The 115343-nt window shown below is 58.1% G+C and carries 99 protein-coding genes, 2 tRNA genes and 1 pseudogene (1 of these 102 running past the window's edge); 60 read left to right on the top strand and 42 right to left on the bottom strand.

Features of this window, described 5'->3' with window-relative positions; genetic code table 11:
- Positions 1–21: 21 nt before the first annotated feature.
- From ATK06_RS10485 to ATK06_RS10475, 3 genes are read right to left on the bottom strand one after another with little or no spacing between them, the layout of a single operon-like run.
- Positions 22–1653 carry a sulfurtransferase TusA family protein gene (locus ATK06_RS10485; protein ID WP_098389314.1) on the bottom strand — a complete coding sequence of 544 codons (1632 nt, stop codon included), beginning with the start codon at positions 1651–1653 and terminating at the stop codon, positions 22–24.
- A 10-nt stretch (positions 1654–1663) separates the two neighbouring features.
- Positions 1664–2026: a DsrE family protein gene (locus ATK06_RS10480; RefSeq protein ID WP_048380446.1), complete on the bottom strand. Its 363-nt coding sequence runs from the start codon at positions 2024–2026 to the stop codon at positions 1664–1666.
- Position 2027: 1 nt separating this feature from the next.
- Positions 2028–2303, bottom strand: a complete 276-nt coding sequence (locus tag ATK06_RS10475) for a sulfurtransferase TusA family protein (RefSeq protein ID WP_048380448.1) — start codon at positions 2301–2303, stop codon at positions 2028–2030.
- A gap of 187 nt (positions 2304–2490) precedes the next feature.
- Here ATK06_RS10475 and ATK06_RS10470 point away from each other — a divergent pair, with 187 nt between their 5' ends.
- Entirely contained in the window at positions 2491–3402 is a 912-nt protein-coding gene (locus ATK06_RS10470; protein WP_098389313.1) for a DMT family transporter, read from the top strand.
- A 10-nt stretch (positions 3403–3412) separates the two neighbouring features.
- On the opposite strand, the gene ATK06_RS10465 is transcribed toward ATK06_RS10470, so the two are convergent.
- Positions 3413–4435 (bottom strand): YeiH family protein, encoded by a 1023-nt coding sequence (locus ATK06_RS10465; protein WP_048380452.1) that lies wholly within the window; start codon positions 4433–4435, stop codon positions 3413–3415.
- 262 nt (positions 4436–4697) lie between these two features.
- Here ATK06_RS10465 and fdh point away from each other — a divergent pair.
- From fdh to nrfD, 3 genes and pseudogenes are all read left to right on the top strand, one after another.
- Positions 4698–7916 (top strand): annotated as a pseudogene (gene fdh / locus ATK06_RS10455) (formate dehydrogenase); the annotation flags it as partial.
- A gap of 141 nt (positions 7917–8057) precedes the next feature.
- Positions 8058–9215 (top strand): 4Fe-4S dicluster domain-containing protein, encoded by a 1158-nt coding sequence (locus ATK06_RS10450; protein ID WP_098389311.1) that lies wholly within the window; start codon positions 8058–8060, stop codon positions 9213–9215.
- Positions 9215–10315, top strand: coding sequence for an NrfD/PsrC family molybdoenzyme membrane anchor subunit (gene nrfD / locus ATK06_RS10445; RefSeq protein ID WP_048380458.1), 1101 nt, complete (start codon positions 9215–9217; stop codon positions 10313–10315). Before ATK06_RS10450 ends, nrfD begins: the two co-directional genes overlap by 1 nt.
- 71 nt (positions 10316–10386) lie before the next feature.
- On the opposite strand, the gene selD is transcribed toward nrfD, so the two are convergent.
- The gene (gene selD / locus ATK06_RS10440; protein WP_098389310.1) at positions 10387–11391 is read right to left on the bottom strand and encodes a selenide, water dikinase SelD; all 1005 of its coding nucleotides are present in this window, start codon (positions 11389–11391) and stop codon (positions 10387–10389) included.
- 60 nt (positions 11392–11451) lie between these two features.
- On the opposite strand from selD, the gene ATK06_RS10435 reads away from it, so the two are divergent.
- The 3 genes from ATK06_RS10435 (at position 11452) to selB (ending at position 14700) form a co-directional block, all read left to right on the top strand.
- Positions 11452–11546 (top strand) — tRNA-Sec (locus tag ATK06_RS10435).
- Positions 11547–11634: 88 nt separating this feature from the next.
- Positions 11635–12933 (top strand): L-seryl-tRNA(Sec) selenium transferase, encoded by a 1299-nt coding sequence (gene selA / locus ATK06_RS10430; RefSeq protein WP_048380460.1) that lies wholly within the window; start codon positions 11635–11637, stop codon positions 12931–12933.
- 9 nt (positions 12934–12942) lie between these two features.
- Positions 12943–14700: a selenocysteine-specific translation elongation factor gene (gene selB, locus ATK06_RS10425; protein ID WP_048380462.1), complete on the top strand. Its 1758-nt coding sequence runs from the start codon at positions 12943–12945 to the stop codon at positions 14698–14700.
- A 9-nt stretch (positions 14701–14709) separates the two neighbouring features.
- On the opposite strand, the gene lplB is transcribed toward selB, so the two are convergent.
- Positions 14710–15783: a lipoate-protein ligase small subunit gene (gene lplB, locus ATK06_RS10420; RefSeq protein ID WP_048380671.1), complete on the bottom strand. Its 1074-nt coding sequence runs from the start codon at positions 15781–15783 to the stop codon at positions 14710–14712.
- A gap of 122 nt (positions 15784–15905) precedes the next feature.
- Between lplB and zupT the strand changes: the two genes are divergently transcribed.
- Positions 15906–16715 carry a zinc transporter ZupT gene (gene zupT, locus ATK06_RS10415; RefSeq protein WP_098389309.1) on the top strand — a complete coding sequence of 270 codons (810 nt, stop codon included), beginning with the start codon at positions 15906–15908 and terminating at the stop codon, positions 16713–16715.
- Here the strand turns inward: zupT and ATK06_RS10410 are convergent.
- On the bottom strand, positions 16712–17641 hold the full coding sequence (locus tag ATK06_RS10410; protein ID WP_048380673.1) for a patatin-like phospholipase family protein: 930 nt from the start codon (positions 17639–17641) through the stop codon (positions 16712–16714). The genes zupT and ATK06_RS10410 overlap by 4 nt on opposite strands.
- A gap of 69 nt (positions 17642–17710) precedes the next feature.
- Here ATK06_RS10410 and ATK06_RS10405 point away from each other — a divergent pair, with 69 nt between their 5' ends.
- Positions 17711–18067, top strand: a complete 357-nt coding sequence (locus tag ATK06_RS10405) for a DUF2218 domain-containing protein (RefSeq protein WP_048380464.1) — start codon at positions 17711–17713, stop codon at positions 18065–18067.
- 28 nt (positions 18068–18095) lie between these two features.
- Here ATK06_RS10405 and ATK06_RS10400 read toward each other — a convergent pair whose 3' ends face one another.
- The gene (locus tag ATK06_RS10400) at positions 18096–18632 is read right to left on the bottom strand and encodes a ribonuclease FAU-1 family protein (protein ID WP_048380466.1); all 537 of its coding nucleotides are present in this window, start codon (positions 18630–18632) and stop codon (positions 18096–18098) included.
- 2 nt (positions 18633–18634) lie between these two features.
- Complete coding sequence (locus tag ATK06_RS10395; protein ID WP_053072791.1) at positions 18635–19429, bottom strand: Rv1157c family protein; 795 nt, start codon at positions 19427–19429, stop codon at positions 18635–18637.
- Positions 19430–19784: 355 nt separating this feature from the next.
- Here ATK06_RS10395 and typA point away from each other — a divergent pair, with 355 nt between their 5' ends.
- From typA to ATK06_RS10355, 8 genes are all read left to right on the top strand, one after another.
- A complete protein-coding gene (gene typA, locus ATK06_RS10390; protein WP_098389308.1) occupies positions 19785–21698 on the top strand; it encodes a translational GTPase TypA in 1914 nt (637 codons plus the stop codon).
- A 27-nt stretch (positions 21699–21725) separates the two neighbouring features.
- A complete protein-coding gene (locus ATK06_RS10385; protein WP_048380470.1) occupies positions 21726–23402 on the top strand; it encodes an ABC transporter family substrate-binding protein in 1677 nt (558 codons plus the stop codon).
- A 3-nt stretch (positions 23403–23405) separates the two neighbouring features.
- Entirely contained in the window at positions 23406–24302 is an 897-nt protein-coding gene (gene mshB, locus ATK06_RS10380; RefSeq protein ID WP_048380471.1) for an N-acetyl-1-D-myo-inositol-2-amino-2-deoxy-alpha-D-glucopyranoside deacetylase, read from the top strand.
- The gene (locus tag ATK06_RS10375; protein ID WP_231913485.1) at positions 24296–24703 is read left to right on the top strand and encodes a hypothetical protein; all 408 of its coding nucleotides are present in this window, start codon (positions 24296–24298) and stop codon (positions 24701–24703) included. The genes mshB and ATK06_RS10375 overlap by 7 nt, the downstream gene beginning before the upstream one ends.
- 131 nt (positions 24704–24834) lie before the next feature.
- On the top strand, positions 24835–25158 hold the full coding sequence (fdxA, locus tag ATK06_RS10370; protein WP_048380475.1) for a ferredoxin: 324 nt from the start codon (positions 24835–24837) through the stop codon (positions 25156–25158).
- Positions 25159–25160: 2 nt separating this feature from the next.
- Positions 25161–26216, top strand: coding sequence for a succinyldiaminopimelate transaminase (dapC, locus tag ATK06_RS10365; protein ID WP_048380477.1), 1056 nt, complete (start codon positions 25161–25163; stop codon positions 26214–26216).
- Positions 26217–26219: 3 nt separating this feature from the next.
- Complete coding sequence (locus tag ATK06_RS10360) at positions 26220–27056, top strand: pseudouridine synthase (protein ID WP_231913486.1); 837 nt, start codon at positions 26220–26222, stop codon at positions 27054–27056.
- 44 nt (positions 27057–27100) lie between these two features.
- Positions 27101–27688, top strand: a complete 588-nt coding sequence (locus tag ATK06_RS10355; protein ID WP_048380479.1) for a GtrA family protein — start codon at positions 27101–27103, stop codon at positions 27686–27688.
- Between the two features lie 94 nt (positions 27689–27782).
- Here the strand turns inward: ATK06_RS10355 and ATK06_RS10350 are convergent, their stop codons facing one another.
- The 3 genes from ATK06_RS10350 to ATK06_RS10340 form a co-directional block, all read right to left on the bottom strand.
- Positions 27783–29180 (bottom strand): amino acid permease, encoded by a 1398-nt coding sequence (locus ATK06_RS10350; protein ID WP_048380481.1) that lies wholly within the window; start codon positions 29178–29180, stop codon positions 27783–27785.
- Positions 29181–30572: an amino acid permease gene (locus ATK06_RS10345; RefSeq protein ID WP_048380677.1), complete on the bottom strand. Its 1392-nt coding sequence runs from the start codon at positions 30570–30572 to the stop codon at positions 29181–29183.
- 100 nt (positions 30573–30672) lie between these two features.
- Positions 30673–31989 (bottom strand): amino acid permease, encoded by a 1317-nt coding sequence (locus ATK06_RS10340; protein ID WP_098389445.1) that lies wholly within the window; start codon positions 31987–31989, stop codon positions 30673–30675.
- Positions 31990–32208: 219 nt separating this feature from the next.
- On the opposite strand from ATK06_RS10340, the gene ATK06_RS10335 reads away from it, so the two are divergent.
- The 6 genes from ATK06_RS10335 to ATK06_RS10310 all read left to right on the top strand — a co-directional run bounded on the left by ATK06_RS10335 (position 32209) and on the right by ATK06_RS10310 (position 36116).
- Positions 32209–33018, top strand: coding sequence for an LOG family protein (locus ATK06_RS10335; protein WP_083986037.1), 810 nt, complete (start codon positions 32209–32211; stop codon positions 33016–33018).
- Positions 33018–33881, top strand: coding sequence for a dihydropteroate synthase (folP, locus tag ATK06_RS11345; RefSeq protein WP_048380485.1), 864 nt, complete (start codon positions 33018–33020; stop codon positions 33879–33881). Before ATK06_RS10335 ends, folP begins: the two co-directional genes overlap by 1 nt.
- A complete protein-coding gene (locus ATK06_RS11340) occupies positions 33882–34619 on the top strand; it encodes a glucosyl-3-phosphoglycerate synthase (RefSeq protein WP_048380487.1) in 738 nt (245 codons plus the stop codon).
- A gap of 5 nt (positions 34620–34624) precedes the next feature.
- Positions 34625–34903: a hypothetical protein gene (locus ATK06_RS10320; protein WP_048380489.1), complete on the top strand. Its 279-nt coding sequence runs from the start codon at positions 34625–34627 to the stop codon at positions 34901–34903.
- Between the two features lie 75 nt (positions 34904–34978).
- Positions 34979–35149, top strand: a complete 171-nt coding sequence (locus ATK06_RS10315) for a DUF3117 domain-containing protein (protein ID WP_083986069.1) — start codon at positions 34979–34981, stop codon at positions 35147–35149.
- A 100-nt stretch (positions 35150–35249) separates the two neighbouring features.
- A complete protein-coding gene (locus ATK06_RS10310) occupies positions 35250–36116 on the top strand; it encodes a methyltransferase domain-containing protein (protein ID WP_048380496.1) in 867 nt (288 codons plus the stop codon).
- On the opposite strand, the gene ATK06_RS10305 is transcribed toward ATK06_RS10310, so the two are convergent.
- From ATK06_RS10305 to ATK06_RS10295, 3 genes are all read right to left on the bottom strand, one after another.
- Complete coding sequence (locus ATK06_RS10305) at positions 36113–37561, bottom strand: GH32 C-terminal domain-containing protein (RefSeq protein WP_231913487.1); 1449 nt, start codon at positions 37559–37561, stop codon at positions 36113–36115. The genes ATK06_RS10310 and ATK06_RS10305 overlap by 4 nt on opposite strands.
- 87 nt (positions 37562–37648) lie before the next feature.
- A complete protein-coding gene (gene budA, locus ATK06_RS10300) occupies positions 37649–38386 on the bottom strand; it encodes an acetolactate decarboxylase (protein WP_098389444.1) in 738 nt (245 codons plus the stop codon).
- A 76-nt stretch (positions 38387–38462) separates the two neighbouring features.
- Positions 38463–39152 (bottom strand): O-methyltransferase, encoded by a 690-nt coding sequence (locus ATK06_RS10295; RefSeq protein ID WP_083986039.1) that lies wholly within the window; start codon positions 39150–39152, stop codon positions 38463–38465.
- Positions 39153–39315: 163 nt separating this feature from the next.
- On the opposite strand from ATK06_RS10295, the gene sigE reads away from it, so the two are divergent.
- From sigE to tatB, 3 genes are all read left to right on the top strand, one after another.
- Positions 39316–39987, top strand: a complete 672-nt coding sequence (gene sigE, locus ATK06_RS10290; protein ID WP_083986041.1) for an RNA polymerase sigma factor SigE — start codon at positions 39316–39318, stop codon at positions 39985–39987.
- Between the two features lie 102 nt (positions 39988–40089).
- Positions 40090–40503, top strand: coding sequence for an anti-sigma factor family protein (locus tag ATK06_RS10285; protein WP_231913488.1), 414 nt, complete (start codon positions 40090–40092; stop codon positions 40501–40503).
- A gap of 64 nt (positions 40504–40567) precedes the next feature.
- The gene (tatB, locus tag ATK06_RS10280) at positions 40568–41116 is read left to right on the top strand and encodes a Sec-independent protein translocase protein TatB (protein ID WP_048380502.1); all 549 of its coding nucleotides are present in this window, start codon (positions 40568–40570) and stop codon (positions 41114–41116) included.
- A gap of 39 nt (positions 41117–41155) precedes the next feature.
- Here the strand turns inward: tatB and ATK06_RS10275 are convergent, their stop codons facing one another.
- Positions 41156–42283, bottom strand: coding sequence for an Mrp/NBP35 family ATP-binding protein (locus ATK06_RS10275; protein WP_048380504.1), 1128 nt, complete (start codon positions 42281–42283; stop codon positions 41156–41158).
- Positions 42284–42464: 181 nt separating this feature from the next.
- On the opposite strand from ATK06_RS10275, the gene ATK06_RS10270 reads away from it, so the two are divergent.
- A complete protein-coding gene (locus ATK06_RS10270; protein WP_231913489.1) occupies positions 42465–43025 on the top strand; it encodes a YflT domain-containing protein in 561 nt (186 codons plus the stop codon).
- Between the two features lie 36 nt (positions 43026–43061).
- Entirely contained in the window at positions 43062–43838 is a 777-nt protein-coding gene (locus tag ATK06_RS10265) for a hypothetical protein (RefSeq protein WP_048380507.1), read from the top strand.
- Positions 43839–43939: 101 nt separating this feature from the next.
- Here the strand turns inward: ATK06_RS10265 and ATK06_RS10260 are convergent, their stop codons facing one another.
- From ATK06_RS10260 to ATK06_RS10250, 3 genes are all read right to left on the bottom strand, one after another.
- Positions 43940–47656 (bottom strand): multifunctional oxoglutarate decarboxylase/oxoglutarate dehydrogenase thiamine pyrophosphate-binding subunit/dihydrolipoyllysine-residue succinyltransferase subunit, encoded by a 3717-nt coding sequence (locus ATK06_RS10260; protein ID WP_098389304.1) that lies wholly within the window; start codon positions 47654–47656, stop codon positions 43940–43942.
- A gap of 122 nt (positions 47657–47778) precedes the next feature.
- Entirely contained in the window at positions 47779–51525 is a 3747-nt protein-coding gene (locus tag ATK06_RS10255; protein ID WP_197712633.1) for an ABC transporter ATP-binding protein, read from the bottom strand.
- The gene (locus tag ATK06_RS10250; protein ID WP_048380509.1) at positions 51515–52258 is read right to left on the bottom strand and encodes a hypothetical protein; all 744 of its coding nucleotides are present in this window, start codon (positions 52256–52258) and stop codon (positions 51515–51517) included. Before ATK06_RS10250 ends, ATK06_RS10255 begins: the two co-directional genes overlap by 11 nt.
- Before the next feature lie 299 nt (positions 52259–52557).
- On the opposite strand from ATK06_RS10250, the gene ATK06_RS10245 reads away from it, so the two are divergent.
- On the top strand, positions 52558–53319 hold the full coding sequence (locus tag ATK06_RS10245) for a hypothetical protein (protein ID WP_048380511.1): 762 nt from the start codon (positions 52558–52560) through the stop codon (positions 53317–53319).
- A gap of 45 nt (positions 53320–53364) precedes the next feature.
- Here the strand turns inward: ATK06_RS10245 and ATK06_RS11135 are convergent, their stop codons facing one another.
- Positions 53365–53883 (bottom strand): hypothetical protein, encoded by a 519-nt coding sequence (locus tag ATK06_RS11135; protein ID WP_143341418.1) that lies wholly within the window; start codon positions 53881–53883, stop codon positions 53365–53367.
- Positions 53884–53994: 111 nt separating this feature from the next.
- Between ATK06_RS11135 and ATK06_RS10235 the strand changes: the two genes are divergently transcribed.
- Positions 53995–55359 (top strand): MFS transporter, encoded by a 1365-nt coding sequence (locus tag ATK06_RS10235; RefSeq protein ID WP_083986043.1) that lies wholly within the window; start codon positions 53995–53997, stop codon positions 55357–55359.
- Position 55360: 1 nt separating this feature from the next.
- Here the strand turns inward: ATK06_RS10235 and cydC are convergent, their stop codons facing one another.
- The 4 genes from cydC to ATK06_RS10215 all read right to left on the bottom strand — a co-directional run bounded on the left by cydC (position 55361) and on the right by ATK06_RS10215 (position 61324).
- A complete protein-coding gene (gene cydC / locus ATK06_RS10230; RefSeq protein ID WP_098389301.1) occupies positions 55361–56986 on the bottom strand; it encodes a thiol reductant ABC exporter subunit CydC in 1626 nt (541 codons plus the stop codon).
- The gene (locus ATK06_RS10225) at positions 56986–58533 is read right to left on the bottom strand and encodes an ABC transporter ATP-binding protein/permease (RefSeq protein WP_231913490.1); all 1548 of its coding nucleotides are present in this window, start codon (positions 58531–58533) and stop codon (positions 56986–56988) included. The genes cydC and ATK06_RS10225 overlap by 1 nt, the downstream gene beginning before the upstream one ends.
- Before the next feature lie 152 nt (positions 58534–58685).
- Positions 58686–59720 carry a cytochrome d ubiquinol oxidase subunit II gene (gene cydB, locus ATK06_RS10220; RefSeq protein WP_048380690.1) on the bottom strand — a complete coding sequence of 345 codons (1035 nt, stop codon included), beginning with the start codon at positions 59718–59720 and terminating at the stop codon, positions 58686–58688.
- A gap of 20 nt (positions 59721–59740) precedes the next feature.
- On the bottom strand, positions 59741–61324 hold the full coding sequence (locus tag ATK06_RS10215) for a cytochrome ubiquinol oxidase subunit I (RefSeq protein ID WP_098389299.1): 1584 nt from the start codon (positions 61322–61324) through the stop codon (positions 59741–59743).
- Positions 61325–61825: 501 nt separating this feature from the next.
- On the opposite strand from ATK06_RS10215, the gene ATK06_RS10210 reads away from it, so the two are divergent.
- Entirely contained in the window at positions 61826–63853 is a 2028-nt protein-coding gene (locus ATK06_RS10210; RefSeq protein ID WP_048380515.1) for a DEAD/DEAH box helicase, read from the top strand.
- 117 nt (positions 63854–63970) lie between these two features.
- On the opposite strand, the gene ATK06_RS10205 is transcribed toward ATK06_RS10210, so the two are convergent.
- The 3 genes from ATK06_RS10205 to putP form a co-directional block, all read right to left on the bottom strand.
- Positions 63971–64471, bottom strand: coding sequence for a hypothetical protein (locus ATK06_RS10205; RefSeq protein WP_048380517.1), 501 nt, complete (start codon positions 64469–64471; stop codon positions 63971–63973).
- A gap of 113 nt (positions 64472–64584) precedes the next feature.
- The gene (locus tag ATK06_RS10200) at positions 64585–64986 is read right to left on the bottom strand and encodes an HNH endonuclease family protein (protein WP_231913491.1); all 402 of its coding nucleotides are present in this window, start codon (positions 64984–64986) and stop codon (positions 64585–64587) included.
- A gap of 289 nt (positions 64987–65275) precedes the next feature.
- Positions 65276–66841 carry a sodium/proline symporter PutP gene (gene putP / locus ATK06_RS10195; RefSeq protein ID WP_048380518.1) on the bottom strand — a complete coding sequence of 522 codons (1566 nt, stop codon included), beginning with the start codon at positions 66839–66841 and terminating at the stop codon, positions 65276–65278.
- A gap of 278 nt (positions 66842–67119) precedes the next feature.
- On the opposite strand from putP, the gene ATK06_RS10190 reads away from it, so the two are divergent.
- From ATK06_RS10190 to ATK06_RS10175, 4 genes are read left to right on the top strand one after another with little or no spacing between them, the layout of a single operon-like run.
- Positions 67120–70230: a DEAD/DEAH box helicase gene (locus tag ATK06_RS10190; RefSeq protein WP_098389298.1), complete on the top strand. Its 3111-nt coding sequence runs from the start codon at positions 67120–67122 to the stop codon at positions 70228–70230.
- Positions 70231–70233: 3 nt separating this feature from the next.
- Positions 70234–71196, top strand: coding sequence for a hypothetical protein (locus tag ATK06_RS10185; RefSeq protein ID WP_048380520.1), 963 nt, complete (start codon positions 70234–70236; stop codon positions 71194–71196).
- A gap of 60 nt (positions 71197–71256) precedes the next feature.
- Complete coding sequence (locus ATK06_RS10180) at positions 71257–72396, top strand: metallophosphoesterase family protein (RefSeq protein WP_048380522.1); 1140 nt, start codon at positions 71257–71259, stop codon at positions 72394–72396.
- Positions 72397–72410: 14 nt separating this feature from the next.
- Positions 72411–75035, top strand: a complete 2625-nt coding sequence (locus ATK06_RS10175) for an AAA family ATPase (protein ID WP_083986049.1) — start codon at positions 72411–72413, stop codon at positions 75033–75035.
- A 94-nt stretch (positions 75036–75129) separates the two neighbouring features.
- On the opposite strand, the gene ATK06_RS10170 is transcribed toward ATK06_RS10175, so the two are convergent.
- Positions 75130–75660, bottom strand: a complete 531-nt coding sequence (locus ATK06_RS10170; protein WP_048380526.1) for a YceI family protein — start codon at positions 75658–75660, stop codon at positions 75130–75132.
- Between the two features lie 183 nt (positions 75661–75843).
- On the opposite strand from ATK06_RS10170, the gene ATK06_RS10165 reads away from it, so the two are divergent.
- Both ATK06_RS10165 and ATK06_RS10160 read left to right on the top strand, forming a co-directional pair.
- A complete protein-coding gene (locus ATK06_RS10165) occupies positions 75844–76338 on the top strand; it encodes a MarR family winged helix-turn-helix transcriptional regulator (protein ID WP_098389297.1) in 495 nt (164 codons plus the stop codon).
- A gap of 149 nt (positions 76339–76487) precedes the next feature.
- Complete coding sequence (locus ATK06_RS10160; RefSeq protein ID WP_048380530.1) at positions 76488–76685, top strand: PspC domain-containing protein; 198 nt, start codon at positions 76488–76490, stop codon at positions 76683–76685.
- 65 nt (positions 76686–76750) lie between these two features.
- Here ATK06_RS10160 and ATK06_RS10155 read toward each other — a convergent pair.
- From ATK06_RS10155 to ATK06_RS10140, 4 genes are all read right to left on the bottom strand, one after another.
- A tRNA-Arg gene (locus ATK06_RS10155) sits at positions 76751–76824 on the bottom strand.
- 261 nt (positions 76825–77085) lie between these two features.
- Positions 77086–79059: an ATP-binding cassette domain-containing protein gene (locus ATK06_RS10150; RefSeq protein ID WP_098389442.1), complete on the bottom strand. Its 1974-nt coding sequence runs from the start codon at positions 79057–79059 to the stop codon at positions 77086–77088.
- 142 nt (positions 79060–79201) lie between these two features.
- On the bottom strand, positions 79202–80065 hold the full coding sequence (modA, locus tag ATK06_RS10145) for a molybdate ABC transporter substrate-binding protein (RefSeq protein ID WP_098389296.1): 864 nt from the start codon (positions 80063–80065) through the stop codon (positions 79202–79204).
- A gap of 115 nt (positions 80066–80180) precedes the next feature.
- Positions 80181–80438, bottom strand: coding sequence for a MoaD/ThiS family protein (locus ATK06_RS10140; protein ID WP_048380694.1), 258 nt, complete (start codon positions 80436–80438; stop codon positions 80181–80183).
- Positions 80439–80489: 51 nt separating this feature from the next.
- On the opposite strand from ATK06_RS10140, the gene ATK06_RS10135 reads away from it, so the two are divergent.
- The 4 genes from ATK06_RS10135 to ATK06_RS10120 are packed head-to-tail and all read left to right on the top strand — an operon-like array spanning position 80490 to position 83811.
- On the top strand, positions 80490–81755 hold the full coding sequence (locus ATK06_RS10135) for a molybdopterin molybdotransferase MoeA (RefSeq protein ID WP_098389295.1): 1266 nt from the start codon (positions 80490–80492) through the stop codon (positions 81753–81755).
- A gap of 10 nt (positions 81756–81765) precedes the next feature.
- Positions 81766–82311 carry a MogA/MoaB family molybdenum cofactor biosynthesis protein gene (locus ATK06_RS10130; RefSeq protein ID WP_083986075.1) on the top strand — a complete coding sequence of 182 codons (546 nt, stop codon included), beginning with the start codon at positions 81766–81768 and terminating at the stop codon, positions 82309–82311.
- Positions 82307–82768 (top strand): molybdenum cofactor biosynthesis protein MoaE, encoded by a 462-nt coding sequence (locus tag ATK06_RS10125; RefSeq protein ID WP_083986073.1) that lies wholly within the window; start codon positions 82307–82309, stop codon positions 82766–82768. Before ATK06_RS10130 ends, ATK06_RS10125 begins: the two co-directional genes overlap by 5 nt.
- Positions 82765–83811, top strand: coding sequence for a ThiF family adenylyltransferase (locus ATK06_RS10120; protein ID WP_231913492.1), 1047 nt, complete (start codon positions 82765–82767; stop codon positions 83809–83811). Before ATK06_RS10125 ends, ATK06_RS10120 begins: the two co-directional genes overlap by 4 nt.
- Before the next feature lie 21 nt (positions 83812–83832).
- Here ATK06_RS10120 and moaC read toward each other — a convergent pair whose 3' ends face one another.
- From moaC to ATK06_RS10100, 4 genes are all read right to left on the bottom strand, one after another.
- Positions 83833–84309, bottom strand: a complete 477-nt coding sequence (moaC, locus tag ATK06_RS10115) for a cyclic pyranopterin monophosphate synthase MoaC (protein ID WP_048380534.1) — start codon at positions 84307–84309, stop codon at positions 83833–83835.
- A 33-nt stretch (positions 84310–84342) separates the two neighbouring features.
- Positions 84343–85626 carry a molybdopterin molybdotransferase MoeA gene (locus ATK06_RS10110; protein WP_083986051.1) on the bottom strand — a complete coding sequence of 428 codons (1284 nt, stop codon included), beginning with the start codon at positions 85624–85626 and terminating at the stop codon, positions 84343–84345.
- An 18-nt stretch (positions 85627–85644) separates the two neighbouring features.
- Positions 85645–86673, bottom strand: coding sequence for a GTP 3',8-cyclase MoaA (gene moaA, locus ATK06_RS10105; protein WP_048380537.1), 1029 nt, complete (start codon positions 86671–86673; stop codon positions 85645–85647).
- Positions 86674–86795: 122 nt separating this feature from the next.
- Positions 86796–87413, bottom strand: coding sequence for a TetR/AcrR family transcriptional regulator (locus ATK06_RS10100; protein ID WP_098389293.1), 618 nt, complete (start codon positions 87411–87413; stop codon positions 86796–86798).
- Positions 87414–87666: 253 nt separating this feature from the next.
- On the opposite strand from ATK06_RS10100, the gene ATK06_RS10095 reads away from it, so the two are divergent.
- The gene (locus tag ATK06_RS10095) at positions 87667–89349 is read left to right on the top strand and encodes an L-lactate permease (RefSeq protein WP_098389292.1); all 1683 of its coding nucleotides are present in this window, start codon (positions 87667–87669) and stop codon (positions 89347–89349) included.
- 206 nt (positions 89350–89555) lie between these two features.
- Here the strand turns inward: ATK06_RS10095 and ATK06_RS10090 are convergent, their stop codons facing one another.
- Genes ATK06_RS10090 through ATK06_RS10070 form a run of 5 tightly spaced genes read right to left on the bottom strand, consistent with a single transcriptional unit; the run spans position 89556 to position 93032 of the window.
- Positions 89556–89825, bottom strand: coding sequence for a CBU_0592 family membrane protein (locus ATK06_RS10090; RefSeq protein ID WP_048380541.1), 270 nt, complete (start codon positions 89823–89825; stop codon positions 89556–89558).
- A gap of 28 nt (positions 89826–89853) precedes the next feature.
- Entirely contained in the window at positions 89854–90198 is a 345-nt protein-coding gene (locus ATK06_RS10085; RefSeq protein WP_231913493.1) for a CBU_0592 family membrane protein, read from the bottom strand.
- A gap of 56 nt (positions 90199–90254) precedes the next feature.
- On the bottom strand, positions 90255–90974 hold the full coding sequence (locus tag ATK06_RS10080; RefSeq protein ID WP_048380543.1) for a hypothetical protein: 720 nt from the start codon (positions 90972–90974) through the stop codon (positions 90255–90257).
- A gap of 10 nt (positions 90975–90984) precedes the next feature.
- Positions 90985–92487: a molybdopterin-dependent oxidoreductase gene (locus tag ATK06_RS10075; RefSeq protein ID WP_231913494.1), complete on the bottom strand. Its 1503-nt coding sequence runs from the start codon at positions 92485–92487 to the stop codon at positions 90985–90987.
- An 11-nt stretch (positions 92488–92498) separates the two neighbouring features.
- The gene (locus ATK06_RS10070; RefSeq protein ID WP_048380545.1) at positions 92499–93032 is read right to left on the bottom strand and encodes a hypothetical protein; all 534 of its coding nucleotides are present in this window, start codon (positions 93030–93032) and stop codon (positions 92499–92501) included.
- A 478-nt stretch (positions 93033–93510) separates the two neighbouring features.
- Between ATK06_RS10070 and argS the strand changes: the two genes are divergently transcribed.
- The 4 genes from argS (at position 93511) to thrB (ending at position 99372) form a co-directional block, all read left to right on the top strand.
- Entirely contained in the window at positions 93511–95163 is a 1653-nt protein-coding gene (gene argS / locus ATK06_RS10065; protein ID WP_098389291.1) for an arginine--tRNA ligase, read from the top strand.
- A 202-nt stretch (positions 95164–95365) separates the two neighbouring features.
- Entirely contained in the window at positions 95366–96751 is a 1386-nt protein-coding gene (lysA, locus tag ATK06_RS10060) for a diaminopimelate decarboxylase (protein ID WP_098389290.1), read from the top strand.
- Between the two features lie 313 nt (positions 96752–97064).
- Positions 97065–98402: a homoserine dehydrogenase gene (locus ATK06_RS10055; RefSeq protein WP_098389289.1), complete on the top strand. Its 1338-nt coding sequence runs from the start codon at positions 97065–97067 to the stop codon at positions 98400–98402.
- A 46-nt stretch (positions 98403–98448) separates the two neighbouring features.
- Positions 98449–99372 (top strand): homoserine kinase, encoded by a 924-nt coding sequence (thrB, locus tag ATK06_RS10050; protein WP_048380547.1) that lies wholly within the window; start codon positions 98449–98451, stop codon positions 99370–99372.
- Positions 99373–99423: 51 nt separating this feature from the next.
- Here the strand turns inward: thrB and ATK06_RS10045 are convergent, their stop codons facing one another.
- On the bottom strand, positions 99424–101160 hold the full coding sequence (locus ATK06_RS10045; protein WP_098389288.1) for a long-chain fatty-acid--CoA ligase: 1737 nt from the start codon (positions 101158–101160) through the stop codon (positions 99424–99426).
- Between the two features lie 403 nt (positions 101161–101563).
- Between ATK06_RS10045 and rho the strand changes: the two genes are divergently transcribed.
- The 14 genes from rho to ATK06_RS09970 all read left to right on the top strand — a co-directional run.
- Positions 101564–103420 carry a transcription termination factor Rho gene (rho, locus tag ATK06_RS10040; RefSeq protein ID WP_098389287.1) on the top strand — a complete coding sequence of 619 codons (1857 nt, stop codon included), beginning with the start codon at positions 101564–101566 and terminating at the stop codon, positions 103418–103420.
- Entirely contained in the window at positions 103420–104493 is a 1074-nt protein-coding gene (gene prfA, locus ATK06_RS10035; RefSeq protein WP_048380553.1) for a peptide chain release factor 1, read from the top strand. Before rho ends, prfA begins: the two co-directional genes overlap by 1 nt.
- An 11-nt stretch (positions 104494–104504) precedes the next feature.
- Complete coding sequence (prmC, locus tag ATK06_RS10030; protein ID WP_083986053.1) at positions 104505–105437, top strand: peptide chain release factor N(5)-glutamine methyltransferase; 933 nt, start codon at positions 104505–104507, stop codon at positions 105435–105437.
- Positions 105438–105466: 29 nt separating this feature from the next.
- Complete coding sequence (locus tag ATK06_RS10025) at positions 105467–106129, top strand: L-threonylcarbamoyladenylate synthase (protein WP_048380556.1); 663 nt, start codon at positions 105467–105469, stop codon at positions 106127–106129.
- A gap of 2 nt (positions 106130–106131) precedes the next feature.
- Entirely contained in the window at positions 106132–107286 is a 1155-nt protein-coding gene (locus ATK06_RS10020; protein WP_048380558.1) for a glycosyltransferase family 4 protein, read from the top strand.
- 93 nt (positions 107287–107379) lie between these two features.
- Positions 107380–107796 carry a Cg1360 family ATP-synthase-associated protein gene (locus tag ATK06_RS10015; RefSeq protein ID WP_048380702.1) on the top strand — a complete coding sequence of 139 codons (417 nt, stop codon included), beginning with the start codon at positions 107380–107382 and terminating at the stop codon, positions 107794–107796.
- A gap of 449 nt (positions 107797–108245) precedes the next feature.
- Positions 108246–109061: a F0F1 ATP synthase subunit A gene (atpB, locus tag ATK06_RS10005; protein WP_048380704.1), complete on the top strand. Its 816-nt coding sequence runs from the start codon at positions 108246–108248 to the stop codon at positions 109059–109061.
- Positions 109062–109194: 133 nt separating this feature from the next.
- Positions 109195–109437 carry an ATP synthase F0 subunit C gene (locus tag ATK06_RS10000; protein ID WP_048380560.1) on the top strand — a complete coding sequence of 81 codons (243 nt, stop codon included), beginning with the start codon at positions 109195–109197 and terminating at the stop codon, positions 109435–109437.
- Between the two features lie 39 nt (positions 109438–109476).
- Positions 109477–110040, top strand: a complete 564-nt coding sequence (locus ATK06_RS09995) for a F0F1 ATP synthase subunit B (RefSeq protein WP_048380561.1) — start codon at positions 109477–109479, stop codon at positions 110038–110040.
- Positions 110041–110045: 5 nt separating this feature from the next.
- Entirely contained in the window at positions 110046–110861 is an 816-nt protein-coding gene (locus ATK06_RS09990) for a F0F1 ATP synthase subunit delta (protein ID WP_048380563.1), read from the top strand.
- A gap of 50 nt (positions 110862–110911) precedes the next feature.
- Positions 110912–112552: a F0F1 ATP synthase subunit alpha gene (atpA, locus tag ATK06_RS09985; protein ID WP_048380565.1), complete on the top strand. Its 1641-nt coding sequence runs from the start codon at positions 110912–110914 to the stop codon at positions 112550–112552.
- A 57-nt stretch (positions 112553–112609) separates the two neighbouring features.
- The gene (locus tag ATK06_RS09980; RefSeq protein WP_048380567.1) at positions 112610–113590 is read left to right on the top strand and encodes a F0F1 ATP synthase subunit gamma; all 981 of its coding nucleotides are present in this window, start codon (positions 112610–112612) and stop codon (positions 113588–113590) included.
- Between the two features lie 3 nt (positions 113591–113593).
- Positions 113594–115045, top strand: coding sequence for a F0F1 ATP synthase subunit beta (gene atpD, locus ATK06_RS09975; protein ID WP_048380569.1), 1452 nt, complete (start codon positions 113594–113596; stop codon positions 115043–115045).
- A 13-nt stretch (positions 115046–115058) separates the two neighbouring features.
- Positions 115059–115343, top strand: partial view of a F0F1 ATP synthase subunit epsilon gene (locus tag ATK06_RS09970; RefSeq protein ID WP_048380571.1) — the 5' portion only. It continues 87 nt past the right edge of the window; 285 of the gene's 372 nt are visible here — the first part of the coding sequence; it begins with the start codon at positions 115059–115061; the stop codon falls past the right edge of the window.

Genomic DNA, 115343 nt, shown 5'->3' with positions numbered 1-115343 from the left:
ACCTACCGCATTCGCATTAGATCACTGAATACCGTATTTCTCGCGCAGGATATCGCGGGCCTGAGTAATCAACGTCAGGTCGCGCTCAGCTGCACGAGCGGATTCAATTGGGTTGTCAGCAAATGTGGCAAAACCGCAGTCAGTGTTGAGCAGGACGCGGTCCACGCCGAACATGTCGATGGCAGCTTCGGCGCGTTCCAGAACCTTCTCCACAGTTTCATCCGCGGAGTCCTTCTGATTAATCACGCCGACGCCCACGCGCTGGTCGTCGCGAATGCCCTTCAAGGAGGACAATTCGCCGGCGCGCGGTGTGCACAGTTCCATGAACAACGTGCCCACGTTGACACTGGCAAACAGGGGGACCAGGGGAGCCACGTCACCGGTAAGGGCGGCGGACTCGTCGTTGGTCCAGTTACCACGGCAGGTATGCAGTGCCAGACGCTCCGTGGGGAAGCCTTCGGTGACCTGCTGGATCAGCTTCTGTGCGAAGGCGAGCTCAGAGTCGCGCTCGCCACGCTCACCGAGTGCACCACACATGAACGTGCGGCCACCTGCGCTGGATTCCCCGTAGAGGACCTCGGTGAGAACAGGCTCATCGATTTCCACCAGGGCTGCGCCATGGGCCAGGAGGTCTGCGATCTCCTCCCGCAGCACTCGCACGATGTCTACCGCAAGATCTTCACGGTTGTCGTACGCGCGGTCGGAGATGCACTCCATCCACATGGTGCGAGTCAGGAGGTACGGTCCGGGCAAGCTCATCTTCACGGGCTTGTCCGTGATGGACTGCGCGAAGGTCAGCTCGTGGGTGGTCAGCGGCTTGTTACGGCCCAGCGGCCCGAAGACAGCCGGGTGGCGGACCTCGCCCGCGGGAACATCCAGCGCATCGAGTTCACGGCGGAACTCCTCCGGATCGTCCACATACGGCAGCAAGTCTGTGACCGGGATGAGCTGCGAGTTTTGCAACAGCCCGCCCACGAAGGACGAGTAATTGTCGCGGCGCTGCTCGCCGTCAGAAACGGCGTCGATATCAGCGCGCTCCTGTGCAGCCACAGCCAAACGCACCGCATCGTCGGCGTCTGCTTGGAAGTCCTCATCGGACATGCGCCCCTCCAGGTGGAGGTGCAGCGATTCCAGCAGCCACCGCGGACGCGGCCACGAACCCAGGCTGACCACGGACAACGGCTTCAAAGGCTCAGCAGGTGCAGGCTCTGGCAAGGATTCCGGAATGTACGGTTCCTCCACCTTCTGCGTAATCGGCATCTGTTTCTTCTCAGAACCGTCGGCGCGCCGGGAGACCTTCACGCCAGTCTTCGCCACGGGGAAATCTACGGCGGTAGCCGGAACGGTCGCCTCCGGGTCGGGCTCGGTGGCACCCGGCGCGGAGCCCTCTGCGTCAGGTGCCACGAAAGCGCCCTTAGAGACCAGGAAGCTCCACTGGTCGCCGTCCTTGTATACGTTGACCAGGTCATTTTTGGTCATGCGGCACCAGGACGGCAGGTCGCCTTCCACGGTCGGTTCGGTGGACTTGATTTCCAGCAACTGGCCCGGCTCGAGCGGGTCAATGTGCTGGCGGATCAGGAGCAAAAGGCCGTTGCCACAGTCAAGGTTTCCCCCGTCGAAACTGGTATCGGGGGTATAGGGGTGTTGTGACACGGAGTTCTCCTTAGTAGCCGACAGATGGGGTGCCGTCGGAGAGGAACTCTACGAGCTTTGCGCCGCCGACGATTTCGGCGCCGTCGATAAGCGATTCTTCAATGCCGCGCTTCTTCACACATGGAGCGCAGACATAGAGCTTGCCGCCCGCCTTGACGAAGTTGTCGCGCAGCTCAGCCAGCGGAGCGAAGCCTTCCTCGTGGATGTCGTTGGCGTATTCTTTGTCCGCCAGCCATGCGCCCTCAGTGGAGAGGAAGACCATGGTGTCCTGTGCGGAAGCCAGGGCAGCGTTTGCGACGACGAAACCGACGGTCGCCTGGTCGGTGTTGTCCTTAGCGTGATTGATCACGACGCAGAATTTTCCAGTAGACATATCAAGCACCTTTCGTGTGCGGTAGGAAACGGATGTAATAGTCGTGCCCGTCCCGCAGCATGAGTTCATGGCCAGTTAAACCGCACCACGCGGGGACGTCGATGAACGCGCCGGGATCCCCGGTGACCATCTTGATGATCTGGCCAGGTTGCAGGTTTTCTTCCATCACGCCCTTGAGCTTGAGCAAGAGCTCCCCGCAACTTAACTCGCCGCCGAGCCACTCGTAGTGGAACTTAGGCGGGGTAACTGGTTGCTTATCGACGCCATCGTGGTGCATCTCTATGCCACACACTTTCTAGATTTTCGTGTCAGGACAGGCACCTCAAGAGTGTACCTGCGTACTGAATAAATAAAGCGTCAGATGTGTCTCTGGCTAGGTTTGGCGGGCGTTTGGCATTAAAGTTCAACCACACTGTGTGCGGGTGGTCACATTCCCGCGCTACGGACTGCAGGGAGGTAAGGACATGCTTGCGCTACTAAGTGCTGTGCTCGTGGGGTGGTGTACGCCTGCGCAAACCGCCGTGAATGCGCGCCTGCGTACGTTTGTTGGGCATCCGCTCATGTCCTCGCTGATTTCCTTTGCGGTGGGAACGCTGAGCTTGCTGGTGCTGCACTTCATCCTATTTTCGGCTCTGCTGCCGCCGTTCGGGCAGGCGGCCGGACAGCCGTGGTGGATTTGGACGGGCGGGGTGCTGGGTGTGATCTTCCTGACCGGCAACATCGTGTTATTTCCCAGGCTGGGCGGGGTAGAGACCGTGGTGCTTCCCATCGTTGGGCAGATTGCTGCGGCCATGGTGATCGACCAGTGGGGTGTATTCGGTGCCCAGCAACGATCTTTGTCTGTGTGGCGTGTGCTCGGGGCAGCATTGGTGTGCTTCGGCGTTTTTATCGTTGTGTATAGGCCCGGGCTACAGACCGGCCACGCGCATTCCCAGGGGCTGTGGTTATGGCGGGCGCTTGGTGTGCTGGCCGGGGTGTGTACGGCCACCCAGATGGCCATTAATGGCACGTTGGGCGTGGTGTTGGGGTCGCCGATTTCCGCAGCGCTGGTCTCGTTTTCGGTGGGCACGGTCTTGCTCATCGTGCTGGTTGGGGCCTTGCGCGCGTGGCCTCGCAAGGGCACCACTGGCGAAGGGTCCCGGTGGATGTGGTTCGGCGGAGTCTTGGGTGCTGTCTACGTTGCAGGGGCTGCCGCGCTGGTCCCGATTATTGGAGCCGGGGTCACCGTGGTCGCGGTCCTAGCAGGCAACATGCTGTTGTCTCAGCTTATCGACGCCACCGGGGCCCTGGGCGCGCGCCGTATTCCGGTGGCGGCGCGCCAAATTGTGGGCCTTATTGTGATTGTCCTTGGGGTACTCGCGGTACGTGCCGTGTAGGCGTGGGTGCTTATGCGACCAGTGCTACGCCGATGAGCGCTACTGCACAGATGATGACGGTGGACAGTGCACCGAGTATTACTGGGCGGCCACCGAGTTTGATCAGCGATTTAAAGTGCACGCCCAAGCCGAGTGCGAACATGGCTGTTGCCAGCAAGAACTGTTGGAGGAAATGAGCCACGCCCATGACGGATTCGGGCACCCAGCCGGTGGTTGCGATGAGCATCATTGCGATGAAACCGACGACGAACAAGGGCAGCAGTGGTGGACGGGAGTCTTCTGCGGGGCCTTTCTTTTGTGTCGCGGACAGGCTCATGATGACTGGGGCGAGACAGGCGACGCGGGCCAGTTTGACCGTGATCGCGGTGGTCAACAGTGCTCCGCCGCCGGCGATGCCGCCGGTTGCCACAACTTGGGCTACCTCATGCGTAGAGCCGCCGATGAAGATGCCGGCACCGGTGTCACCTAAGCCAAAGACGTTAATAATGAGGAGCCCGCTGGGAATCATAAGTGTGCCAAAAAGCACCACGAGCGCCACAGCTGCGGCGACCTTTTCTTGCGTCGCGCGCACCACGCCTTGTGCGCCTGCTACAGCCGCGGCGCCACAGATGGAAAAGCCTGCGGCGATAAGCGTGGTCAGTTCGTGGTCGACCTTGAGCGCTTTACCTAAGGCGATAGTGGAAACGAAGGTGATGGCCACGCATGCGATAACGGTGATAAGCACGCCCCAGCCAAGGCCTAGGATCTCGCCCAAGGAGACCTGCAGGCCAAGCAGGACTACGCCCCAGCGCAGTACGGATTTTGCAGCGACCCCAATGCCTTTGTCGAAGGCCACCGGAATGTTGATGGTGTTGCGCGCAACGACGCCGAGAATGATCGCTACGAGCATCGCCGAGAGGTTCGGAACAAGCTTCGATAGCCCAATGCACACTAATCCGATGACCGCGCAGACGATGAGTCCGGGCCAGACGGAATGGTGGTGCGTCGAGGAGGAAGTTGTGGAGGAGGTTGCGGCCGAAGAGGACCGGGGCATATGTGCTCCTTGCAGCTTTAAGTACTGAGAAAAATATTCGCGCCACAGGGTCATGGCGAGGTTCACGGTGAATATAATAACCTTGTGGCAGCCACAATATTTGCTTGTTACCCCACAGGGGGCCGACTCCACTTTTGGGTAAGTGCACGTTCGTACCTTAGGTGACGTGTCATGCATGTAAAAGAAAGTGCACCTCAAGCCAAGGTTTAGGGAAGTGCAGGGTAATTGGCAGTTATCTGAAACGGGGGTTAAAGTAGCACGTATGTCCCGTATTAATTTCCTCGATTGGCCGGTTATCCGGCAGCTTCGTGGCGCCGACCCGTTCGCGCGTGGCGAAAGCACTCAATCGCACAAGTCGAAGGAGCTGAAGCCGCGTATTGCGGACGCTGATCGCGTCGTGCAGTCGGTATGCCCTTTCTGTGCGGTTGGATGTGGCCAGCGCGTGTACGTCAAGGACGAGAAAGTTATCCAGGTCGAAGGTGACCCGGATTCCCCAATTTCTCGCGGACGTCTCTGCCCTAAAGGTTCCGCATCTGAGCAGTTGATCAACTCCTCAACGCGTGTCACGGATGTCCTATACCGTGCACCGCGTTCGCGTGAGTGGGTCAAGCTGGACCGCGAAACCGCCACTGACATGATTGCGGATCGCTTCGTTGAAGCGCGTCGCAACCACTGGCAGGACGTTAACGCAAAGGGTCAGCGAGTGTCGCGCACCATGGGTATTGCAGCCCTGGGTGGTGCGACGCTGGATAATGAGGAGAATTACCTCATTAAGAAGCTGTTCACTGCTGCTGGCGCGGTCCAAATCGAGAACCAGGCTCGTATTTGACACTCCGCTACAGTTCCCGGTCTGGGAACTTCGTTTGGCCGCGGTGGCGCGACCCAGCCACTGCAGGATATGGCGAATGCTGATTGCATTGTCATTCAAGGGTCGAACATGGCTGAAGCACACCCGGTTGGTTTCCAATGGGTGATTGAGGCCAAGAAGCGTGGCGCAAAGGTAATCCACATTGACCCACGTTTCTCCCGTACCTCCGCACAGGCGGACAAGCACATTCCAATTCGTGCTGGCTCGGACGTTGTACTCCTTGGTGCGCTGATTAAGTACATCTTGGACAACGACCTGTGGTTCCACGATTACGTGCTTGCGTACACCAACGCTGCGTCAATCATCTCCGATGATTACGTCGACACCGAAGACCTTGACGGTCTGTTCTCCGGCTACGACCCGGAGACCGGTAAGTATGACAATGCGTCGTGGCAGTACGCGCAGAAGGATCCGGAGAACGCTGCGGAAGGCGTTGAAGGTTGGGCTGGTCACTGGACCAACAAGACCGACGAAACCTTGCAGCATCCGAACACGGTCTTCCAGATTCTGTAGCGCCACTACCAGCGCTACACACCTGAGATGGTGGAGAAGGTCTGCGGCATTTCCGCAGAGGAGTTCGAGTGGTTTGCCAAGACCGTCACGGAGAATTCCGGGCGCGAGCGCACCACCTGCTTCGCGTACGCCGTGGGCTGGACCCAGCACTCGTTGGGTGCGCAGTTCATCCGTACGGGCACCATTGTCCAGTTGTTGTTGGGTAACGTTGGCCGTCCTGGCTCGGGCATCATGGCTCTTCGTGGTCACGCCTCGATTCAGGGTTCCACGGATATTCCGACGCTGTTCCACCTGCTGCCGGGCTACTTGCCGATGCCAACCGTCGCGGAGGACACTCTCGACGATTGGAAGAAAGCCTGTGGCGATCCCACCCAGAAGGGCTTCTGGGCAAACGGCGGTAAGTATGGCGTGTCCTTGTTGAAGGCATACTTCGGTGAGAACGCGACGAAGGAGAACAACTTCGGTTACGACTGGCTACCGCGCCTTGATGGTCCTTTGGGCACCTATCAGACCGCGATGGCCATGATGCGTGATGAGGTCGATGGTTACTTCGTCTTCGGCCAGAACCCGGTTGTCGGTTCCGCGCACGGTCGCATGCAGCGCAAGGCGCTCAGCCACCTCAAGTGGATGGTCGTCCGCGATATGCAGATGATCGAAACGGCTACGTTCTGGAAGGATTCCCCAGAGATTGAAACCGGTGAACTGTCACCGGAGGATATCGACACGGAAGTCTTCTTCATGCCATGTGCAAACCATGTGGAAAAGGAAGGCACCTTCACCCAGACGCAGCGCATGGTGCAGTGGCGTTACAAGGCCCTGAACCCACCGGGTGATTCGGAAGCCGAGCTGGAGTTCTTCTACAAGCTTGGTGTGAAGATTCGCGAGCGCATCGCCAACTCGGATGATCCACGCGATATTCCGCTCAAGATGATGACCTGGGATTACCAGTTGGACGGCCACGGCAACCCGATTGCCGAGGACGTGCTCAAGGAAATTAACGGCTATCACCTCGAAGGCGATAAGAAGGGCGAGCTGCTCAGCAACTTCAACGAGATGTCTGACGACGGCTCCACCTCCGGCGGTTGCTGGATCTACACCGGTGTCTACGCTGGCGGTATTAACCAGGCGAAGAATAAGGTGTCGCGCTTCGAGCAGGATCCGACTTACTCCGGTAAGTGGGGTTGGGTCTGGCCGGCTAACCGCCTGGTGCTGTACAACCGTGCCTCGGCGGACCCTGACGGCAAACCGTGGTCTGAGAAGAAGAAGTTGATCTACTGGGATGCTGAAAAGCGCCAGTGGGTTGGCCCTGACGTTCCAGACTTCCCAGTCGGACTTGCCCCGGATCACCGTCCGGAGCAGGGTGCGGTTGGCCCTGCTGCGCTGTCGGGTACGGACGCGTTCATCATGCAGGCAGACGGCAAGGGCTGGCTCTTCGCGCCAAGTGGTACCAAGGATGGTCCGCTTCCGACGCACTACGAGCCACAGGAATCGCCGTCGCCGAACCTGATGTACACGCAGCAGAAGTCGCCGACACGTGTGGTCTTCCGCCGCGAAGACAACCTCTCGGCGCCGTCGTTCGGCGAGAAGGGTTCGGAGATTTATCCGTTCATCTTCACCACCTACCGTCTGACGGAACACCACACCGCTGGTGGTATGAGTCGCTTCCTGCCGTACCTGTCTGAGCTGCAGCCGGAGATGTTCTGCGAAGTGTCGCCAGAACTTGCCGAACTGCGTGGATTGGAAAACGGTGGTTGGGCAACGCTGATTTCGCCGCGTGCGGTGATTGAGGCTCGCGTCCTGGTGACAGAGCGTATGACCACGCTCAAGATCAATGGCCGCGATTTCTACCAGATCGGTTTGCCGTATCACTGGGGCCAGGGCGATGAAGCCGTGGTCAAGGGTGATGCTGCGAACGACCTCTTGGGCCTCACACTGGATCCGAACGTCCAGATCCAGGAATCCAAGATTGGTGCTGTAGACATCCGCCCGGGACGCCGCCCACGTGGCCAGGCCAACATCGAGCTGCTGGAGCTCTACCAGCGTCGAGCTGGCTTGACGACGGACACCGGTAACACCTTGTTGTCAGCCCCGGAAGAAAAACCGGAACCCGATGATTACGGTGAACTCCACGGAGAATCCGGTGGTGTAAACCCGGCGCTTGCTGAGGAAGTCGAAGAAGACGTGGAACGTCTCGAAGAAGCGCACGAGCGCGAAGCTGAAGAGAAGAAGGAGGAGAAGTAAATGGCAAGCAACCTCAACCGCTTGGTCGAGCGTAATGCTGCGGTCTCCTACGACACGACAGAGTCGCGCAAGGGCTTCTTCACTGATACGTCCATTTGTATTGGCTGTAAAGCCTGCGAGGTGGCGTGTAAGGAATGGAACCGGAACCCAGTCGATGGGGATTACGAGCTCTTGGGTTCGTCCTTCGACAACACCGGTTCCTTGGGCGCGGATACGTGGCGTCACGTGGCTTTCATCGAACAGGATGAAGACCGCATCGAGAAGGCAAAGCAATCCGGCCGGAAGCTGATTTCGTTGGGTATGCCGACGATTTCCACCGTCGATAAGCAGCCTGAAGACCTCTCGAACGTGGACACCACGCCGCCAAACACGCCGGACTTCCGTTGGCTCATGTCCTCGGACGTGTGCAAGCACTGCACCCACGCCGGTTGCCTGGACGTGTGCCCGACGGGCGCGCTGTTCCGTACAGAGTTCGGCACTGTGGTGGTGCAGGACGACGTGTGCAACGGCTGCGGTACCTGCGTGGCGGGCTGCCCGTTCGGCGTGATTGAACGCCGCGACGACGGTGGCGTGTCCATCCAGACCGACCACGATGCGGCGCCGCACGTGAACCAGCAGGAGCCCTCGCAGCAGCGCGAACCTTCGCACCTGGATATGCCAGAACCGACCAAGGGTGGCATTGTCGGTGGTCTGACCACGCTTGGGCGTCGACTGTTCGGCGACTTGCGTGAGACGGCACCAGACTTCACCCCGGGCGTGCAACCGCCGAAGAAAAACGTCGGCGTGGCCCAGAAGTGCACGCTGTGCTACGACCGCCTCAAGGTCGGGGAGACCCCAGCGTGTGCCAAGGCCTGCCCAACGACCTCAATCAAGTTCGGCGACCACGATGATCTGCTCCAGCAGGCCCGCGAACGCGTCCGCCAGCTGCATGCGCAGGGAATGACCGAAGCCCGCCTCTACGGTGCTAACAGTGCCGACGGCGTAGGCGGTACCGGCTCTATCTTCTTGCTTCTCGACGAACCCGAAGTCTACGGCCTGCCGCCAGATCCCGTCGTTCCCACCGAAAACATGCCGAACACTTGGGCGCGTGCAGCGCTCGGCGCGGCCGGCATGATGGGTGCCGCAGCAGCAATGTTCATGCTCGGAGGAGAGAAATAGTGAGCTCATTCGACTACGACTTCGACGAAGCCCGCCCACCAGAGCGCAAGCGCTACTTCGGCGGTAAGAAGAAGAAAAAGAAGAAGAAAGCCAACGTATCCGGCGACGGCGGCCAGGAAATGATGATGGTTCCCGACGCGGAGTTCGACTCCTACTACGGGCGATCCATCGTCAAGCCACCACCGTGGGAATGGCCGATTGCCGGCTACCTTTTCCTGGGTGGTGTCGCGGGTGGCTCCGCGATTCTGGCCGAAGGTGGACGCCGTACGGGGCGCCCGCGTCTGCGTCGTAACGGACGCATCCTGTCGCTTGCTACCGTCGGCTTGGGATCGTTGTTCCTCGTGGAGGACTTGGGACGGCCCTCGCGCTTCCTGAACATGATGCGCGTGGTCAAGCTATCGTCCCCGATGTCGCTGGGCTCGTGGATTCTGGCCAGCTTCGCAACGTCGCTGGCCATGCCGGCGCTCACGGAGCTGGACAAGATCACCTACCGCAAGTTCCCGCTACCCAAGTTCGTCCGCAGGTTCATTCACTGGTCTGCAAAGCCGGCCGGAACCGTGGCTGCGGGCCTCGGTGGCCTGCTGGCAACCTACACCAGCGTGCTGCTGGGTGGTACCTCGAACCCGGCGTGGAGTGGCGCTCGTAAGTACCTGCCATTCCTGTTCGCAAGCTCGGCATCCTTGGCCGCGGGCGGCGCGACAATGCTGGTGACTCCCGTTAGTGAAGCAGGGCCTGCGCGCAAGTTCGCGTTAGCCGGTGCTGCGGGTGACATTCTTGTGACCAAGCTGATGGACAAGGGCATGCACCCAGTAGAAAATGAGCCGTACCACACCGGCAAACCTGGCCAGTGGATGCACTGGGCAGAAATCCTGGTGATTACCGGAGCGCTCAGCACCGCGACCATCGGCCGGAACCAGGTCGGTGCCGCTGTCTCTGGAGCGATGCTCATGACCGCCTCCGCGTTAACCCGCTTCGGCGTGGTGTACGCGGGCTTGGAGTCCACGAAGGACCCCAAGTACGTGGTTGAGCCACAGCGTGATCGTCTGAAAGCTCGCCAAGAGCAGGGAATCACAGGTGATTCCATCACCACCGCGTTCTAGAACAAGGATGTAGAACGGATGGAGGCCCCGGAAGAATTTCTTCCGGGGCCTCAGCCTTGTTGCGGGCGGGATTACTTAATCGCGATTGTTGTCTCGCCCTGGGCTTCCACAGTTTCCCCGATGATCGGGTAGCCGGGAACCTCGCCAATGACCAGTAGGCCACCGGAGGTTTGGGCGTCGGCAAGCAGAATCAAGTCATGCTCATCCAAGCTATCCGCGGCCTCGATGTGCGGACGGACCCAATCCAAGTTAGAGCGGCTGCCACCTGGAATGAAGCCCTCGTCCAGGGACTCACGTGCACCCTCAAGGACGGGTACTGCTGAAGAATCCAGCACCGCAGATACGCCGGAGGCGCGCATCATCTTGTGCAAGTGGCCGAGCAGACCGAAGCCGGTGACATCGGTGGCCGCTGTGACGCCGGCGGTGAGCGCTGCCTGGGAAGCGTCACGGTTCAGGGTGGTCATGGATTCGATGGCGTTCTCGAATACGTGGCCGGTCTTCTTGTGGCGATTATTGAGGATGCCCACACCAATCGGCTTAGTCAGGGTGATGGGCAGGCCGGCCTCGGCGACGTCGTTACGCATCAGACGATTCGGGTCAGCTAAACCGGTCGCGGCCTGGCCATAGAACGGCTCGGGCGCCTTGATGGAGTGGCCGCCGGTCACCGCAATGTTGGCCGCGGTGGCCACATCCATTCCGCCGCGGAGGACTTCGCGCAGAATCTCCAGCGGGAGGGTGTCTTGCGGCCAGCCCACAATGTTGATCGTGGTGATGGGGGTGCCGCCCATGGCGTAAATGTCGGACAGTGCGTTAGTCGCGGCGATGCGGCCCCAGTCATACGGGTCGTTGACCACGGGGGTAAAGAAGTCTGTTGTGGAGATGACGGCCTGATTGTCGTTGATGCGGATAGCGGCGGCGTCGTCGCCGTCGTCAAGCCCTACAAGAACATTCGGATCGTGCACCCCGACCAAGTCTTTGACTACGTCTTCGAGCTGTCCCGGCGGGATTTTGCAGGCGCAGCCGCCGCCGGCAGCGAAGCTAGTCAATGCAATGTTGTCTAGGTTTACATCAGTCATGCGCCCCAGTGTAGGGACCAGCGTCAAGGGATGCTTAAGGCCCTTGGTAGTATGGCCGACGGAGGCGTACGTGTCCTGGTGGGCACCCTGGTCTTCAAAACCAGTGAAGTTGAGAATCTCGGCTTGGCGGGTTCGATTCCCGTCCGTCTCCGCCAAATTCTTTGGGGGCTATTACTGTGGGGGAGAATAGTGCAGCGTACCCGTGCTGCACTGACAATCACCGTATGAAGAGGTAATTCCCGCATGCCTGAGGATCCCCGGCGCAGAATCCCACGTACCGACACTTTGCTCGACCACCCGGAAATCCGGGCCCTCGATGCAGAACCCGCAGTGGTGAAATCTGTCATAGCAGCGCAGCAGGCTCGTGCGCGCGCCTTAGACATCACCCCAGAAGAAGTCCTGCCGAACGTGCTCGCGGAACTGCGCAGTCCCGGTTCACTGACACCGGTCCTCAACGCCACTGGCGTGGTTGTGCACACGAACCTGGGCCGGGCGCCGCTCTCTCCGGCAGCCGTGGAGGCTATGGCTCAGGCATCAGGCTACGTGGACGTGGAGCTGGACCTGAAGACGGGCCAGCGCTCTTCCTCCCGAGGGCGGGGCACTACCGAAGCGTTGCTGCGCGCGACCCCGGCTGCGGAAGATGCGCTGGTGGTGAATAACGGGGCAGCGGGCCTGCTCTTAACGACGGCCGCCCTCTGCGGCAACGGCGAAACTATCATTTCACGCGGCGAGTTGGTCGAGATCGGGGCTGGTTTCCGCCTCCCCGAACTCATAGAAAGTACTGCTGTGCGTCTCCACGAGATTGGCGCGACGAACCGCACGCACGCGTCCGACTACCGCGTGGCCACGCAGCGCCCAGATGCTAGAGCCATACTCAAAGTGCATCCCTCGAATTTCCGGGTCGAAGGTTTCACCGCAAGCGTGGATGTTCCTACGCTGCGGGAAATCGCTGACGAGCACGGTTTGTACCTCATCGTAGACCTAGGATCTGGCCTGCTCACCCACGACGAAGTAATCCCTACCGAGCCCGATATCCATGAGGCTTTGGAACAAGGCGCGGATGTGGTGATCGCCTCGGGCGACAAGCTGCTGGGCGGGCCTCAAGCCGGAATCCTTTTAGGGCGCAAGGATGTCATTGCAAAACTGAAGAAGCACCCGCTGCACCGGGCAGTGCGATACGACAAGATCCGCCATGCCGGACTGGAGGCCACGGTGCGGCACCGCACCCCCGTTCAGGAATATTTGCACGCGGATGCGGATTCACTTCGCACGCGTGCAGAGGCTATCGCAGCTGAGGTCGGCGCCACGGTAGTGCCTCACGATGGTCGCGTCGGCGGTGGGGGCGCCCCCGGTGTGGCCCTGCCCGGGTGGGCTGTACAACTCCCCGAAGGATGCGCGCCGTACCTGCGTGAACAGCAGGTTTTACCACGCACACACGATGGAATATGCCTGGTGGACCTGCGATGCATCCCGGTTGAACAGGACGTGGTCGTCGCCCAGCGCATCGCCACGGCACTTCAGCGCATGCAACAAGAAAGGTAAGAGCAGCTCGTGTACGTAGTAGCCACAGCCGGTCACGTCGACCATGGCAAGTCCACCCTCGTCCAAGCACTGACCGGCCGTGACCCCGACCGGTGGGCGGAAGAAAAAGATCGCGGCCTAACCATTGATCTTGGTTTCGTGTGGGTGGACCTGCCCGGCGGTAAGAACGTGGCATTTGTCGACGTCCCAGGCCACGAGAAATTCTTAGGCAATATGCTCGCCGGTATCGGCCCGGTGCCGGTGGTCATGTTCGTCGTGGCCGCCGACCAGGGGTGGCAGCAGCAGTCCACAGACCATCTGGACGCTTTGCATGCGTTAGGCATCACGCACGGATTGGTCGCGTTAACCCGTGCAGACAAAGCGACCCCGGAACAGATCAACGAGGTAACAGCCGATATTCAAACCCGTCTTGCTCAGACCGGGCTGGCGGGTGCGCCAATTGTTCCCGTATCCGCGATTGCTGGCACCGGCATGGAGGACCTGAAAAATGTCCTCGACCAGGTGCTTACGCGGAGTCCGCAGCCGGATCCGGAGGCACCCGTGCGCATGTGGCTGGACCGGTCGTTCGTAATCAAGGGGGCGGGCACCGTGGTGACGGGGACGCTCGCCGCAGGCACCATCGCAGAAGGACAGACCCTGCAACTCGCGGGGAAAAGGATTTCCCGCACTATCACGGTGCGTGGCCTGCAATCCGAGGAGGTTGCTGAAGGACGCATCGGCCCGATCAACCGCGTTGCCGTCAACATTCGAGGAGTCGATGCAGACGTGGTCCACCGCGGCGACCAGCTGCTGACCCCCGGCGCGTGGTGGCTGACTGACAGCATTGACGTACGCCGGCTCACCGGGCAGGGCCTTTCAGACATCCCGCGTGAGGTCGCAGCGCACATCGGCACAGTAGAGGTCAACGCTAGTGTCCGCAAGCTTGACGACGACCACGTCCGGCTCACCTTACCCCGAAAAATGGCACTTACCCGCCACGGCCGTTTGGTCCTGCGTGCGCCTGGCGACCACGCGGTATTCGCCGGTGTAGAAATCTTGGACGTGGATCCGGAGCCGCTTCAGGGCAGGGGGTCTTCTGCACGCCACGCGGAGTTCCTCCGGGGGCTGACCGCTCGGACCAAGCTGGGGCAACGTCGCGTCATGCGTGTCGCAGATGCGCGCGCCCAAGGCTGGGACCTCGCAGGACTTTCGACGGTAGGGGCGTGGGTCGTAGCTGACGATGCCGTGGACACCTGGGCTACGCAACTGAAAAGTGCCGTCGCACAGTCTGATCCGCTGCACCCCGGTATTACCCGTGGCGCTGCGCTGAGTGCTCTCGGGTTGCCCGCCGAGGAGCTTTTAGACGTGGTTATTGAAAAGACAGGCTTGAGTGAAAGCGAGGGCCGCGTCGTCGATGCCGCGCACAAGGTTGACCTCGGGGCTGCTGAAGAAGGCATCGCTACCATCGAGGAATGGTTGGACAGCGAACCGTTCCGCGCCCCCGAAGCGGACGAAATCCGTGACCTGAAACTCAACCCCAAACAACTGGCAGCCGCAGAAAAGGCCGGTCGTATCATCCGGCTCGGTGCTGACCGCGACATCATCCTGCTCCCCAGCGCCCCACGCCTTGCCGCAACAACACTGGCCGGCCTGGAGCAGCCGTTTAGCGTGTCCCAGGCGCGTAAGGCCTTGGACACGTCCCGGCGTATCGCAATTCCGCTGCTGGAATATATGGATGAGCACAAGCTCACCCGCCGTGGCGACGGCGGGCAGCGCACTGTCCTCTAAAACCCTGGATTAGGGGATGCGGTGGGTCCACTCGTCGGTGGCGAATTTGTCGTCGACAAGTGTGCGTGCCGCCTCGAGATTCGCTTCGGTGAGTTCGCCCAAGTGCGATGGGTAGCGTGACATGAACGTGTCCGAAAGCCTCTGGATGACCTGCTCGCGGGGCACACCGGTCTGCCGGCGCAAGGGGTCCACGCGTTTCTTCGCCGAACGTAGGCCCTTGTCGGCGACCTTCACCTTGCCGATGCGCAGAACTTCCATCATCTTGTCGGCATCAATGTTGTAGCTCATCGTCGTGTGATGCAGTACCGCACCCGGAATGCGCTTTTGTGCAGCGCCGCCGATTTTGCCACCGTCGGAGGTGATGTCGTTGATCGGTACGTACCACGCGTTCACACCCAGCGAATGTAAACCGGCTAGCACCCAGGCATCCAGGTACTGGTAGGAATCCTCGTAGGATAGGCCAGCAACTACGTCTTCGGGAACGTACATCGAGTACGTCACGCAGTTACCACCTTCCATGAACATGGCGCCGCCGCCAGAAATGCGCCGTACCGGGGTAATGCCGTGCTTATCCACGCCTTCCTGATCGATTTCATTGCGGTAGGACTGGTAGGAACCGAACACAACAGCCTTGTCTTCCCATTCCCAGAACCGCAGGATGGGGCCACGTCGGCCGGCCGCCACTTCCTCGAGCAAGTACTGGTCGAGGGCAACGTTCACCGGAGTCGGCAGGTTACCGGGGTGGAGGATTTCCCATTCGTAGTCGGTGATGTCCTTGGCGTCGGCAAGCGCGCGCCGGGTGACTACCGCGACGTCGCGCGTGCTGAAGCCGTGAAGGGAGACCTCGCCTTCGACGCGGGCTAGTGCGGCGTCGACCCGGCTTTGTAATTCTGCAGTGTGTTCGCTGATCGGTGCGCCGAGGAGCGCATTATTGATGGCGTCGTAGGCTTCCTCCGGTTCGAGGAAGAAGTCGCCGGAAATTGTGGCGGACGTGATCACCTGGCCATCATCTTCAATATTGGCCACGAGCAGCTTGCCGCCGGGGACTTTGATGGAAAATTGGTGGGTATTCGTGGGACTCATGCCCGCCACTATAACGATGAATTTTAGTTTGGCTACCGTACTTCTTAGGTTTGCCTACATACCGGCAGCGTGCTGGGCGCCGTATTCTTAGCGGAGGTTAACTGCATTCGCGAAGGAGAGTCATGGCTGGGTTTGAAACGTCGGCAGTGTTGATTGCTTTTGCCATGACCGCCCTAGCAGGCTTATCGACGGGCATCGGTGCCGCCATCGGCGTGGCCAAGCGCAGCCCAGGTCCGCGTTTCCTGGCCGGGGCACTCGGCTTGTCCGCAGGTGTAATGATCTACGTGTCATTCGTCGAACTTCTCCCGCAGGGTATGGGGGAGTTGACCCTAGCCTGGGGTGAGACCACCGGTGGCTGGGCTGCGGTCGCCGCGTTCTTTGGCGGCATCGCGCTGATTGCCATTATCGATCGCCTGGTGCCAGAAGAAATTAACCCACACGAGCCCGGCGTGGGAGCCGATTCTGAGATGTCGAAGCGGCGTCGACGGCTGATGAAGATGGGGGTGCTCACTGCGGGGGCTATCGCAATCCACAATTTCCCAGAGGGTTTTGCCACCTTCATCGCCGCGCTTGAAGATCCGACGATCGCCTTACCGGTCGCCGTCGCTATTGCCATTCACAATGTTCCTGAAGGCATCGCGGTAGCGGTTCCCATGCGTGAGGCCACCGGCTCGCGGGCTAAGGGGTTCTGGTGGGCTACCCTGTCCGGGCTCGCGGAGCCAGCCGGTGCACTCATCGGATTCCTCGTGTTGATGCCGTTTATGGGGCCGGTGACCCTAGGTCTTTCCTTCGCAGCTGTCGCCGGGATTATGGTGTTTATCTCCCTAGATGAGCTTTTGCCCACCGCCGAGGAAACCGGCCGGCACCACACTGCGATTTACGGGCTTATCGCAGGTAAGGCGATTATGGCTGTCAGCTTGTTGGTGCTCTAAAAACCTGCATTCGGAGGAGCTGGGGCGGACAGGAATTCTTGCCACCGTGGCCACTCTGCCTTACTTTGGGCTGCGCCGGCTGCAAAAGAAGCGCGCAACTTTTCAATCTTGCGCTCCGTCGACGTGACGAGCGGGCCTTCCGGCGTAAACAAGTAGGCGTTGCCCTCAGATTCGAGCTCGTAGAGAGTGTCAAGAGTCCGGTTGTACCGCTCGTGTCGCGATTCTAAAAGCTCGGCTGCCACAGGGTAGCGGCGCAGTACTCGACGCAAAGCACGCGTGTGCTCCAAAGGAGTTTTCCTAAATCCCCGTGGGCGCGTCAGTAATACAAAGAACTTGGTGAAGCCAGCAGCCTGTGCAGCTTCGAGAGGGATTCCGCCGGAAGGACCCAGGGCGCCGTCGATAAACTGCTTACCGTCCACGGTAGGAATAGGCATGAGAAAGGGCAGCGTCGAGGAAGCGCGGACCTTGAGCATCAGGTCCGCCGTGCCCGATATGTCCTCTTTAGTCCAGTAATAGGGCGCGCCAGTGTGGATATCTACCGCAGTCACGCACAGTTGGGCAGGATTGTCCATCACCGCCTGGTAGTCGAAAGGTCGCGGAATATTCAGTTCGGGAGCGCGCCCGTAAATATATTCGGCGTTGAAATAACCCCTCCCACGCAGCAGCGACGTGACGCCACCAAAGTTAGGGTCGGCGGCAAAGTCAACGAAGTTGTTGCGGACCCGATCACGCTCCCCAGACAGGTACGAGACCGAGTGCGATGCCCCGCCGGAGATCCCGCCGACCCAGCCGAACTGGACCCCGTTACCCATCAGGTAATCAACTGCTGCTGCGGTGTATGAGCAGCGCATCCCACCGCCTTCAATGAGAAGTGCGGTGTCGGTGGCGTCGATAAGCGGGGTAGGAAGTTCGGATTGTACTGTCATATCCTGCAAGTCTAGTGTTCCGACGACGGGAAACAGGACGCCTATCATTCTTTGTTACACTGCTTAGGCATGACTTATTTTTCTAGTGCTCGTGTCACAACCGACCGTCCTGGACGGTACGGAAAGCAGCTGGTTTCGCACTTCGCGCGCAAGATTGACGCCGAATGGGATGCCGAAGCCGAGCGCGGAAACCTATCCTTCGCACTCGCAGAACGCGGCGTATTTGGCGATGTCACGCTCGTTGCCAGCGAAGGGACACTACTCATGCACGTGGAGGCAGCGGACGCTGAAAATGGGCACACGGTAGAAAAAGTTGTGGCTGTGCACCTGCTGCGCTTTGGCAAGAAAGATGAACTCGAGGTTTCGTGGCGGGAACGCGGGGAGGAGCCACACTCCACGTTTACGGTCGCAGACCTCGAAAGCTAAACCTAGTGCTCAGGGGTACCCCTCAGCACTAGGCGCCAGCTGGGGCCAGCGTGACGTTATCCGCCCACGAAATATCCAGGCCCTGGAGGGAAAGCCACTTCATCGCATCATCATCAGCGCGGGTGATGCCTTCGACCGCGCGCAACGTCGTGTAGATGGCACGTTCAGCATCCTCCGCGGTGATCAGGCCCGCTGAGGTAGCGGCGGACAGCTCGTCAATATCCACGACCTCGAGGGGCTCCCCGGTCAGGGAAATGAGGTCCACGTACAGATCACGCGTGTTCCAGACTGAACCATCTACCGTGATGTCGGCGACATCAAAGTAATAGTCCTGGCGGCGTTCGTGGCCTTCCCGGTAGTGGAAGATATTTGCGCGCAAACCTACCGCTGGCAGGAGCCAAGATTCCAAGTAGCCGAACTCCGGGTGGTCGGCGCCACGAGCCATGTACAGGCCAAAATCCGTGACCTCGTAGGAATCGACGGCGCGCTCGAAGCCCTTGGGGTCCACGTTGATCTTCTCGTTGAGATCGAACGTCTCACACTTGGTGGGGTGCGTATCAACCATGGTTACTTCACATCCACAATCGTGGCGGTAGGGAAGTAGGTGCACGGCCCGTCTTCGGTGTTTACTGTGCCGCGCACAAGTGCTACGACAGTTCCTTTCCCGGTGCGGGCGGTGCCCGAAATCGTTGCGGGGCCGTCTGGGTTGATGCCGTTGTTGTGGAGTGCGGTCACGCCTTGCTGCAGGGTATTCAGGTTAAACCACTGCACGGTCATGGCGCCTTGATTGTCCGTCGCGGGAGCTGTGCCCAACGCGGTGAAGAGGAATGCTGTTTCTCCTGCAGCGGCTCCCGGGGCCGGGATTTCGGCTGGTCCGGGGACCGCGATCGCCGTGCCGACGGAAGCGTGCTGGCCACCGATGCACTGGCCAGAAATTGACGGCCAATAGAACTGGGTAATAGCCGGGCCATCGGTAGGCAGGGCCAGTGGTGATTCAGACGGTGCTGGTGTGCGGAAGAATTGCACTGCTGCAAGAATTGTGCTGCGGACTTCGTGCGGGATCCAGGGCTGGTTCGCGAAAGACTCCGCTGCGGCGAGCGCCTGCGCGTTCGGGCGGCCTAAACCATCGGTGGGTAGGAGCTTGCCCACGGCCTGGTTGTGCGCCCGGACCGAGTTGACGGTACCGGCGAGGACGTCGCCTGTGGAGGGGGCCGTTACGGAGCTGCCTGTGTTCTGTGAGCTTGCCGGCTGTGCGTGGGCGACACCGCCGCTCAGGGGTAGGGCTGCGGTCAGAGCAGCCGCGGCGCAGGCTATAGCGGTGCGCTGGACTAGTTGGCGTGCCACGTTCAGGTCGTCCTCCACAAACACATCGTCACATATGCAACATAAATAACAGCTTTAACACTGTTAACTTAATTAACAGTAATCGCTTTTGTTTGGCTGTCAAGATGAAAACCGTGGCCGTACGCTCCACCGAAGCCGGCCTAGCGGTACATGACGAATCTTCATCTGACTCCTTAACCTTTATATCTTCCGGCCGTAACCATTTCGTTACATGCCGGTGCGCACCCTACGGAATTGAAGGTAACGCGCGGGATGGTGACGTCGTGAAGCATCCAAGTCACTTCGGCTACCCCATAAGGTGCACGCAGAGGGCAAAAAGAGTAGTGTGTTCAGGCGTTCTATATTTTTTGCCCAAATGAGGAGTACCCCACTCGTGTCCCATCCTGAGTTTCGAAACGTTGCCATCGTCGCCCACGTCGACCATGGCAAGACCACCCTGGTCAACGCCATGCTGGAACAGTCCGGCGTCTTCGGCGACCACGGTGAAGTGGCCGACCGCGTGATGGACTCCGGTGACCTGGAAAAGGAAAAGGGCATCACCATCCTGGCGAAGAACACCGCCATCCACCGCAAAGGTCTGGGCAAGGACGGCTCCGACCTCATTATTAACGTCATCGACACCCCCGGTCACGCTGACTTCGGCGGCGAGGTCGAGCGCGCACTGTCCATGGTCGATGGTGTTGTGCTGCTTATCGATGCCTCCGAAGGTCCACTACCGCAGACCCGCTTTGTGCTCACCAAGGCTCTGGAAGCCAAGATGCCCGTAATCATCCTGGTGAACAAGACCGACCGCCCTGACGCGCGTATCGACGAAGTCGTGGAAGAAGCACAAGACCTCCTCCTGGAGCTTGGCGCAGGCCTGGACGACCCAGAGGCAGCCGAAGCCGCAGAGCAGCTGCTTGACCTGCCCGTCCTCTACGCATCCGGCCGTGCAGGCCGCGCATCCACCGAGAACCCAGGCAACGGCAACCTGCCTGATAGCGAGGACCTGCAGCCGCTGTTCGACGTCATCTACAACGTCCTGCCGGAGCCGACCGCCGAGGTCGATAGCCCACTGCAGGCGCACGTGACCAACCTGGACTCCAGCTCCTTCCTGGGCCGTATCGCACTCGTTCGCGTTCACGCAGGTGTCCTGCGCAAGGGGCAGACCGTCGCGTGGATCCACTACGACGACGAAGGCAACCAGCACGTCAAGAACGTGCGCATCGCCGAGCTACTGCGCACCGAAGGCGTTGAGCGTGTCCCTGCCCAGGAAGTTATCGCAGGTGACATCGCTGCCATCTCTGGTATCGATGAAATCATGATTGGCGACACCCTCGCAGACGCCGAAAACCCGGTCGCCCTGCCACGCATCCAGGTTGACCCACCAGCAATCTCCATGACCATCGGTGTGAACACCTCTCCGATGGCTGGCCGTGGCGGTGGCGATAAGTTGACCGCGCGTATGGTCAAGGCCCGTCTGGATCAAGAATTGATCGGTAACGTGTCCCTGCGTGTCCTGCCGACTGAACGCCCAGACGCATGGGAAGTTCAGGGTCGTGGCGAGATGGCGCTGTCCGTTCTCATTGAGACCATGCGCCGTGAAGGCTTCGAGCTGACCGTCGGCAAGCCACAGGTTGTCACCCAGATGATCGACGGCAAGCTGCACGAACCATACGAAATCATGGTTATTGACGCCCCGTCTGAATACCAGGGCAACATCACTCAGCTCATGGCTGCCCGCAAGGGCACCATGTTGTCCATGGGCAACGCCCCAGGTTCCGACTGGGTGCGCATGGAATACCGCGTCCCGGCACGTGGCCTGATTTCCTTCCGTACCACTTTCATGACCGAAACCCACGGCACTGGTATCGCAAACTCGTACTCCGACGGCCTCGGCGAATGGGCTGGTGAGATCAAGGGCCGCGCATCCGGCTCCCTGGTTGCTGACCGTTCTGGCCAGGTCACCGCGTACGCGCTGCAGAACCTGTCTGACCGTGGTTCCTTCTTTGTTGAGCCCGGCACCGATACGTACGAGGGCATGGTCGTCGGCCAGAACAACCGTGACGAGGACATGGATGTCAACGTCACTAAGGAAAAGAAGCTGACCAACATGCGCGCAGCATCCGCCGATACCACCGTCACCCTGGCGAAGGCTCGCTCTCTGAGCCTGGACGAGGCCATGGAATTCTGTGGCGCGGACGAATGCGTCGAGGTTGCACCGGATGTTCTGCGCGTGCGTAAACTGATTCTCGATGCCACCGAGCGTGCTCGCGCACGTTCCCGGGAGAAGGCACGTAACAAGTAAAACTTTCAGTGCAGAAGGAGCCCGCCCGTGGCGCAGAAACCTAGAAGATACAGCAGTGTCCTAACGGTTTTGGTCACCGGCGGGCTTCTGGCTTCGTGCGCCGCTAACCCCGGTCCGCCGCCCGTGGAGGACATCACACCGGAACGCGCAACCCAGACGGTGACGACGACCCCCACCACAACAACCGCCCCGGTGCGTACCGAGATTTCCGCTGGTGTCGACGGTGTACGTAACGGTTTTAACCCGCACCTCATCGCAGATTCGTGCGCATTCGTAGACTCGCTGGCGGCGCTGGTTTTGCCCTCAGCCTTCGTACCGGTCAACGGCGGTCCGGAGCTGGAGTTGAATAAGGACCTGCTCGAATCCGCGGAGGAGATCGCCCCGCGCGACGGGTATGCCCAAACTGTGCGCTACCAGATTGTTCCAGCCGCACAATGGTCCGATGGCACGCCCGTGTCGGGTAACGATTTCCAGTACCTGTGGCGGGCGCTTTCGTCCACCGACGGGGTCATTGACCAAGCCGGATATACCTCCATCGGTGCAGTTCGGCTTTCCGGCGGTGGAAAGACCGTGGAGGTGGACTTCACCACACGGGTTGCCCAGTGGAACCAGCTTTTCCACAATTTACTGCCTGCGCACTTGCTGCAAGGTGGTAATTTCGCGACCGCGCTGGCTAATGGGATCCCGGCTTCGGCGGGGCGGTACATGATTCGGGATGCTGATACTGCCCGCGGAATCGTCACTATCGCCCGCAATGACCGTTTCTGGGGCGGGGAACCCGCGAAGACGGAGATCATTAACTTCCGCGCGATTCGGCGCACCGCGGATGGTACGGATCAACTACGCACTGGCCAGCTGAGCTTCATTGACGTCGCACCGTCTGAAACATCGAAGGAATCCTATACGCTCATGCCGTCGGCTCAGGTGCGCACCCTCAATACTGGGCGTCAATTAAATCTCATCACGCAGGTGGATTCTCCGCTGCTGAACTCTGCAGATAAGCGGGCAGATCTTTTCGCGCTTATCGACGTCCCCCAGGTTGCAGCCCTCGGGACAGGAAGAAGAGCCGATCTTTCGATCCCCGAGGTACCTTCTCATGTCCGTGAGCATGAGTCCGCTGGTGTCCTTTCGGCAGCTGTGCAGCAGGTAGGGGCGGTGCGTGTCGCAGCTGATCCTGCCGATCCTGTTGCATCAGCGAGCGCGCGTGTTGTGGTTGACCAGCTGGGGTCGCACAGTATCCCGGCACAGGTCGTTTCTGTTGATATGGCGACGATCGTTGCGCGTCGCGCTGCAGGTGATCCGGTGGCCGACATCGTCCTGAGCTGGCAAGATGCCCGCGCCTCTGATGTGGGATTAGCAAGTAGGTATGGCTGCACTGATGGTAAACCGTTTGGCGCGAATATCTCCGGCCACTGTGAGAAGGACCTGACCACGGCAGCTGCGGAGGCGTTTGCTCATCCGGAGCGCTCGGCAGACTTCCGGACGGCCGTAGCAGACACTGAGCGTTCCCAGTTCATTCATCTGCCTGTGGTGGAAGAAACCAGGTTGCTGGTGTTAGGCGATACAATCGTAGGCCCAGCAGATAAGTTGCAGGATTGGAACGCGGGCATTTCTACGGCCGCCACGTGGCGCCGGGCAGATTTACTGACCTCCACACCAACCACGGCGGAGTCTGCACCAGACCAGAAAAAGGAGAAACGATAAATTATGGTAACTCGTGATCTCGTGGGAGCGCGCGTCGTCGCAGTGCATGCACACCCTGACGATGAAGCCCTGTTTGGTGGCGGAATTCTGGCTCAACTCGCGTCCCGCGGCGCAGAAGTCACCGTCGTGACCTGTACTTTAGGTGAGCAAGGCGAGGTGATTGGTGCGCCGTATTCTGGTTTGGTTGCCGACGAAGCAGACCAGTTAGGCGGCTTCCGAATCGCTGAACTGCAGCATTCTCTGGCGGCTCTCGGAGTGCGGGGAGAACATCTTCGTCGCGCTGGCGCTTTCCGCGATTCCGGAATGGTGGGTAGCCCTTCAGCGGAGCATCCCCGCGCCTTTGTGAACTGCGGTGAGGAGGCAACTGCAGCTCTTCGTGAGGTATTCGAGCGGATCCGCCCACAGTTGGTCCTGACATACGGCCCTGATGGGGGCTACGGGCATCCTGACCACATCCAGGCCCACCGGATTACGCATGCCGCAGCCGAGGAAAGTGGGATCCAGCGCATCGTCTGGTCGGTGAATTCTGCCGCCCACACTGCTGCTGCGCTAGCAGATATTACTGAGGTGCCACGCGGCTGGCGGATGCCTGAAACTGGCGAACTGGCTGTTGTTGATTCCTGGGATATTGAAGTTGAGCTCAGTGACCAGGACCTCGCAGCCCGTCTTGAGGCGATGCGGGCGCACCCGACGCAGATTTGGGTAGCCGACGGCACCGTGAGTGCTACCAATCCCGAAGCCGCATATGCGGGCGTGAAATCGACCGCTGAATGCGCTGCGGTGTTCGCATTGTCGAACCTGATAACTCAGCCAGTGATGCGGACTGAGTACGCGCAGTTGGGTGCAGGTACCGCGTTTCCTGTCGGCGCTTCTGACATTATGGCCGGTCTTACGTGGTAGAGGAATCTACTCCTCAGCGGTGGGTGCGTACCGATTTCAGCCGTGGGGAAGCCGTCGGTGCGCTCGTGTGGCTCTCCGTGGGGGCTTTGCTATCCATGTTCTTGGAAGTAATGTACTTGGGCGCACGTGTCCAGCTGCCTAATGGTACGGCGCTGGCGCTACCTGTAACTATTTTTTTCGCGCTCGGATTCAACTATGTTTTTACCCGCACCGCTATGCTGTGGACGAAGCGTACGGGTATTGTATTGCTTCCGTTGGGCGTGTGGACAGCGGGTTTTCTGCTCATGGCGGTCATTGGGCCGGCCATGGGTGATCAATGGGTAGTGGCTTCGGCGCGCGGAGTAGGATTATTTTTCTGTGGCATCGTCGGAGGCGTCTGGCCTTTGTTGCGACGTCAATGACATAATAGGAACCCGATGACGTCCCGGCGTGGACCTGGGTGGCAGTGTCTTTGCGGATGCTGCCCTGGCACCCGAAGATGTCGCGGGCGGAGAATAGTTTAAGAGTATTTCAGAGGAGAGTTTGAGCTGGTATGACGTATGTTATTGCTCAGCCGTGTGTGGATGTCATGGACCGCGCATGCGTTGAGGAGTGCCCCGTAGATTGCATTTATGAAGGCAAGCGCAGCTTGTACATTCACCCTGATGAATGCGTCGACTGTGGTGCTTGCGAACCAGCATGCCCGGTAGAAGCAATCTTTTACGAAGATGATCTGCCCGAGGAGTGGTCAGACTACTACGACGCAAACGTTGGTTTCTTCGATGATCTCGGCTCCCCAGGTGGGGCCGCTGGCGAAGGCCCATACGACTTTGATCACCCATTTGTTGCTGCGCTGCCACCGCAGAACCAGGACTAAGAATGCTGGATCTTCCGGATTTTCCCTGGGATTCGCTGACGAAAGCTAGGGAACACGCCGCGGCGCATCCCGACGGCATCATCGATTTATCCATCGGTTCCCCCGTCGACGATGTTGCCCCGGGAATCCAGCTTGCTTTGGCGGAGGCTGCAGCTGCGCCGGGTTACCCGTCGACGGAGGGCACTGATGTGCTTCGCGACGCCATCGTGACCGCTGCCCAGCGCCGCTTTGAGTACGAGGCGCAGGCGGTCCTTCCCGTGGTGGGGACGAAGGAAGCCATCGCCCTCATGCCACTGTTCTTGGGGGCGGATTCCGCATGGACAATCGGTATTCCAGAACTTGCTTACCCCACGTATGACGTCGCAGCTCGCATCGCCGGTGCCACGTCGCAGCGCACGGAAACAGCGGACCTGGTGTTCCTGAACTCGCCGTGTAACCCTACTGGCGAGGTTCTCAGCGTGGAGCGGTTGCGCAGCATCGTGCATTCTGCCCGCGAGCGTGGCGCAATCGTTGTTTCCGACGAGTGCTATCTGGGCTTGGGCTGGGATGACGATAATCCGCCGGTGTCGCTTTTGCATGACAGCGTTACTGATGGAGACCTCACCGGCTTGATTGCTGTGAACTCCTTGTCGAAGACATCGAACATGGCAAGCTATCGTGCCGGCTGGTTAGCTGGTGACCCTGACCTTATCGCCCGCTTGACCCTAGCGCGCAAGCACGCGGGCCTCAGCGTGCCCGGCCCCATCCAGTCGGCCATGGTCGCGGCGTTGGAAGACGATATTCACGAACGTTTGCAGCGATTGACGTACGCCAACCGGCGCGTCCTTCTCATGGAAGCTCTGACCAACGCCGGTTTCCAGATTGATCACTCGGAAGCTGGCATGTATATCTGGGCCACGCGCGGGGAGGAAGCCGCTGAGTCTGTCCGCTGGTTGGCTGAACGTGGCGTGCTCGTCGCACCCGGTACTTTCTACGGTCCGACGGGGGAGAAGCACATTCGAGCAGCTTTGAGCGCCCCCGATGAGGCCTTCGCACAGCTGGCTGCGCGCCTTGGATAGGTAGTGGCCGTTGGACCAGCCCCGATCCCTCCCCGGGACGGGGTTTCACCGCGCCGCGTAGTCTTACGCGGCGTCGTCGATAGCCACCACACGTACGTGGCTGGGCAATCGGGCGACGGGGATTTCGTGTTCGGTGAGACGATTCCGCCCGGGACGCGCTTGAGTAAACCGCAGCCTGCTTGGTTTTACCCGGTGCTTGATCCGGAGCCCACGATCCCGTTTCAGCATCGAGTTGTGTATGCCGATGAGCGGATTGTGGTCGTCGATAAGCCGCATTTCTTGCCCACGACCTCTAATGGGCGATTTGTGGTCAACACTGTGCAGACCCGGTTGCGTCGTGAGTTTGGCCAGGACACGATTGTGCCGGCGCACCGCTTGGATCGCTTGACCGCGGGCTTGGTGTTGTGCGTCCGCAAACCCCAAGATCGTGCGGCTTACCAGCAACTTTTCGCTCATGGGAAAGTGCAGAAATGGTACCGAGCTGAGGTTCACCACCCGGAGGTGCTGGCGCCCTTTACGGATGTAAGTATCCCGCTGCGTACTGTTCGGGGTGAGCGCCAAGTGGAAGTCGGGGCAGGTAAGCGAACGCGTACCACAATTGTGCGCGGGCGAGGGGCGTGGGTGAACGTGTATCCGCAGACGGGGTTTACTCATCAGATTCGTGCCACGTTGAACTGGCTGGGCGCGCCTATTATCGGGGATGACACTTACCCGGTGAGCCGGCCGCGGCCGTGGGACGACTTTCAGATCCCGCTGCGTCTTTTCGCGTGCGGGCTAGAATTTAAAGATCCGTTTACTGGTGTGCTACATAGATTTCGCCGGCCGTCTACTCAGGACTAAAATGGCCGGGATAATGCCTTAGCCGCCAAGACGACAGGATTCCCGTGGCCGATTCGAAGACATCCTCTGCGCGTTTTACCGCAAACCTCCGACAATTTATCCAGTTCGGGATTGTTGGAGGTTCGGGGACTATCGTGAACTTGGTCGTCGCGGCGCTGTCGAAGAAGATTGCGGAGTGGGGCTGGGGTGTCTCCGAGCATGATGCGTTCATGAATATTTTGGGCTCCCAGTTCCATGTGCGCTGGTATCACGTGTTCGTGACAATCGCATTTTTGGTTGCCAACACGTGGAATTATCAGCTCAACCGCATGTGGACGTTCAAGAATGCAACGACGCGCAGTTGGTGGCGTGGCTTCTTCCCGTTCCTGCTCACCGGGGTTGGCGCGTTCATCGTCAGCCAGATCGTGATGACGCTCCTGATGAACCAAAATTCGCCGATTTCCCTGTCGCCGGTTATCTTCGACGACTCCACCGGTTTCCGCACCATGTTCTACTGGGCGACCGCCATTTCGATCGTGGTGGCGATGCCGGTGAACTTTATCATCAATAAACTGTGGACCTTCCGCTCACCGGCTGCACGCAACGTGGACACTGCGACGATCGTCGATGAGCAGCCGCCGGTGCAGCACTAAGCTTCTCGACGGCTACCTCCCGCGCCACGCGAAAAAGAAAATCAGGCCGTCCCCGTGGAAAACGGGGACGGCCTGATTGCGCAGTGGCGACGCGCTACGCGGTCTCTTTTTTGCGGAACTGGTTGCGGATCGCTGCGATCACGGTCAACAAGATGGTCATGAGCGCCACCGCGATGAGCTGATTTCGAGTATCTGACTCGGTTGCCATCAATCCGACGAAGCCCAGCAGAGCGATGATCGCGCCGATGGGCAGCCACGGGTAACCACCCATCTTGACGGACCCGAGCTCACCGCGTGCCACCATCTCCGGGTGGAGTTTGAGGTAACTGGCGGCAACAACGAGCCACAGCACGATCAGAACGCCGCCAACAGCATTAAGCAGGAAGTCCAGTAGCCCCGGAGGGTTCCACCACTGCAGCCCCACGGAGGCGAATGCCATGATCATAGAGAGCATGACTGCGTTGGTGGGCACGTGATCTTTGTTGACCTTGCGGAAGAAGCGGGGAGCGTCGCCGTCGACAGCCAATGAGTGGCACATGCGCGAAGACGCGTACACCTGCGCATTGAACGCCGAGAGCAGTGAGACCACGATGACGGTTTCCATAATGCCCACGACACCGGGGATATTCGCCATTTCGAGGACCTGGGTGAAGGGCGATTCGGCTGCGGTGTCTGCACCGCTGATGGCGGAGTAGGGCAGGAGGAACGTCATGACGAGGACGGAACCGATGTAGAAAGCACCGATGCGCCAGATTACCGAACGTGTTGCGGTGCGAATCGATTTCTGCGGATTCTCCGACTCTGCGGCGGCGATTGTAACAATTTCGATGCCACCGAAAGCGAACGCCACCGCCAACAGTGCACTGGCAACCCCAGCCCACCCGTTAGGCATAAAACCGGCGCTGAGGAAGTTTGTGGTGCCCACGTACTCGTGGCCCGGAAGAAGCCCGAAGATCAGCAACACGCCGATAAGCAGGAATCCGATAATCACGGCCACCTTAATGAAGGAGAACCAGAACTCAAATTCGCCGAAACCCCGTACCTGCGCGAAGTTCACTACGGCGAAGAACACCACGAAGATGACGGCCGGTATCCAGGGATCGACCCCGAACCAGGCGCCCACGATTGCGGACGCTCCCGTCATTTCTGCGCCCATGACCATGATGAGCATGAACCAGAACAGCCAACCGATGACCATGCCCGCTGTGGGGCCGAAGGCCATGCGCGCAAACGACGCAAACGAACCCGACGATGGGCGCGCGGCACCCATTTCGCCCAGCATCTGCATGACGACCATGACAACGACGCCAGCGATGATGTATGCGAGCAAAACAGCGGGCCCTGCAGCACGGATTCCCACCCCGGTGCCGAGGAAGAGGCCGGCACCGATGGCGGAGCCTAGGCCCATCATGGTCAGATGCCGGGTTTTCAGCCCGTTGCCTAATTCAGTCTCCGGGGCTGTGCCGGCAGAAGTGGAAGAAGGGGATGACATTTACTTGCTTACTTTCTGCTCAGGTGACTTCCGTGCATTAAAAGCCTTGACGATAACAGATAGGACGAACAAGACAACGCATAGGACGGCAACGGAGAGAATCTGGGCTCGTGCGGAATCGTCGAAGAACATGAGAACCACGAGTGCCAGCAACGCCACGATAGAGGCCCACGGCACCCAGGGGTAGCCTTTAACGCGCACTTCGCTGAGTTCACCCGATGCGATGAGCTCGGGGTGCAGTTTGAGGTAGCTGGACGCAATCATGAGCCAGACAACGATCATGATGCCGCCTACCGAATTCAGCAGGAAGTCCAGGAGTCCTGGCGGATTCCACCACTGCAACCCCACGGAGACGAACGCCATGACCATGGACAGTAAAACGGCATTGAACGGGACGTTGTCTTTTGTGATCTTGCGGAACGCCTTGGGCGCATCCGATTTGAGTGCTAGCGAATAGCACAGGCGTGATGAAGCGTAAATCTGTGCGTTGAACGCAGAAAGCAGCGAAAGCACGATGACGGCCTCCATGAAGCCAACCACTCCGGGGAGGTTCGCCATGGCAAGGACTTGGGTGAATGGCGATTCAGCTGCGGTGTCGGCGCCGTCAATCTCTGAGTAGGGGAGAAGGAACGTCATGACGAGCACAGAACCAATGTAGAAGATGCCGATGCGCCAAATCACCGAACGAACTGCAACACGGATGGAACGCTCTGGATCCTCCGATTCGGCCGCAGCAATTGTCACGATTTCAATGCCACCGAACGCGAAAGCAACGGCCAACAGGCCAGCAGCCATTCCCGGCCATCCGTTCGGCATGAAGCCTTCGTCGAGAAAGTGCTGGGTGCCGACGAATGGGTGGCCAGGCAGCAGGCCGAAGATGAGCAGGACGCCGATGATAAGGAAGCCAATGATCACGGCCACCTTGATGAAGGAGAACCAGAACTCGAATTCGCCGAAGCCGCTGACCCGCAGCAGGTTCACGACAGCGAAGAAAACAACGCACACCAGGGCGGGGATCCAGGGATCAACCCCGAACCACGCGCCCATGATGGCTGCTGCGCCAGTCATTTCTGCGCCCAGAACCATGATGAGCATGAACCAATAGAGCCAACCCATGGAAAAGCCCGCCCAGTGCCCAAAAGCCATGCGGGCGTAGGTAGAGAATGCGCCAGATGCAGGGCGTGATGCGCTCATTTCGCCGAGCATCTGCATGATGGCCATCACCACCACTCCGGCGATGACATACGCGATGAGGACCGCGGGGCCCGCGGCGCGGATACCGACGCCTGTGCCGAGGAACAGGCCGGCGCCAATAGCGGAGCCCAGGCCCATCATGGTCAGGTGGCGGGTTTTCAGTCCACTGCTCAAGCGTTCGGTGCTTGGTGTTGTCATGGTCGTCCCTTCACGGGTGCCGTGCACGTCACCTATTCCTCGGTGCCGTGCACGGCGTAGTACATAGTGAGATTGCGATTTCGCAATATGGGCATTTAATTTATTCTAAGCGTTTCCTCTGGGTAAAAGAGGTTACCCCCGCGAGTACGAGAATGATGGCGCAGATAACCACGACTGCGACGACTTGGGCGCGGGCGGCGTCGTCGGCAAGCATCAATGCCACGATTCCTAGAACGCCGAGCAGAGTAGCCCACGCCAACCACGGCCAACCCCACATGCGCACGTGGGTGATTTCGCCGTTGGCTTCGAGCTGCGGGTGCAGTTTCAGATAGGAAGCGATGATGCTGATCCAGATGACGACCAAGCAGCCACCGACCGCGTTGAGCAGAAAGTCCAAAAGACCTGATGGGTTGAGCCACTGCAAGCCGACGGACAGGAATGCCATGATGACCGCCAACCAGACGCTGCGGGTCGGGACCCCACGGTGGTTCGTCTTCAGGAAGAAGCGGGGAGCGTTGCGCTGCTCGGACAGGGAGAACAGGAGGCGGGAGCAGCCGTAGAGCTGGGCGTTGAAAGCGGACAGCAGGGCCATCACGATGACCACTTCCATGATGCCGGTAACACCCGGGATGCCTGCTTTTTCTAGGACCATTGTGAAGGGAGATTCGGCGGCGGAATTAGCGCCCTGGATCTCTGCGTAGGGCAGAAGGAACGTGATGACCAGGACGGATCCGATGTAAAACACGCCGATGCGCCAGATGATGGAATTAACCGCGGTGTGGATGGAACGCTCGGGATCCTCCGACTCGGCAGCTGCGATGGTGACCAATTCGATGCCGCCGAAAGCAAACGCGACTGCTAGCAGGCCTGCCGCAACGCCGGAAATGCCATTGGGCATGAACCCCTCGCTGAGGAAGAACGTAGTGCCCACGAACTCATGGCCTGGAAGAAGCCCAAATATAAGGAGAATACCAATAATAAGGAAGCCGATAATGACGGCGACTTTGACGAAGGCGAACCAAAATTCGAACTCACCGAAACCGCGCACAGAAATCAGGTTGACCAACGCCAAAACCGATACGCAGATTAGCGCAGGGACCCAGGGGGCAACCCCGAACCATGCGCCCATCATGGCGGCGGCACCGGTCATCTCAGCACCCATGATCATGACCATCATGAACCAGTACAGCCAGCCCACAGAGAATCCAGCCCACGGGCCAAAGGCCGAGTGCGCGTACTGAGAGAAGGAACCAGACGACGGGCGAGCGGCGACCATTTCGCCCAGCATCCGCATGATCAATACGGTGATGATGCCTGTAATAAGGTAGGCCAGAATCACCGCTGGGCCGGCGGCACGGATACCGACGCCAGTGCCCAAAAAGAGCCCGGCGCCAATAGCGGAGCCCAACCCCATCATGGTGAGGTGTCGGGTGCGCAGTCCGTGGCCTAGGCCTGCAGCCGGTGAATCGGTTCCTGGCGTGCTGTTTTGTTTATCCAGGCTGTGGTCGATGCCTGGATTTAATGATGAGGCGCGGCGTGGTTGCATAGTTGCACACTCTAGTACGCGGGTGTGGTGCATATCCCAAAGGGAAGGCCAACTGAGCAAAATTATGGGCAGGTGGGTAGGTTTTAGTGCATGGACAAACAGGTGAGGAACGATTCTGCAGCAACGCCGGATACTACGGCAGGCGAAGATACTGAGCGCCGATTCTTACGCGGTCCCGTCCTGTTGCGCGATAGCGGCGGGCAAACCTCCACCTACGACCAGCGCCTCCTAGAAATGCCAGCGGATCACGATTGGATCCATGCCGACCCATGGCGCATCTTGCGCATCCAAAGCGAATTCGTCGCAGGTTTCGACGCGCTCGCTGATCTTCCTAAGGCCGTCAGCGTTTTCGGTTCCGCTCGAATCCGTGAGGGCAACCCGTATTACGAATGGGGACTAGAACTGGGGCGCCGTCTCGCTGAAGCCGGTTATGCAGTAATTACTGGCGGAGGCCCAGGCCTGATGGAAGCGCCTAACCGGGGTGCGTCCCAAGCAGACGGACTTTCCGTAGGGCTAGGCATTGAACTCCCGCACGAGCAACGCATCAACGACTGGGTAGATCTTGGCGTCAACTTCCGGTACTTCTTTGTCCGCAAGACCATGTTTTTGAAGTACTCCCAGGCCTTCATCTGCCTGCCCGGCGGAATGGGCACGCTCGACGAACTCTTTGAAACCCTGTGCATGGTTCAGACCGGCAAGGTCACCGACCATCCGATTGTTCTCTTAGGAACGAAGTTCTGGGGCCCATTGGTGGACTGGATGCACGATATCTTGGTCGCAGAAGGCATGATTGCAGCGCGCGATGTGGAACTCTTCTTGCTCACTGATTCAGTGGAGGAAGCGGTGCAGTATGTCGTCGATAAGCATGCCCAGGAAGGCGATGCTGAGGTCCAGCGCTAATGGGATACACCGAGCATTGGACCGACTGGCGCGCGCAGGTCCCAGCAATCATGGGGATCGTCAATAGGACGCCGGATTCCTTCTATGACAAAGGCGCTACTTTCACCGACGACGCCGCACTCGCGCGGGTGGATGCAATCGTCGCCGCAGGAGCAAGCATTATCGACGTCGGCGGCGTCAAAGCCGGCCCCGGCGAAGAAGTCACGCTCGAAATGGAAATCGAGCGTGTAGTGCCACTCATTAAGGCAGTGCACGAACGCTACCCGGAGGTCACCGTCTCCGTGGACACGTGGCGAGCCGCCGTCGCGGAGCATGCAATCGCTGCAGGAGCTGGGCTCATTAACGACACGTGGGCGGGTGCCGACCCCGAACTCGTCGAGGTCGCCGGCACACACCACGTGGGGTACGTCTGCTCGCACACGGGAGGTGCTATACCGCGCACTCGGCCGCACCGAGTGCATTACGACGACGTCGTAGCAGACGTCATCACCGAAACCACTGCCTTGGCCGAACGCGCTGTCACCTGCGGAGTCCCGGAAGACCTGGTGTTTATCGACCCCACCCACGACTTCGGCAAGAACACCTTTCATTCCATCGAGCTGCTGCGCCGCGTCGACGAGCTCGTAGCAACCGGTTGGCCGGTCCTCATGGCATTGTCGAACAAGGACTTCGTGGGCGAAACGTTGAACCAGCCCCTGGAAAAGCGCGTCAACGGCACGTTGGCAGCCACCGCGTGGTGCGCGGCGCGCGGGGTTGCGGCGTTTCGCGTCCACGAGGTCGAACACACCGCAGACGTCCTCAAAATGACAGCCGCCATCCAGGGTGAGCTCGCACCTCTAGCACCACAGCGAGGTCTCGTCTAGGTGAAAATTTCTGTCATCATCCCCGCGCTCAACGAGGAAGCAACCGTCGCACACGTCGTGAAAGCAGCCTGGGCCGACTCTCCTCACGAAATACTCGTCATCGACGCCGATTCCACCGATCGCACCGCAGCTGAAGCACAAGAAGCAGGGGCGAGCGTCCTCAACTGGCGCGACATCTTGCCCGCAATCCCCACTCAGCCAGGAAAAGGGGAATCCCTCTGGCGCGGAGTCGCAGCCGCCACCGGTGACGTTGTCGTTTTCATGGACGCCGATCTCACCGCCCCACAACCGGGCATGGTGACCGCACTCGCAGCCCCTTTCACCGAACCGGGCATCGTCATGGCACGTGCAACTTACCCACGCACCCTCGGGGGAGTAGCAGGCGAAGGCGGGCGTGTCACCGAACTCACCGCAAAACCATTGTTAGGAATGTACTTCCCCGAGCTTGCTACCATCGACCAGCCCCTCGGCGGCGAATACGCACTACGCCGCTCCGCTGCTCTGGAACTGCCATTCGTTTCAGGATATGGCGTAGAAGCTGGATTGCTTATCGACGTCTCGCGCACCCATGGACCAGCCGCCATCACCCAAGTTCGCCTCCCCGAACGAAGCCACCGCAACAAACCCCTCGCGGACCTTGCGCCCATGGCCAGGACTATTGCCCAGACAATCCTCGGGCGGGCCGGGGTGTGGGACAGCGACCTTCCCGAACGGCCGGCGCTGGGCACTGTATTGTAAAGCCCATGATGTCCTGGGTAGTTCTGGTCTGTGTATTAATTATTGTGGTCCTGGTGGGGACCTGGGCGTGGGGTAGTATTTTTGGCCGCGGTGAGGCGCTGCCAGAGCTCGATGATCACCATGCAGTCATCGAATCGAATGCGGCGGCCGTGCGCGCCGGGAATATCGGGGCGGTTCAGTTGGAAGTAGCGCCACGCGGTTACCGGCAAGACCAAGTCGATGCTCTTATTGGGGAACTATTTCAGCAACTTGATGTGAGCCGTGGCACACACCCACGGGCATGATCTGAGAAAAAGGACTAATATAGGTTAAGAAAGCTTGAACCCAAGGAATTAATTTCAGGAATGGAGCATGGTCACATGGCAGCGATGAAGCCACGTACTGGTAGCGGACCGATGGAAGCTGTCGAGGAAAATCGCAAGATCGTTATGCGTATCCCCTCGGATGGCGGCGGGCGCTTAGTCATCGAACTCACGCACGAGGAAGCCGGAGAATTGGGAGCATTGCTCACCGAAGCTGCTGAAGCCTAATAAACGTACGGTTCAACGCGTGGTTGCGTTCTTTCCTATGTGGGAGAAAACGCAACCACGTCTCTTTTTGTCTACGTCGGTTGCAGGCTAGGGTAGAAACATGCTGTCCCACATCATTGATGTTCTTGCTGACCCTACTGATCTGACCGCCCTACACGGTGAAGATGATTTCGCCCGCCTCGTTTCCGAAAGCGGGCATTCTTACGACGTTGCCCGTCAGGGGTACGTCACCCTTGCTAGCGGTAAGGGCTTGAAATTTACCGGCGATGACCCCGAGATGATCGCGAATAGGGAATTATTCCTTGGTAAGGGACACTTCGGCCCGTTCGTGGAGAAGGTGACGGAGGTTGTGGGGACCGCTCTTGACGATTCCGAAGACCCCCACGTGGAAGCGCCCGTCATCGTCGAGGTAGGTGCGGGTACCGGTTTCTATCTCTCACACACACTCGACTCCATCGTGGGGGCGCGAGGTGTAGGGCTCGACGTTTCTGTACCGGCGGCAAAACACTTGGCCAAGTGCCATCCCCGTGTGGGAGCAGTGGTGGCTGATGCGTGGGCGAAACTCCCGCTTCGGGACCACAGCGTAGACGTCATCACCGTGATCTTTGCGCCCCGTAACGTCGAAGAATTTGCGCGCGTCCTGAAGCCGGGCGGTCAGGTTGTAGTGTTGACTGCCGACCCTGGCCACCTTGCTGAACTGCGTGCACCACTGGGAATTATTGATGTGGAAAAGGGTAAGGTAGAGCGCCTTATTGAGCAGTCCGATGGTTTCTTGAAGCCGGTGGGCGAGCCCGAGCACATTGAATTTGAGATGAACCTGGACCAGGAATCAATCGCAGCCCAAATCGGGATGAGCCCTTCAGCGCGTCACATTAAGCCTGAGGACCTGCGCGAGCGGATTGCCGATTTGCCAGCGGCGATGACGGTGACCGCTCGGGCCACCATCACGCGCCTAGCGTTGGCTTAATTATTCTGGGGCGAGTTCAGGGAGCGGCCGGAACGCTCGAAACAGTTGATGATGCTGGCTTCGCCCTGGGTATCGACCTCGAGTGCGGTGCATTCGCCGTCAATGTAGACGCGACTTGCCATGGCCACGGCACCGCCGTCGGCGAAGACTTCCACAACTGACCCGTCCACAATGATGCCCAGGCTATCGGTGTCCACCTCGGATAGGGGAGCGGTAGCTACTGGGTCGCCGGAGTGGTGCGGGTTCATCGAGCGGTCCAATTCCAGGACGGTGCCCTTGTGAGTGACGGTTGCAGCAATGTTGCCGTTTTCATCGACCAAGGAGATGACAACGGCAGAGCCTTCGGGGATGTCGCAGACGCCTGTCCACGAACGAGCGTGGGAAGTGTGGGCGACTTCGTCGATAAGCTTCTGGGCTGGGACTTGGTAGAGGCACTGGTTCTGGAGAGTGGCTACACGGGGCAGGCTGAGCGCATTGGCCCAGCCTTCCTTCTGCAGCGAGAGGTGTTGTGCTGGGTCGTCGTAGCGGCCAACCCCGTTGACCAAACCTAGGAGCGCTGTCTGGTCGTGGCGGTCTTCGTGGGATGCAGATCCGGGGGTGTAGTAGACGGTGCGCGGGCGGGTGAAGTCATGGCCGTAGTCAACGCGGGTAAAAGGCTGGACTACGTCAAACACGGTGCCTTCGAGGCGTCCGACAAGGTACCCGGAAACGTCGATGCCGTCGCGCTCCACGGTGATGAGGAGGACGTCGTAAATCTTGCCGTCTACTTCATCGCGCAGACGCGAGATTCGAGGGCTGACCAAGCGCTGCTCGTCCTCCAGACCGGAGGTGCCGGAGAAGTGGAGGGGGCCGTCGATAGTCCAATCAAGCCCGTCTTCGGAGTGGGCCATTGCCAGTGTGGGGTGTTCGGAATCCCCAGTGACGGCGAGCATCAGCCAGCCTTCGTGGCCTTCTTCGCGGTCATCTGTGCTGGCCCAGTCGGGGATGACGCACGGGGAGCGGAAGTCCTTCAGGCCCGACGCGGAACCATCAGCATTGAGTGTGGAATTATCTACAACTGCCCCGATGCGTCGCACAGACTGGGCCACAGCGGTGCAATCATCCGAGGTTTCGTCGGCAGTTTCTTCCAAATCGGGAATTTCAGCGAGATGGACCGAACAACCGTCTTTGGTTACCGACGTGAAGTAGAGGCGAGCACTCCCAGCCTTCGTGGACACTACCGACCCGGCGCGGACAAGAAGCTCGCCGCCTTCGGGGGCAAGTACGTCATCGCATTCTTCCCAACTAAACCCGTTGCCTTCGGAAACCTGGTGGCCCCACCGTGCCGTCGTTTCCGGAGTATATGGCGCGTCGTGCAGGGGGCGGTATTGGTGGAAAATATGCCACCGAGAACCGTCGATGAGGATACCTGCCGGTGCGTTGAGGACACCTGATTCTGCAGTCACATGCAGTTCCGGACGGTAGGGTTCCGTGGGCGTAGAAAATGGCATTGTAGGGACCTCTCGTGTACTAGTCAGCGTGGCGTACGGTAGTTAACTCTTCACTTCTGTGCGGTGGATTTGGTCATCCAAATCCTGTGGAGACAAGTCCGCTGCACCAAAGGCTGTGGTCAGCGGCAGATGTAACTCCAGGTTCGTTCCGGGGCACAGTTCTACGACGCCCTCGGTGAGGGTGAAGTCCAGAACATGTCCGCCTCGGGACCGCGCACTATCGATAAAGTGCACGTGGCAACCAGGAACCCCGATTCCTTTCTCATAGATAGGAGTACGGAACCCGCCGATTACCCCGGCAACATCAGTGAAATGCAGCTCGGCATCATCGCCAGTTGCCTCCACCATAGGCCGGTACGGTTTTTCTTGCTTCGTGACCGTTCGCACGGTCACATCAGCAAAAGTGCCGGTTATGCGAACAGCGTACATAAAGTTTTCACTCGGCTGCATGGAATCGATGAATTCCGAAAGCTCAGAGCGTTTTAGGCCAGGCGGAGGCGTTGCCGAAATACGCGGGACGAAGTTCGTCATGACGGTGAAAGGGGACTTCTGCTCAAAACTAGCAACCTCCGCTGAACCATCTCCGCGCACCTGGTAGCAGGTCCCGTCGAGGACGATCATTTCGCCGTCGAGGGCATCAAAAGTTCCGATGCCGAAGTTGCCGTGCCCGAGCAGTTCACCGACTGTCATTTCGCCATCATAAATCCCATCCAACAGCGCCGACATGAGTGAATTCTGGAAGATGCTATGCCTCTGCTGTGGGAAGTTTTCATGTGCCATGGCCACCACAGTAGTCACCAAAAGAAAATCCCGCCGGCACCGACAGTGCGCAACGGGATGGAGGCTTATCGACGCCCTACCGACGCGTGATAAGCGTCAGGCCAGAAGCGATCGGCAGATGAGTAACAACGTGTTCTTCCGGGTCGAGTCCGTTGACAAAAGCGAACATGTCTCGGGCGGCGACGGTGTCTCGGTCCACGCGGTTGTCGTCGGCGATCGTGGCGTCGAGAAGCGAATGAGCGAAGATAATTGTCCCACCCTGTGTGAGCAGCGGCCAACAGGCATCGAACGTGGCGCGCATATCTAGTGGCGCCACATCGGCGTAAATCACGTGGTAGCTGTCAGCGGCTAAACGGCCCAAGACATCCAGCGGACGCGAGGTCAGGTAACGCGCTTTCGCAGAGCCGTAGCCAGCCTGCTGCATCGCGGACTTGGCCGCCTTCTGGTGCTCGACCTCTGGATCGATGCATGTAATCGAATGCTTTTCGGAAATGCCCTCAGCCAAATACAACGCCACGACTGCTGCCGCCGGGGTAATAGCAATGACACCCGAGGACTTCTCTGCGCGGCACGCGGCAGCCACAGTGCGCAGTAAAGCGCCGGCGGATTCGGTAGGAGCATGCAAACCGAATTCGGTGGCGTGCTCGCGGGCAACGGTCATCGCAGCGCGCGGTCCCGTTGCAGGGGTATCTCCTGCATCCTCGGACGCAGACAATCCGGTGGTAGCGATAAGCTCTTCTAAAGCGTTGAAAGCAGAATCAGTCACGCTGCCTAGTGTAAACAGCAGTGGGTCAAGCGGGCCGTGCCACTCGCGGAACCGGCCTAAAACTGGGGCCACAGTTGCAGTTGGGGGAGATGAAGCGTACTCACAGGAGCTTTTACACCTTTTGATTGGCCATGTGCAGAAACGTTCGGCACAATATATAAGCATGACCATCCCACGAGCGAATGAGCGCCCTACATCTGAGCCTGCCCCAGAACCGGCGGAGGTGGCTCACGCGCACAGTGCCACTACAGATGAAGAACTCGTGGGGACCGACGCCTTTGATGCTGGCCTAGCGGAGATGCCAGCATGGGAAGAATTAGTTCGGCAACACGCCGATAGCGTCTATCGCCTTGCATTCCGTCTCAGCGGTAACCAGCAAGACGCAGAAGACCTCACCCAAGAAACCTTCATGCGTGTCTTCCGCTCGCTCAAGCATTACAAGGCTGGAACGTTCCGCGGCTGGCTACACCGCATTACTACAAACCTGTTCCTGGATATGGTTCGCCATCGCCAGACGATCAGGATGGAAGCATTGCCGGAGGATTATGAACGCGTCCCCGGTAACGACATGACGCCGGAACAGGCCTACACCGTGAACAATCTGACGCCTGTCCTGCAGGAAGCCCTCGACAACTTGAGCCCTGACTTCCGCGTCGCAGTGGTGCTCTGTGACGTCGTAGGAATGAGCTACGAGGAAATCGCCGGAACCCTAGGCGTGAAGATGGGGACCGTCCGTTCCCGCATCCACCGCGGCCGTGCACAAATGCGCACCTATCTCGAGGCTGCCGCCGAGGCAAGCGAAGACGCCCGGCTTCTCATTCCCGCCAACGCTTAGTCATGTGGCACGGCGTGGCGGCAAGCGCGTCACGCTTCCTAAGAAAAGTCTATGGTGGGGAATTGAGTTGGACCGTAAGCGAGCGTGCGGAAGGAGGGACCTGTGACGACAACGCCACATAGCCCCAAGAATCGGGCGAAAGCGGAGCTGATTCTCCAGCACGCAAAAAAAGTGTTGTTCAGTGTGGATCACCTAGCGCCTGAAGCAATCGCCGCCTACGTGGATTGTGAACTCAGCCCGGTTGCCCGGAAGCGCGCGCACCTGCACCTGCTGCAGTGCGAAGAATGCGCCCACGAAGTCCGTACCCAACGCGCGGCTTCCGAGGCCTTAAACTTCTGCAATACCTCCGACGAAGTGCGTGCCTCAGACGATCTGCTTGCGAAACTCACGGGTATTGCCCACAAGTGTGGCCCAGGCCCCGACGCGTCAGATACTCCATGTCCGAAGCCCGAAGAGATGTTGGATAAAGTTGAGACGCTCTTGCGGACGTTAAAGAAATCGACCGGCGGGGCGTAAACTACACTTTTAAGGCGCTCCACTCGGGTGGTGGAAAATAGTTCAACGTTAGAGGCGGTACAACGTGTTCCAAAACATCGGCTGGCTGGAAATCTTCATGGTCGTCGTTGTTGGCATTATCATTATCGGCCCTGAAAAACTCCCTGGTGTCATCCAAGACGTGCGCGCTGCCATCTACGCCGCGCGCAAAGCCATTAACAACGCTAAAAAAGAAATGAACGGTGAATTCGGCGAAGAATTCGACGAATTCCGTAAGCCACTTGCCGAAGTAGCGAAATGGCGCGCAATGGGACCGAAGCGGGCGCTCACCAAAGCGCTTTTCGACGACGACGAGTCCTTCCTCGACGACTTCGACCCAAAGAAACTCATGGAAGAAGCCCCCACAGCCGGGGAAGCGCACCGCCGCGAAGCACGTCGTACTGGGGGAGAAGCCGTCGATCGCACCCCCACGGTGCCAGCGCCACGGCCAGGTACCCAGCGAATTCAGTTGAAGAGCCAGCAGGAAGAAACTCCACCACAGCCTCCGCAACCGCAGCCTGCACCGGCGCCACGGCCGGCAGCACACCGGGACCCCGGACTACACGGCGGCTTTTCGTGGGGCGACATCATGTAACACAAAACCTCCCAGTGATGACTGGGAGGTTTCTTCGGATTACTGAACGTTCAACCCAAGAGGACGTCCGGCTAGCGACTGCTTGCGTACCACAAGCTGGTCTGTAATCTTGGCAAATTCCTTCGCCGCAGGAGACTCCGGGTCAGCCAGTACAACAGGCTTGCCGGTATCGCCATGCTGGCGCAGGGAGGGATCCAACGGAATCGATCCCATGAGCTCGACATCGGACCCTGTCAGCACACTTAAGCGGTCTGCAACCTTCTGTCCGCCACCGGAGCCAAAAATCTCCATCGTGGAACCATCGGGCATGACCATTGCAGACATGTTTTCGATAACGCCTGCGATACGCTGGCGCGTCTGCTGGGAAATCGAGCCAGCGCGTTCTGCAACCTCCGCCGCGGCCGCCTGAGGCGTAGTCACGATGAGCAACTCCGCATTCGGGATAAGCTGCGCGATAGAGATGGCGACGTCACCCGTTCCCGGAGGAAGGTCCAGAAGCAGGATATCCAAGTCACCCCAGTAAATATCCGTGAGGAATTGCTGGATAGCACGGTGCAACATGGGGCCGCGCCACACTACTGGCGCATTACCTTGGACAAAGTGGCCAATCGAAATGAGCTTCACGCCGTGTGAGATCGGGGGAAGAATCATGTCTTCCTCCATCACGGTGGGCTGTTGGTCTGACCCCATGAGGGTAGGGATGCTGTGCCCATAAATATCGGCATCGACGATACCGACGCGTAGGCCTTTTTCTGCCAACGCGCACGCTAAGTTGGCTGTCACGGAGGACTTGCCCACGCCGCCCTTGCCGGAAGCAACGGCGAATACGCGAGTAGTGGACTCTGGCTGCGCAAACGGAATCTGAGGCTCAGCGTTAGAACCGCGCAACTTATTACGAAGTTCGCGACGCTGATCATCGTTCATCGGCTCCATTGTGATAGAAACATTGCCCACCCCCTCAATCTCTTTGACCGCAGCCTCAGCGTTGGTTTGGATGGTGTTTTTCATCGGGCAGCCAGCGATGGTCAGGTACAACTCAATTGCAACGTCCGAGCCATCGACGGAGACCGACTTCACCATGCCCAGCTCGGTGAGTGGGCGATTCAGTTCGGGGTCTTCTACGCGGGACAGTGCTTCCTGAACCGCGGATTCAGTAACAGTAGCCATAACAGTGCCTACTGTAGCGGTTTTTACTATTCGAGGGCAGGTCAGGGCTACCTCCCTTCACACCACATGCGCAGAGGGACATTCTTGTGTCTAAACCGGAACAAAATACGCCAGTCATCCGTTGAACTTGTTGAAGGCACAACAAAAATGTGCGCGAGATTTGTCAAGAATTGAGGAAAATATGGCTAATAATCGAACCCCTGCACCACATACGCGGCAGCGCCCGAGTGGCTGGCCAGTTGGCAGTTTTGAGTCCTACCTTGACGCCCAAGCGGCCGTCGATAAGCTTTCTGATCAAGAATTTCCGGTTGATGCCCTAACGATCGTCGGCGTGGACTTGCTGGAAGTTGAAAATGTCACTGGCCGCCTGACCTGGGGCAAGGTTATCGGCTCCGGAGCACTGTCCGGCGCCTGGATCGGTATTTTCATTGGCCTCCTGCTGGGCATTTTCGGCGGAGGCTTCTTTGGCCCGATTCTGACCGGTGTAATCATGGGTGCAATCTTCGGCATCATCATGGCCGCAGTCCCGTACGCAATGAGCGGGGGAGCCCGCGATTTCACTTCCGCAACCACCATTGTTGCTGGCCGCTACGACCTGCTGTGTGACCCAGCACTGGCAACTAAGGCTCGCGACGCAATCGCAGCAATGCAGTACGGAACCCCAGCACAGAGCGGGTACCCTGCCCAGCAAGCACCACGTGAATCCGCTGAGGAAGACACCACCCCGGATTCCCAGGCCTAAACCCGCCACCCAGCCAAAGGCCAGTACAGTAAAAGTATGCGTTTTTCCCGGTTTCGTACGCTCGGCGTAGCGATTGTGTGCTCCGCAGCTCTTGGCCTCAGTGCATGCAGTGAAGTAGAACCACGGGCAGATTACATATCTGACCCGAAGGTTCCCATCACCATCGCCGCCAGAGTCGACCGCCCCGACCACATGGTCATGGCTACTCTCTTCCAGCGGGTCCTCTACGAAACCGGGTACGAGTCAACAGTTCGAGTCGTCGCAGACCCCGCCGAGGAACCAGAAGCATGGTTTACCGACCCGACCGTTGACTTGTTCACAGTGTGCACCGGGTCGATGCTGGTTGACACTGCCCCGCAGATGGTAGAGCCGCTTCTCGACGAAATCTACGGCGGTACGTCCTCCGGGAAGCACACCACGGGGCACACGACAGAGTCGCCTGCTTCCGCTTTCGAGACTGTCGGAGACCCGGGCGACGTTGCAGCCGCTGAACTCACGCTAGAAACGTTAGCCGGCACGCTGCCCGACGCCTTCGAGACCACGGACCCTTCGCCGACCTCTGGGTGCAACTACGACACTGGGTACCAATACCAAGAAGAGTTACCCCAAAACTTGGTTGCAATTTTCCGTAAAACCAAGTTGGACCGCTATGCCCAGGACGCGATAACGGTCATCATTCGCCTCATCACAGAGGAGGACCTCGAGGAGTTGGTTGCCGATACACGCGACCCTTCGACGCTGCGTGAAGTGGTCAATGCCTGGTTCGACGCCAACATTGGGCATATGGAAAAGTCGCCGAACGCTCGGGTCTAAACTTCTGCCGCAGCGTGTCAGCGGTATAGCTATGAAAGTGGGGCTCCCCGTAAAGGGGAGCCCCACTTTTGTCCGGCGCTGTATCTGCGTCGGGGTGACTGTTACTCGAAGATCTCGTTGAGCAGAGCCTTCTGTTCAGCCTGGTGGACCTTGGCGATACCGGTTGCAGTAGAGGACTGCGCACGGCGCGATACGCGGCGCATCGGCAGCATATCCGGAATAAGCTCCGGCAGGTGCTCGTTCAGGAATGGCCATGGGCCTTGGTTTGCTGGCTCATCCTGGCAGAACACGATTTCCTCGGCATTCGGGTAGGTATCGAATGCTTCCTTGAGACGGTTGAATGGAATCGGGTGCAGCATTTCGATGCGCACGATTGCGATGTCGTCGCGCTCATCCTTGTTGCGGCGATCCTCAAGCTCCCAAGCAAGCTTGCCGGAGACGAGCAGGATGCGCTTGACCTTCTCCACGTCGCCGGAGACGTTGCCCTTCGCATCGACGAACTTGGTGTCGTTGATGACGGAGCGGAACTTCTTTACCTCGGTGAAGTCTTCAACGGAGGAGACCGCGTGCTTGTTACGCAGCATGGACTTCGGCGTGAAGACGACCAGTGGCCGGCTCATGGTACCTAGTGCGTGACGACGCAGCAGGTGGAAGTAGTTTGCCGGCGTAGAAGGCTGCGTGATGGTCATCGAGCCTTCAGCTGCCAGCTGCAGGAAGCGCTCAATACGCGCCGATGAGTGGTCTGGACCCTGGCCTTCGTAACCGTGGGGGAGAAGCAGGACAACTTTGTTGAGCTGGCCCCACTTGGCTTCACCGGAGGAGACGTACTCGTCGATGATGGTCTGAGCGCCGTTAGCAAAGTCGCCGAACTGTGCTTCCCAGGCAACCATGGCATCAAGGTTGCCTGCAGAGTAGCCGTATTCGAAGCCCATGCCCGCGTACTCGGTGAGCGGTGAGTTGTAGACCAAGAACTTGCCACCCTTGCCCTTGGACTCCGCCAGGGCGTTGAGCGGGTTGTATTCTTCGCCAGTTTCCGGGTCGAAGAGGACTGCGTGACGCTGGGTGAAGGTACCGCGGCGAGAATCTTCACCAGCGAGGCGAACCAGCTGACCATTGTTAGCAAGGGAACTAAAGGCCACAAGCTCGGCCCAACCCCAGTCGATGCCACCTTCCTGGGAAGATTCAGCGCGCTTCTTTGCCACTGGCTTCACACGGCGGTGAACAGTGAAGTCTTCTGGCACGTTGGCATATGCCTGGCCAATTTCCACCAGTTCTTCCTTGGTGATGGACGTATCCAAACCACGGGTGAGTTCCTGGGAGGTGGTGATGCCGGTCTGCTCAAGGCTTCCGGAACGCTCAGATTCCTTGACCTCGTTGAACACAGCTTCCATCTGGTCGTGGAAGTCGCGGGCCGCTGCCTCTGCGTCGTCCTTATTCAGGTCGCCACGGCCGCTGAGATCCTCTGTGTAGCGCGCACGGACACTCTTGCGGTCGTCGATGATGGAGTACAGCTCTGGCTGGGTCATCGATGGGTCATCGGCTTCGTTGTGGCCACGACGGCGGTAGCAGAGGAGGTCGATGAAGACATCTTTGCCAAAGCGTCGACGGTATTCCGTGGCCAGCTGGCCGACCCATACGACAGCCTCTGGGTCGTCGCCGTTGACGTGGAAGACGGGGCAACCGTAGGCCTTTGCCAGGTCGGTTGCGTAGTAGGAGGAACGGCCCGCATCTGGTGTGGTGGTGAAGCCCACCTGGTTGTTCACCACGATGTGCACGGTGCCGCCGACGGTGTAGCCACGCAGGCCCATCATGTTCAGGGTTTCCTGAACGATACCCAGGCCGGCGAACGATGCGTCGCCGTGCAGCATCAACGGCATGACAGAGAAGCCCTGCTCGCCCTTGTCTAGAAGGTCCTGCTTAGCGCGTGCGATACCGACCAGAACCGGATCAACAGCTTCCAAGTGGGATGGGTTAGCTGCAAGAGATACCTTGATCTCCCCGTCGCCGAACATCTGGATGTGCTGGCCCTCAGCGCCCAAGTGGTACTTGACGTCACCAGATCCGCCGATCTGGCCTTCTTTCATGTTGCCCTCGAACTCGTGGAAAATGTCCGAAAGTGGCTTGCCCACGATGTTGAACAAAACGTTGAGGCGGCCACGGTGCGGCATGCCGATGACAACCTCATCAAGGCCCTGGCCAGCGGCCGTGTCAATCGCGGCGTCCATGAGTGGAATCAGTGCTTCTGCACCTTCGAGGGAGAAGCGCTTCTGGCCGACGTACTTAGTCTGCAGGAAGTTCTCGAAAGCTTCAGCAGCGTTGAGTTTCTGCAGGATGTACTTTTGTTCTGCAACGGTCGGCTTCGGCATGCCGGCCTCGATGCGGTCCTGGAGCCACTGGCGCTCATCATTGTCCATGATGTGCATGTATTCGGAACCAACCTGGCGGGTGTATGCCGCGCGCAGTCGCGACATGACTTCGCGCAAGGTCATGGATTCCTTACCGCCGAAACCTCCGACGTTAAAGGTGCGGTCGAGGTCCCAAATGGTTAGACCGTGGGTGTGGATATCCAGGTCGCGGTGGTCAGGCTCGGGCAGGCCCGGCTGCTTCCAACCCAACGGGTTAGTGTCAGCGATGAGGTGACCGCGGGAACGGTAGGACTCAATCAGCTGCATGACACGAGTGTTCTTGTCGATACCTACGTTGGGAACGTCCTGAGCCCAGCGCATTGGTGCGTAAGGGATCTCGAGGGCTTTGAAGATTTCGTCGTAGAACTCGTCGTCGATAAGCAGTCGTGAGATTTCGCGGAGGAACTCGCCAGACTCGGCGCCCTGAATCACGCGGTGATCATAGGTAGAAGTAATGGTGACTAGCTTGCCGACGCCCAACGCAGCCAGGCGGTCAGCGGATGCACCCGCAAATTCAGCCGGGTAATCCATAGCGCCGACGCCGACGATGGTGCCCTGGCCCTTAGTGAGGCGCGGGATGGAGTGACGGGTACCGATACCGCCGGGGTTGGTCAGGGAAATGGTGACGCCCTGGAAATCGTCAATCTTGAGCTTGTTCTTGCGGGAACGAGCAACGATGTCTTCGTAGGCGTCGATGAAGCCCTTGAAATCGAGGGTTTCACATTCCTTGATAGCTGCCACGACCAGAGCTCGGGAACCGTCCTTCTGCGGAAGGTCGATGGCCAAGCCCAGGTTGATGTGTTCCGGGTTGGTGACGGATGGTTTGCCGTCGACGATGTCGTATCGGACATTCATCGCCGGGTGAATTTGCGTAGCACGGACCAAAGCCCAGCCGATGATGTGGGTGAACGAAATCTTGCCACCGTGGGTGCGCTTGAGGTGATCATTGATGATCGCGCGGTTTTCAAACATCAAGCGTGCCGGCATATCGCGCACGGTGGTCGCTGTCGGGATGTCCAGCGATTCATCCATGTTCTTAGCGATTGCGCGGAACGTTCCCTTGAGCTGTGTAGTGCCGGGTTCAGGAAGGTCCTGAATATCCTTCAGCGGGCTCTCTGGCTTCGTCCGCACCTTACGGGGTTGGCGGTTTACCGGTTCTGTGCGGTCAGTTGCAGATCCCTTGCCGTCATTAGCGGTGGGGGCCTGTGCTGGGTTTTTTACTGCCGCGCGAATGTTGGAAGTCGTAGCAGCGGTACGCGGCGCGTCGCCTGCCGTCTGGGATGCTTGGGGGGCTCCATGCTGGGCAAACATGTCGGCCCATTCTTTATCCACCGAGTTAGGGTCCTGTTTCCACTGCTGGAACATTTCATCCACTAACCACTGGTTTTGGCCGAAAATGCTGGCGTTGCTCACGGCTTACCTCGCCTCACTTCTATCGTCGAGTGCTCTTTGGGTCTAATAGTACCGGCGTCCCGTTAAGGGGCGTTCTTCCTCACCATCTCGTTTGCCCCCGATTGGGGGTGTAGATGTGTCCTTTAACTGGACCACATGGAGTGATATACCCCGCGACGCTGGAGAAGATCTTCATGGGGACCATCTTCTACGATACGTCCTTCGCTCATGACGAGGATGCGGTCAGCGCGAGCAGCGGTCAGCAGACGGTGCGCCACCACTACGGAAGTGCGCCCCTGAGTGATTTTGTCCGCTGCATCGAGCACGGCTGCTTCGGTCACGGGGTCGAGGGTGGCGGTCGCTTCGTCGAGAAGCAAGATGGGTGCTTGGATGAGTTCGGCGCGGGCTAGCGCAATAATTTGTCGCTGCCCAGATGATAGGCCGCGCCCACGTTCGCCGATGCGGGCTTGGAATCCGCCGGGAATGCTTGCGATGATGTCGAGAGCACCGATGCGGCGGACCGCTGCCGTAATTTCTTCGGGGGTAGCAGTGGGTTTGCCGTAGGCGATATTGCTTGCGATTGTGCCGCGGAAAAGGTGGGATTCCTGGGGCACTTGGGCTACGTTTACTCGCCAGTCGCGGAGCGGAAATTCGGGCAAAGCAGTGCCTCCGGCCGTGACTTTCCCAGACACTGGGTCGTAGAAGCGCGCCAGCAGTTTCACCAGCGTGGATTTTCCTGCTCCAGTAGCGCCCACCACGGCGACGGTTGTGTGCGGCTCGAGCGTGAGGGCAAGGTCACGGGACACGCGGGGCCCATCAGCGGTGTACGCGAAGTCGACATTATGTAATTCGAGCTCCTGGTGTGCCGCTTCGTGGGCGTTCTCGCGGGTGCCTTCATCGCTTAACGACGGCTGCGTGCCCAGTAAGTCCCGGATCCGCTCGAGGCCAATGGAGGCTTGCAGCCACGAATCGTACAACTGGCCAAGTGTTTGAATCGGAGCGTAGAACTGGCCTAGATACATGACGAAGGCCACGAGGACTCCAGCGCTCATCGCTCCACCTGCAACCTGGTGTGCTCCGGCTGCGATGACGAAAGCAGTGGTGATTTGGGCAACCGCATTCACCGCGGGGAAGTAAATACCAGTGGCTGTTTGGCCTTTGATCCGTAACTTACGGTACGTGTCCGAATCGGCAGCAAACCGTTCGCACACACCGGATTCAGCGCCGTACATCTGAGAGGTGCGTAAACCTGCAACAGCCTCTTGAAAAGCGGCGTTGACTGCACTGATTTGCGCGCGGGAGGCAGCGTAGGTGCGCTTGGTGTAGCGGCGAAAGATCCAGGTGGATATTGCGATAACGGGAATCGCCAGGGCCGCGATTCCGGTGAGGGATGCATCGGTCACGAGCAGCATTGCTGCAATCCCGACCAACGTAGAAATGGACACGATGGCCTGTGCCACAGAGGATTGCAGGAAAGTAGACAAGTTGTCGATGTCCGTGGTCATCCGGGTCATGATTGCTCCGGAAAGATTCTTCTCAAAATAATCCATGGACAACCGCTGGAGATGCGCATAGCTGCGCAGACGCAGGCCGTATAGCAGGCGTTCACCACTGCGGGCGGTCAAGACAGTGCGTATGGCTTCGGCACCGAAACTGATTGCGACAACAGCTAACCCAACGAGGGCGATCGATGGCAGGGTAGTCCGCGCAGTATCGCCGACAGCGGAATCCACCGCTTGCTTCATGAGCATGGGGAACGTCAAGTCCGCGATGACTCCAATAACAAGGAGCACAACGACGGCCACAATGAGACCCCGCACGTGTGAGAACACGTTCCGGAGTCGGAAGGATTCTCGCGTGGTCTTGAGATATTCGGAATCCAGTGAAGGTTGTTCCTGCGCAGGAGGTAGAGCAGCTACCCGCTTCTTCAGCTCCGGAGTCGCGATGACTGAACCGCGGCCTGCAATGATGTGCTCGTGATTATCCAGCCTGTTGCCAACTTCCGTTTCGCCATCCGGCCACAATAAGTTGAGCGCCGGCTCGGCTGCTTCGCCTCTGGGCAGCTGGGTGCGTGTGCTTTCGTAACGGTACACGGGATCCATGACGGCGCGGTACGTATCCGTATCTCTCATGTCCTGTGTAGGCCCAACCGCTACAACGTGGCCGTTGTTGAGCACGGCCGTGGTTTCACACAGTGACAAGGTGGATTCGCGGTGCGTAATCGCGAGGAGGGTGACGCCGTGAAGGTGGTTGCGCAGTGATTCAATAATCTCGCGCTCGGTGGTGGTGTCGATGGCAGAGGTGGCGTCGTCGAGTATGAGCAGGTCGGGATGCGCAGCGATGGCACGTGCAAGTGCGATGCGTTGGCGTTGACCGCCGGACAGGGTTAATCCGCGTTCACCAACGACGGTGTCTAGGCCATCGGGGAGTTTGCGGACGAACTCCTCAGCGTGAGCAATTTCCAAGGCTTCCCAGATGGCCTCGTCGTCGAGGGGTGACTCCATGGCCACGTTGTACCGGATTGTGGAAGAAAACAAGTGTGGCTCTTCAAAAACGCAGGCCACCCTGGCGCGAATAGTGCTTCGTTGCACACTGGTATAGGGGATGTTCGTAGGCGTGCGTTTCGAGTCGTGATCCGGAAGAGTCAGTGCAATCGTGCCGTTATCCGGTGCGTAAAAAGCACCGGCTATCTGCACAGCAATGGTTTTTCCCGATCCTGCTGGACCTACGATTCCTACCGTTTTCCCGGGTGCCACGCTGAGGCTGAAATCGTCGAGTACCTGGTTTCCGTCGTCGGCGGTGAAGTCGACATGGGAAAACTTTAGCCCGATCGGTCCTTGATGCTTCTCGACGACGTCGTCAGCGTGTGTGCGTGTCCCTTCGGGATTATCCGGCTCCAACGCAATGACCTCGGTAATTCGGTCGATGGACGTCATTCCCATTTGGTAGCGGACCACGGACCCGGATAGCACGCGTGAAATGTGGGTCATCGACATGAGGTACAACGAGAAAGCGAAAAAATCGCCAACGCTAAGCCCACCTGTGGAGACGATCCAACCGCCAATCAGAATCGTGGCCACGAGCCCCAGATTGGGTAGCTGGTTGAGAACGGGTTGGTAACGGGCCTGAATGCGGGCTTGACGTAGTTGTTGTGAGTAGACGTTGCGGGCTAGAGAGTCGAGGGTGTCGACCTCTTTGTTTTCTTGCGCGAATGCTTTAACCACGCGAATTCCCGTCACAGTTTCTTCTACGTGTTCGGTGACATCTGCGGCGGCTTGTTGGCTGGCCCAAGTGGCGGCATACACCCAGCGTCGGGTGGCTAACGTGGTCCCAATAATCAGCGGGAGGAGAAGGAAGGAAATGATGGTCAGTTGAAGGGATAGCTGCGCCATGAGTACCACGGTGATGACGAGCTGAACGCTGAACCCGAAAAGGAGGGGCAGCATAGAAATCAGCCCCTGTGCTTTACCGAGATCCGCGATTGAACGGGAAACAATTTGGCCGGTTACCACACGGTCGAGGGCTGGCCCATCAAGCTTGTGGAGGGACTTCAGAATGGCCACGCGAAGATCGTGCTGGACGGTGATGGCCAGGTGCCCTGCTGACCAGCGGCGTAGGAAGAAGAAAAGGAATCTCCCGCATGCGGCAATGATGAGGAGAATAACGATGGTTGTGATGGCGCCTAGGCCGGGAAACCAGGAGGCTGTGACTATAGGCTCGCTGGGGTGTGAGGGGTCAGCTGCATGCAGGGCTTGATCGACCGCATCGCCGGTGAGCAGCGGGATTATGAGGTCAAAGCCGATGGCTGCGAGTGTCGCTAGTAGCGCAATGGCGAGCCAACCTCCGCGTTTGCGGAACGCGGAGGTGAGGATGTGGCGTTTAGTGCGCAGGATTGAGCGCCTCCTGCGTGTGTTTAATAACGGTCTTTGCCAGCTTGCGATTGGCTACAAGCCCTGCGACAGCGCCGATTCCGAGGGGGAGGAGTTTGCCCAACCACGCCATCCGGACGGACTTTCCGAACCTGTTAATGAGGGCTTTGACCAGACGCGTATTTACCTCATTGAGCGCTGGGCCGGAGAAACGCGAGAGGAGGCCGGCAGTGTTTTTGGTTTCTAGAGCGTTGGCGGTGTCCGCGATGGTGCCGTCGGCGTCGATAAGCAAAGTGTCGACGATTGCTGTTCCTTTTGAACCGAGCAGTCCAAGGAGGACGAGGGCTTCGCGTTGCTGGGGGTCTTTAATATCGGCACCATGTAGCGCTGCGCTGGCTAGGGTGTACCAGGCTGCAGCATCGATGAAAAGTAGGGATTCTGCGCCGACTGCTGCTGCGCCGGTAACGAATCCGATGCCGGGGATTGCGGCAGATCCTCCTGAGCCGGCGCCGGTAGTGGAGACGATAGTCAGGAAGTGGGAATCGATTTTTTCTTGGAGTTCGGCAGTGGTTGCGTCGGGGTTTTTGTTTTTGAGCCGTGCAACGTATTTCTCAATCAAACCGCCTTGCATGCGCATGACTCGATCAAGGCCTTTAAGCAGCATCTTCCCGGTAGGGGAGCTGATGGTTTTGGGGTCTACGCCAGCGTCGATGAGTTCGCGTTCTTTGCGTTCAAGGGTAGTGGTGTCGGACATAGGTCCCTCCTTAGGCTGGTCGTAGGATTTCCAGATTTCCTTGCGGTATGCGGTGGAAACCTGTTATCCGGTCTTGTTCCAGTATATGAGTGCGTTCTTTTTCGGGTTGAACACTAGTTATAACGCTTCCGTTATGGCTTCATTCCCGAGCGCGTAGTGTTCTTTGCCTAGGTGGGTCCGCATTGTGGTGGCCGCTGACAGGAATGCGCCGGAACGACTACTGTTGGGAACTGTTGCCACGATGTTTGTGCGTGGTTACGTCCGTATTTCACCGTGCCATGAGGAAGGCATCGACACTGATGAGTTTCTACGAGGACATTGCTACAAAGCTGGATGAACAGGGGATTGAATCACGCGTTGGTGGTGACGTCCTTTTTGTTCCCGTGACTGCTGATTTCGAAGTACGGTTCGTTGAAATTGATCCGCTTCTTCCAGCGGCAAACGTGTACATTGCTGCCGCTGATGTGGATGAGCGGGATGACGATTTTTCTGAAGCATTGGTCTCCGTGGTGTTTTCGGTTGAGGATGCCGTTCGCACTGTTGCCCACCACGTGGCGACCGATGAAACCGTCACGTTGCTGCGGGATCTCATCGAAGGGACGGATGAACGCGTAGCTGCAGTAGAGTTTTTCCAGGACACGGTGGATCCACAAGAGGTGCGCGCTGTTCTCACCGATCGTTCTGACCTAGTGGTCCGTGTGGTCGTAGAAGATGAAGCGCCGGTGGCCCATGTGTGGGTAGAAACATGGGAGGAAGAGCCTCTCGAGGTGGACTTGGGTGCGCCGACGGGCACTGGGGAAGATTCCGCAGCAGAGCCGGACTCGCAGCTACTCACGGTAGACGCCCTCCTCGATTTGTTCGATGAGCCCTCGTCCGAGGTTCTGGAACTCGGGACCTTTAAAGACTTTGACAAACTGTTTGATGCCCTCTCACTGGCTGTTGATCATGTCGAAGATTGGGAGGCAGAGCTTGTTCCCGTTGATGACGATTACGCTGACTTTGATGATTGCGGCGACGATGAGTTCGGTGAAGATTTCGCCGATGGCGACGCGAACGAATAACTCGGCGCTACGACATCACAACACCAGGCTGTAACTGCGACAACTTTAAGCAGCGGTCGGTTCACCATCGGAAACTGTCCCGAACCAGTCGGCAGGAGAATCTACGACGCGCCCCGATGCGGTGACAAGCCAGCAAAGGGTCGGCGTGAGAGCAGTGGTAATTTCGTGCACCTTGCTGGCGTCTTCGTCGGGAAGTAACGCCCGAATCCAGGCTTCTGCCTCACTGCGCGCACAGCGTCGCCCATCCGGGTGGGTGAACCGTAGCTGCACCATGTAGGCTGCCGTGGAGTCATAGCCCTCATCCCGAAGCAAAGCACGGGCATGGGGGCTTACTCTTTTCCGGCTCACGGTTATATCGAGACGTCCGCTTTCTGGTGTTGTCACATGCAAAGTTGGTGGCCGCCAACCCGGATTGACGCGGGCCAATGAGCGCGGATGGCGCAGCATTGTTGCAAGCCTCCGCAGGCTCTGCCCATGGTAGCTGCGCAGGATGGTCGCGCGGATGCCGGTGTGTTCGAGGCGGGAGATTTCGGATCTGGTTGCTGATTCTGTGTGCTTAAACATGTCTGTGACGATAACGGGTGGGGCAGACACGACCAGTAAATAATTAGCACATGTGTTCTAATTGGGTGGTTGGGGCCCGGTTCTGATTTTTTGGCTAAGGTGTGAAGAACGATGACAACCCCAGAACCTTACGAAAAGCATCGCCAGGCGCATCCAGATGAGTATGGCGATGTTTCTTATCCGTCCACTGCGCAGACCGGCGATTCACAGCAAGAGCTTCACTATGATTCCGGAATACAACGCGTAGAGCACAAGCCCACAATCCCGGGCGAAATTTGGGTCCTTGTAGCCGCTGCGCTGTTAATCGCGGCCGGCTATGGGCTGATCGCTCCCATTATCCCGCAGTTCGCGCAATCCTTTAACGTCGGGTTGGCAGCAGCTGGTGCAGTGGTGTCGATCTTCGCGTTTACCCGTCTCATCTTCGGCCCTGCCTCAGGGCCGTTGATTGATATTTTTGGATCCCGGAAAATGTATTTCACGGGATTGTTCGTTGTCGCAATCACCACAGGCGCGGTCGCGTTCACTCAGGAATATTGGCACGTTCTTTTACTGCGTGGCCTCGCAGGATTTGGCTCAACGCTGTTCACTGTCTCCGCGATGGGCATGATCGTGCGAATCGCCCCTCCCGCCATTCGTGGCCGGTGCTCCTCGGCGTACTCGTCGGCGTTCTTGTTAGGGAACATCGTTGGCCCTGTGGTGGGGTCACTTATGGCGCCGCTGGGTATGCGCTTGCCTTTTGTTATTTATGGCATCGCATTATTGTGCGCAATCGTCGTTGTGTGGTGGTTTACTACAGGCCGTAACATTCGGCAGTCAGTACCTAAAGATGCAGCGGCCGGGCCCACACATGCGCCGAGCACCGATACTCAGGCTCCGATGTCTGTCAAAGAAGCATTTACTTTGACCTCGTATAAAGCAGTTTTAGTCAGCGGATTTGCCAATGGGTGGGCTAATTTTGGTGTCCGCGTTGCGACGCTACCTTTGTTCGCAGCTGCCACATTTGACAACGGTGGAACTTTTGCCGCAGGCTTCGCACTAGCCAGTTTCGCCGGTGGCAACGCAGTGTGCCTGCAGTTTTCAGGACGGATGGCCGATTCCATAGGCCGAAAACCACTGATTATCACAGGATTAATCGTCAACGCTGGTTTCACAGCGTGTTTAGGACTTTCGTCCTCGGTGGTGATGTTCTGCGTTCTTTCGGCATTCGCTGGTGTGGGCGCTGGGATGCTGAACCCCGCGCAACAGGCGGTCGTTGCAGACGTCATCGGCAATGACCGTTCCGGTGGTCGAGTCCTGGCGGGATTCCAAATGGCCCAAGACTTCGGATCAATCTTAGGACCAATCGTGGTGGGGGCCATCGCCCAGACGTGGAGCTTTGAAATTGGGTTCATTGTGACTGCAGTGGTGGGTCTCGGTGCAGCTCTGCAATGGTTTGCCGCACCGGACACTCATCACCGCACCCACGCCGCCCAATAAGTTAGCGCGTACGCGGATGCCGGACAATGACCACTGTGCGCTGTGCACGCGCGCCGGGCAGGGATGGAGAATTGAGAAGGTCTCGCATCGCGGCCTCTGACTCGAGGTCGAGGTGTTCGGTGGGTTCGTCCAGCAAAAGAACCGGAGCCTCGGTTAACAGCATGCGTGCGAGCAGCAGCCTGCGGCGCTGGCCGCCGGAGAGCGCATCAGCGCCACTGGCGAGAATCGTAGAGAGGTCGTGCGGTAGTTGGCGGACCCATTCGTCCAGGCCGACTGCGTTGAGGACCTCGTACATTTGCTCGTCAGTCGCGTTCGAGGCGCCTAATGCCAAGTTGTCGCGCACCGTAGTGGCAAAGATGTGCGCATCTTCAGGGGAAAATGCGATGGAATTCCGCAATGATTCTTCGGAGTAGGTGTCCACCGGATGGCCGTCGATAAGCACCTGCCCTGAGCGTGCTGGCAACAAACCTGCGAGCGTGAGCAGGAGTGTGGTTTTACCGTAGCCTGAGGGCGCCACGATTTCCTTGCGGGTGCCAAAGGGTAGGTCGATGTCCCAGGAAGCGACGTCGGAATCAAAGCCCACCACGAGATCACGCGTCACGAGGTCCGGAGCCTCCGAGACGGTCCGCATGCGATTACCAGATGGCGTGGTCTCGCGGTTGAATCCTGCGAGACGCCTAGCGGCACCCGCTGCGCGCGTAACGGTGACCGCAGCGTTAGGTAAGCCCGTGGTCGCTTCGAATGCTGCTAATGCAAGGAGCACTAACATGCCCAACCATTGAGGCGAATGAGTCTGCACGTCGCCGGAAAGGTAGAGCCAACCGGTGAGCACCACCATGCCGATGACCGTCACACCGTGTGCCCACATGGCGGTAGCAGAACCCCAGGCTTGGGCGTGGGCACCCGCATCGTCAGCTTCTGCTTGTTCGGTTGCCGCACTATGTGCACGCTGCAGGGCCTCCGGCATCAGCCCACGCATCCTTAACGTAGGGGAGTTCGAAAGTACGTGGTCTACCGCCGTGGTGTACTTTTCTACCGCCTGCGCACGTTTTTTCTCCGAGACTTGCACTGCGCGGGCTGTCAGCCAAGGCGGTACGACTGATGCGAAGAGCAGGCCAATAGCTAAGACGATGGCCGCCGGAACCGACAGGAAAGCAGCGAACACCACCGCGGCGATAGCCGTGACAACCGCAGTGCCGGCAGGGACGATTGCTCGGACGATGACATCCGCGACCTCGTCTATATCAGAGCCTAACCTGGTAAGAAGTGCGCCTTTTTTCAGCGCCATCGTCGTGTGAGCCGCATCGGTGGCCATAGCTTGATACGCGTTCTCGCGAGTGCGACGCGCCGAATTCAATGCCAGGTCGTGGGACGCTAAGCGTTCAAGGTACCGGAAGATAGCGCGCGAAATGCCCAGCGTGCGCACTGCCGTCACAGCCACGGTGATATCCATGACAAACGGCTGTTCCCACGCCTTGGTGATAAGCCAGCCAGACACCACGGTCAAGGAAATAGACGAAAGCATCGTCAATGCTCCGACCAGCACTGGGATAGTGAGTTCAGAGTATCGCAACCCAGTAAGGGGGCGGGCGTCGCGCACCGCCTTGATATCAGAAGCCAAACTCATCAGTTGTCCTCCGTTTCGCGCTCAATTGCCTGAACAGTGATGATGCGGTCCGCGTGCTCCAGAACTACGGGATCGTGTGAAGCCACAACCACAGTCGCGCCTGATACGGCACGTTGTCTCAAGGTGTCCAACATGATTAGGGCGTTGTCATAGTCCAGGTGGGCCGTGGGTTCATCGCACAAGATGAGAGGTGTTTCGCGCTCCATTTCTGTAGCGAAGGCGACGCGCTGCCGCTGGCCCAAGGAAAGGGCTGCGTAGTCGCCGACAGTCGTGGCATCAAGGACGGGGCGCTGCGGTAGGTAAGCGGTACACTTCCAGATTTCTTTGTGCGATAACTGAGTCTCACCGCTATACACTGCTGCTTCACCACGGACGCCCTCGGTAATAAAACCGAGTAGGGCGAGCAACGCAGTGGATTTGCCTGAGCCGTTTTCACCAGCAAGAACCGTGATTGCCCCAGGCTCAGCTGTTCCCGTGAGCCCCGAGGGGCGATCCCCATCGCGCCCGTGCGCTGACAAAGAATCGAACACTACGGTGAGCGGCGATGTGGAGTAGTCACGGTCCTCTGCAGAACTCCGTTCCGCGAGTCCGGGGGAAGACTGGGAACGCGGCTGTGATAATTCTCCAAGGATACGATCCGTTGCCGCGAGACCGTCCTGAGCATCATGGAACCGCGTCCCGACTTCCCGAATTGGGTTGTAGGCCTCAGGCGCGATAATCAGCACGGTGAGGCCGGCTGCGAGGGTCATGGCGCCGTCGAGAAGCCTAAAACCAATGCCCACGGCCATGAGTGCAACCGAAAGGTTCGCTAAGAATTCGAGGACGAAGCTCGACAGGAACGCGATTTTGAGCACGCTCATCGTCGACTCCGTGTGCTTTGCCGAAAGGCGTCGCACTTCAGAGACGGTGGAAAGTTGGCGGCCGAAGATCCGCAAGGTAGGAAGCCCCGCCACGAGATCCATGATTTGGTCGCTCAAAACAGCAAGATCGCGGAGCCGCTTTTCCGTGCGCCCGGCTGTGAGCGTGCCCACGAGCCACATGAAGAACGGAATGAGTGGCAACGTAATCACAGCGATAACTAGTGAAGGTGTATCGAGCCACCAAATGACGGCAAGCATCACAGGGGTGGCAATCACCGTTGATGCCAACGCCGGAACGAATCCAGTCAGATAGGGGCCGATCCCCTCGATGCCTTCACTTAAGGTCGTGCGCCAGCTTGCGACATCGACTGTTCGCGGATCTTTGTAGGCCAGGTGTTCAAGAGTCCGTGCGCGCAGATCAATGATTACTTTCGCCGAAGCACGTTCAGCGAACCGAGTTTCCACCCACGCGAGCACACCGCGAGCAATAACCACGATCAGCAGCCAGACCAGGGAGCTGTTGTAGTGGGAGAGGGGGAGTTCAGATGACTCGATGAAGCTGGATACGGTCAACCCAACAAGAAGGCCAAGCATCACAGTGCAGAGTGTCTTCAGCGCTGTGACGATTCCCGCGAAGAGGATCCACCGCCGCGTCGGTTGGGACAGTTTCAGGAGGCGGGGGTCCACAGGACCCTTGCTTTTCGACGTTCCATCCGGCGTTTTGCCTGCAATTTTCCCGGAGTGTTCGCGTCCGGTGCCAGATGCGGCTAAGGCCGCCCGGTCATGGGCGGCCTTAGTCGTTGGCGTTTGCGTTATGTCTCGTGCACTAGGCACTAGAATTACACCACCTTCAATGGGGCATTTTCTTTTTCTGCCATGGCGTCTTCGGCCCGCAGGCGCTTAGAGAAGACCCAGTAAGTCCACGCCTGATAAGCCAAGACTACCGGAACCATGAAGATGGCAACCCACGTCATGAACTTGAGTGTGTATGGGTTCGACGCTGCGTTCCAGACGTCTAGGCTGGTGCCGTCTGCCAGGGTGGTAGGCATGACGTTCGGGAAGAGAATTCCGAACAAGAGGCCTGCGACTGCTACGACTGCAACACTGGTGAACGTGAAGGACCAGCCGTCGCGTCCCATTGCCATAGTGACGATTCCTGCCACGACGAGCACGACGATGAGTACCGCTACGGCCCAGGTCCACGTGGTGTTTTCCAGGGAGAGGACTGTCCAGACGATAAAGACAACGCCGGTCACCGCGGCCAGGATCGATACCGGCCACACGAAGTTCTCCGTGCGTTCACGAACAATCCCAGCGGTCTTCAGGCGGATGAATGCCAGGCCGTGGAACGTGAACAGGGCAGTAAAGGTAATGCCGCCCATGATGCCGTACGGGTTGAAGATTGTAGCCATTGCGTCGCTAGCCAGCAGCGTATGGTCGGCCTGAATTGGCAGGCCACGCAGGATATTTGCGAACGCGACGCCCCACAGGATTGCTGGGCCCCAGGAGCCGATAGCCAGTCCCCAGTCACACCACTTGGTCCAGCGGGGGTCGTCCATCTTCTTGCGCCATTCCAGGGCCACGATGCGGATGATCAGGCACAGCAGGATGAGGAACAGCGGAATGTAGAACCCAGAGAACAGGGTTGCGTACCACTCGGGGAACGCTGCGAACATTGCGCCGCCTGCGGTGATCAACCACACCTCGTTACCGTCCCACACTGGGCCGATAGTACCGACGATCGTGTTGCGCTCTTTACGGTTTTTACCAATCATGGGCGCCAAGATGCCGACGCCGAAGTCGAAGCCCTCGAGCAGGAAGTAGCCCGCGAATAGGACCGCGATGAGAATGAACCAGATGATAGGAAGCTCAATACCAAACATTGTTTTTCCTCCTACTTCTCATCCGTGATGACCGGCGCAGCGGTGCTGAAGCGGACGGGTTCGATTTCTGCAGGCTGATCGCCTGCAACTGGTGTAGCTGGTCCCGGGGCTGGGTGCTGGCCAGAGCCGGTTACGGCGTCGCCGGTAGGGCCATCTTCAGCTGGTGGGCCGGCAATGACCGCACGACGGATAAGAAGGAACCAGACGATGTACAACGCCAGGTACAGGCCGGTGAAGCCGATGATGGTAATCCAGACGTAGGTTGCGGAGTGCGCGGAGACGCCTTCCCCAACGGTCATGCGAATGAGCTCGGTGCGGGGATCGCCCACGGAATCCGGGTTCGGGTGCACGATCCATGGCTGGCGGCCCATTTCGGTGAATACCCAACCGAAGATGTTCGCGAGGAATGGGGTTGCGATTGCAAACAGTGAAAGGCGACCGAACCACAGCCCCTTCTTGCCCTCGAGGACCTGGCCCTTGCGGGTGTACCACCAAGCGAAGATGACAAGGAGGATAGACCCGAGCATGAAGCCGATCATCGCGCGGAATGACCAGTAGGTCACGAAAAGGTTAGGGGAGTAGTTCCCCGGACCGTAGAGGGCTTCCATCTTTTCCTGCAGTTCCATAACGCCTTCAAGAGTGACGCCTGTGAACTTACCTTCGGCGAGGAAGGGGAGAACGAACGGAACCTCGATGAGGTGCTGGACCGTCTCGCAGTTGTTGTGCGTGGACGTCGACAAGATCGAGAACGCAGGATCCGTCTGAGTGTGGCACAGCGATTCAGCAGCGGCCATCTTCATGGGCTGTTGGATGAACATCAGCTTGGCCTGCAGGTCACCGGTGAAAGCAACGGCGACGCAGGAAAGCAAGGTCGCCCAGATTCCCATCTTGATAACTGGACGGTGCATGTCGTGACGTGCAACCTCTGGGGAATCCTGGTGCCATCCGCCGGCCTTCGCCTGTTTGTTGGCGCGGACTAACCACCAGCAGCTCACACCCAAAATGAAGGTGCCGCCTACGAGGAATGCGCCGGCTGCTGCGTGCAGGTAACCGTAGATAGCAGTCTTATTAAAGAGCAGCGCTGCGATGTCGTTGAGCTCGGCACGGCCAGTCTCAGGATTGTATACAGCGCCCTTGGGGTTCTGCATGAACGAGTTCGCAACAATAATGAAGTATGCGGAGATATTCGTTGCAATTGCCACGATCCAGATTGACAACGTATGCAGCCAACCCGGAACCTTTCCCCAACCGAAAATCCACACGCCCAAGAATACGGACTCGAGGAAGAACGCAATAAGTGCTTCCAAAGCAAGCGGTCCGCCGAAGACGTCACCGACCATGCGGGAGTACTCGGACCAGTTCATGCCGAACTGGAATTCCTGAACGATACCGGTAGCCACGCCCATGGCGAAGTTCACCAAGAACACCGTTCCGAAGAAACGGGTGGCGCGGTACCAATAAGGGTGCCCGGTCTTTTGCCAAAATGTTTGCATCAGTGCGACCAGCGGACCAAGACCGATGGTCAGCGGCACAAATAAATAGTGATACACGGTGGTGATGCCGAATTGCCACCGTGAGATGTCTAAGACATCCACGTTCCACTCATCCCTTCTCGAACCACCCGGACCCAGGGCAACGGGAAGACGCCGGGTCGACAGAGCAGGTAGTTCTTACGTCTCATATTCAAGTCGAGTTGCAGTGGAAAGGCGAATTTGCATCGCGTGCAATGTCAGCCACTCTTAAGGTCCACGCAGGGCTCCTACCTGCAACAATAGGACAGGTGTACTGTTGTGATAATTCTTATAAATGCTGGCAGTATCCATTAAGTGCTGAATTGTTCCTGGATACTCAGTAGTTAAAAAGTCAAACTAAAGTTGTACAAATGTGGCGATTTTTTACATAAGAAAAAACCTAAGAAACAAATGTATGTAAGGAGAATCACATATAGGGTTAGGCTTTAGAATGCTGCAATGCGCCAGTATGGGGGTGGCCCACGCTCCCGTGTGCGCATTTCTTGCTGTGACAGCGCAGACTACGGCCCCATGTTCAGTGACAATGCAACGTTTTTGGCCTGCGTGGCGTAAGCTGGTTGCGCAATGAGCATTACCGATATCGCAACCGGCGGCGAGAACGAGCCGGAGAAGCAAGATATGTCGGAAACTCAGGATCAATCGCAGGTCGACGCCGACGTCACCAGGGATGCGAGTACTTCTGAGGCCACCGACTCCGAATCCAAGACAGAAAGCAATGGTTTCGAAAGCCTCGGACTTCCATCTGAAGTGCTAGCAGCCGTCCATAAGGTCGGATTTGAAACCCCATCGCCTATCCAGGCGGAAACTATTCCGCTGTTGATGGAAGGCAACGACGTTGTAGGTCTCGCGCAAACAGGCACGGGCAAGACCGCAGCTTTTGCGCTGCCAATTCTGGCGCGCATCGACCATTCCATCCGTGCGCCCCAGGCACTGGTGCTGGCTCCGACCCGTGAGCTTGCGCTTCAGGTGGCGGACTCCTTCCAGAGTTTCGCTGACCACTTGGGTGACATCCGTGTGCTGCCCATTTACGGTGGCCAGGCCTATGGCATCCAGTTGTCCGGCCTGCGCCGTGGCGCTCAGATTGTCGTGGGTACCCCTGGTCGCGTTATTGACCACCTAGAAAAGGGTTCGCTGGATATTTCCGGCCTCCGGTTCATGGTCCTTGACGAAGCCGACGAGATGCTGAACATGGGCTTCCAGGAAGACGTGGAACGCATCCTGGAGGATACTCCGGAAGAGAAGCAGGTCGCGCTGTTTTCGGCAACCATGCCGAACGGGATCCGCAAGATTTCTAAGCAGTACCTTAACAATCCGTCTGAGGTAACCGTCAAGGCGGAAACTCGTACCAACACAAACATTACCCAGCGGTGGCTGCATGTCGCGCATCGCAACAAGCTCGACGCCCTGACCCGCATCCTTGAGGTCACTGAGTTTGAGGCGATGATCGTCTTCGTCCGTACCCGTAACGAAACCGAGGAAGTCGCAGAAAAGCTGCGTGCACGCGGTTTCTCTGCAGCGGCGATTAACGGCGACATCAACCAGGCACAGCGCGAGCGCACAGTCGATCAGCTCAAGGATGGCCGTTTGGACATCCTGGTTGCTACCGACGTTGCCGCCCGCGGTCTGGACGTGGAACGTATCAGCCATGTGCTGAACTACGACATCCCCAATGACACGGAGGCGTACGTCCACCGAATCGGCCGTACCGGTCGTGCAGGCCGCTCCGGTGAAGCAATCCTCTTCGTTACTCCGCGTGAACGCCGCATGCTGCGTTCCATCGAGCGTGCGACCAACGCAACGCTTACGGAGATGGACCTGCCAACAGTTGATGAGGTCAACGAGTCCCGTAAGGCGCGTTTCGCTGATTCCATTACTGAGTCTCTCGAAGACTCACAGGTGGAAATCTTCCGTACGCTGGTCAAAGAATATTCCGAGGCCAACGACGTTCCACTGGAAGACATTGCTGCTGCACTGGCAACCCAGGCGCAGGCTGGCGATGAATTCCTGATGAAGGAACCGCCAAAGGATCGCCGTGATCGCCGCGACCGTGACCGTTTCGAACGCGATGACCGTCGTGATCGCGATCGTGGCCCCCGCCGCGACCGTGACTTTGATCGTGGTGGGCGCTCTCGTTTCGAAGCAGAACCGGGCAAAACGATGTACCGCCTGGCTGTTGGCAAGCGTCAACACGTGCGTCCGGGTGCCATCGTCGGCGCCCTGGCAAATGAAGGTGGCCTGAACTCGCGTGACTTCGGGCGTATCTCGATTTTTGCTGATCACTCGCTGATTGAGCTGCCGAATGATATGGACCCGCAGGTTTTTGATCGTCTGGCGGATACCCGCATTTCGGGTCAGTTGATCCACTTGGAGAAAGACACGGGACGCCCTCCGCGTCGTGACCGCGATGACCGTGGTGGACGTGGTGGCTACAGAGGTGGACGCGACCGTGATCGTGGTGGCTACCGTGGTGGTCGTGACCGCGATGATCGTGGCGGACGTGGTGGCTACAGGGGCGGACGCGACCGTGATCGTGGTGGCTACCGTGGTGGTCGTGACCGCGATGATCGTGGCGGACGTCAGTGGCGCGATTAATCTCGCTGTAAAATCATGAACCCCTGCGCGAAAAATTTTCGCGCAGGGGTTCACCGTTATGCAGAATGGAAAACGCGGTGGGCCGATCATGGCCGCACCGCGTTACTTTTGCACTAATTACAGGCCAAAGTTCTGTGGCAGGAACATTACAATACCCATGACAACCCACAGGAGAGCGAAGATTCCGCCAAACATGGACAGCTGCTTCTTGGCCTTGCCCCAGTCGTTGATCACGTACGCCTGGTCACCTTCTTCGAAGTCTTCCTTGAGGCCCAGTGCCCCCATCATGGTGCGCTGCTTCGGGATGATCAGGAAGAACAGCAGAGCCCACGCGATGATGGCCAACCCGATGGACAGGTGGTAGCGACCATCGCGGAAGTAGAGGCCCATATCGGTGAACATGATGGCCACACCGAACATTGGCACGAGCAGCGACAGGATTCCGTAGACATTAGTAATCTTGTGCATTACCTTGGCCGCGCCCGCTGCGTGTACAGCGTCGGGGCTGCCTTCGCGGACTTTCATTGCGTGGGTATGGAATGTAGACGTTGCCACAGTGACCGGCCCCAAGAAGAGGACGGCAGTAAGCACGTGCAGGATAAGAAGAACAGTATTCACGGGAAACGTGTGCCTTTCGTTGTCCGCGTGCCCCGGAGTGCAGTGAGGCGCGCGGCGTTGAAAATGTACCTTGCATACTGTACGCGAGAAATAAGCAAATGTTGATATGCACTCTAGAAAATCAACCGACAGGCTGACTCCATTACCCGTTTATCTGCTTTTGTGAGTTCGAGGTCGTAGGAGTAAGCGATGTAACTGACCCTGCGTGCGTACCAACATCGCGCGCCACGGCTGCTTGGCATCCACTCTGCGGGCAGCTTGTCGCTTTTCTGCCTATTCGCTGAGCTGGAGACTGCGACCAAGTTGGAGGGGTCGTTGGCAAACGCGCGTCTTTGCTCAGGTGTCCACGAATGAGCTCCCATGTCCCAGGCGGCGGAAAGGGGAAAGATGTGGTCAATGTCCGTATCGTGTGGTGAGATTGGGCCTCCGTCGTAGGGGTCGTCGATAAGCCCCTTCGGAGTGCATGATTCTTGTGGGAATGATTCGAGCAGCATGACGTCGCGTGTGTTCCCCATAGGGCATCCCTCGGGGATAGCGGGCGCCCAGGCGCCGAAGTGTTCGCGTTCGTACCCGATGACGGACATTCTCTGCGGAACCTCACGGACGTGGGGGAGAGTCTGCTCTAAAACGGGAGCTGGGCGCGGCAACGCCGGCCGTGGTCTCAGTAGGGGGCCAGCCGTGCTGGTAACAGCGATGACAGTCAGGAGGCACAGCGCCCAGAAAGAAACCACCCGCACTGGGAAGGAAGTCTGCATACATAACGTAGACGTTCCAACGTGGGCGGGTGGTTCCTTTTAAGACGCTTTACGACGTCTCTTTGGCCAGCGTGGTGAAGTCAGCATTCGGCTCCCGTGCTGATGCACGGGCAAGCGAGATAGCGTGATCGAACTCGTCGGTAATGGTGCGGTTGGGTTCCTTAGTTGCAAGACTGACCGCCACGATGGCAATGCACGAAGCAAGGAATGCCGGCACCATTTCATACAGCGCGTCAGACAGTGGGGACATACCCCAGGCGAAAGACACGGCTGCACCAACAACCATGCCTGCGATCGCACCTGGTGCGTTGAGGCGCTTCCAGTACAACGCAAAAATCATGAGAGGTCCGAAGGCTGCACCGAAGCCGGCCCAGGCAAAGGCCACGAGGCCCAATATGGAATCGTTGGGGTTGAACGCAAAGAGCGCTGCAATCACAGCGACCACGAAGACCGCGGTGCGGGACAGGTTAACCAGCAGGTGCTCGGACAGATTGCGCTTGTTCCAAATCTTCAGCAAGTCCTCTACCAGAGAGGAGGAGACGATAAGTAGCTGGGAAGACATGGTGGACATGATGGCAGCGAGGACCGCGGTAAGAACCAGGCCTGCGATCAGTGGGTGGAAGAGGATTCGACCCATGTCCAGGAAGATGGTTTCAAAGTTCTTCTGATCGGTGACCATGATGTCGGGGTTTTGGCCGAAGAATACGGTGCCCACAACTGCGGTTGCGAGCGCGCCTAACAGGCAGAATGCCATCCAGGAGACGCCGATAGTACGGCTCCGCTTAGCTTCACCAGGGGTACGCAGTGCCATGTACCGGACCACAATGTGTGGTTGGCCGAAGTAGCCCAAGCCCCAGCTCAAGTTACCAATAATCGCAGCTGCGGAGACCCCGCTGAAGATTGACCAGAATTCCGGATTGCCCACGCCATCGGTCCACGGGCCGTAGTCCTGTGATGTTGGCCATGTGAGGATATCGGAAGGATCATCGAGAGCGATCAGGGCCATGGCGGGAACCACGATGAGCGCCAGGAACATGATCAAACCCTGCACGACATCTGTGTACGACACCGCAAGGAAGCCTCCGAAGAACGTGTAGGCCACAGTGACTGCCGCGATGATGAGCATGCCGGTGAGATAGTCCCCGCCGAAGGTGGCTTCGAAGTAACGGCCGCCGGAGACCATGCCGGAGGACACGTAGAAAACAAAGAAAATGATGATGATCGCTGCACCGACGATGCGCACCATACGCGACGAATCGCGCACGCGATTTTCAAAAAAGCTCGGCAGCGTTAAAGAGTTACTGGACACCTCGGAATAAGCCCGCAGACGCGGGGCAATGAGCGTCCACGACGCGAAACTTCCGCACAGCAGGCCGACGGCCATCCACATTTCCGAAAGGCCAGAAACAAACAAAGCACCTGGCAGCCCCATGAGCAACCAGCCGGACATATCCGAAGCCCCAGCAGACAACGCGGCGACAAACGGGTTCAGGCCACGATCGCCCAAGACGTAGTCATCATATTTTTCGGTCTTTCGGAAACTCCAGAAGCCGATGCCCAACATCGTGAACATATAAATGATGATGGCAATGACAAACCACGTAGTTTCTGTCATGGCGCTCCTTGTTCTTCGGTTTTTCGGTTTTTAGTCGGTGTGGTTGCGTTACCCACGCCGGGCCACACCCCAAAGTGGGGTAAGGCTACGGGGGTCCGGTTATCACCGGATGGTCGTCGACAAGCAGCCCCCGAGAATGGGTGTTGTGTGATTCACACAGCTGGCAAGACGTGAAAAGTAAGTATAGAGCATAGGGACTTATTCCCATGATTGCCGGCGGTGGAAACAAGTTTTCTTGGCTTAAGCACCATCGTCGAAAAAATGGTAGAACGGTCCTTATGGCCTCTTACCTCCTGCATGGACTGTGGGTGCAGCATTCCGGACTGCACCTATGGATTGAGCAGGTAGACGGGCACCGCGTAGTTCTGCCCGACACCGTCCCGGAAGGGACTTTCCCTGCCACAGTGGAGGCGCTGTTGCAGCGCACCACCTTCCGCCACCGGTTGCGGGCCACGTTGCGCACCCCCAAAGGGCGCGAAGTTGCGCTCACCATCCCAACCGCGGCGTACACGCCCGAGCAAGCCGTTGAATTTTTAGGCCAGCTCACCGTCCTCGGGGAGGATAATCCCGCCATTAAAAAAGCGCAGCGGGAATCTATTGCCCCGGATCTGCTGTGGCTCATCCGCATGTATGCGGGTCTCAACCGCTTTGTCGACGCCGGCAGAGTGACTATCAAACTGGCGTACATCGACGATCAATGGTGGCCACAGTTCCAGCTTGCCCCCGGGCTACCGGAACGGTCATGGGTCGCACAGATGGTTGCAGCTGCGCCTGGAATTCTGACAATCAACAACCGCAATCTCGGTGAAGACATATCGGAAACCCTGCCACATTGGATTGCAGTGCGTACTCTCGAAGACGTGCGCGACACACCGAGGTCGAGTGACTGGCATCCGTTCGTGTCTGCGCTGTTGCACTCCGAACCGCTGAAACGTAAGGTCACGGGTCTTCTCAATCGGCTCAATGATTGGAAAAATTCCATCACAGCTGCGGACCTCGAGCTAGTCATCATGGTGGAGGCCCCGGGCAACGATGACGACAACCCCGTCGACCCGCGCGATGCCCTGTGGCCAGTCCGCGTGCGTTACCGGACTGGAGGCTCCGCCCCACGTCCTGTCGATGTCTCCATCCTGGACTGGTCAAGCCGCCAGACCTTGGAAACTGCACTGCACAAAGCAGTAAAGACTGCACCGCTTCTCGACGCCTCCGTCAATGGCCAGAGCAAGCTATACAAAGTTCAGTTCCAGGGCAATCCCATCGCCCACCTCATCGGGGAAGACGTTGCCGGTGATTGGGACGTGTACTTAAGCAGCGATGAAATCGTGCAGTTCGTATCCCAAGACGCGCCGCGCCTGAAAAAGGCCGGCATCTCCGTTTTGCTGCCTAAATCGTGGGCCACCGCAGAAACAACCGCGGCGTTACACGCCGCCACGGATTCTGACCCGGCTGAAAGTCCAACTGTCAGCAAAGTTGGCCTAGACACGCTGGTGGAATACGACTGGTCCGTGTCCGTTGACGGGACCAGACTCACTCCGGCGGAAATGCAAGCCCTCATCGAATCCAAGAGTGGGCTTATCAAGGTGCGTGGCAACTGGGTGATGGCGGATACCCAGGCGGTCTCCCATATCACGGCCTACATGGAGAAGCTTAAGAAGACTTCCCGCAAACGCTGGCGCGAGAAACTAGCCAGCATGGCGGCAGAAGTCGAAAGGCTCAAGGCTGTAGACGACCCCGCTTGGCAGGAATTAGCCAAAGAACTCGAGCAACAACGCGAAAAGTTCAACAGCGACGCCACCGGCGGACAAGTAACTGTCGAGGACCTACGCGCCTTGGCACTGGAAACAGTCGCCTTAACCCCCGTGGAGTTCACTGGCTCCACTTGGTACGCGTCGCTCCTCGGCGGTGCAGAGCCGCCGGCACCCAGCAGAGTAGAGCTCCCTGATACCGTGCACGCCTCTTTGCGCGAATACCAACGCCGGGGCGTGGACTGGCTCTATGCCATGTCCCGGGCCGGGCTCGGCGCAGTCCTCGCCGACGACATGGGCCTGGGCAAAACCTTGCAACTTTTGACCATGCTGGCAGTTGAACACGCCCGAGGGGAAAAAGAAGGGCCTACTTTGGTCGTGGTTCCGACGTCAGTCGTGGGAAACTGGAAGCGCGAAGCAACAAAATTTGTGCCCGACTTCAAAGTATTGATGCACCACGGAAGTGGAAGGCTCAGCGGCAAGGAATTCGTAGAGGCCACGGCTGAATACGACGTGGTGATTACCTCGTACGGCGTCGTCGCACGCGACTTTGCCACTCTCAGCAAGGTGGACTGGGATCACGTTGTTCTCGACGAAGCGCAGCACATCAAGAACTCGGCAACCCGATCCTCCAAGGCAGTGCGCTCTATTCCTGCACGTCATCGTATTGCGCTCACGGGTACCCCAATGGAGAACAAGCTCAGTGAGATGCGGTCGATTTTGGACTTCACGAACCCGGGAGTGCTCGGGTCAGCATCTTTCTTCCGTAACCGCTTTGCAAAACCTATCGAAGTAGGCGGCGACGAGCACGCCATGGAAACTCTACGACGCCTCACCGCCCCCTTCATTCTGCGACGCGTGAAGACCGATCCGACAATTATCTCCGACCTACCGGAAAAGACCGAAGAAGTGTTCACCGTCAGTATGACACCTGAGCAAGCTGCGCTCTACCAAGCGTACGTGGACAACATTCAGGAGCAGTTGGAACGCCGCGAAGGTATGGCGCGCCGGGGCCTGGTCTTGGCGTCTCTGACACGTATCAAGCAGATTTGTAATCACCCGGCGCATTTCTTGGCCGACGGTTCTTCCATCACTCAGCGTGGGCGCCACCGTTCGGGAAAAGTCGCAGAACTTGTACGGCTTCTCGACGACGCCGTCAACAATGGTGAGCGCATGCTCATCTTTACCCAGTACAAGGCCTTCGGCGACATGCTGCAGCCATACCTAGAAGAACGCTTCAGTACGGAGATTCCATTCCTCCACGGCGGTGTCTCCCAGAAAACTCGCGACGCCATGGTGGAACGCTTCCAGTCCCCAGACGGTCCGCTTGCCATGATTTTGTCCCTGAAGGCTGGCGGTACGGGCCTGAATCTCACGGCTGCGAACGTCGTGGTGCACATGGACCGGTGGTGGAACCCCGCGGTGGAGAATCAGGCAACCGACCGTGCTTTTCGTATCGGCCAGGATAAGGATGTCCGTGTCTACAAGATGATGACGAAGGGCACGATGGAGGAATCCATCCAAGATATTCTGGACGGAAAGACGCAGCTTGCCGGGACAGTAGTTGGGGTCGGTGAAGGCTGGATCACCGAATTGAACCCTGACCAGCTGGCTCAATTGATGAGTTATCGAGAGGAGGAATAGCGCATGGCACAGCATAACGACGACACCGACAACGTTATCTACGCGGATTTTGGAAAGCGCACGCGTGTACCCAAACCTCCAGCTCCTGAGCAACGGGATTCTCGTGAAGTGGCCGGCGAGCAGGGAGACGGCGAGGAAACTCCTAACCTGCGCCAGGTAAAGACTTCGCGCGATGTTTACTCAGGAGTTGATTTTGCGCGCCTGGTGGCAGCGGGGAAGGCAAAGCCTAACGAGCGGAAACAACAGCGTGGCCGCATCACCTTTCAACCAGCTGGTGAACGCCTGTTTAACCTGGTGACCTCTCAAACAGACCAGGGGCGCATCGGGCGCGGCCGCAGCTACGCCGCCGATGGACGCGTGCTGGGCCTACAGATACTTCTGGGCAGGATTGAGGCCCAAGTCGCGGGATCGCAGAATGAGCCCTTCCACGTGGCGCTTAATTTGCCCTACCGCGACGCATCGGACGTAGAACGAATTACCCGCACCATCGCGGAGTTGCCCAATGGGCTGGCCCGCGCTGAACACGGCGAGTTGCCCCCTGAGTTACTGGATCTTCTTTTGGGCGACGAGGCTACCGACGTCACCACTGCGTGCGACTGCCCAGACCCAACGATCGTATGCAAGCACGCAGTAGCGGTTGCTGATGTGGCCGCCCAACGCATGTCGACGGATCCGCACGTGGTTTTTTCTCTGCGTGGGCTCGATATTTCTCAACTGGAAGAATCGTTGACTAGGGCCGCAGAATCCATCGGTCAGGAAGCTGCGGCTTCGCGCGGTGAACGGTTTTGGGCTGGCCGACCTTTTCCCTCCCTACCTAACCCCAAGGTAAGCCCTGCAATTGAAGAGTCAGACATCGACTTGCTGCATAAGGCGATGCGCCTAGTTTCCTACACCTCTGTGGAGCAGTTGCGTGCCGTAGCCGACATCGAAGAACTCTACGATGTGTTGACGGGCCAAGACTCCTAATTTCCAGGTGTTCGAACACAGCAGCTGCTGATGTCGGGGGCTTTTGCTAGACATAGAACTATGACGACAACAAAATTCCTGCACACATCAGATGCCCAGATCGGGATGACGCGTAGCTTTCTTGATCCGGATGCTCAGGCGCGTTTCGACGACGCCCGCATCACCGCTATTCACCGAATAGGAGAAATAGCCGCGGAGCAAGGCTGCGAATTCATTGTGATGGCCGGCGATACCTTTGAGTACAACTCGGTCAGCGCCCGCACGCGTGGACGTGCCGTCGATGCTCTGCGTTCGCTGCCCGTGCCCACATATATTCTTCCGGGAAACCATGATCCTTTAGTCGCCGGCTCTATTGTTGCAGGCATCGTTGCTGAAGTTGGAGCACCATTGCATTGTGTAGCAGACTCCGATCCTGTTGAAGTAAAACCAGGTGTGTATGTCGTGGGGGCACCGCTATTAGCGCGGCATGCTGCCGACGATCTTGTTGCGCGCGCAGTATCCGACCTGGCGCCTAGTTCGGATATACGCATTGTATTAGGCCATGGTCAGGCAGTCCGTTTCGGTGAGGAGCAAACTGCTGATTACATCGATGTCGCAGCATTAGAAGCTCCGCTTAGGGCAGGGGCTTTTGATTACGTAGCACTCGGGGACTCGCACAGTACCGCTGATGTGTCGGAATCGGGAGCGGTGTGGTTTTCAGGGGCACCCGAAACTACGGACTATATGGACCCTGACGCTCGCAGCGGGGAAATAGATTCCGGCAATGTCCTCGTGGTGGAAGTTGAAAAAGATGGCGTTCGCCAAGCAGCTGTTTCGGTGGAAAAGCTGCCGGTGGGTGTATGGATTTTCGAAGCCCTGACGCGCGATATTAACTCTGAATCAGACGTGGATAGTTTCCTTGATGAACTGCGCGCTTACGAGAATAAGGAACGCACGGTAATTAAGTACGCGTTGCACGGCACAGTGAATGTGGCAGAGATGCACAAGTTAGAGGCCGGATTGGAGAGCCTTAGTCCAATTTTTGCCGCTTTGTATCCGCGGCAACGGCTTATGCAATTGCATTTGGAACCGGGTGACGAAGATCTAGAGAACCTGGGCTTGAAGGGCTTTGCTGCTGACGCTTTGAACGAACTTATCGAAGCGGGAGAAACAGACGCAGTGAACTTGCTTTTCCGGCTCGGCTCGGCGGTTAAGGCGTAAAAGGGGAATAGAAGATGATTATTCATAGTGTGGAGATTGAAAATTTCCGCGGAATCACCCACCTCACCCTCGAAGAATTGCCGGAGACAGGCGTCTTTGTGATTAGTGGTGATAATGAGCAGGGTAAATCCACGGTGCTCGAAGCTATTTCGCGCGCGCTTACTGAACCGCACCACACAAAGAAAAAAGAAATCAAAGCCATACAACCGGTAGGGCAGTCCGTGGCTCCGACAGTGAAACTGCGTGCGACGGTAGGGGAGTATACCTTCACCATAGAGAAGCGCTGGTTAAAAGCAGCTGCTTCGCGGCTGCACCTTACAGCTCCGCGACCAGCACAGTATGTTGACCGTGAAGCAGACAATGAGCTGCAGCAGATTCTAGAAAACAACGTTGACCGGAACCTGTTGGACAAGCTCTTTATTAGCCAGGATGAATTAGACCCAGAGTTAGCGGCTGTCGGTATCCCTTCGCTGGAAAAGGCGTTGAATAGTCAGACTGGTGGCGACGCGGATTACTTTGCTAGCTCTGACGACGACCTCATGCGCGCTGTCGAAGAAGAATATGGCAAGTACTACACAGCAAAGGGGCAGGTGAAAAAATCTTCGGAGTTAGATCGCGCTGAATCCGAGCACGCTGCAGCGCTAGCTGCTCAAGACGCTGCCGTGGCGGAAGTGAAAGATTTACGCACTTTTGTCCAAGAGGTTGAACGTGCACATGAGACCATCGAACTCAATCTGAAAAACGAGCCTAGCCTCGTAGCAGCGCGCGACAATGCACTTCACGCTGTAGAGAAAGCAAAGGCAATAATTGAAGAGCTCGAAAAAGCCCGACGTGGCGTTGATCAAGCTCAGGAGAAAGTAAAGTACGTTCGCTCTGAGCAAGATCGCCTTGATGCGCTAAAGGCGGAAGAGAAAGCTCGGAGCGAAGCTGTACAGCGAGCACATGACGCACTCGTTGAGGCACAAGAAGCTGCAGATAAAGAAGCAGTCAAGATCACAGAACTGGCACAGCGTGTGGCGGAGGCACGTGAGGCAGAAGATCGCGCCTACCAGGAACTTGACGTGGAGAAGAAGACACTCAAGAGCGTTGTAGAATTCGCAGAATTCCAAAATCTACGGCAACGGATTGCGCAGATCGATGAGGCTGAAAAAGCAATTACTGCCGCGAGAAGCGCAATGCCCGAGCATCCTTTATCGAAGAAAGACTTAGCGAACCTGGAGAAACTACACGCCACAGTCGAGGTGGCGCGTGCAGTTCTGCAGGCGGCACAGGCAACCCTGGAATTCACAGGTGAGGGGCGCATTACCGTTGACGGGGAAACCTACGAGGCTGCAGACAAGCCCAACGTGCACCTGAATGCCGGAAGCACAATTCACATAGGTGACGTTACGGCGATATTTTCTCCAGGTAAAAACAGTTCTACCACGGTGCGCGACGAGCTTGACGATGCCCGTACCCAATGGAAGCGAGCATTAGAAAAAGCACACCTCCTTTCTCTCGATGAAGCCTACGAACGGCGTTCTGCAACGGAAACCGCGGAAGAAACGCTCAACCAAGCGCAGAAAGCCTATTCCGACGCTGTCGGGGACATAGATGTGCCCCAAGCCCGTCAACGATGCGCTGAGTTGGAACAGCACTGGAACGGAAGGCCCGAACCCAAAGAGACCGCGGATGCTGTGGAAAAAAGAGTCAGCGAGCTCGAGGAAGTACACCGGGCGGCCACGTTAACTCTGCGTACAGCAGAGAAAGAACGGGAACCCTGGCTTGAGAAAAAGGCTGCATCAGCGCTGACTCAAGCCAACGCACGCCATGAACTTGCGGTACAGGAATGTGAACGTGTGTCTGCACAGCTCCAGGCCATGGAAAAAGAATCTGATGAGGAATCTCTTGCTCAGCGGGTTGCGGTAGCCGAGCGCAATCTGGAAGCTTCCCGTGCAGCTCTGCAGGAAATTGAGGTGGCTTATAAAGAAATGCAGCCACAAGAAGCGGAGGATCGCTATGAGGCTGCCGAGGCTAAATTGAAGGCCGCTCGACAACGCATCCAGGATGCCCGCGACACGGTTAACCAGTATCAAGGACGCATTGAACAAGCGGAGGGTGCAGAGGAGCGCCAAGCCCAAGCAGAAGACCGTTACGCGGCAGCGGAAGCGAAGCTGAACTCAATCCGCCGCCAAGCGAACGCTGCCAAGGTACTCCGAACGACGTTACGGGCGCATCAAGATGCAGCACGTCAGCGATACGCACAGCCTTTCGCGGATGCTCTCCAAGAAATGGCGCAACCGATTTTCGGTGCGGACGTTCGCTTCAACCTCGATGACACTTTGCGGATCGTGGAACGCACGCAAGGAGACCGCACGGTGCCAGTGGGTGATTTGTCTGGAGGTGCGAAAGAACAGCTCATGTTGTTGTCACGGTTTGCTGTGGCCAAGCTTGCAGACGGCAGCAGTGACAGCCCAGTTCCGGTGTTCATCGATGATGCTCTAGGAAACACCGATACCGGCAGGCTCAACGATATGGCCATGATGGTGAACCGCCTGGGTAAGAAACGGCAAGTCTTTGTTCTGACGTGCGTGCCAGAGCGCTTCGATGCTGTGGCCAATAAACACGATTACCCGATGTCACTATTGCGTTCCAAGTAAAAACAATGCCGTGGACGCATGGTAGTGCGCCCACGGCATTGGGAAAGAGAGGAGGCTACACGCTCCTCACGCGAGTTGCCTCACGTTTCCTGGCTTAAGCCTTGATAGCAGAGCCTTCGATTTCGATGGTGATCTTCTCAGAGACGAGCATGCCACCAGACTTCAGTGGAGCCTGGAAGTCAACACCGAAGTCAGTGCGGTTGATCTGGGTGGTTGCCTCGAAACCTGCGCGGGTGTTACCGAATGGGTCTTCCTCGACACCGAAGATTTCCACGTCCAGGGTGACAGGCTTGGTGGTTTCCTTAATCGTCAGGTCGCCAGTGATGGTGCCTTCATTGCCATCGATGTCGATGGACGTTGCCTTGAAGGTCATCTCCGGGTACTTCTCGACGTCGAAGAAGTCTTCTCCGTGGACGTGAGCATCGCGATCAGCGTTGCCGGTGTCAACGGAAGCAGTCTTGATAGCAACCTCGATGGTGGAGTCCTTGATGTCCTCGCCGATAACAATCTTGTCGGAGAATTCTGCGAAATTGCCGCGCACCTTGGTCACCATCGCGTGACGAGCAGTAAAACCAATATTGGTGTGTGCAGGGTCCAAGTTCCAGGTACCAGTCAAGTTAGCCATAATATTTCCTTTCAATGTGGGAACGTCCGGGACATTCCCTTTTGTTGATGTGTACGCTAACCACTATACACCGATATGTTTACGTGTCAACAAATGCGGGAAAGTATCTTTCTTAAACTTGGAAACGTGCAGTTTAAAGCCCTAATGCGGGGTTTAAATTAACCTACGTATAAACTTGCAAGCATGTCAACAACTCCGCGATGGCTCAATGAAGAAGAACAAGGATTATGGCGTCTCATGCTGGCCGCCAGCCGAAAAATTGACCGCAGTCTGGATGAAACACTCCAGATGGGGCAGAACCTCTCTTCTTCCGAGTTTTCCGTACTCGTATCACTATCTGAAGCACCCAACGAAGAGTTGCGGCTCCGCGATTTGTGCACTGACCTCGATTGGGATCGTTCTCGCACCTCTCACCAGGTGACGCGCATGGAACGTCGTGGGCTCGTCGCAAAGTGTAAGAGCGAGGGCGACGCTCGTGGGGTTATGGTTTCGCTTACCGACGAAGGTCGCAGCCGCCTGCGCCATGCCGCTCCCGAGCACGTGGAAAATGTGCGGCGCCTCATTTTTGATCACCTTTCGGCTGAGCAACTGGACGGAATGCGTACGGTCATGAAGCAAATTATGGCCGTCGATAATGTTCCGGGCGCCGCTGGTTACGCAGGGGGGGACTTTGTGTGAACGAGTAAAGCAGGAAAAAGGAAAATAGATTCCTTGCCTCTCTAAGGGGGAGAATCAGGGAAAACTCAGGGTGAAACCCGGATGTTTTTCAAGCGGTGGCCTCGAATAATGGGATGTAGAAACAAACCGCAACACCTAAGGAGGCCATCATGGCTCAGACCGCACTTTCCCGTAAATTGCACCGCTCCAGCACAGATAAAATGATAGCTGGCATTTGTGGTGGCATCGCCGAGACCTACGGTTGGAACTCCACCCTCATTCGGGTGTTGTTCGTGCTCTCGTTCTTCCTTCCCGGGCCACAAATTCTGCTTTATGCGATCTTGTGGCTCGTTATGCCAAAGTTTTAAAGTTCAGCTAGCGGAGAAGCACCCTCCCACCACAATCATTGTGGTGGGAGGGTGCTTCACAAAAGTGTCCCCGACAGGATTCGAACCTGCGACCTTTGGTACCGGAAACCAATGCTCTAATCCACTGAGCTACGGAGACTTAAGGCAACGCGGAATACTATAGCACCCGCGTTGGGGCAACCACGAATCACCCTGAGTGCTGGGCGTAGGTAGTCCACGATGACGTCGTCACGTGCTCTATTAACTACGCCTACTTGGGCGGGGCCGGTTGCACCACTGGAAAACGGGGGGGGGGCTTGCTTGGAAGGGCTCTTTAGAAACGTCGTTGGGCCAGAGGAGCTCGGCCGAGCACGGCCATGGTTCATCGTGGCCCGACGCTCCTATAGGGTCGCTGTGTGGGTTAGGTATTCGCGGTGATGGTTCGTGGATGAATTTTCACATTCATGGCTTTGACCAGGCATTCGACGTTATCGCCTGGTTCCAGGTCCAGATCAACCAAAGCTTGCGAGGTCACCGGAACAGTAATAGACGTCATTCCGACATCCACCGTCACGACCGCGTGCGCGCCAGCGCCAAATTCGGCAGGCATCGTGTCTACAGAAAGCACCGTGCCGGTCCACACGTTGCGCGCGGATTCCACAGGCGAGTCGGCGACCGGTAGGCGAAGCGTGATGTCGGAAGGGGGGCAGGTGACCACGGCCTCGGCACCCGCAGTAAGTGGTTCTTCAGCAAAGCCCACTGCGGTCAAGGAATGTTCACTCACGACGGTCACTGCACCGTCACCGGAGACCTCCGAAACGTAACCCCACAGCCGGTTAATGCCGGCCAGCCTGGATGCGAAGGTCGTCGGAGGCAGCACGAAGAATTCTTGCGTACCCACGTGTGCCACGCTGCGACCTTCTTCGAGGACTACGACAGAATCGGCCAAGCCGGCAATATCCACAGAGTCGTGGGTGACCACAATGGTGGTGCGGTCCGCGCTCGTAGCGCGTAAAACGCGACGCCAGCGTGCGGTCGAAGCCACGTCGACGGCAGCCAGGGGCTCATCCAAAATGAGAACCGACGGCCGTGCGGCAAGAGCTCGTACCAGTGCGACCTGCGCAGCCTGGCCGCCGGAAAGAGCGGGCACAGGTGTGTTTGCTAGGGCATTCAGGCCGGAGGCGTCGAGAAGCTCCGCAGTCAGTTCCTGTGAACCAGAAGCCATGGTCACGGCTTCTGAAACAGTTGCGGTGTGCGGCAGGCCGGGACGTTGGGTAAGCAAGACGATGCCACGGTCGTGTGCGGAGACGTAGGGCACAGATGGTCCGTCGACAGGTGTATCGCCAACGCGGACTTCGGCTCCTCGGAGGCGCCCAGCAATCAGACCGCTCATGGTGGTTTTGCCTGACCCATTCGGGCCCACAACAGCTGTGACATGATTCGCGGGGAACACGGTCGTTGCGCCCAACGTGGTGATGGATACTTCCTTCCCGCCAGTTTCAGGTCGGGTCAGGTCGCGCATGCGCTGGGTGTCTAACTCACCAATCACTGCTGGACGTGGCGTGTGCTTTTTCTTTAATGCGGCCGGCAGCATAGACAGTGCAATGATGGTCACTGCCAGGGCGATCAGGATGGCGGCAAGCACATACGAACGGTCGTAATCGATCTCGCGCTCTAGGTAGATGCCCAGCGGCATGGTGCGCGTGATTCCCGGCATGGAACCCGCGAAGGTGATGGTCGTGCCGAACTCGCCCAGAGAGCGAGCAAATGCAAGGCCGGCGCCGGTAGCGATCGCAGGGGCAATCGCTGGCAGCGTGATTTTGAACAAGATTGCGGCGGGCTTCATCCCCACGCTCGCCGCGGACGCAAGAATCTCACGGTCAATCTGGCGCAGCGCGGAGTCTACCGAAACCACGACGAAAGGTAATGAGACGAAGATGTGCGCCAAGACCACACCCGGAAATGCGAATGCGAACTCGATGCCCAAGGCATCCAAGATGGGAGCGGTATAACCACGGCGTCCTACCGCAGCCGTCAGTGCTAGACCACCGACGACCGGGGGCATGGCGAGCGGAAGCATGACAAGGAGGCGGATGACACGACCGCCGCGTCGCGTGTGGTTTGTCCACACCGCAAGCGGCACGCCAATGAGCGTGGTGATCACTGTTGACTGGAAGGCCGCATACAAGGTGACCTTGAGCATGGTGATGGTGTCTTCCTCGGTGAGAATCTCTCCGAGGCGATCCCACGGTACGCGGAAGCCAAGCGCAATGAGTGGGCCCACGATGATGATGACGCCAATAATGCCGAGAACCACACACGCTGACGGGATGCGGGATGGCGCCGGGCGGGGCGGAATGGCTTTTATTTCTGCAGTGTTTTCTTCAGTTTTCATGCGCGCACGATTCGTCGTAGTGGATTGAAGGAAGTACACGAAAAAGTGGGTGGAGGTGAGGTGTACACACAACTGTGGCTGCAGCCCCTGGGAGGGAGCTACAGCCACACGCGTTACGTGAAGTTAGATCTGGGGGCGCTACTTAGTTCTTAGCGGCCGTCGTGGTGGGAGCAACTTCGTTGGTGGAGACAGCCGAGAAGCCGTACTTCTCCCACACTGGGCTGAAAGCGTTGGAAGCAATCAGGCGCAGAACGCCGTCTGCGGCTTCCTTGTTCTCGGAGTTAGCGGCAACTGCTGCCCACAGCTCGTTCGGGTGCTGGTCAGCGTTAGGGATTTCGATGATTTCGACATCATCGCCAGCAGCTGCTGCGTCGGTGCGGTAGACCCATCCTGCGTCAGCTTCGCCGGAGACAACCTTGGTCAGAACGTCGCCGACTTTCTGCTCTTCAGAAACGGGCTGCAGGGAAACGCCCAGATCTTCCTGGATTTTCTGGGATACGCCACCGCAGGGGACCTGTGGTGCGCACAGAACGAGCTTTGCGCCGTTCAGGGACTCATCTACACCGGTGATGCCGGCCGGGTTGCCCTTTGGCACGACCATGACCATGGAGTTAGTTGCAACGTTTACGGGGTCCAGAACTAGGCCCTTTTCTACTGCCTTGTCCATGTTGCGCTTGTCAGCGGAGATGAACAAGTCAGCTGGAGCGCCCTCTTCCATCTTGGAAACCAGGCCGGAAGAACCATCGAAGTCGAAGGTCAAGTTTGCAGGTAGTTCGAGAGTGAGTGCGTCCTCGGTGAAGTCGTCTTCTAGGACACGCGTGGATGAGGCGGCCAGGACGTTCAGGTCCACTGCTTCGGTAGCCTGCTCAGCCGCGGTGCTGTCTGCTGCGGAGGTAGTTGCAGTAGACGATGCGGTGGAGTCCTTCTCATTAGAAGGGGAGCATGCTGCAAGTGCGAACGCTGCGGAAGCAGCAACGGTAGCGGTGAGTACGCGCTTCAGAGACATACGTAACCTTTCAAAGTTGGATCACTGATATCTCACAAGTGTACTCGGGTACATGTGGGATTGCATGTGCCCATTGGCAAAGTCACATAATTGCGTGTGAATTACCGTAGAAAATTTATCCTCCAGCGAACGGTGGCAAGATATCTACGCGGTGAGCTTCATCAAGGGAGGCTTCTGGGGGTTGACGTGTGCCGTCGATAAGAAAGCTGCAGCGCGCAAAGATGTCCTTGAGGTTCATCCCAGCGTCGGTGGTGCCGTCGTTGTGGGCAGCGAGGTGCTCGAGCAAGTCGTGAAGGGTAGAAAAAGTGCCGTCCACGGACTCGTGAGCTACGCCCCGAGCCGCGCGAGCTGCTGCGAAATAATGCACGTCAATCATGGGCCCCACGGTACCCTGATATATAGGTGTTATGAAAGGAAGGCAGTAATGGCAGAGAGCGCGCGACGTGCCCAGGAGCATCTTGCAGAAATCGCGGCCGTCTTACAGGACGCGATGACAGTACGCACAGAAGACGTTGCAGTCCTTGATTCTGTGGGCAGAATTTTGGCTCACGACGTCGTCGCGAATGTCGATTCGCCACCTTTTCCAAATTCACAGATGGATGGTTACGGGCTCCGCGAGGAGCACCTTGGTGGTGGCGAGTTCCCCGTAGGTGCCACGATCGCCGCTGGTGTCGATCCCAGCGAAGTGATTACGGACGCCGACCCGCACGCTGTCCTGCCGATCATGACAGGTGCGCGTGTCCCAGAAGAGATTGTGGCTATCGTACCGGTGGAACAATGCACACCGCCTTCTTTTGATGAGGCAGAGGCTTTGGAGCCAGCACGGGTACACGTTCCGCAGACCCCTACAGGGCAGTTCGTGCGTGCACAAGGTTCAGATGTGGCGGCTGGTTCCGTGATTGCGGCGGCTGGGACCGTTGTTGGCCCTGTGCTGCTGGCAGCCTTGCTCGGACAAAGTGTGCGCACTGTCTCCGTGGCGTCTACCCCGCGGGTTCTGCTCACCACTGGTGGTAAAGAAATCACCGATGCCCCTGGCCCCGCATCCATCCCGGATTCTAACGGCCCGATGCTCCAAGCCCTGGCACGCGCCTGGGGTATAGAGACCGTGCGACGCCTGCGCACGAACGACGACCTCGAGGAGCTACGACGTGATGTCGACGCTGCCATCGCCGAACATCGCCCGGATTTCATCGTCACCTCGGGTGGAATTAGCCACGGCCGTTTTGAAGTCATCCGGCAGTTGCTGGAACCTGCAGGTGGCTGGTTTGGGCACGTTACCCAGCAGCCAGGTGGGCCACAGGGGCTGGGGACCTACAGCGGTGTCCCGGTCATATGCTTGCCCGGAAATCCTATATCCACGCTGGTCAGTTTCCGGCGTTTCGTTGGTCCAAGTGTGCAGCAGTACATCCGGGTTTCCGTCGGTGCGGCCGAGGAAACGGCAGCCGTGGACGTCGAGGAGCAGACTGCTATTTTGGCGGAGCCCGTCACCGGTTTGAGCGATCATCGCGAGCAGCTCCGCAGAGGCGTGCACTGGGTTGATGACCACGGGCATGTCATGGTCCGCCCGCTCGGTGGCCCAGGTTCCCACTTACTGCTGCAGGCTATCGAAGCCACGTGCCTGCTTGTTGTTCCGTCGCACGCTGATCTCGCTGCCGGCGAGACCGTGAAGGTGCTGAAACTTCCGCGCTAGCATGGGCACTATGTCTGAACACACCCATAGTCACCACCGCGAACACATACATTCCCATGACACGCGGCCGCAGCGTCGCGCCCTGGTCATCGTTGCCTCTACGCGAGCGGCAGCAGGTGAATACCAGGACCAGACCGGCCCGGTGCTCGTGGAGTTCTTCCGCAGGCTAGGCTTCGAGTGTCCCGATGCCACCCTGGTGGCCGATGCGGACATGGAAACCTACATGGAAGACCTACTGGCAAGCCCTACACGTAAGGACTTGCCCCGCGTGATTATCACGACCGGCGGCACTGGTGTGACCCCCGACGACCGTTCCGTAGAGGCCATCACTCCACACCTTGATCGCGAACTGCCCGGGATCGCACACGCTTTCTTTGCTAAGGGTGTGGAATCGACCCCGATGGCAGTTGTTTCGCGCGCCGTGGCAGGTACAGTGGGCAACTCATTTGTTATGGCGCTCCCTGGCTCCAAAGGAGCTGTAAAAGATGGGTGCGCTATTTTGGAACCGATTATTGGACACCTATGCGACATGTTGGAAGGATCGCATGAGCATTAATAATGATCCCGCTTATGTAGCGGAACAGACGGGCAAGGTCATTTCTGCCCGGATGACCACGCAGCCGCTGGAGGAGCTCCAGGGAGAGGCTCGTTCCGCTACGGTCACAGAAGCCATGGGCGCTTTGGTGACGTTCGAGGGGATTGTGCGCGACCATGATGGCGGTCAGCGTGTGAAAAATCTGACGTACACAGCCCATCCGAGTGCCCAACAAGAGATTGAGGCCGTGGTGGCCCGGATTTCTGCGGAGCATCCGAATACCCGCATGTGGGTGGCACATCGCACCGGTCCGCTCACCATCGGAGAGATCGCGTTTCTGGTGCTCGTAGCAAGTGCCCATCGCGGTGACGCGTTTGCAGCGTGCTCCGCGGTCGCCGACGCAGTTAAAGCAGAGGTCCCAATCTGGAAAGAACAGGAACTCCTCGACGGCTCCGCGCAGTGGGTGGGCCTGGAGTGAACAACGAACAAGCACACCGTTACCTCCGCCAAACCACACTCGCCGGCTTCGGCACACAGGCCCAAGAGAAGCTTCTCGACGCCCACGTGGCCGTCATCGGCGCCGGCGGCTTAGGCTCACCCGCGCTGCTATACCTAGCGGGAGCAGGCGTCGGGACGATTACGGTCATCGACGACGACACCGTGGACGTGACCAACCTGCACCGCCAAGTAATCCACACCGATGCCGCGGTGGGAACGCTCAAAGTAGATTCCGCACGCGAGCAGATGCTCGCTTTAAACCCGACCATTCACGTGCGTACTTATGCGGGCCGCCTGACGGAGGCCAACGCACTACACGTTCTTGAAGACGCCGATGTTGTTCTCGATGGCGCGGATAACTTTGCTACCCGGCATATCGCGTCGTGGGCATGCACGCGGCTTGGAATCCCGCATGTGTGGGCCTCGATTTTAGGGTTTGAATCACAACTGTCTGTGTTCTGGGCAGGCCATGGACCAGTTTACGAGGATATTTTCCCCAACCCGCCGGCACCGGGTTCCGTTCCTTCGTGCGCGCAGGCTGGCGTATTAGGTCCGCTTGTGGGTATTACCGGCTCCGCGATGGCGCTCGAAGCGCTGAAGCTGCTCTCTGGAGTGGGCACGCCACTGGTGGGAAAGCTTGGATATTTTGACGCCATGACTGGTAGCTGGGAATACATCCCACTGTCGGCTGAGCCAGCAGTCGCTGAGCACATCCGCGAGCATGGGCCAGTGATGGATCCGGCGAGCCTGCGCGAAGTGGATACTATCCCTGAAGGTGCTGTGCTTATCGACGTCCGCGAGCCCTTCGAATTCGCCACAGGGGCCATACCCGGCGCCCTCAACTTCCCGCTTTCCGCGGTGCAGCGCGGAGCAATCCCAGAGCTCCCCGACGATCAACCCGTGGTGGTGTATTGCGCCGGCGGGGTTCGCTCTCTAGCCGCCATGGATATATGGGAGCAGCAGGGACTTCGCGGAATGAAATCCTACCGTGGGGGATACCAGCGCTGGATCTCCCAGCACTAGGGAAGCAGTCGCGCCGGGCTGTTAGCGCGGTAACTCGCGAGACCAGTCGCCGGAGCGGCCACCCGACTTTGCGACGATTCCGCACCGGCGTATGTATGCGGAGCGGTCAACGCCTTTGACCATGTCGATAATTGCCAGGGCAGCAACGGAAACGCTCGTCAGCGCTTCCATTTCCACACCGGTGCGTTCTGCAGTGCGCACGGTTGCCGAGATTGCCACGTGGTCGTCGTGAAGCTCTAGGTCCACCGCACAACCATGCACTCCGATGGTGTGGGCCAGGGGGAGAAGTTCGGGAACCTTCTTTGCAGCTGCAATGCCGGCGACGCGGGCTACTGCGAGGACATCGCCTTTAGGGACGGTGCCGTCGCGAAGTGCCTGCATGACTTCGGGTGAGCAGGCGACCTCTCCGATAGCTGTTGCCTCGCGCACCGTTGGTGTCTTTGCGGTGACATCAACCATGTAGGCGTCACCGGCGGCATTAAGGTGTGTAAATTCCATGAATTCTCCAATCAAAGCGGCAGAAAAATAGTGCTAAAGCACGGGGAAGACAGGTAAAACGAATACCAGGTTGTCGTCGTCAGTGAGCTCTTCGGCGGGGCGGATGATCGCTAGCCCGTCACAGCCGACCGCAGAACCAATCATGTGGGAGCGGCGAATCTTCGCGGCGGACACCGTTCCCGTTGTCCAATCAATGCGCACTGGCACGACCTGAGTTTTCCCGGTCTGCGCCAGCAAAGGTTCCGACGCTGGCATCCGCAGATGGGGAACCTCTACGTAGGACGTTGGTGAGGGCCCTCCTGCCATCCGGCGAATCGCGGGAGCTACGAAGAGCGGAACCGATACCCACGAGGCCACCGGATTGCCAGGCAGACAAATCATCGGGGTGCCGCGCCAATGGCCCACGCCTTGCGGCTTGCCCGGGCTCATCGCAACTGGCCCGAATTCGACGGTACCGCGGCGGGTACCCGCCATACGGACGACGTCGTAGGCTCCTGCGGAAATGCCGCCCATAGTCACGATGAGGTCGACGGTGCTGGCAAGTTGGTCCATCTCCCCGGTAAACGCATCCACTGCGTCGCTTAAGTGCCTGTGGCTAACGTCCTTGACCCCGAGGTCGTGCAACATGCGAATCACCATCGGCCCATTCGAATTGGGGATCGTCCACGCTCTGGTGGCATCGCGGGTGAGTTCGTCGCCAGTAGTGACGACCACGACCCGCGGCAGCGGGTAGACCGAAAAAACGGGTGCACCGACCGACAACATTGTGGCAATCGCTGCGGAATCGATGGGGGTACCGGCACGCAAAGCGACGCTTCCTTCAGCCAGGTGCTCGCCACGCGCGCGAAGGTGGCGCCGATCTGGGGTAAAGGAAGTGATAGTTACCGTCTTTGGTACCGCGTGCGCCGACGGGAATACCGGAGAATCCGTATTTTCCACGGGGACCGCGCGGAGACCTTCGACGTGTTCTCCGACTGGCGCTCCTGTCATCACACGGACGGCCGCGCCTTTGGGGACGGAACGTGGTTCGCTACCTGCAGGAATATCGCCTACTACGGGCAGGGTCCACGGGCCTGGGCCGTGGAGATCTTCGTCGTGTACTAAGAACCCGTCCACTGCCGAATTAGTGAAGGCGGGAACAGGGATTTTGGTCATCACGTCGTCTGCGAGTCGGCGCATTGCGCTGGTCTGCACGTCTCCAATGGGGAGACGGACGGGCGGCAGCGGAGAAACGTAATCGAGCACCTGACGAAGGTGCTCTTCAATAGTTTGCGGTGGTGTCTGCGCAGGAATTGATGAATTAAACCCGTGTTTCACAGTGAATCAGTCTAAACCCTAGCCACCGATGGCAGACATCGGGCGAGACGGCTGCACAAAGCTTGGGTTATCGATGCCGTGGCCAGGCTTCTTTGCCATAGTGTTAGCGCGCCACAGGTTGCCTAGCTCCTCGTCGGTTGCACCGTCGCGCATGATGTCCCGCAGGGAGGTTTCTTCACGGGTGAACAGGCAATTGCGGATGGCTCCGTCCGTCGTGAGGCGAGTGCGGTCGCAATCTCCGCAGAAAGGATGGCTTACTGAAGCAATCACGCCGATGCGGCCAGAGATAGCACTGTCGTGGAGGTCGACGGCGTCCCACACAGCGGCAGGCGCAGAACCGCGTGGCTCTGCTGCTGGTGTGAGGTCAAAGCGAGTGCGCAGTTCGTCCAAAATGTCTTCGGCGCTGATCATGAGCTTTCGGTCCCATTCCGACGGTGGCCCGAGAGGCATCTGTTCGATGAACCGCAGCTCGAGGCCCCGGGTGAGCGCGAAATGCGCTAACTCGACGATGTCATTGTCGTTGATGCCGGGCATGACGACCGAATTGATCTTTACCGGATTCAGCCCTGCTTTGAGTGCAGCGTCAATCCCTTTAAGGACGTCGGCGTGGCGGTCGCGACGCGTTAACAAAGCGTAATGCGCGGGGTCAAGCGTATCCAAGGAAATGTTGACGCGGTCAAGTCCGGCTTCCTTGAGTTTGGCTGCACGCCGTTGCAAACCTAACGCATTGGTGGTTATTGCAGTATGCGGGGCGATGCCTTCGTCGGTAGTCATCTGCTTGGTGGCGGCGACAATTTTCTCTAAGGACTTGCGCAACAGAGGCTCGCCACCGGTGAAGCGCACCTGGCGGATGCCAAGCTGTTCGACCGCGATGCGGATGAGGCGAATCGTTTCATCGTCGGTCAGCGTCAGGGGAGTGGGAATCCACTCTAAGCCCTCTGCGGGCATGCAGTATGTGCAGCGCAGATTGCAGCGGTCAGTCAGCGACACGCGCAGGTCGCGGGCGACGCGCCCGAAAGAATCTTCCAAGAGGTTGTGCGAAGTCATACGAGCTCCCATCATAGGTTGAATACCTGATCTGGGCCTTTCTCAGGTAACGCAATGTGCGCCAGCCTAGCATTGAATCTAGGTGACGCGTCAATTAAAAATAATGGCTATTCTGTCTGCGGTTAGCCGTGGTAAATGAAGGTGTGAGGTGGCGTCATGCGCTCTACGGCAAGCTCAATGAGCTCTACCGGATGCTGTACCGAATTGAGCGCACGGTGCAAAATAATGCCCTGGTAAAACGCGTCCAAAATGTAGACCGTGGATTGGTCAAAGTAACGGGCCATCACTGCGCGGCACCGCCTAATCCACGCTTCAAGGATTGCGCCAAACCGTGGGTGGCGGATACCTGCTGCGTACAGCTCGGAGCTTAAAACGATCAGGTCTCCCTCGGGGTCGGAGGCGTCGACCAAGATGCTCACGATGGCGGCGCGGGCCCCTTCCAAGGAGGTAACACCCTCAAATGGTTCTTCGAAGCCCTGTGTGGCCCCTTCTGTAAAACGCGAGAAGGCTTCAGCCAAGATTTCGTCGAGGCCACTGAAGTGATAGGTCATGGATCCCAGCGGAACGCCAGCTTCTTGGGCGATCGTGCGGTGGGAGGCACCATCGACGCCTACTCGGGAAAGAACGCGCACGGCGGCGTCGATAATGCGATCACGGCGACCAGGATCGTGGCGCGAGTTGCGCTTCTTGGTCGGGTAGCTGATCGGCGATACCTTCGCGTCGCTGTGGGGTCTTGTCATGAACACTTCCAGAGAAAAAGGGAAACGGGACCGGAACCTTTTGAGGTATCCAACTCATCAAGTGTACTCCCAAATAGTACGGGCGTCTACCTGGAAAACCAGGGTCACTAATCCCTTCAAATTCGCTGCTCTATCTGCTTAAATGCATTTTTAGGCATAGTCCAGGTTTTAATTATTTTTAGCCACGAAGTTATGCGACAATTGGAGCGATATATCGTGCTTCATACGCACCCGAATCAGGAAGGACGTCTTTATGCAGACATCTCTGATCTTTCTGGCCGCCGAGACGCACACCATGCGCACAGACGCCGTAGCCGGCAGTGTCGCATGGTCTGCTCTCGCTGGCCTTCTCCCACTCGTTGCATTCTTCGTCTTACTCATGGGCTTGAAGTGGAAAGCCCACTGGTCCGCAATCGGGGCGGTTGTCGTCGCGCTGGTTGTCACTGTGTTGGGCTTTAAGATGCCGGTTTCTATGGCTGGCCTTTCGCTGACGCAAGGTATTGCCTTTGGCCTGTTTCCCATCGTGTACATCATTATCATGGCGGTCTGGATTTATGACCTCACGGTTCGCTCCGGCAGGTTTGAGGACATGCGCCGCATTTTCTCCCGTATCGGTCGGGGCGATATGCGTATCCAGGCCATGCTTATTGGTTTCGCGTTCGGCGGTTTGCTGGAAGCGCTAGCCGGTTTCGGTGCCCCGGTCGCAATCGTTGCGGCAATGCTGTTGGCAATCGGCATGCCACCGTTGAAGGCCGCGTTGGTGACGCTGGTTGCAAACTGTGCTCCCGTGGCCTTCGGTGCGATGGCGATTCCGGTGACAACCGCAGGAAGTATCGCCCAGTTGGATCCCGCCGTCGTGGCTCAGATGGCTGGCCGCCAAGTTCCACTTCTGGCGTTGATTACTCCATTCCTTCTTTGCCTCATTATGGATGGCATGCGTGGCCTGCGTCAGTGCTGGCCGATGGCAATCGTGCTGGGCGTGCTCTTTGGCGGTGGGCAGTACTTGGCGTCGAACTTCTTCACTTACGAGCTCACCGACGTCGTCGCATGCTTGCTCTCCTTGGCCGGTGGTTTGCTATTCCTGCGTTTCTGGGGTCCAACCACGCCGGAGGATCAAGCCTCCCAGGTCTCCGAGGATGGGGTGGAGCTCACTGGGTCGCGTATCACGCTTGCTCTTTTCCCGTACGTGCTTATCGTTGTGGTCTTCGCGATCACCAAGCTGTGGACTATCGGCGTGAACATTCCGAAGGCCCTGGCGTCCACGGATATTAAGTTTGAGTGGCCAGGTCTGCACGAGAATCTCTTTACCGAAAGCGGTGAAGTGTCTAACCTGCCGATTTTCAATTTCAACTGGTTGTCTACCCCGGGCACAATTCTGTTGGTGTGCGGCATTGTCACTGTCTTGGTGTACCACGTCACGGGCAAGGGCACGAGCATGCAGCTGGGTATTGGTGACGGTTTCGCAGAGCTTGGTCGCGGCGTAAACCGTATGAAGTGGTCTTACCTGACTATCGCGTCGGTTATGGCGTTGGCGTACGTGATGAACTTCTCTGGCCAGACTGCTGCGATTGGTGCAGCGCTCGCGGCGACGGGTTCGATCTTCCCGCTCCTGTCGCCGCTGCTGGGTTGGCTGGGTACCGCGGTGACGGGTTCGGCCACGTCGTCGAATGCGCTGTTCGCGCAGATGCAGGCGCAGGCCGCGGACCAGATTGGCGCTGATCCAACCTTGTTGGTCTCCGCAAACACCGCAGGTGCAACTCTGGGCAAGATGGTCTCCCCGCAGACCGCGGCTGTCGCGGCTGCCGCAGTGCGTTCCGAGGGCATTGAGGGCAAGATCCTCGCCGGTGCTGCGAAGTACTCGGTTGGCCTTATCGTATTCCTCTGCGTGGTGGTCTTCCTCCAGTCCACTTCTGTACTGGGCTGGATGGTTCCTTAAAACATCGCCCATCCCGCCGGTTCCCGACATGGGGCCGGCGGTCTTTTTATTGCTTATCGACGCCACCTTCATCCCCGCCACGCGGGTGTGTGTATGACACGGCCGGTTGGTCCAGCTCCGTTCCATAGGCCTGTAAGCGCGAAGAAAGGGCAGAGGGGATATTTCCCGCTCCGCCCTTTCTTGTGTGAATAAGAGTTCAGGTGTGCTTAGTTAGCCGCAGCCTTCTTCTTGGAGACGCCGGTGTAAATCTTGATGACACCGTAGATACCGAAGAGTGCCCATACCGCCTCAGTGATGAAGAGTCCGGGGTTGAACGGTTTGATCGCGGTGTAGGTGAAGCATGCTGCGCCAATGGTATTGAGCAGCTGGTAAACGGTGGAAGAGGCGCCTTCCTTGAAGAGCCCGAAGTTCAGTCCGCCGTAGGCGATGATGAACAGTGCGCCGCCGATGAGCGAAATGGGATCTGCTAATGGCATGGTGTTTCTCCTTTTCTAGAAATATCGGTTACGCGTTCGGGGCTTGTGGCATAGGGTCGAGGCCTTGGGCCTGGCGCTTCTTGCGGGTGCGGTAGATCTTGTACACGCCGTACAGGCCGATCAAGGTCCAGAGCGCTTCGGTAATGAAGACGCCAACGTTGAACGGTTTGATGCAGGTGTACGTCAAGAATGCGGCGCCGATAGCGTTTGCCCACTGGTAGGTGTAGTGCTCCGGGGTGAGTTTGCCCAGGTTGAGCAGGGCAAAGGCGAGGAGAAGTACAACGGACGCTGCCAGGGAAATCTCGGTCTGGAAGGGAAGCGTTTCTACTGCTTCTTCGGCTTCTTGGGCCAAGAGCACAACGTGTGGGTTCATCGTTGTGAAGTCCTTTCTTTTACTTGTGTACGCACTGTGGTGAAAAGTGGTGTGTTTTAGGTGGTCTTATCGTGGTGTGCCTCGTGGGTACGTGCCTCGGGGCGGGCGATCGTCGCAAGTGTGGGGAGCGACAGGTATTCGAGAGTGGGCTGGAGGTCCGTGGCTACCGTTTCGAAATCGGTGAGCGCTTCTTCTTGCTCGCGGGTGAGCATTCCCTTGTTCTGGAAGTACTGCAGGCGCGGGTAGCGGCCGGCAAGAAGGGTGCCCCAGTCCACGGCGAGGTCGAACTTGCCCTTGTCATCTGGGCCCTTGCCTTGCTGCGCGAAGTGCAGGATGTCTCCCAGAATGTCGCCGAGTTCGCGTAGGTCCTGGTCGACGCCGGGGACGGAACCGTCGTCCTTGTCGTAGGTGTCTACGCCACTGCGTGCTGGGCCCTCGCGGCGTGACCACCAGCGGTGCATGCGCAGCGTGTCGGTGGCCAGCACCGGATTGTTTACGGGCAGTCGTGGGGCGTTGGGATCGCCCATGAGTTGGCCATAGCTCATGCGGATGAACGTGTAGTACTTTTCAAAGCCAGGCTTCGTGCAGTACAGGCCCACGCCGTAGGCCTCGAGGTCTTCACTCATGAATTCCCAGCCCAGGTAGCGGGCGAATGCGCGCGGCTGGAAGTCCTCTGGAGCGGTGCCCGGGAGGCAGAAGCCAACTTCCTTGACGTAATCGCTGACGATCTGCAGCTGCTCTTCGTTGAGCGTCATGTCTTTGTGGAGGGGATACATCAGTTTCTCCTTAGATCATTTGCAGACGGTCGTAGTTGTCAAAGTCTTCGAACCAGCCACCGCGGCCCTTGCCGATGATGTCGTAGCGGTTGACGACCTCGATGCGCTCGACCCATTTGATGGAACGGAAACCGGTGGAGGTCTCCAAGCGCATACGCAGCGGTGCACCGTTTTTCACTGGTACGTCCTCGCCGTTGAGGGAGATGGCCACCAGGGTTTCGGGCTGCGTCGCTTCGGACATTGGCGCGGACTCGTAGTACCAGCCCTCCGGGTAGAGGGGGTCGTCGCGGCCCATCATTTGGAAACTCTTGAAGACCACGTCGGATGAGCCAGGTAGTGGCTTAACCATGTCGAGTAGGACATGAAGGGGGACGCCACCCCAGGTACCGATGGAGGAGAAGCCTTGCACGCAGTTGTGCATTGTGGTCTGTTCGTAGCCCTTGGCAATTTCACGCAACTCCGGTAGGGAGAAGCGCATCGGCTTCTCTACGAAACCGCCGATTTCGAGGTAGTAGACATCGTCATAGTTGTGCGAGACCATCGCTGCGTACTCATCGGTTTCTGGGGAGTGACCGGAGGCACGGAAGTGCTCGGTCTCCTTGCCACGGTCCTTGGACCATGCGGAGTTTGCGCGAGACGGCAGTTTGATGAGCTGGCGCGTCAATGGGCGAACTACAACGTTGTGCAGCTTCTCGATCAGGCGTGGCTTCTCCAAAGAGGTGCGCGTTGCAATCACGTGCAGCCAGACGACGAAAGCCAGCCCGATGGTGAAGATGATGCCGCCGGCAATGGGGGATTCCGTGTGGCCGAAGACCATCTTGGAGACTTCATGTCCATAACCGTGGGCAATGACCATCGCCACGTGAATGACGATGAACACCATGTAGATGACCAGCCCGAAAAAGTGCAGCGAACGGATGACCTGGCGGCCACCAAGAGCGCGGGTGATCTTCGGCCAGTGTTGGTTTACTGCTGGTGCCTGGAAGAAGCCGGTGAAGATCATGAACGCTGGCATGATCAGGATGATGAAGCCGTAGCTAAGCTGCTGGACAGCGTTGAACGGCATACCTGGCAGCGCCTCCGGGGTCTGGAATGCCAAGTACGTGATCATGTCATTGACCGCTTGCGGGAACACGTCCCAGCTCTGCGGAATGTAGCGCATGCCCTGGCCGGTGAAGATCAGGAGTGCGTAGTAGATGATGAAGCAGACGGTAAACCCGATGACTGCCATGAAGTGCCAGTAGCGTCCGATGCCAAGCAGGCCTTTGCCGGGCAGCGAGACAATCGGGGAGTAGTCCTCATACTCGGAGCCCACAGAGTAATACTTGTGCTTCGGCTTCGATTTGATGGTGAACTCGGCCCACTGTTTGCCTGCCGGCATGTGGACGGAGCGGTGGAGGCGGGGGAAGGTGCCAAGGATTTCAATACCGCTTCGGATGAAGAAGGTAATGAAGATGATGTTGACAAAGTGCTCGACACGCAGCCACCAGGGGAAATCATAAACCATATCCATGTGTGGTTCTCCTAGTCTGTAAAGCCTTGATCGTCGGGGTAAGCGACGAGCATGCCGTAGTTGACGGCCCAGTTCAGGAAGAAGTAGGCCAGAGATGCGATAGCCATGACGTTCCAGGTCGCGGCCAGATAGATAGACGCGCCGTTCCACACGTATGGGGCGTCGCCAAGCAGGCCACCGATGTAGACGATGAGTGCAGCGGCTCCGACGAGCGAACCGTAGTCCCAGATGCGCAGCGTGGTGAACAGTCCGAACAGGACGTAAATAGCAGCGAATGCGACAACGATCCACAGGGCGATGTCAGCGCCGGGGAAGGGGAGGTGGTCGCTGAGCGCCACACCCGCGGCAGTCGCGCCGATGACGGCAATAACCATGATGAGCACGGCTTTAGTCAGCCGCGGCAGGTTGATACGGATGTAGCGCAGGAATGGTGCTCGGGTCTTGCCGGGCTTCACATGCCGCAAAACGTCTTGCGTCGCGTTTGGCGTGCCCACGGCATTGGGTGCCGCTGACGCACCGTGCGACGACTCCTCAATGATGTTCATACAGAACCCTTCTGTAGGTGGGAGGCACCCCAACAACGGTTGGGATGAGATCGGGTGGACGCACCGGTACGCGGCGTGAAGCTGGAGTCCACCAGCTATCCACTGTCAGTGAGCAGCGTCTGGCGGTTCGTTTCCGACTCTGCTGTGAACGCTAACAGTATGAGGGGTTAATCATTTAATGTACGCCCGTACAAGAGCGCAGGTCACGGTAGATATTTACCTTTCGATAGGGTGATAGAAAAAGCGTGGATTCCGGGCGCGGGATTTGTGTCCTCACGCGGAGCGCGGCGAAAAAACTTGGCCTGAAGTGCGGTGTACGAACGTATCTACAGCTCGTCTCCGCCTCGCCGGTATAAAAGATGCCCGTACTTTTTGGCTGCTTATCGACGTTGCGAATTTTTTTTAGCCACACCGCGCAAAAGCCATGGCATATCCCCTCTTATGCTCGTGTGTACAGCGTGGACTAGGATTTCACACCATGACACCAGCTGAACTCTCCACCTTGATCCGTGACACCGCGGAAGCGGTCCTCACCGAACGTGACCTCGACGCCTCCGTCCTACCCGACGTAGTTACCGTCGAGCGTCCCCGCAACCCAGAGCATGGTGATTACGCCACAAACCTCGCTCTCCAGGTCGCGAAGAAGGCAGGTGTTGCTCCACGTGACCTTGCCAGCTGGTTGGCAGAGAAACTTTCCGCATCCGAGGCAATCGACGAGGCCACCATTGCTGGCCCCGGGTTTTTGAACCTGCGTCTTGCAGCGGCAGCGCAGGGCACAATCGTGGCCAAGATCCTCGAGGCAGGAGAGGCCTTTGGCAATTCTGACCTGTACGCAGGCACGTCCATCAACTTGGAATTCGTGTCCGCGAACCCAACCGGTCCCATCCACCTGGGTGGCACCCGGTGGGCAGCTGTCGGTGATGCATTAGGGCGCGTACTGCAAGCAAGTGGCGCCGATGTAACCCGCGAATACTACTTCAACGACCACGGCGAACAGATCGACCGATTCGCCCGCTCCCTCGTGGCCGCAGCCCTCGGTGAGCCCACCCCGGAAGACGGATACGGAGGGGCGTACATCCACGACATTGCCACCGCAATTACGGACAAGGACCCAGGCATCATTAACCTCGACCCAGCGCAGCGCCAAGAACGCTTCCGTGCAGAGGGCGTAGAGATGATGTTCGCCCACATCAAACAGTCGCTACACGAATTTGGCACGGACTTCGACGTCTACTTCCACGAAAATTCCCTTTTCGAATCCGGCGCCGTCGAATCCGCAATCGCACGACTCAAAGATAACGGCAACCTCTACGAAGCCGATGGGGCTTGGTGGCTGCGCTCCACCGACTTTGGCGACGACAAAGACCGCGTAGTTATCAAATCTGATGGCAACGCCGCATACATCGCCGGTGACATCGCCTACGCCGCAGACAAGTTCGACCGCGGCTTCGACCTTGCCATCTACATGCTGGGCGCCGATCACCATGGATACATTGCGCGCCTCAAAGCGGCAGCAGCAGCACTCGGCTACGCGCCAGAACGCATCGAGGTTCTCATCGGCCAGATGGTCAACCTCCTGAAAAACGGCCAAGCCGTACGCATGTCAAAGCGTGCAGGCACCGTTATCACGCTCGACGACCTCGTCGAGGCCATCGGCGTCGACGCAGCCCGCTACTCCATGATCCGCTCGTCCGTTGATTCCTCCCTCGACATCGACCTGGACATCTGGCAGGCCCAATCCTCCGATAACCCCGTCTACTACGTGCAGTACGCGCACGCTCGCCTGTGCTCTATCGCGCGCCGGGCACACGAGGCTGGTGTGAACGCTTATAACGCCGACTTGGCCCTGCTGGTCCACGACCGTGAAGGTGATCTCATCCGCACTCTGGGTGAATTCCCAGCCGTGGTTAAGGCCGCCGCGGAGCTGCGCGAACCGCACCGTGTGGCCCGTTACGCTGAAGAACTTGCTGGTGTCTTCCACCGCTTCTACGACAACTGCCACATTCTTCCGAAGGCCGGGGAAGAGGTGCAGCCACTGCACGGCGCACGTCTGGCTTTGGCCATGGCAACCCGCCAGACACTCGCTAACGCACTGCGTCTCGTCGGCGTCACCGCGCCCGAAAGAATGTAATGTGCGGCGGCCCGTTGGGGCCGGATGGTCGTCGAGAAGCATGGTTTAATGCAGGCTATATTTTGACGGTCCGGCCTCCTGGGGCTTTAATGAATCGGGTAAAAATTAGCTGGGCGATAACGTACAGCTACCTTGATAACTTGTTGACCACGCGCGATTACCTACGGCTGGATTCGCGTCTGACTACAGAAAGCACGCGACAATGGACTCCACCGTGGACTATGAATCCTTTAATGATCTTCCTGCCCACGTTTGGCCCAAGCACACGTGTCGTCAGGAAGACGGCGTGATCACCATTGCGGATGTCCCGTTACCGGAAATTGCAGAGAAATTCGGCACGCCCACCTACGTCGTCGACGAAGCTGATTTTCGCTTTCGCTGCCGGTCCATGGCGCAAGCCTTCGGCGGCGCGGACCACGTGCATTACGCTGCAAAGGCTTTTCTCACCCGTACCATCGCAGGTTGGGTGGAAGAAGAGGGCTTGAGCCTTGATGTCGCGAGTGTTAATGAATTACTCATCGCGGCCGCTGCAGATTTCCCTGCTGCGCGCATCACTGTGCATGGCAATAACAAAACACCCGTTTTCCTGCGTGAATGTGTCTCCCGCAAGGTAGGTCACGTGGTTCTGGACTCGCCGCAGGAGATCGAGGATCTCGCAGCGATTGCTGCCGAAGCCGGACACGTGCAACCTGTCCTTATCCGCGTTACCCCGGGTATTGAGGCACACACGCACGAGTTCATCGCGACCTCACATGAGGACCAGAAGTTTGGCATCTCTCTGGCTGCTGGTGACGCTCTAGACGCTGTTAAAGCTGTTCTCGCCCACGACTCTCTGCGTTTGGAAGGCCTACACTGCCACGTGGGATCGCAGGTATTTGACGCGGAAGGCTTTGGCCTGGCTGCCGAGCGCATCCTTGGCTTCCTGGGCGAGATTTTGGATACCTGCGGCCCCAATTTCCCTGGCGGGCGGGAAGCGTTGGCCACGCAGCTTTCCATCCTGGACTTGGGCGGCGGGTACGGGATTGCGTACACCGCGCAGCAACAGCCTCTTGATGTCGCGGCCGTCGCGGATGACCTGCTTGGCCGCGTTGCACAAGCAGCTTCCGATTACGGGATCGCGATGCCACACGTCATGGTCGAGCCAGGTCGTGCGATTGCAGGCCCATCCACAGCTACCGTCTACACCGTGGGAACTATCAAGGATGTCCCCGTAGGGGATGGGCAGCGTCGCCGCTACATTTCCGTCGATGGCGGAATGAGTGACAACATTCGTCCTGCTCTTTATGGTGCGGAATACGATTTCCGAGTCGCCTCCGGATTCGTTGAGGGAGAACCGGTGGAGGCCCGCATCGTGGGTTCTCATTGTGAATCAGGCGATATCCTCATCCATGATATTGAGGTTCCCGAGGGGTTGAAGTCCGGCGACATCGTAGGCATTCCGGCCACGGGTGCATACGGCTTTACTATGTCGAGCCGGTACAACGCGTTTGGACGCCCGGCGGTTGTCGTTGTAAATAATGGGCACGCCGAACTCATGGTGCGCAGGGAAACCGTGGAAGACATTTTGGCGCTTGAAGAGGGGAACTAACCTTCTGCAACGAGCGTGGGTGTAGTGGGCTAACCCCACCACACCTATTTTTATTCACGCTCATCGGGGCGGGGGATTGAGTATGTGCAGGGACTTCCCTGGGTTCTCGGTGTGAGTCATTCGGTGAAGGGCTATGTTATTGACCAAGAAACTCCCCGATATGAACCGCTTAGTCTATAGTCTTACAGTATCCACTTACTGGAGCTCTATTACGGTTCAGTAACCTGCGCGGGGGCGCTGAGCCCCCAGACATGGCGTATTGCCCGCGATGTGGTGAAAGTATTCGCAACGTACTAGAAGGAACTGGAAGAACATGACTGATTCGACAGCCGCAACTACCTTCAACCCCGGTAAAGGCGCCGGTGAGCCTGTTGGTATTGCTCTGCTCGGTTACGGCACAGTGGGTTCGGAAGTTCTGCGACTCATGCGGAAGTACGCTGACGAACTGGAACACCGCATCGGTGGCCCTCTTGAACTGCGCGGCGTAGCCGTCTCTGACGTGTCCAAGCCACGCAAGGGCGTGCCGGAGGGATTGCTTACCGACGACGCCCGCAGCTTGATTGACCGCGACGATGTTGATGTTGTCGTCGAAGTAATCGGCGGGATCGACTATCCACGTGAACTTGTACTCAAGGCACTGCGCTCTGGAAAGTCTGTTGTTACCGCGAACAAGGCACTCGTTGCCGCACACGCTGATGAACTGGCTGAAGCCGCGGATGAAGCGCAGGTTGACCTGTACTTCGAGGCAGCCGTCGCTGCAGCGATTCCGGTTGTCGGAGTGCTCCGCCGCTCCTTAGCAGGCGACCAAATCAACCGTATCTCTGGCATCGTCAACGGCACGACCAACTTCATCCTGGACGGCATGGATTCCACGGGGGCGTCGTACGAAGACATGCTTGCAGAAGCAACCCGGTTGGGATATGCCGAAGCAGATCCTACCGCTGACGTCGAAGGGCATGATGCCGCCTCGAAGGCTGCCATCTTGGCTTCGTTGGGCTTCCACACCCGCGTGAAATTTGATGACGTCTACTGCGAAGGCATCAGCCGCATCACCGCTGACGATATTGCTGCCGCTCAGGAAGCTGGACAGGTGATCAAGCTCCTAGCTATTTGCGAACGCATCGTTGAGCCAGACGGAACTGAAAGCGTTGCTGCCCGTGTACATCCAACCCTGGTTGACCGGGCCCACCCCTTGGCATCGGTTTCGCAATCCTATAACGCAATCTTTGTAGAAGCAGAAGCTGCAGGTAATTTGATGTTCTACGGTAACGGGGCCGGCGGCGCGCCCACCGCATCCGCTGTGCTGGGCGACATTGTAGGCGCTTCCCGCAACAAGGTCCACGGTGGACGTGCACCGGGAGAAAATACGTACGCAAACCTTCCTATCGCCACGTTTGGTGAGGTTCCAACTCGCTTCCACATCGACATGCGTGTACAGGACCGGGCAGGAGTGCTTGCCGACCTCACCGCGATCTGCGCGCGGAACAAGATTTCGTTGCGTACCGTCCGCCAGGAGGAAGGCCACGATGGTGCCCGCTTGATCTTGGTAACGCACACTGCACGCGAGGAAGACCTCGAGCGCACAGTCCAGGAATTGAGCGCATCGCCTGCAGTCCTGGGTATTAACTCCGTGTTGCGTCTGGCAGACTAGTAGCCACGGATTCTTTCACGACGCGGAGCCTAGAAGGAGCACAGTCATGGCTATCGAGTTAGAGGTAGGGCGCAGCTGCACGGTTACTGTCCCCGGTTCGTCGGCAAACCTGGGGCCAGGTTTTGACACCTTAGGTCTGGCCTTGGAGATTTACGACACCATCGAGGTCACCGTCACCAGTGGTGGCTTGGACATTGAAATCCATGGTGAAGGCGAAGACGACCTCCCGCGCGATGCTTCCCACTTGGTAGTCAAGGCAATCCACGCAGCGTTATCGGCTGCAGACGCCGTAGCCCCCGGCCTGCGCGTTGTGTGCCATAACACCATTCCGCAGTCGCGCGGCTTGGGTTCGTCGGCAGCGGCGGCAGTGTCAGGTGTGCTTGCGGGTAATGCGCTTGCAGGTGGACCGCTAGATAACGAGCGCCTGGTACAGCTGGCGTCCGCTTTCGAAGGCCACCCCGATAACGCAGGAGCCTCGGTTCTGGGTGGGGCGGTTGTGTCATGGACAGAGATTCCCGTCGACGGCCGTTCTCAACCGGTATACCGCGCGGTTAATATCCCCGTCGATTCATCCATTCGTGCCACGGCGCTGGTCCCGAATTTCCACGCCTCCACGGATGCCGTTCGCCGCGTCCTTCCTAGCCACGTCACCCACACGGATGCGCGTTTTAATGTATCCCGTACCGCAGTGATGACGGCCGCGCTGAGCAACCACCCCGAACTGCTGTGGGAAGGTACCCGTGACCGTCTCCACCAGCCGTACCGTGCTGACGTTCTGCCAATCACCGCCGAGTGGGTAAATCGTCTGCGTAACCGCGGTTACGCAGCATTCCTTTCGGGTGCCGGGCCCACCTGCTTAGTACTTTCTACTGAGCCTGTAGCCCCAGAGCTTCTCGACGAAGCCCGCGCCGCCGGGTTGGTCGTTCATGAGCTGGCAGTAGCAGGACCGGCAACGGTCACCGTGAATTAAGCAAACGCGTTTTTAGAAAGCCCACGCCCAGCCGTGGGCTTTCTGGTGTGGTTAATCTTCGTCCGTAGAAGTCCCGGGGCCGTCGAGCTCAATAATGGAGAATTGTCCCTCGGCCAAGTAGGTGCGGAGATCTTTTTTGTCGAATTTTCCCACGCTGGTTTTGTCGATGGAGTCGACAAAGGTCCAGTATTCGGGCAACATCCACGCTGGGAAGACGGCGCGCATTTCGTCGCGAAGCTTTCTTGCGGTTTCTGCGGTGTGGGGAATCCCTTCGTGAAGTACGGTGACTGCTAGGGGGCGCTGGCCCCATTTCTTGCTGGGGTATCCGATGACGGCGCATTCGATAACCCGGTCGGAGTTCATGATGAGGTTTTCCAGCTGCGCAGAATAAATCCATTCACCGCCGGAGCGGATTGCATCACGCGAGCGATCATGGACGGTAAGGAAGCCGTCGTTCGTGACTGACCCCATGTCGCCGGTGCGTAACCAGCCGTCGTCGGTCATGTATTTGGCAGTGACTGCGGCGTCGTCGACTCGTTTGCCGCGGAATGTAGAGGCCAAGCCGTCGTCGTGGCCTGCGGGGGAGTCGTAGTAGCCATTGGTTACTAGATTGCCGCGGACTTGGATTTCGCCAGCGTTGCGGTCGGTACTTCCTACAATGCGACCGTCAGCGACCACGCGGTATTCCAGGTGTGCGGGGAAGCGCCCTTGGCTTTCCCGATAGGCCTGACGTGCCTCGCCGGATACTCCTGCTGGTGGGCGCGCCACGGTGCCGACAGTTTGGGTCTCCGTCATACCCCACACTTGGATAACGTCCACGCCGTAGCGTTCTTCCCACATGTGAATCAATGCCGGTGGCGCTGGCGAACCGCCCACGAAAATTTCCTGCAACGACATGCGTGGTGGAGGTGTGTGGAGGTAGTGGACCAACAGTTGCATCCACAGGGTTGGGACGCCATGGGCCATGCGTGGGTGCAATGTGGTGATGGCTGCGGACAGAGCCTCGGGGGAAGTATCGCGGCCCATGAATATCAGGGGCGCACCGACCATGAATGCTGCGTAGGGGACACCCCAGCTCAGGACGTGGAAAATGGGTACTCCGCACAGGAATGTTTCGCCGCTTTCTACGGCCAGCGAATCAGTGGCCACGAGTGTCATGCTCTGCAGGTATAGCGAGCGGTGCGAATAGACCACACCCTTCGGTTGGCCGGTGGTTCCCGTGGAATAGCACAGTGCTGCCGGTGAGTCTTCGGGTAGCACGGGCCACGGGTACTCGGTGGGGCGACCGTCGAGGATTTGTTCGTACGCTGCGACGTCGATATCGCGCGGGAAGAGCGCGCGGTCTTCCGCCGATACCGCTACCCCAGAAATAATGACTGAGCGCACCTTTGGGCACTGCCCGACGATGCGGGCGAGGTGCGGGACTAATTGCTTATCGACGAGCACAACTTCTGCTTGCGCATGGTTGATACTGTGAATCACTTGGTCTGCCAAGAGCTGGTGGTTCAGGGGCGTGAAGACGGCTCCCATGCATGGCACCGCCAGCATGGCTTCGAAATGCTCGGCCGTATTGAACATGAGCGTGGCAACCGTATCGCCGACATTAATCTTGCACCGCTGCTGCAAAGCCCACGCTAGTGCGCCTGCACGTGCTTTCACCGCAGCAAACGTGGTCGTGCGTGCAGAATCGTGGCACCACGTTGTCACTTTTGTAGCGCCATGAACCGTCCCACCATAATTCAGAATGCGGGTCATAGACAGTGGAACGTTGTGCATCGTCGATTGCATACCCCACACTCTACTGAACCTGTGAGGCAGTTTTGCGCGTGGTCTAGGTGAGGGTAAATATCGTGTCTTTGCGTCGCGTGCGCTACACTAATGGGCAGGTCGATTCGCGACTGTTATGAGACAGCGGCCTAGGGGAGAAAATAGTGCTGGTATCAACGCGCACTATTCCACCATTGCAGCCGAGTCTTACATGCAGCTACCGAAGTGCACACCGTGCCTGTTTCTGCTGGATACACCGAATGCGCACACGGCGCACACCGTGACCAGCAATGAGGTAGGAGGCTGTTCGTGATGGCCTCCATAAATCGATATATGCCCGCGGTCTGAAGCTTGGGCACTATGAACGTATTCGCGTTCCAACTTCACCGCGGAAATACCTTGGTCAAGCGATGAAAGGACATCTGTGACCGAATCACACAAGCAAGACCTCAATTCTCTGCGAATTCCTGAGCTCCGCGCTCTGGCAGGGCAATTGGGCCTTAAAGGTCTGTCCGGTTTGCGTAAGAGTGAACTGATTGCCCGCATTCAAGGCGCCGGCACCCCAGTCGCCGCACCCGCCCACGCGGATAAGCCGGCACAGGATTCCTCCGCTGAAGAATCCGCCGAATCTGCTGGTTCCGCCGAGGGCAAAAACAGCGAACGTTCGGAAAACTCGCAGCCAGAATCACGGTCTGCAGCACGTCGAGCTCGCCGTAACCGTGCACGCCAGCAACAGCGTGAACGTCAGCGCGCCGCGCAAGAAGCGCGTGCGGAAGGCCGGGAAGAAAACCAGGAAGAATCACGTGAAGCTGATTCCCGCAACGGCGATGCCAGCCATGAGGACAAGTCAGCGCAAGCACACGACGACCGTCCGGAGGGACGTCGAAAAGCACGCCAGGAACGCCGTGAAAACTCTGAAGAGCACGACTCTGCGTCCGCGCAAGAGCAGCATGACGGCGACGATTCCCACGAAGGGCACGACAACGGGGACCGTGGCAATCACCGCAATAATCGCCGCAACAACCGGCGCAACCGTCGCGGGCGTGATCGCGATGGCCGCGATAACCGTGACAACCGCGACAACTCTGAGAACGACAACCACGAGGACAACCTCCAGCCGGTTGCGGGCATCGTCGACATCGTTGATAACAACACGGCGTTTATCCGCACCACCGGTTACCACCCGTCCCCGAATGACGTGTACGTCAACAACCAGATTGTTCGCCGCAACGGTTTGCGTTCCGGTGACGCCGTCATCGGTTACTCCAAGCCCGGTAACAACCACCAGGGCGGCGGGCGCGGCCGTAACCGTCAGAAGTACGCCAACTTGGCCCGCATTGAAAGCATCAACGGCGTTGCCCCGGATCAGATGCCACAGCGTCCACACTTCAACAAGCTGACCCCGCTGTACCCGAACCAGCGTCTGCGCCTGGAAACAGAGCACAACATCCTGACCACCCGCGTGATTGACCTCATCATGCCGATCGGTAAGGGACAGCGCGCACTGATCGTGTCGCCTCCTAAAGCAGGTAAGACCACGATCTTGCAGAACATCGCCAACGCGATTGCACACAACAATCCGGAATGCCACCTCATGGTGGTCCTGGTCGACGAACGCCCTGAAGAAGTCACCGATATGCAACGCAGCGTCAACGGTGAGGTTATCGCTTCCACCTTTGATCGACCACCAAGTGAACACACCGCCGTTGCTGAGCTGGCCATTGAGCGCGCAAAGCGCCTCGTCGAAGAAGGCAAGGATGTGGTGGTCCTGCTGGATTCCATCACACGCCTCGGCCGCGCATATAACAATTCCTCGCCAGCGTCCGGTCGTATCCTCTCCGGTGGTGTTGACTCCAACGCGCTGTACCCACCGAAGCGTTTCCTGGGTGCGGCCCGCAACATCGAAAACGGCGGTTCGCTGACCATCATCGCGACCGCGCTCGTGGAAACCGGTTCCGCCGGTGACGCTGTGATCTTCGAAGAGTTCAAGGGCACCGGCAACGCTGAGCTCAAGCTCGACCGCAAAATTGCAGAACGCCGCGTATTCCCAGCCGTCGACGTTCACCCTTCGGGCACGCGCAAGGACGAACTTATGCTCGTGCCAGAAGAAGCCAAGATTATGCAAAAACTGCGTAACATCCTGGCTCAGCTGGACAGCCAGCAGGCTATCGACCTGCTCATTCGCCAGCTGAAGAAGACTAAGTCCAACGGTGAATTCTTGATGCAGGTTGCATCTAGTGCGCCGATGGCGGCCGCTCTAGAAGAGGAGGATTACTCCTAATGTCTAAGCAGGTATCTGCTGTTGACGACGTCCTATCGGAATACCAGGGCCTGGAAATGCAGCTGGCTGACCCGTCGCTTCACGACGACCAAGCTGCCGCACGCAAAGTTTCCAAGCGATACTCCGAATTGCAGCCGATCGTCAACGTCTACAACGAGCTAACCCAAACCCAGGAAGACCTGGAAGTTGCCAAGGAAATGGCCCACGAGGACCACGAATTCCAGGCTGAAGCACAGCGCCTTGCAGAACGCGAAGTTGAGCTCGAGGAGAAACTCGCTGACCTCATGGCTCCGCGCGACCCCCACGATGGTGACGACATCATCATGGAGATCAAAGCTGGCGCCGGCGGTGAAGAGGCTGCACTCTTCGCCGGTGACCTTGTGCGCATGTACGAAAAGTACGCCGACAAGCACGGTTTCGCCTACGAGGTCCTGGACTTGGCAGAATCCGACCTCGGCGGGGTGAAGGACATGACGCTTTCCATCCGTTCCAAGAACCCATCCCGTGATGGTGCATGGTCTGTCTTCAAATTCGAAGGTGGAGTCCACCGCGTCCAGCGCGTGCCCGTTACCGAATCTCAGGGACGCATCCAGACTTCCGCTGCAGGTGTCCTGGTGTACCCGGAGCCCGATGAGCTCACCGGCGTGGACATTGACGACAAAGACATTCGCGTCGATGTCTACCGATCCTCCGGTAAAGGTGGACAGGGCGTGAACACCACGGACTCCGCGGTCCGCATCACGCACTTGCCCACCGGAATCATCGTGACCTGCCAGAAGGAACGCTCACAGATTCAAAACCGTGCCCGTGCCATGCAGGTCCTCCAAGCCCGTCTGGACCAGATGCAGCGCGAGCAAGCTGAGGCGGAAGCTGCAGAGCAGCGCGGCAGCCAGGTCCGCAACATGGACCGCTCCGAGCGTATCCGCACCTATAACTGGCCGGAGAACCGCATCTCGGATCACCGCATCAACTACAAGGCAAACAACTTGGATACTGTCCTCGATGGTGGCCTAGATGAACTGTTCAGCGCGCTGCAAGCGGCTGAGCGCGCAGAACGTCTCGAGGCAGAATAAGCACCAAAGGTATGAAAAACTCATACACGGAGCGCGGGACTGCAGATGCTGCAGCTCCGCGCTTTGACGTAAGTTCAGTGGAAAGCGCTCCGACGGTGCGTACGGCCGTTGCGGCTGCAGCAGCCGCCTTGAGTGGCGCCGGCGTGGAGTCGCCGGAATATGACGCGACAGAACTCGCGGCCCACCTTCTTGGTTGTTCACACATGGAGGTAAAACTCCGGGGCCGCGATGTTATGGCTGAGGGGTATGCCGGGCTCGTCGAACGGCGTGCGCGCCGAATTCCGTTGCAACACATCGTCGGAACGGCACCTTTCGGCCCACTTGACTTGTTTGTAGGGCCCGGGGTGTTCGTGCCCCGTTTCGAGACTGAGGTACTGGCCGATTGGGCGGTACAGTGGGCTCGTCGAAAAGCAGGAGACCAACAGGGTAGCGGTTTGTGCATCGTGGATCTTTGCACCGGTAGCGGTGCCCTGGCTGCGTACCTGGCGAGTCATTTGCCGGCTGCGCAGGTTGTTGCGGTCGAGCTCAGCGATGACGCCCTCAAGTATGCCGCGAAGAATTTGCGGTACCCGAACGTAGAACTTATCGCTGGTGATGCAACGGACCCCAACCTCTTGGGTGAGCTTGCCGGACGAGTGGACCTCGTGGTGACAAATCCGCCATATGTTCCTGAATCCGACGACCTTTCTCCTGAGGTGTATCACGACCCCCACATGGCCGTCTTTTCCGGCGACAGTGGAATGGACATGATCACGCAGTTAGCCCCAGTACTTTTTACACTGGTACGACCAGGCGGTGTTGTGGCTGTTGAACATGACGACACAACTTCGGAGGAAACGCTAGAAACCCTGCGCTCCGCCTGCTTCGCCGATGTGCGTCCGCTGGCAGATTTGACCGGCCGGAAGCGTTTTGCGCTTGGCGTTAAACCAGCTTCAATAACGTGAGCCACGGGCAGAGTACACTTAGGAGCACTATGAGCTCAGTACTGAATTGTCTTGATGAAAAAGACCGCGCCCGGTCCCTCGTACAGGCTGCCGAAGCCGCACGTGACGGTCAACTCGTCGTTCTGCCGACGGATACGTTGTACGGCATTGGTGCTGACGCTTTCAATAACCAAGCAGTAGCCAACCTGCTTGCCGCGAAGCATCGCGGGCCTGATTACCCGGTTCCAGTTCTGGTTGGTTCCTGGGACACAATCCAGGGGCTCGTCGCAGGGTTCTCCTCCCAGATGCGCTTACTGGTGGAGGCATTCTGGCCAGGTGGCTTGTCTATCGTGGTGCAGCAAGCGCCCTCGCTGCCGTGGAACTTGGGTGATACAAACGGCACTGTCATGGTGCGCATGCCGAATCACCCTGTGGCGCTGCAACTGCTTCGCGACGTCGGGCCCATGGCCGTATCATCCGCCAACATCCATGGTCACCAGCCGCCTGTCAACGTGACAGAGGCGCGCCAACAGCTAGGCGATAGCGTCGCCGTATATCTGGACGGTGGTACCGCAGCGATCGGTGAACCCTCGACGATTGTTGATTTAACTCGAACGACTCCAAAGATTCTCCGTGAGGGAGCCATTTCTGCTGACCGAATCAGCGAAGTCCTCGGCGTTGAAGTAGAGCTTCCGGAGCCTAAGAACCAGTAACTATGGGCTTAGGTGGGGCGGGCGTACCGCTGCGAGAACTCGGCGTGGTCATTCTTGTTGCCGCTGCCTTGACGTACTTATCGACGGGAGCCGTCCGGTACTTAGCCGTACGCGCTGGAAAAGTTGCGGAAATTCGTAAGCGCGATGTTCACACCCAACCCACGCCGAGGTTGGGTGGCGTGGCCATGTTCTCGGGTTTCGCGGGAGCGGTATTCTTGGCGTCACAGCTTCCGGCGCTCAACAGGGGATTCATGCCCGTTACCCCAGAGATGAATGCGTTGTTGTGGGCGGCATTTATCATCGTGGTCATAGGTATTATCGACGACCTCGTGGAACTTGGGGCACTGGCGAAGTTGATAGGCCAGATTGCTGCAGCACTGACCATGTCTTTGCTGGGCTTAAATTGGACTGCCTTGTATGTCCCCATCGGCGATGGAACTACCGTAGTTCTCGACCAAGTCCAGTCCACTGCATTGACAGTCGTCATTACGGTGCTGTTGGTGAATGCGATGAACTTCGTCGACGGTCTCGACGGCCTGGCCGCAGGCCTTGGAATGATCGCAGGGGGAGCGATCCTCGTCTTCTCCCTCACGGTTCTCCACGATCAGGGCGGGGCTGTGTCCGCGTATCCGCCAGCAATCATTGCCGCCGGTCTCATGGGACTGTGCGCGGGCTTTCTTCCACATAATTTTGAACCGTCACGCATATTTATGGGCGATTCAGGCTCCATGCTCATTGGTTTGCTGTTGGCAGCTGCGTCTACATCTGCGTCGGGCAAAATCACTATGTCGCTTTATGGCTCCGCCGACATGGTCGCACTCATGAGCCCGTTTATCGTTGTTGCAGCCGCGGTCTTCGTGCCGGTTTTAGACTTGGTTCTGGCAGTGGTGCGCAGGTTGTCTAAAGGGACCTCGCCTTTTACCGCCGACAAGATGCATTTACACCACAGGCTTCTGAAGCTTGGGCACACTCATCGTAGAACGGTGCTCATTCTTTACTTGTGGGTCTCTGTCGTGGCTTTCGGTGCGGTGGCCTTCTCCATCGTTCCGCCGGCGGCCGCGTTAACCGGTACCGGAATTGCTTTATTGGTGGCGTTCCTACTCACGCTGGTGCCTGTCTTGGACGGCAGAATTGGCTCACGCAGGTGCGTTAGTTAGTCCGAGCTGATACCCATCGGTAGGATGACCCCCGTGAGTGAAGCACAGAAAAATCAAAACAGCCCCGATGAGCCAACCGTAGATCTTCCGCCGATTGATGAGACCGACTACACCGATCATCGTCGTCCACTTCTCCGAGCTCTCAACTACGGTGGCAAGGCCCTCGTGGTGGTAATCATTCTCCTCCTGATTATCTGGGGTTGGATCGCTAATACTGAAGGGCTGATTGGTGTCATCATGTCTGCAGCCATCTCGGGCGCCTTCATCTTGACCACGGCTGGGTTAGTTTTGGCTTCGTCGAACACCTCCCCGGCAACTACGGGGGCCATTGTTCTTGGTGGTTGGTTGGTCAAAATTGTCATTCTGATTGCCATCTTGTTTGTTATCAGGGACTTGGAGTTCTACAACACCTGGGCTTTCTTCACGACGACGCTCGCAACACTTGTCGTCGTCATAGGTGCTGAAATTTGGGGCGTAATCACAACCCGCACCATGACTTTGGGGGACTAATACGTTCTTGGCGGGTCTAGGCGACGGGGGTAACCAGAAGCGGGGGAAATGGGGGAAGGCTGGGAACGTGCCGGATTCTTACCTACGGAAAACTCCGTGATAGCCCACCCCCGAATTGGGGAATGGATTTAGCGGATAGGTTGGCCCTTTAGATCCCAAAAATAACGTTGCGCTGGAACAATAACCCCACCATAAGCGGGAATTACGTCACACCGGTGAGGTGGGCTCACACCGGGTGGGACAAAAACGATTTAGCCTGCTAATCTAACTTGCGGGTTAGCCACGCCTGGGTTTTTCCTGGGTTGTTGGCTTCAATCCCTGCCTTCAGCACGCAGATGTGCGACGGAATCCGTGCTCCAGGCAGAGTGTTTTTCAGACGTCCATCGCACCGCGCTTGCACGAGCGCGGCCCGAACACGGGAGAGAACGCTGAGCGTTATGACTTTGTCCATGAAGGGGGAGTTCCATCCCCCGAATCTGGACGACGAATTTTTCCCGGGGCATATCGACAGCCAAACTGGCGAAGTCGTGGACATGTGGTTCACAGACTTTGCAAACGGCTGGTTTGCACTTGACCGTCTGATGCTTATCCGCATCCTGATGACCGTGATTTTGGTTGCGCTATTCGCCTTCGGCATGCGTAACCCGAAGCTCGTTCCTTCTGGACTGCAAAACGTAGTCGAGTGGGCAATTGACTTCGTACGAATTCATATCGCAGAAGACATTCTGGGCAAGAAGGAAGGTCGTCGGTTCCTCCCGGTTATCGCGACCATCTTCTTCCTGGTGCTCTTTATGAACGTCACCACGATCATCCCGGGGTTGAACATCTCACCCAACGCACGTATGGGTATGCCGGCTGTCTTGGCTGTGTTTGGTTTCATCGCGTTTGTGTACGCAGGTTCCAAGCGCTATGGCTTCTTCAAATACGTCAAGTCGTCGGTTGTCATCCCCAACCTTCCTCCGATTCTGCACCTCCTCGTGGTGCCGATCGAAATCCTCTCCACGTTCATCATCCGCCCAGTCACCTTGGCTTTGCGTTTGATGGCGAACTTCCTCGCCGGTCACATCATTTTGGTCCTGCTGTACTCTGCCACGAACTTCTTCTTCTGGCAGCTCAACGGCTGGACCGCAGTGTCTGGCATCACTCTTATTGCGGGCATCGCCTTCACCCTGTACGAATGCATCATCATCATCCTGCAGGCGTACATCTTTGCGCTGCTCGTCGCTGTGTACATCGAACTGTCTTTGCACGCCGATGAACATTAGTGAATAGGGAATACGGCTCCTATGTGAATAGGAGTTGGGGAGAAGCGGACTGCATGGTCAACTGAATACCCCAGAGATCTACTGAAAATTTCCCCCGGGAGCAGGTCCCGGGACCAAGAAAGGGAACAACCTCATGAACGAGATCATCCTCGCGCAGGCTGAAGCAACCACCACCTACACCGGCCTTGGCGCAATCGGCTACGGCATCGCAACCCTGGGCCCAGGCCTGGGCATCGGTATCCTCGTGGGCAAGGCTCTCGAGGGTATGGCACGTCAGCCTGAGATGGCTGGCCAGCTGCGTACCACCATGTTCATCGGCCTTGCCTTCGTCGAGGCACTGGCTCTGATCGGCCTCGTTGCCGGCTTCCTGTTCTAGTCAGACGAGCGAACAAAAAACTTTTAAGACTGGAGAACTATGACGAACGTCATTTATTACCTTGCGGAGGGTTCCTTGCCACTTGAATCTGGCAACTCTATCCTCCTGCCCAAGGCATACGACATCGTCTGGTCCATCATTTCGCTCGTCATCGTCCTGATTCTTTTCTGGAAGTTTGTCCTTCCGAAGTACCGGGAGATCCTAGCCGAGCGTGAGGACCGGATTCAGGGTGGTATTCAGCGTGCTGAGGCTGCTCAGGCTGAAGCTAAGGCAGCGTTGGAAAAGTACAACGCACAGCTTTCCGACGCCCGAGGCGAGGCCGCGGAAATCCGCGACCAGGCCCGTGAGCGTGGCAAGCAGATCGAAGCCGAAGCACGTGAAGCGGCTAATGCTGAAAGTGCTCGCATCATCGAGTCTGGCAACAAGCAGCTCGAGGCATCCCGCCAGCAGGTAGTTGAAGAACTGCGTCAGGAATTGGGCCAGAGCTCAATCAACCTCGCAGAACGTATTCTTGGCGGTGAACTCTCCGACGCTTCGAAGCGTTCCACCACCATCGATTCGTTCCTGGCTGAGCTGGACTCTGCTAAAACGGCAGGAAAGTGAGTGGTATGCACGCAGCTAGTCGCGACGCACTGAACCAGCTCACTCCGAAGCTGGATAATCTGACGGCAGGTGCCGCTCAGGCACCAACTGCTGCCCAGCTAGGTGCCGAACTTTTTGATGTCGTTGAAGCACTGGACAAGGATCGGGCACTGCGTATTGCAGTCGCGGATACTACGCGTACCGCAGAACAGCGCGCAGGACTGATTCGCGAAGTATTCAACGGACGGGTTGCGCAACCCACGCTCGACATTTTGGGCGAAGCTGCCGCACAGTCTTGGTCAACTCCCCGTGAGTTCCGTACCGGACTGGTCGTGCTGGGGCGTCGCGCACTGCTGCGTGGCGCTGAGTCTGAGGGGCAGCTCCAGGATGTAGAGGACCAGCTTTACGACTTGAGTCGTATCCTGGACCGCGAACCTGAGCTGTCGATGCTGCTGTCTGACCCTCGTGCAGATGCAGCGCAGAAGCGTAGCCTGTTGGCATCCGTGCTCTACGGAAAGGCCCTTAAGTACACCGAGGCGCTTGCGCTTCAGGTTATTGGCCGTCCTGAGCACAACCCGGTTGATGACATCGCAGCACTGGTCGATCAAGCAGCAGACCTCCGTGGCCGCACCGTGGCCCAGGTCGTCAGCGCTGCAGAGTTGACCGACGCGCAACGACAGGTGCTTGCCGAGAAGTTGGGTCAACTGTATGGGCGTGACTTCTCCATCCACACTGTGGTTGACGAGTCCATCCTCGGCGGAATGATTATCCGGGTCGGCGACGAGAAGATCGATGGTTCCACCATTGGTCGCCTCGAACGCCTGAGGGCGCAGCTGGTTTAAGGGCCAACGATTTGAACACATTGAACGAAACAACCGAGAGCAGGAAGAACATGGCGGAGCTGACGATCTCCTCCGATGAGATCCGTAGCGCGATTGCGAACTACACCTCGAGCTTCTCCGCGGAGGCCTCCCGTGAGGAGGTCGGCGTGGTCATTTCCACCGCGGATGGCATTGCCCAGGTTTCGGGCTTGCCTAGCGTGATGGCAAATGAGCTGCTCGAGTTCCCCAACGGCGTCATTGGTGTGGCGCAGAACCTCGAGACCGATTCCATCGGTGTCGTTATTTTGGGTAGCTACGAGACTCTCAAAGAGGGCGACGAAGTAACTCGGACAGGCGAAGTTCTGTCTATCCCGGTCGGGGACAAGTTCCTGGGCCGCGTAATTAACCCATTGGGTCAGCCGATCGATGGCTTGGGCGCTATCGAGGCTGAAGAAAACCGTGTGCTGGAACTCCAGGCACCTTCCGTGCTGCAGCGTCAGCCAGTGGAAGAGCCACTCCAGACCGGTATTAAGGCTATTGACGCAATGACCCCGATCGGTCGTGGTCAGCGTCAGCTTATTATTGGTGACCGCAAGACTGGTAAGACCGCAGTCTGCATTGACACCATTTTGAACCAAAAGGCTGCATGGGAATCTGGCGACAAGAACCAGCAGGTCCGTTGCATCTATGTTGCAATTGGCCAGAAGGGTTCCACCATCGCTGGTGTCCGCGCAACTCTTGAAGAGCAGGGTGCTCTGGAGTACACCACCATCGTGGCTGCTCCAGCTTCTGACTCCGCAGGTTTCAAGTGGCTAGCACCGTTTGCCGGTGCAGCTCTTGGCCAGCACTGGATGTACCAGGGCTACCACGTCTTGGTGATTTATGATGACCTGACCAAGCAGGCTGAGGCATACCGTGCTATCTCCCTGCTGCTGCGTCGTCCACCGGGCCGTGAGGCTTACCCTGGTGACGTGTTCTACCTGCACTCCCGTCTGCTGGAGCGTGCTGCAAAGCTCTCCGACGACATGGGCGCCGGTTCTATGACCGCGTTGCCGATCATTGAGACCAAGGCTAACGACGTTTCTGCGTTCATCCCGACCAACGTTATTTCTATTACTGACGGTCAGGTGTTCCTAGAGTCCGACCTGTTTAACCAGGGCGTTCGTCCAGCTATTAACGTCGGTATCTCCGTCTCTCGTGTTGGTGGTGCTGCTCAGACCAAGGGTATGAAGAAGGTTGCAGGTTCCCTGCGTCTTGACCTCGCTGCGTACCGCGATTTGGAAGCATTCGCTACCTTCGCTTCCGACCTTGACGATGCTTCGAAGGCTCAGCTCGAGCGCGGCCAGCGTCTCGTCGAGATCCTCAAGCAGGCAGAGAACTCTCCACAGCCAGTCGAATACCAGATCGTTTCGATTTGGTTGGCTAACGACGGCGCGTTCGACATTGTTCCCGTCGAAGATGTTCGTCGCTACGAGGCTGAGCTGCAGGAATTCCTGCATGCTGAAACCCCTGAAGTTTACGAGCAGATTGCCGGTGGCGCAGCGCTGAGCGACGAGTCCCAGGAGACTCTGCGCAAGGCTGCTGCTACGTTCTCCCGCACCTTCCGCACTTCTGACAACGCACCGCTCATTCAGGATGAGAACGTCGATGCGCTGTCCGAGGGTGATGTGCAGAAGAACCAGCTCACCGTCTCCCGCAAGAAGACGAACTAGATAGCCTTTAGGCACAATCAATGAACGTCTATTTTGCAGAAGGGAGGAGCGTGAACCATGGCTAATCTTCGTGAACTACGTGACCGTATCCGGTCAGTGAACTCGACCAAGCAGATCACCAAGGCACAGGAGTTGATTGCAACTTCGCGCATTACTAAGGCGCAAAACCGCGTTGCAGCTGCAGCTCCTTACGCCCGTGAAATCCAGGATGTCGTGGAACGTCTCGCTTCAGCAAGCTCTCTCGAGCACCCGATGCTCCGGCATTCCGGTGATCGTCAGGGCAGCCGAGCAGCAGTGCTGGTCGTCACGTCCGACCGCGGCATGTGTGGTGGCTACAACCACAACGTGCTCAAGAAGGCCGCTGAACTGACCAAGCTGCTTGAAGACGAAGGCTACGATGTTGTCCGCTTCGTAACCGGTTCCAAGGGAATCGGTTACTACGAATTCCGCGACGAAGACATTGAAGGCGCTTGGGACGGATTCTCTCAGGATCCGACCTGGGAAGGCACACACGATGTGCGCCGCCACCTGATTAACGGCTTCCTCGCAGGTTCGGAAGGAACCGTGAAGGACCGCACCGGTCTTCGCGTCGATGGCGACGACATCCTCGGTTTCGATCAGGTCCACGTCGTCTACACCGAGTTTGTCTCGATGTTGACCCAGCAGCCGGAGGCGCATCAGTTGCTTCCAATTGAAGCTGTTGTCGAATACGACCAGGTCGATACCGGTGAAGACATGTTGGGTACGGGCGATCTGCCTGAACCCGATGTGGCCTTCGAACCAGATCCAGACACGTTGCTAGAGGCTCTGCTTCCGCAGTATGTATCCAGGATGTTGTTCTCTTACTTCCTGGAAGCATCTGCTTCGGAATCCGCAGCCCGCCGTACCGCTATGAAGGCGGCAACGGACAACGCGAATGAACTGGTCAACGACTTGTCTCGAGTAGCTAACGCTGCCCGTCAGGCGCAGATTACTCAGGAAATCACAGAGATCGTCGGCGGCGTAGATGCCCTCGCCGATAGCGGAGAAAGTGACTAGATTATGACTACAGCTCTCAGCGAGCAGAACACACGCCAGGAGACCACCTCCGGCCGTGTTGTGCGCGTCATTGGTGCGGTTGTCGACGTGGAGTTCCCCCGCGGCGAACTGCCAGCACTGAATAACGCGCTGACTGTCGAGGTCACCCTCGAAGCAGTCGCAAAAACCATTGTCCTTGAGGTAGCTCAGCACTTGGGCGACAACCTCGTTCGCACCATTTCCATGGCCCCGACCGACGGTCTGATCCGCGGTACTGAGGTCAAGGACACGGGTGCACCTATTTCCGTCCCAGTGGGTGACGTCGTCAAGGGGCATGTATTCAACGCCCTGGGCGACTGCCTGGACGCACCGGAGCTCAACGACGATCCAAGCATCGAGCGTTGGGGTATCCACCGTGACCCACCACCATTCGACCAGCTGGAAGGTAAGACCGAGATCCTGGAAACGGGTATCAAGGTTATTGACCTCCTGACCCCTTACGTCAAGGGTGGCAAGATTGGTCTGTTCGGTGGTGCAGGTGTGGGCAAGACGGTTCTCATCCAGGAGATGATTACCCGTATTGCACGCGAGTTCTCCGGTACCTCCGTGTTCGCGGGCGTCGGCGAGCGTACCCGTGAGGGCACCGACCTCTTCCTCGAAATGGAAGAAATGGGCGTGCTCCCAGATACCGCCCTGGTATTCGGCCAGATGGACGAGCCACCAGGAGTCCGTATGCGCGTCGCACTGTCTGGTCTGACCATGGCGGAGTACTTCCGCGATGTCCAGCACCAGGACGTGCTTTTGTTCATCGACAACATCTTCCGTTTCACCCAGGCAGGTTCTGAGGTTTCGACCCTTCTGGGCCGCATGCCTTCTGCTGTGGGTTACCAGCCAACGCTGGCAGACGAGATGGGTGTTCTTCAGGAGCGCATTACCTCTACTAAGGGTCGTTCCATTACGTCTCTGCAGGCAGTGTACGTCCCAGCTGACGACTACACCGACCCTGCGCCAGCAACGACGTTCGCTCACTTGGACGCAACGACCGAGCTGGACCGTGGTATTGCATCCAAGGGTATTTACCCAGCTGTGAACCCACTGACCTCGACCTCTCGTATTCTCGAGCCGTCGATCGTTGGTGAGCGTCACTACGCGGTTGCTCAGCGCGTCATTGGTATTCTGCAGAAGAACAAGGAACTGCAGGACATCATCGCCATCCTCGGTATGGACGAACTCGGTGAAGAAGACAAGATCACGGTTGCACGTGCACGCCGTATCGAGCGCTTCCTCGGCCAGAACTTCTTCGTCGCAGAGAAGTTCACGGGTCTGCCGGGCTCCTACGTCCCACTCGAGGACACCATCGATGCCTTCGAACGCATCTGCAACGGCGAATTCGACCACTACCCAGAGCAGGCCTTCAACGGCTTGGGTGGTCTCGATGACGTCGAGGCTGCGTACAAGAAGATCACCGAAAAGTAGGGGAGAACCCATCATGGCTGACATCACCGTGGAACTGGTTTCCGTTGAGCGTTTGCTCTGGGAAGGACAAGCGTCCATCCTTACCGCGGAAACCTCTGAAGGTGAGATCGGCGTGCTGCCCGGCCACGAGCCGTTGCTAGCTCAGCTGGCAGAAAACGGCGTAGTGACGATCCGTCCGCTGGAAGGCGACCGGGTCGTGGCTGCCGTGCAGGGTGGCTTCCTCTACGTCACACGGGAAAAAGTCACCGTATTGGCTGACTGGGCCGTGTGGGCTGATGAAGTCAACGAAGGCGAAGCG

This window comes from Corynebacterium renale, assembly GCF_002563965.1.
Classification (GTDB): Bacteria; Actinomycetota; Actinomycetes; order Mycobacteriales; family Mycobacteriaceae; genus Corynebacterium; species Corynebacterium renale.
This window is presented reverse-complemented; position numbering and strand designations above follow the sequence as displayed.

What these genes read in the sequence shown, in the direction of transcription:
- ATK06_RS10480 (WP_048380446.1), bottom strand. Translation starts at nt 2,026, where the DNA reads ATGTCTACTGGAAAATTCTGCGTCGTGATCAATCACGCTAAGGACAAC.
- ATK06_RS10475 (WP_048380448.1), bottom strand. Translation starts at nt 2,303, where the DNA reads ATGCACCACGATGGCGTCGATAAGCAACCAGTTACCCCGCCTAAGTTC.
- ATK06_RS10470 (WP_098389313.1), top strand. Translation starts at nt 2,491, where the DNA reads ATGCTTGCGCTACTAAGTGCTGTGCTCGTGGGGTGGTGTACGCCTGCG.
- ATK06_RS10465 (WP_048380452.1), bottom strand. Translation starts at nt 4,435, where the DNA reads ATGCCCCGGTCCTCTTCGGCCGCAACCTCCTCCACAACTTCCTCCTCG.
- ATK06_RS10450 (WP_098389311.1), top strand. Translation starts at nt 8,058, where the DNA reads ATGGCAAGCAACCTCAACCGCTTGGTCGAGCGTAATGCTGCGGTCTCC.
- selD (WP_098389310.1), bottom strand. Translation starts at nt 11,391, where the DNA reads ATGACTGATGTAAACCTAGACAACATTGCATTGACTAGCTTCGCTGCC.
- selA (WP_048380460.1), top strand. Translation starts at nt 11,635, where the DNA reads ATGCCTGAGGATCCCCGGCGCAGAATCCCACGTACCGACACTTTGCTC.
- lplB (WP_048380671.1), bottom strand. Translation starts at nt 15,783, where the DNA reads ATGAGTCCCACGAATACCCACCAATTTTCCATCAAAGTCCCCGGCGGC.
- zupT (WP_098389309.1), top strand. Translation starts at nt 15,906, where the DNA reads ATGGCTGGGTTTGAAACGTCGGCAGTGTTGATTGCTTTTGCCATGACC.
- ATK06_RS10410 (WP_048380673.1), bottom strand. Translation starts at nt 17,641, where the DNA reads ATGACAGTACAATCCGAACTTCCTACCCCGCTTATCGACGCCACCGAC.
- ATK06_RS10405 (WP_048380464.1), top strand. Translation starts at nt 17,711, where the DNA reads ATGACTTATTTTTCTAGTGCTCGTGTCACAACCGACCGTCCTGGACGG.
- ATK06_RS10400 (WP_048380466.1), bottom strand. Translation starts at nt 18,632, where the DNA reads ATGGTTGATACGCACCCCACCAAGTGTGAGACGTTCGATCTCAACGAG.
- mshB (WP_048380471.1), top strand. Translation starts at nt 23,406, where the DNA reads ATGGTAACTCGTGATCTCGTGGGAGCGCGCGTCGTCGCAGTGCATGCA.
- fdxA (WP_048380475.1), top strand. Translation starts at nt 24,835, where the DNA reads ATGACGTATGTTATTGCTCAGCCGTGTGTGGATGTCATGGACCGCGCA.
- dapC (WP_048380477.1), top strand. Translation starts at nt 25,161, where the DNA reads ATGCTGGATCTTCCGGATTTTCCCTGGGATTCGCTGACGAAAGCTAGG.
- ATK06_RS10350 (WP_048380481.1), bottom strand. Translation starts at nt 29,180, where the DNA reads ATGTCATCCCCTTCTTCCACTTCTGCCGGCACAGCCCCGGAGACTGAA.
- ATK06_RS10345 (WP_048380677.1), bottom strand. Translation starts at nt 30,572, where the DNA reads ATGACAACACCAAGCACCGAACGCTTGAGCAGTGGACTGAAAACCCGC.
- ATK06_RS10340 (WP_098389445.1), bottom strand. Translation starts at nt 31,989, where the DNA reads ATGATGGGGTTGGGCTCCGCTATTGGCGCCGGGCTCTTTTTGGGCACT.
- ATK06_RS10335 (WP_083986037.1), top strand. Translation starts at nt 32,209, where the DNA reads ATGGACAAACAGGTGAGGAACGATTCTGCAGCAACGCCGGATACTACG.
- folP (WP_048380485.1), top strand. Translation starts at nt 33,018, where the DNA reads ATGGGATACACCGAGCATTGGACCGACTGGCGCGCGCAGGTCCCAGCA.
- ATK06_RS10320 (WP_048380489.1), top strand. Translation starts at nt 34,625, where the DNA reads ATGATGTCCTGGGTAGTTCTGGTCTGTGTATTAATTATTGTGGTCCTG.
- ATK06_RS10315 (WP_083986069.1), top strand. Translation starts at nt 34,979, where the DNA reads ATGGCAGCGATGAAGCCACGTACTGGTAGCGGACCGATGGAAGCTGTC.
- ATK06_RS10310 (WP_048380496.1), top strand. Translation starts at nt 35,250, where the DNA reads ATGCTGTCCCACATCATTGATGTTCTTGCTGACCCTACTGATCTGACC.
- budA (WP_098389444.1), bottom strand. Translation starts at nt 38,386, where the DNA reads ATGGCACATGAAAACTTCCCACAGCAGAGGCATAGCATCTTCCAGAAT.
- sigE (WP_083986041.1), top strand. Translation starts at nt 39,316, where the DNA reads ATGACCATCCCACGAGCGAATGAGCGCCCTACATCTGAGCCTGCCCCA.
- ATK06_RS10275 (WP_048380504.1), bottom strand. Translation starts at nt 42,283, where the DNA reads ATGGCTACTGTTACTGAATCCGCGGTTCAGGAAGCACTGTCCCGCGTA.
- ATK06_RS10270 (WP_231913489.1), top strand. Translation starts at nt 42,465, where the DNA reads ATGGCTAATAATCGAACCCCTGCACCACATACGCGGCAGCGCCCGAGT.
- ATK06_RS10265 (WP_048380507.1), top strand. Translation starts at nt 43,062, where the DNA reads ATGCGTTTTTCCCGGTTTCGTACGCTCGGCGTAGCGATTGTGTGCTCC.
- ATK06_RS10250 (WP_048380509.1), bottom strand. Translation starts at nt 52,258, where the DNA reads ATGTCCGACACCACTACCCTTGAACGCAAAGAACGCGAACTCATCGAC.
- ATK06_RS10245 (WP_048380511.1), top strand. Translation starts at nt 52,558, where the DNA reads ATGAGTTTCTACGAGGACATTGCTACAAAGCTGGATGAACAGGGGATT.
- ATK06_RS11135 (WP_143341418.1), bottom strand. Translation starts at nt 53,883, where the DNA reads ATGTTTAAGCACACAGAATCAGCAACCAGATCCGAAATCTCCCGCCTC.
- ATK06_RS10235 (WP_083986043.1), top strand. Translation starts at nt 53,995, where the DNA reads ATGACAACCCCAGAACCTTACGAAAAGCATCGCCAGGCGCATCCAGAT.
- cydC (WP_098389301.1), bottom strand. Translation starts at nt 56,986, where the DNA reads ATGAGTTTGGCTTCTGATATCAAGGCGGTGCGCGACGCCCGCCCCCTT.
- ATK06_RS10210 (WP_048380515.1), top strand. Translation starts at nt 61,826, where the DNA reads ATGAGCATTACCGATATCGCAACCGGCGGCGAGAACGAGCCGGAGAAG.
- ATK06_RS10200 (WP_231913491.1), bottom strand. Translation starts at nt 64,986, where the DNA reads ATGGGGAACACACGCGACGTCATGCTGCTCGAATCATTCCCACAAGAA.
- putP (WP_048380518.1), bottom strand. Translation starts at nt 66,841, where the DNA reads ATGACAGAAACTACGTGGTTTGTCATTGCCATCATCATTTATATGTTC.
- ATK06_RS10190 (WP_098389298.1), top strand. Translation starts at nt 67,120, where the DNA reads ATGGCCTCTTACCTCCTGCATGGACTGTGGGTGCAGCATTCCGGACTG.
- ATK06_RS10185 (WP_048380520.1), top strand. Translation starts at nt 70,234, where the DNA reads ATGGCACAGCATAACGACGACACCGACAACGTTATCTACGCGGATTTT.
- ATK06_RS10180 (WP_048380522.1), top strand. Translation starts at nt 71,257, where the DNA reads ATGACGACAACAAAATTCCTGCACACATCAGATGCCCAGATCGGGATG.
- ATK06_RS10175 (WP_083986049.1), top strand. Translation starts at nt 72,411, where the DNA reads ATGATTATTCATAGTGTGGAGATTGAAAATTTCCGCGGAATCACCCAC.
- ATK06_RS10170 (WP_048380526.1), bottom strand. Translation starts at nt 75,660, where the DNA reads ATGGCTAACTTGACTGGTACCTGGAACTTGGACCCTGCACACACCAAT.
- ATK06_RS10165 (WP_098389297.1), top strand. Translation starts at nt 75,844, where the DNA reads ATGTCAACAACTCCGCGATGGCTCAATGAAGAAGAACAAGGATTATGG.
- ATK06_RS10160 (WP_048380530.1), top strand. Translation starts at nt 76,488, where the DNA reads ATGGCTCAGACCGCACTTTCCCGTAAATTGCACCGCTCCAGCACAGAT.
- ATK06_RS10150 (WP_098389442.1), bottom strand. Translation starts at nt 79,059, where the DNA reads ATGAAAACTGAAGAAAACACTGCAGAAATAAAAGCCATTCCGCCCCGC.
- modA (WP_098389296.1), bottom strand. Translation starts at nt 80,065, where the DNA reads ATGTCTCTGAAGCGCGTACTCACCGCTACCGTTGCTGCTTCCGCAGCG.
- ATK06_RS10135 (WP_098389295.1), top strand. Translation starts at nt 80,490, where the DNA reads ATGGCAGAGAGCGCGCGACGTGCCCAGGAGCATCTTGCAGAAATCGCG.
- ATK06_RS10130 (WP_083986075.1), top strand. Translation starts at nt 81,766, where the DNA reads ATGTCTGAACACACCCATAGTCACCACCGCGAACACATACATTCCCAT.
- moaC (WP_048380534.1), bottom strand. Translation starts at nt 84,309, where the DNA reads ATGGAATTTACACACCTTAATGCCGCCGGTGACGCCTACATGGTTGAT.
- moaA (WP_048380537.1), bottom strand. Translation starts at nt 86,673, where the DNA reads ATGACTTCGCACAACCTCTTGGAAGATTCTTTCGGGCGCGTCGCCCGC.
- ATK06_RS10100 (WP_098389293.1), bottom strand. Translation starts at nt 87,413, where the DNA reads ATGACAAGACCCCACAGCGACGCGAAGGTATCGCCGATCAGCTACCCG.
- ATK06_RS10095 (WP_098389292.1), top strand. Translation starts at nt 87,667, where the DNA reads ATGCAGACATCTCTGATCTTTCTGGCCGCCGAGACGCACACCATGCGC.
- ATK06_RS10090 (WP_048380541.1), bottom strand. Translation starts at nt 89,825, where the DNA reads ATGCCATTAGCAGATCCCATTTCGCTCATCGGCGGCGCACTGTTCATC.
- ATK06_RS10085 (WP_231913493.1), bottom strand. Translation starts at nt 90,198, where the DNA reads ATGAACCCACACGTTGTGCTCTTGGCCCAAGAAGCCGAAGAAGCAGTA.
- ATK06_RS10080 (WP_048380543.1), bottom strand. Translation starts at nt 90,974, where the DNA reads ATGTATCCCCTCCACAAAGACATGACGCTCAACGAAGAGCAGCTGCAG.
- ATK06_RS10075 (WP_231913494.1), bottom strand. Translation starts at nt 92,487, where the DNA reads ATGGATATGGTTTATGATTTCCCCTGGTGGCTGCGTGTCGAGCACTTT.
- ATK06_RS10070 (WP_048380545.1), bottom strand. Translation starts at nt 93,032, where the DNA reads ATGAACATCATTGAGGAGTCGTCGCACGGTGCGTCAGCGGCACCCAAT.
- argS (WP_098389291.1), top strand. Translation starts at nt 93,511, where the DNA reads ATGACACCAGCTGAACTCTCCACCTTGATCCGTGACACCGCGGAAGCG.
- lysA (WP_098389290.1), top strand. Translation starts at nt 95,366, where the DNA reads ATGGACTCCACCGTGGACTATGAATCCTTTAATGATCTTCCTGCCCAC.
- ATK06_RS10055 (WP_098389289.1), top strand. Translation starts at nt 97,065, where the DNA reads ATGACTGATTCGACAGCCGCAACTACCTTCAACCCCGGTAAAGGCGCC.
- thrB (WP_048380547.1), top strand. Translation starts at nt 98,449, where the DNA reads ATGGCTATCGAGTTAGAGGTAGGGCGCAGCTGCACGGTTACTGTCCCC.
- ATK06_RS10045 (WP_098389288.1), bottom strand. Translation starts at nt 101,160, where the DNA reads ATGCAATCGACGATGCACAACGTTCCACTGTCTATGACCCGCATTCTG.
- prfA (WP_048380553.1), top strand. Translation starts at nt 103,420, where the DNA reads ATGTCTAAGCAGGTATCTGCTGTTGACGACGTCCTATCGGAATACCAG.
- prmC (WP_083986053.1), top strand. Translation starts at nt 104,505, where the DNA reads ATGAAAAACTCATACACGGAGCGCGGGACTGCAGATGCTGCAGCTCCG.
- ATK06_RS10025 (WP_048380556.1), top strand. Translation starts at nt 105,467, where the DNA reads ATGAGCTCAGTACTGAATTGTCTTGATGAAAAAGACCGCGCCCGGTCC.
- ATK06_RS10020 (WP_048380558.1), top strand. Translation starts at nt 106,132, where the DNA reads ATGGGCTTAGGTGGGGCGGGCGTACCGCTGCGAGAACTCGGCGTGGTC.
- atpB (WP_048380704.1), top strand. Translation starts at nt 108,246, where the DNA reads ATGAAGGGGGAGTTCCATCCCCCGAATCTGGACGACGAATTTTTCCCG.
- ATK06_RS10000 (WP_048380560.1), top strand. Translation starts at nt 109,195, where the DNA reads ATGAACGAGATCATCCTCGCGCAGGCTGAAGCAACCACCACCTACACC.
- ATK06_RS09995 (WP_048380561.1), top strand. Translation starts at nt 109,477, where the DNA reads ATGACGAACGTCATTTATTACCTTGCGGAGGGTTCCTTGCCACTTGAA.
- ATK06_RS09990 (WP_048380563.1), top strand. Translation starts at nt 110,046, where the DNA reads ATGCACGCAGCTAGTCGCGACGCACTGAACCAGCTCACTCCGAAGCTG.
- atpA (WP_048380565.1), top strand. Translation starts at nt 110,912, where the DNA reads ATGGCGGAGCTGACGATCTCCTCCGATGAGATCCGTAGCGCGATTGCG.
- ATK06_RS09980 (WP_048380567.1), top strand. Translation starts at nt 112,610, where the DNA reads ATGGCTAATCTTCGTGAACTACGTGACCGTATCCGGTCAGTGAACTCG.
- atpD (WP_048380569.1), top strand. Translation starts at nt 113,594, where the DNA reads ATGACTACAGCTCTCAGCGAGCAGAACACACGCCAGGAGACCACCTCC.